This window comes from Pseudomonas sp. P867, assembly GCF_019891455.1.
Taxonomy (GTDB): Bacteria; Pseudomonadota; Gammaproteobacteria; order Pseudomonadales; family Pseudomonadaceae; genus Aquipseudomonas; species Aquipseudomonas synxantha_A.
This window is the reverse complement of record NZ_JAFLXB010000003.1, coordinates 1-112,655: the sequence shown is the minus strand read 5'-3', so window position 1 is coordinate 112,655 and position 112,655 is coordinate 1. Positions and strand designations below refer to the sequence as shown.

Genomic DNA, 112,655 nt, shown 5'->3' with positions numbered 1-112,655 from the left:
GTGCGCCGGTTGGTTGGCCGCCGGCGTTTGGCGCCAGGCAGTTCCAGTAGAAGGTGTGGTTCCAGACCTGAGCGGCGTTGTTGAAGATGCCGCCCGAGGAAGACTTGACGATTTCTTCCAGGGTCTTGCCTTCGAACTCGGTGCCAGGCACCAGGTTGTTCAGGTTCACGACATAGGTGTTGTGGTGCTTGTCGTGGTGGTATTCCAAGGTTTCCTTGGAGATGTGCGGCTGCAGGGCATCGTGTGCGTAGGGCAGCGGCGGCAATTCGAAAGCCATGATGATTCTCCTAATCAGGTCAGTTGCGGTGAGCGCAAGGCCGATCACGGGCGGCCAAACATGCGCCGGGGAGTTTGTACTCTTTGCGGCGCAGGGGGCCGATCATAGCACCGGGGGTGCGGCATAACCACGCAACAACTGTGTGGGATAGAGGTTCCAGCGCGTTTTCAACTATTGGTCAGGCGCTGATCAATTGGTAGGCCACCGAGAACATCATCACCGCCACCAGCAAGTCCAGCAGGCGCCAGGTGGCCGGGCGTGCGAGCCAGGGTGCCAGCCACGCCGCGCCGAGTGCCAGGGTGGTGAACCACAGGAACGAAGCGCTGGCGGCACCGGCCACGTAAGCCCCCGGCTGCGTTTGTTGCGCGCCCAGGGAACCGATCAGCAGCACGGTGTCCAGGTACACATGGGGATTTAGCAGGGTCACCGCCAGCGCGCTCAACAGGACCGCGCGCAATGAGCGGGTCTTGAGAGTGGCATCCTGATCCAGGCTTTGTTTCGAACAGGCCCGGCGTAGCGCACATGCGCCATACCACAGCAGGAACGCTGCGCCGCCCCAGCGTGCCACCGCAAGCAGTATCGGGCTCTGGGCCAGCACGGTGGCCAGGCCGAACACCCCGGCGGCCACCAGCAGCGCATCGCAGATCACGCACAAGGCCGCGACGGGCAAGTGATGCTCGCGGCGCAGGCTTTGCGCGAGGACGAACGCGTTCTGGGTGCCGATTGCCATGATCAGCCCGAGGGCCACCAGCAAGCCGTTCATATAGCTCTGCCACATACTGAAGGATCCTTGTTGATGCTTAAACGATGCTGGCTATGGTGCGGGTCTGACCTGTATAAGAAAAACCAATATTGCTGATCGCTCATTAGGAAAACTGATGTTCGACTATAAGTTGCTTTCCGCCCTGGCGGCGGTGGTGGAACAAGCCGGCTTCGAGCGCGGTGCCCAGGTGCTGGGGCTGTCGCAGTCGGCGATCTCCCAGCGCATCAAGCTGCTGGAGGCGCGTATCGGGCAGCCGGTGCTGGTACGGGCCTTGCCCCCAACCCCGACCGACATCGGCCGACGCCTGCTCAACCATGTGCAACAGGTGCGTTTGCTGGAGCGTGACCTGCAAAGCCAGGTGCCGGCGCTGGACGAGGAGGGTATGCCCGAGCGCTTGCGCATCGCCCTGAATGCCGACAGCCTGGCCACATGGTGGGCCGAGGCCATCAGCGACTTCTGCGCCGAACAGCACTTGCTGCTGGACCTGGTGGTCGAAGACCAGACTGTGGGCCTCAAGCGTATGCGCGCCGGTGAGGTTGCGGCCTGTATCTGTGCCAGCGAGCGCCCGGTGGCTGGCGCTCGCAGCCTGTTACTGGGCGCCATGCGTTATCGGGCGCTGGCCAGCCCGGCGTTTATTGCCCGGCATTTCCCGGCGGGCGTGCGCGCCGATCAATGGGCGCGCACGCCGGCGCTGGTGTTCGGCCCGGATGATTTCCTGCAACACCGTTACCTGGCTTCCCTCGGGGTGAACGGAGGTTTTGAGCACCATCTATGCCCGTCGTCCGAAGGTTTTATTCGCCTGACGGAAGCCGGTCTTGGGTGGGGCCTGGTGCCCGAGTTACAGGTGCGCGACCAGATGGAAACCGGCGTATTGGTGGAGTTATTGCCAGATAAGCCCATCGATGTGCCGCTGTACTGGCATCATTGGCGCAGTGGCGGGCAACTGTTGGGCTTGTTGACCGACCATCTGGCCCAGGTTTGTGGCCACTGGTTGGTGCCGTTGAAGTGATGGCGGGCGTCAAGGCCACAGCGATGAAAAACGAAAGAACACGGAGTACTACATGAAAATTCTGGTCACCGGCGCAAGCGGCTTCATCGGCGGGCGCTTTGCGCGTTTTGCCCTTGAACAGGGCCTGGATGTGCGGGTCAACGGGCGACGCGCCGAGGGTGTCGAACACCTGGTTCGGCGCGGTGCCGAGTTTATCCAGGGTGACTTGAATGATGCCGACCTGGTGCGTGACCTGTGCCGCGACGTTGAAGCCGTGGTGCATTGCGCCGGCGCCGTCGGGTTGTGGGGCAAGTATCAGGACTTTCACCAAGGCAATGTGCTGGTGACTGAAAATGTGGTTGAAGCCTGCCTCAAGCAGCGCGTGGGGCGCCTGGTGCACCTGTCGTCGCCGTCGATCTACTTCGACGGCCGCGACCATTCAGGCATCACCGAAGAGCAGGTGCCCAAACGTTTCAAGCATCCTTATGCCGCCACCAAATACCTGGCCGAGCAGAAGGTCTTCGGTGCCCAGGAGTTCGGTCTTGAGGTGTTGGCGTTGCGCCCGCGTTTTGTCACCGGTGCCGGCGACATGAGCATCTTCCCGCGGCTGTTGAAGATGCAGCGCAAGAACCGCCTGGCCATTGTCGGCGACGGCCTGAACAAGGTCGACTTCACCAGCGTGCACAACCTCAATGAAGCGCTGCTCAGCAGCCTGCTCGCACCCGGCTCGGCGCTGGGCAAGGCGTACAACATCAGCAACGGCGCACCGGTGCCTATATGGGATGTGGTCAATTATGTGATGCGGCAAATGGAGCTGCCCCAAGTGACCCGTTATCGGTCTTACGGTTTGTCCTACAGCGTGGCGGCCTTGAATGAGGCGTTCTGTGCGATGTGGCCGGGGCGGCCGGAGCCTTCGTTATCGCGTTTGGGCATGCAGGTGATGAACAAAGATTTCACCCTCGACATCAGCCGTGCCAGGCATTATCTGGACTACGACCCCAAGGTCACCCTGTGGGCCGCGCTCGATGAGTTCTGCAGTTGGTGGAAAGCCCAGGATCCGGGCCTCAAGTAAGTTCATAACCAGCAACACATCGGGAACCGAATTCGCCGGACCGTGTCGACCTATGCGTCTGGAGCACGGTTTATACTTGCGCCGCTCGGCCTCTGAGCAGCCACCTCATTGATTCAAGGTAGATTCATGCGTAACGATGCAAAAGACGACTTCGACAACGTGCCCAGCCTGCGGGCAGACCTCGGGGACGACGATGATTTCGTGCCGACTGCCGCCACTTCGGTGCGCTCGCGAACCACACCAGTGGTCAAAGTTAAAAGTGCCAGCACCGGCCCGTTGTGGGCGTTGGTAGGCGCATTGCTGATTGCTTTCGCCGGCCTGGCCTGGTGGAGCTTCCAGCAGATTTCCCTGATGGGCCAGCAACTGGTCGCCACCCAGGAAAGCTTCGCCCGCATCAGCGAGGAAGCGGCGGGGCGCCTGCAGGATATTTCCGGCAAGGTCGTGGCCAGCGAAGCCAGCGTGAACAACGGCAGCGAGGCGCTGAAATTGCAGATCAAGCAGTTGCAAGCCCAGTTGCAGGAGCAGGGCAAGCAACAGTTGGGCGTCGCCGGCCAAGCCACCGAGCTGGACAGTCGCCTGGCCCAGATGAGCGCCAGTACCACCGAACTGACGGCTGCCAATGCCAAGCTGCAAGGCCAGGTGCAGGCCCTGACCGACGCTGTCGCCAGCCTCAAGGCGGCCCAAGGTGAGATCAAGGACTTGTCCACTGATGTGGCAGCCTTGAAGAAGCAGGGTAATCCAGGCGCCGCCATCGCCCGTCTTGAGCAGGATTTGCTGGTACTCAAGAGTGCCCAGGAAAACCAGCCTGCCAACGTCGATGCGCCGACCAACAAGGAGTTTGATGTGTTCCGCATCCAGACCACGCGCAATATCACCACCTTGCAGAGCCAGGTGCAGAATCTGAACCAGCGCCTCAATGCGCCTGCTGCGGCCACACCGCTGGGTCAATGAACGAAGTTATGGCCTTTGAATGAGATCTAAATGTAGGAGGGAGCAAGCCCCCTCCCACATTTTGGATTTTCACTTGGAGATTGATTGTCACCAGATAGTGACATTTCTTCTCCCCTTCGTTACTTGCCCCTACCGCGCCCTTGTTTAGACTCCGGTCATCCCACAAAAAACAATAAGGGCCACCCATGACCACCCATCCACTGCCTGCCAGCAGTTGGCTGAACGCACCTGCCCACCACGCCTGGCTCGCCGCTGAAGGCCAGCGCCTGTTGGCGTTCGCCAAGGCATCGCGCCTGCCGGACGGGTTCGGCAACCTCGACGATAAAGGCCAGTTGCCCGCCGATGCCCGCGCCGAAACCATGAACACCGCCCGTATGACCCACAGCTTCGCCATGGCCCATGCGATGGGGCTGCCCGGTTATGCCGAGCTGGTGGCGCATGGCGTGACGGCTCTCAGCGGCCCGCTGCGCGACAGTGAGCACGGTGGCTGGTGCGCCGCGCCCCAAGCCCTGGATGGCAACACCGGCAAAGCAGCGTACCTGCATGCATTCGTGGCCCTGGCCGCCAGCTCTGCGGTGGTGGCTGGCGCGCCGGGTGCGCAAACCTTGTTGAACGACGCCATTCATATCATCGACCAGTTCTTCTGGAGCGAGGAGGAGGGCGTCATGCTTGAATCTTTCGCCCGGGACTGGAGTGGTGTCGAAGGCTATCGCGGCGCCAACAGCAACATGCACGCCACCGAAGCCTTCCTGGCCCTGGCCGATGTCACTGCTGACAGCCGTTGGCTGGACCGTGCGCTGCGCATCGTCGAGCGGGTGATCCACACCCACGCCGCCAGCAACCAGTTCATGGTGATCGAGCACTTTGACGCGCAGTGGAAACCTCTACTGGGCTACAACGAAGATAACCCCGCTGATGGGTTTCGCCCTTACGGCATCACCCCCGGCCACGGTTTCGAATGGGCGCGGCTGCTACTGCACCTGGAAGCTGCGCGCCTGCAGGCCGGGCTGGATACGCCGGCTTGGTTGGTTGACGACGCCAAAGGGCTGTTTGCCAGCGCCTGTGAATATGCCTGGGCCGTGGATGGTGCACCGGGCATTGTCTACACGTTGGATTGGAGTCGGCGCCCGGTTGTACGCGAGCGCTTGCACTGGACCCACGCAGAAGCCAGCGCCGCTGCTCAGGCACTGCTCAAACGTACCGGTGAACTGCATTACGAGATCTGGTATCGACGCATCTGGGAGTTTTGTGAAACCCACTTCATCGATCGGCTCCATGGCAGTTGGCACCACGAACTCAGCCCGCACAACCAACCCAGCAGCAAAATCTGGGGCGGCAAACCTGATCTGTACCATGCCTGGCAAGCGGTCGTGCTGCCGGCGTTACCCTTGGCACCCAGCCTGGCCAGTGCATTGGGCAACGGGCGTTATGTCACCAAGTGGTGACATTTGTGCGTCCCTTTGTTACCTGCGCCTGGAAAATCCCTGTTTAAACTCCGTGCAGCGCAAGCTCTAGACTTGCATGCATAACAACAAGAAAAGGTACTCAGATGAACGCGATTAATCGCCTCGCCGTTGCTATTTCCATTGCCTCGTTGTTTCCCCTCAGTGCATTTGCCGCCGACTCCAAAGGTACGGTGGAAGTGGTGCATTGGTGGACTTCCGGTGGTGAAAAAGCGGCTGTGGATGTCCTGAAGGCCCAAGTTGAGAAAGACGGCTTCACCTGGAAAGACGGTGCCGTTGCAGGTGGCGGTGGCGCCACGGCCATGACCGTGCTGAAAAGCCGTGCAGTTGCCGGCAACCCACCGGGCGTAGCCCAGATCAAAGGCCCCGACATCCAGGAATGGGCGTCCACTGGCCTGCTCGACACAGACGTGCTCAAAGACGTCGCCAAAGAAGAAAAGTGGGATTCCCTGCTCGACAAGAAAGTCTCCGATACCGTGAAGTACGACGGTGACTACGTAGCCGTACCGGTGAATATTCACCGCGTGAACTGGCTGTGGATCAACCCGGAAGTCTTCAAGAAAGCCGGTATCACCAAGAACCCAACCACCCTCGAAGAATTCTACGCAGCCGGCGACAAGCTCAAAGCTGCAGGCTTCATTGCGCTTGCCCACGGCGGCCAGCCTTGGCAGGACAGCACCGTTTTCGAAGCGGTAGTGCTCTCGGTCATGGGTGCTGATGGCTACAAGAAAGCCCTGGTCGACCTGGATAACGACGCCCTGACCGGTCCGCAAATGGTCAAGTCCCTCACTGAGCTGAAGAAAGTCGCGACCTACATGGACGTGGACGGCAAAGGCCAGGACTGGAACCTCGAAGCCGGCAAGGTCATCAACGGCAAGGCCGGTATGCAGATCATGGGTGACTGGGCCAAGTCCGAGTGGACTGCCGCCAAGAAAGTTGCCGGTAAGGACTACGAGTGCGTAGCGTTCCCGGGCACCGACAAAGCCTTCACCTACAACATCGACTCCCTGGCGGTGTTCAAGCAGAAAGACAAAGGCACTGCCGCAGGTCAGCAGGACATCGCCAAAGTCGTGCTGGGTGAAAACTTCCAGAAAGTGTTCAGCATCAACAAGGGCTCGATCCCTGTGCGTAACGACATGCTGACCAAGATGGATTCCTACGGCTTCGACTCCTGCGCCCAGACCGCCGCCAAGGACTTCCTGACCGACGCCAAGACGGGCGGCCTGCAGCCAAGCATGGCGCACAACATGGCCACTACCCTGGCGGTGCAAGGTGCGTTCTTTGACGTAGTGACCAACTACATCAACGACCCGAAAGCCGACCCGGCCGACACCGCCAAGAAGCTGGGTGCTGCGATCAAGTCGGCCAAGTAACACTTGGAGCGGATTTTTGTGGGAGCCGGGCTTGCCCGCGATGCAGACAACTCGGTGTACCGGTGACACCGAGGTGATGCCATCGCAGGCGAGCCAGCTCCCACACAAACCGCGTTCGACAAGAGACTCACCTTGTAGTCCTTTTTCCCTGTAGTGGATTTTCCCATGAGTTCTGTTGCTGTGTTCAGCAAGGCCTCGCCGTTCGATGTGCTGCAACGCTGGCTACCCAAACTGGTGCTGGCGCCGAGCATGTTCATCGTGCTGGTAGGCTTTTACGGCTACATCCTGTGGACGTTCGTGCTGTCGTTCACCACTTCCACGTTCCTGCCCAGCTACAAGTGGGCGGGCCTGGCTCAGTATGAGCGTTTGTTCGACAACGACCGTTGGTGGGTGGCGAGCAAAAACTTGGCGCTGTTCGGCGGCATGTTCATTGGCATCACCCTGGTGATCGGCGTGACGCTGGCGATTTTCCTCGACCAGAAAATCCGCCGCGAAGGCTTTATCCGCACCATTTACCTGTACCCGATGGCGCTTTCGATGATCGTCACCGGTACCGCCTGGAAATGGTTGCTCAACCCGGGCATGGGCCTGGACAAACTTCTGCGGGATTGGGGCTGGGAAGGCTTCCGTCTCGACTGGCTGATCGACCCCGACCGCGTGGTCTACTGCCTGGTGATCGCCGCTGTGTGGCAAGCCTCGGGCTTTATCATGGCGATGTTCCTGGCTGGCCTGCGTGGGGTTGATCAATCGATCATCCGCGCTGCCCAGATCGACGGTGCCAGCCTGCCGCGCATCTATTGGAGCGTCGTGCTGCCCAGCCTGCGTCCGGTGTTCTTCAGTGCAGTGATGATCCTGGCGCACATTGCGATCAAGAGCTTCGACCTGGTGGCGGCGATGACCGCGGGTGGCCCGGGCTATTCGTCCGATCTGCCGGCGATGTTCATGTACTCGTTCACCTTCAGCCGTGGCCAGATGGGCATGGGCTCGGCCAGTGCAATCCTGATGCTCGGTGCGATCCTCGCGATCATCGTGCCGTACCTCTACTCCGAGCTGAGGACCAAACGTAATGACTAGTCTCGCCTCCAAACCTGCCATCAGCCTGAGTCGTATCGCGATCTATGCGGTGCTGATCCTCGCCGTGCTGCTGTACCTGGTGCCGCTGGTGGTGATGCTGCTCACCAGCTTCAAGACTCCCGAAGACATCAGCAGCGGCAACCTGCTGAGCTGGCCGACCGTGGTCAGTGGCATCGGCTGGGTCAAGGCCTGGGCCACTGTGGATGGTTACTTCTGGAACTCGATCAAGATCACCGTTCCAGCCGTGCTGATTTCCACCGCCATCGGGGCCTTGAATGGCTATGTGTTGTCGTTCTGGCGTTTCCGAGGCTCGCAACTGTTCTTTGGATTGTTGCTGTTCGGCTGCTTCCTGCCGTTCCAGACCGTGCTGCTGCCCGCGTCGTTCACCCTCGGCAAGATGGGCCTGGCCAGCACCACCACCGGCCTGGTGTTTATCCACGTGGTCTACGGCCTGGCGTTCACCACGCTGTTTTTCCGTAACTACTACGTAAGCATCCCGGATGCGCTGATCAAGGCGGCACGCCTGGACGGTGCGGGTTTCTTCACCATCTTCCGGCAGATCATTCTGCCGATGTCGACGCCGATCATCATGGTCTGCCTGATCTGGCAGTTCACACAGATCTGGAACGACTTCCTGTTCGGCGTGGTGTTCTCCAGCGGCGACTCGCAGCCCATCACGGTGGCGCTGAACAACCTGGTCAACACCAGCACCGGGGCCAAGGAATATAACGTGGATATGGCGGCGGCGATGATCGCCGGGCTGCCGACCCTGCTGGTCTATGTGATCGCAGGCAAGTATTTCGTGCGCGGCCTCACGGCCGGCGCGGTCAAGGGGTAATCATGGCTACGCTTGAACTTCGCAATGTAAACAAAACCTACGGCGCCGGCCTGCCCGACACCTTGAAGAACATCGAACTGTCGATCAAGGAAGGCGAATTCCTGATCCTGGTCGGCCCTTCGGGGTGCGGCAAGTCCACGCTGATGAACTGCATCGCCGGCCTTGAGACCATCACCGGCGGCGCGATCATGATCGGCGACCAGGATGTCAGCGGCATGAGCCCCAAGGATCGCGACATCGCCATGGTGTTCCAGTCCTATGCGCTGTACCCGACCATGAGCGTGCGCGAGAACATCGAGTTCGGCCTGAAGATTCGCAAGATGCCGCAAGCCGACATCGACGCCGAAGTCGCACGCGTGGCCAAGCTGCTGCAGATCGAACACCTGCTCAACCGCAAGCCGGGCCAACTGTCCGGTGGCCAGCAGCAGCGTGTGGCCATGGGCCGAGCGCTGGCGCGCCGGCCGAAGATCTACCTGTTCGACGAACCGCTGTCCAACCTCGACGCCAAATTGCGCGTCGAGATGCGCACCGAAATGAAGCTGATGCACCAGCGTCTGAAAACCACCACCGTCTACGTCACCCACGACCAGATCGAAGCGATGACCCTGGGCGATAAAGTGGCGGTGATGAAGGACGGCATCATCCAACAATTCGGCACGCCGAAAGAAATCTATAACGACCCGGCCAACCTGTTTGTGGCAAGCTTTATCGGTTCACCACCGATGAACTTCGTGCCTTTGCGCCTGCAACGCAAGGACGGTCGCCTGGTCGCGCTGCTGGACAGCGGCCAGGCCCGTTGCGAGTTGCCGCTGAGCATGAATGACGCCGGGCTTGAAGACCGCGATGTGATCCTCGGCCTGCGCCCGGAGCAGATCGTGTTGGCGGCGGGCGAGGGCAATGGCTCGTCGAGTATTCGTGCCGAAGTGCAGGTGACCGAGCCGACCGGCCCGGACACGCTGGTGTTTGTGCAGCTCAACGACACCAAGGTCTGCTGCCGTTTGGCGCCGGACGTCGCGCCGCAGGTGGGTGAGACACTGACGCTGCAATTCGACCCGGCCAAGGTGTTGCTGTTTGACGCCAAGACCGGTGAGCGATTGGGGACTGCTGGCTCACTGGGGGCATCTGTGGGAGCCGGGCTTGCCCGCGATGGCGTCACCGCGTTGTAACTGCAGGACCGAGGCGCCTGCATCGCGGGCAAGCCCGGTTCCCACAGGAAAAAGAAGATAACCAGTTGTTTTAGTTAAAAAATGTAACCCGCGTTAGATAAAAACAGTTTAATAACAATAAAGACGAGGATGTAGGGATGAAAAAGCAACACAACAACACCCGGCTGATCTGCCAGCTGTCAGCGGTAGCAGCCCTGGTTTTGTCCGCCAATGCGATGGCAGATGAAGCCTTCAGTGCCGATTCCAAATGGATGACCGGCGATTGGGGCGGTGAGCGTACCAAGCTGATCGAGCAAGGTATCGACATCAAGGCCGACTACGTTGGGGAGATGGGCTACAACGCCCACGGCGGTTATAACGACGACAAGACCGGTCGCTACTCTGACCAGTTTGGTCTTGGCGTGGCACTGGACCTGCAAAAACTGTGGGGCTGGGATAACACCCAGGCCAAGATCCAGTTGACCAATCGTAATGGCGAGAACATCTCCAACGACCGTGTTGGTGACCCGCGTGCTGGCACCTTGAGTTCATCGCAGGAAGTGTATGGCCGTGGCCACATGGTGCGTCTGACCCAACTGTGGATCCAGCATCAGTTCCTCGACGGCAAGCTGGACGTCAAAGCCGGTTACTTCGGTGAAGGCGAAGACTTCAACACCTTCCCCTGCGAGTTCCAGAACCTGGCGTTCTGCGGTTCCCAAGTGGGTAACTGGGCCACCAACATCTGGTACAACTGGCCCGTCAGCCAGGCCGCTCTGCGTGTGAAATACCACATCACGCCTGAACTGTATGCGCAAATTGGCGCGTACAACCAGAACCCATCGCAAACCGAAATGGGCAACGGCTTCAAGCTCAGCGGCAGCGGCACCAAGGGCACCGTGTTGCCAGTTGAATTGGTGTGGTCGCCGAAGGTCAATGGCCTGCCGGGCGAGTACCGCGTGGGTTACTACAAGAGCACGGCTGACGCTGATGATGTGCGCGAAGACGTCAATGGCGGCGACGCTGGCGCCACTGGCGATGCCCTGCGCGTTCGCAACAGCAAAAGCGGCTACTGGGGCGTGGTGCAACAGCAACTCACCACTCACAATGGTGATGCCTCCCGTGGTCTGAACGTTGCGGCTAACGTCACCTTCCACGACAAGGACACCAACTTCATCGACAACTATCAGTCGCTGATGTTTGTGTACAAGGGCCCGTTCGATGCGCGTCCAAAGGATGACATCGGCATCGGTTTTGCCCGTATCCATGTCAACGATGACGTGAAGAAAACCGCAGAGCTGCGTAACGCGGCAGGTGGTTTTACTGACTACAGCCAGGCCGGTTACATGCCGCTGCAAGGTACCGAATACAACTACGAAATCAACTACGGCTTCCATGTCACCAATTGGCTGACCGTACGCCCTAACCTGCAATACATCACCCACCCAGGTGGTGTGGATCAAGTCGACAACGCCTTGGTCGCCGGCCTGAAAATTCAGTCTACCTTCTAACGCTGTTGCGATAAGCTCCTCTCTCTGTGCGCATTTGCGGGTAGCCATGGCTATCCGCTTTTTTTTGGCTTGCACTGTGATATTCGGAACCTGTGCACATGCATGAGCAACCGCTGCAACGCTTTTTCAAATCCCTGCGCGAGCGGCCGGTGTTCGCCTGGGAGCGCTTTCAGATGCGCGATGTGTTGGTGATCGACCACCCCCTGTGCCAGGCGGTGTTCAGTCGCCAGGGTGCGCAATTGCTGCACTTTCAACCGACGGGCCAGAAGCCGTGGCTGTGGTGCGCCGCCAAATGGCCGCAAGTCGGGGCTATCCGTGGTGGCGTACCGGTGTGCTGGCCGTGGTATGGCCGTCACCCCAGCGAAAACGCATGGCCGTCCCATGGCTGGGCGCGCCTGATTGACTGGAAGCTGCTCGACAGCAGCACCGATGACGATGGCGTGCGCCTGCACTGGCAATTGCAATTGTGCGACTGGCAGGTGGACTTGCACGCGCACTTGGGCGAAACCCTGGAACTGCGCCTGAGCACCGAGCACCAGGACGAGTTGCCGTGCCAGTTGAGCCATGCTTTGCACGCTTACTGGCGTATTGGTCACGTTGACGAGGTAGCGCTGTCTGGGCTCGACGGCGCGCAAGGTTATGATCAGCTCAACCGTCAGGTCTGCCAGCAGGAAGGTGAACTGCGGGTCGATGGCGGTTGCCAGCGGGTGTTCCAGCATGAGGGCGAACTACAGCTCAAGGACCACGCCTGGCAGCGTGAACTGTGTATCGACACCGGCGACAGCGCCGACACGGTGGTGTGGCATCCAGGTAGCCGACCGCTGTTGGGCGTGAGCTTTAACGAGGCGTCGGGGTTTGTGTGCGTGGAGTCGGCGATGGCCGGTGCGAGCCTGGCGCCGGGGGAGAGGGCGCATTTGAGTCTGCAGGCTCGGGCTGGAGCTTAGCGGTGTGGCTGATGGCGCTATCGCAGGCAAGCCAGCTCCCACATTTGAAGGTATTCACACATCAAACTGTGGGAGGGGGCTTGCTCCCGATGAGGCCAGTGCAGCCAACACAGGTCCAGGCTTAGTTGAACTCATCCCCCACCGGATACCGGCTGTCATTCAAACTCTCTTTGATCTTGCGCAAATGCGGCTGGAAATCCACCCCGCGACGCAGGGTCATGCCGGTCGCCAGCACATCCAGCACGGTCAATTGGATGATCCGAGAAGTCATCGGCATGTAGATATCGGTGTCTTCCGGCAACGGGATGTTCAGGCTTACTGTACTGGCCTTGGCAAGCGGCGAGTTTTCGGCGGTCACGCCCAACACTGACGCACCGTTTTCCCTGGCGATACGCGCCACTTCCACCAGTTCGCGTGTGCGTCCGGTGTAGGAAATGATCACGAACAGCTCGCCGGTATGCGCTACCGAAGCGATCATGCGCTGCATCAGCACGTCCGCATGAGCGGTCACCGCCAGGTTGAAGCGGAAAAACTTGTGCAGCGCATCCATGGCCACCGGCGCCGAGGCGCCCAGGCCGAAGAAGTGGATCTGGCGCGCCTGGATCAACAAGTCCACCGCCTTGCTGATCAGCGCCGGGTCCAGGGCCTGGCAAGCGCTGTCCAGGGACGCAATGGCGCTGCCAAAGATCTTCTGGGTGTAGGCCTCGGGGTTATCATCGGCCTCCACGGCACGGCTGACATACGCGGCGCCACTGGCCAGGCTTTGCGCCAACTGCAATTTAAGTTCAGGGTAACCGCTGACGCCGAACGAACGGCAGAAGCGGTTGACCGTCGGTTCGCTGACCGAGGCGGCCTGGGCGAGGGCAGCGATCGAGAAGCGTGTAGCCTGCTGCGGGTTGAGCAGGATGACTTCAGCGACTTTGCGCTCGGCCTTGTTTAATTCTTCGAGGCGGTTCCGGATCTGTTCCAGAAGATTTCGCACGCGGTCCATTCAGTCTTTCCTTCGGGCGACGATGCAAATAAAGGGCGGCAACCAATCGACGACTGGCTTTTCGCGGTGGCCTATCCTACTGAGGGTAGCTGAACACCACCACTCGCAATGCGTATTTCCGGAAAATGTTGTGGTTATTACTACATTTTTCCTTGAGTGATGCCTTGAAAAAAGGTATTTGTAGCTTAACTTGATAAAAGAACAAACATCATGCCTTCGATAACCGTAGAACCCTGCACCTTTGCCCTGTTTGGCGCCTTGGGTGATCTGGCGCTGCGCAAGTTATTTCCTGCCCTCTATCAACTCGATGGCGCCGGGCTGCTGCACGACGATACGCGCATCCTGGCCCTGGCCCGTGAAGCCGGCAGCGAGCAGCAACATCTGGCCCATATCGAAAAAGAATTGCGTAAATACGTCGGCAAGGAACTCGACGAGGCCGTGGCCGCGCGCTTCCTTGCGCGCCTGGCCTACGTGCATGTCGACTTCATGAAGGCTGACGACTACGTCGCCCTTGCCGAGAAGGTCGGCGGCGAGCAACGCCTGATCGCCTACTTCGCTACCCCCGCGGCGGTGTACGGGGCTATCTGCGAGAACCTGTCCAAGGTGGGCCTGGCGGAAAACACCCGCGTGGTCCTGGAAAAGCCCATCGGTTCGGACCTGGAATCCTCGCGCAAGGTCAACGATGCGGTGGCGCAGTTTTTCCCGGAAAACCGCACCTACCGTATCGACCACTATCTGGGCAAAGAAACCGTCCAGAACCTGATCGCCCTGCGTTTCGCCAACAGTTTGTTCGAAACCCAGTGGAACCAGAACTACATTTCCCACGTGGAAATCACCGTGGCCGAGCAGGTCGGCATCGAAGGCCGTTGGGGCTACTTCGACAAGGCCGGCCAGCTGCGTGACATGATCCAGAACCACCTGCTGCAGTTGCTGTGCCTGATCGCCATGGACCCGCCGGCCGACCTGTCCGCCGACAGTATCCGCGACGAGAAGGTCAAGGTGCTCAAGGCCCTGGCGCCGATCAGCCCCGAGGGCCTGACCACCCAGGTGGTACGCGGCCAATACATTGCCGGCTACAGTGCGGGCAAAGCCGTGCCGGGTTATCTGGAAGAAGACAATTCCAACACCCAGAGCGACACCGAAACCTTCGTCGCCCTGCGTGCCGATATTCGCAACTGGCGTTGGGCCGGGGTGCCGTTCTACCTGCGTACTGGCAAACGTATGCCGCAAAAGCTGTCGCAGATTGTCATCCATTTCAAGGAACCGTCCCACTACATCTTCGCCCCCGAGCAGCGCCTGCAGATCAGCAACAAGCTGATCATTCGCCTGCAACCGGACGAAGGTATTTCCTTGCGCGTGATGACCAAAGAGCAGGGCCTGGACAAGGGCATGCAACTGCGCAGCGGGCCACTGCAACTGAATTTTTCCGACACCTATCGCAGCGCACGCATCCCGGATGCCTACGAGCGGTTGTTGCTGGAAGTGATGCGCGGCAATCAGAACCTGTTTGTTCGCAAAGATGAAATCGAAGCTGCGTGGAAGTGGTGTGACCAGTTGATCGCCGGCTGGAAAAAGTCCGGTGATGCACCCAAGCCGTATGCGGCGGGGTCCTGGGGGCCGATGAGCTCGATTGCACTGATTACGCGGGATGGGAGGTCGTGGTATGGCGATATCTGAATTGAAACTGCCTCAGGGCGTTACTGCCCATGAGTACCGTACGCCCACGCTGCTGGCCGATGGCCTGGCCCATGACGTGGCCGAACAACTGCGCGCTGCCATCAGCGCCCGTGGCGAGGCGACGCTGGTGGTGTCCGGTGGACGCAGCCCCGTGGCGTTTTTCCAGAACCTGGCCAAGCAGGGGCTGGACTGGTCCAGGGTCACCGTCACCCTGGCCGATGAACGCTGGGTACCGGTCGAACACGCCGACAGCAATGCCGGCCTGTTGAAGCAGCACCTGCTGCAAGGCCCGGCAGCCGCGGCCAGGTTCCTCAGCCTGTACAGTGCCGCCGCCAACCTTGAAGACGCTGCCGAGCAGGCCGATCGGCTGCTGGCCGAACTGCCCGGCATTGATGTGCTGGTGCTGGGCATGGGCGATGACGGCCACACCGCCTCGCTGTTCCCCAACAGCCCCAACCTGGCAGAGGCACTGAAGGCCGACGGTACTCGCCGTTGCTGGCCGATGCTGGCGCCAACCGTGCCGCACCAGCGCCTGACCATGAGTCGTGCGCTGCTGGCGACGGCCAACTACACCGTGCTGTCGATTTCCGGCAGTTCGAAATTGACCACCTTGAGCGCCGCGCTGGCCAGCGACGATGTTGCTGCCATGCCGATTCGCGCGTTTTTGCAACCTACTCTAGAGATTTACTGGTGCCCATGAGCCAAGGATCAGCCGCTATGAAAAGCCCTCAACCGACCGTGTCCATGGCGGATAAAGTTGCCTTGATCGACAGCCTCTGCGCCAAGGCGCGGATCCTGCCGGTGATCACCATCGCCCGCGAGCAGGACATCCTGCCGTTGGCCGACGCCCTGGCAGCCGGCGGTTTGACCGCGTTGGAGGTGACCCTGCGTTCCGAGTTCGGCCTCAAGGCCATTCAGGTCTTGCGCGAGCAACGTCCTGAACTGTGCACCGGTGCCGGTACCGTGCTTGATCGTCACATGCTCGAAGCGGCCGAAGTGGCAGGTTCGCAATTTATCGTTACCCCTGGCATTACCCGCGACCTGCTGGAAGCCTCGGTACACAGCCCGATCCCGCTGCTGCCGGGCATCAGCAATGCCTCCGGTATCATGGAAGGCTACGGCCTGGGTTACCGCCGCTTCAAGTTGTTCCCGGCCGAAGTCAGCGGCGGCGTCGCGGCCATCAAGGCGCTGGGCGGCCCGTTTGGCGAAGTGAAATTCTGCCCGACCGGCGGCGTTGGCCCGGCCAATATCAAAAGCTACATGGCGTTGAAAAACGTGATGTGCGTGGGCGGTAGCTGGATGCTTGATCCTGAGTGGGTCAGGAACGGCGACTGGGCACGCATCCAGGAAGTTACCGCACAGGCGCTGGCGCTGCTGGACTGAGCGGATTTACAGAATCGTTGTTGCTGTGCTTAACGGCATTTTTGCGGTGCACTTGGTCGGTGTGCCGCTTTTTTTTGCCTGCAGAAACCTCAAGAACACCGATGTTCAACTGTGGGAGCTGGCTTGCCTGCGATAGCGGTGGGTCAGCTGACATCTCTTGCGCTGATACACCGCCATCGCAGGCAAGCCAGCTCCCACATGTTTAATCTGTGCTCAACTGGTTAATGGCGTTGACTAGCACGTCGATGTCCGCTGCCGATGTCACCAACCCTGGTGTCACCCGAATACAGGTGCCAAACGACGCACCCACACGCGTGGTGGTAAACAAGTCGTAGTCCCTGAGCATACGATCCACCATCACCTGCTGATCCCGCCCGAGGAACTTGAACGCGGTGATCCCGCAATACAGCCGCGGATCATCCGAGGTCAGCACTTCAATACCCGGCAAGGGGCGCACCTGGTTTACCCACAGATCCCGCAGGTAATTGACCCGCGCACCCTTGGCCGCGGCGCCACCCAATTGCCGATGTTCTTCAAACACCAACGGCAAGGTCATCAGCGCGGGAAAGTTCGGTGTGCTGTAGGACGTACGAGCGCGCACATCCGTGGCCGGGTAGTGAAACTCGCCCATGTCCGGGTCGATATCGGCCAGGCGCTCGGGGGCGATATATAAAAAGCCCAGGGTCAGCGGTGCACCCATCCATTTGTGCAGGTTGAACCCCGCGAATTGGATGCCCAGTTCAGCCAGGTTGAACTCGAACTGGCCCAGGGCGTGGGCGCCGTCGAGGATCACGTCGATATGCTGTTCGCGTGCGGCCTTGGCAATGGCCGCAACGGGCATCACCAGGCCGGTGCGGTGAGTGACATGCGTCAGGGCCATCAGTTTAAGACGCGGATACTGCGCGAACGCCTTGTTATACGTCTGCACCAGGCTGTCGAAACTGGCCGGGTGGGTGTGTGACACCTCGATCACCTCCACGCCGCGAACATCGGCAAGCCAGCGCATGGCGCCCTTGACCGTGTCGTACTCCAAATCGCTGATCAGCACCTGGTCGCCGGGTTGCAGGCGGTTGTAGTTGCGGATCAGCGACTGTAAGGCTTCGGTAGCGTTGCGCGTGAAGGCGATCGACTCGGGGTCGACGTCAATCAATGCCGCCAGCGTGCGGCGAATCTCGACGTTTTCACCTTGCTCGAAACGTTGGCGCACATGCACCGAGTTGCTGCGGTTGATAAAGCTGATGTGCTCAAGGTATTGCGCCTGCACTGCACGGCTCATACGCCCGAAGTAGCCGTTTTCCAGGTTGATCGGCCCGGGTTGCAGGTCATAGCACTGGGCGATGGTGTGCCAGTGGCGTTCGTTGTCGGCATTCCTTGGCATGGCGAGTCTCTTAATGGCGGGGGGCGGGTTTGCCGTGTTTGGCACGCAGTGGTTCGAGCAGTTCGGCCAGGCCGTTGTGGTCGATTTCCTGCATCAAGGCCAGCAGACCGCCCAATTCGCCGTGGGGGAAACCTTCACGGGCAAACCAGTTCAGGTAGGGGCCAGGCAGGTCGGCGATGATCCGGCCCTTGTATTTGCCGAAGGGCATTTCGCGGGTGATCAGCAGTTCGAGTTTTTCAGGATTCATAAGCTTCGCGGGATTGAGGCGAGGTCTTCGAAAATACAGGCATTCTGCATGAAGGCCAAATGACAGATCATGCAAATAACGCACATACAGATGGTTCAATATTTCATAAGTTATTGAAATTAAAGGATAAGTTAATTCTTAAAAACCTGGCACGGGCGCTGCAATAACCAAGACACCCTTCTAACCCGTACAAGGAATTGAAAAATGACTGACATCAATAAAGAATCGATCTCCGTACTGAACGACCTGATCGAAACCAGCATCGACGGCCAAAAGGGTTTCAAGGAATGCGCTGAAGATATCAAGCATCCGGAACTCAAGGCTCTGTTTGCCAAGCGCTCTGCTGATTGCGCCACTGCCGCCGCTGAATTGAAAACCGCCGTGCGTGCCCTGGGTGGCGATCCGGAAGATTCCGGCAGCGTAGCGGGTGCTCTGCACCGTGGCTGGGTCGACGTGAAGTCGATGGTCACTGGCAAGGATGAAGAAGCGGTACTGAACGAAGCCGAGCGCGGTGAAGACCACGCACTGAAGGCTTACCGTGAAGCGATCGAGAAGATCAACAAGCACAACCTGCTGGGCATTCGTGACCTGGTGGAGCGTCAGTACCACGGCGTACAGCGCAACCACGACCAGGTAAAAGCCCTGCGTAACCAGGCTCGTGCTCAGTCGTAAGACCTGCACTGTAGCAACTGTGGGAGGGGGCTTGCTCCCGATGGCGGTGAATCAGTCGACCTATTCAGTGACTGACTCACCGCCATCGGGGGCAAGCCCCCTCCCACATTTGTATTGTGTAAATGCAGAGATTGCAGTCAGCCTCAGCCAATACTGATCGGCGGCAACTCGGTCAACGTCACCACCTGCTGCTTGCGCGGCGCCAGAATCTCTGCCTCGCCATCTACCACCAACTCATCACGCTGGTTGAATACGCGTGTAGCGATGCGTACGCGAAACTTCGGCAGTTTTTCAAGGATTTCCAAACGCACGGTAAGGGTATCGCCAATCTTGACCGGCTTCTGGAAGGTCATTTGCTGGCCGATGTAGATAGTGCCCGGCCCAGGCAGCTCGCAGGCTACGGCCGCACTGATCAGCGCACCGCTGAACATGCCGTGGGCAATGCGCTCCTTGAACATGGTTGCCTTGGCGTATTCGGCATCCAGGTGCACCGGGTTGTGGTCGCCGGACATGGCGGCAAACAACTGGATATCACGCTCTTCGACGGTCTTGCTGAAGCTGGCGGTCTGGCCCACTTCGAGCGCCTCGTACGGGGTGTTGGTTACCTGGGTCATCTAAAGGTGCATCCTGTGGCTTATCGGTAATTAATCGGCTGATTTTAAAGCAAAAACTATTCGCAGCGGGCTGGCCTGCGCAACGTCAGCGCCTGTTCCAGCCAGCTCAGAAGGTCGGCGGTGACTTCATCACGGTTGGTTTCGTTGAATACTTCATGCCGCGCCTGCGGGTAGAGGTTCAATTGTATGTTCTGGCAGCCGGCCTCACGCAGGGCATGGGCCAGGTCCTTGAGACGCTTGCCTTCACTTACCGGATCACATTCGCCGCCCATCACCAGGATCGGCAAGCCCGGGTCGATCTGCGCGAGATTGGACGCTTTGCTGATTTGCTGCAAGCCGCCCAGCAGGTCGACCCATAACTGGTTGGTGCAGCGAAAACCGCAGAGCGGGTCGCTGATGTACTTGTCGACTTCGTCCGGGTCGCGGCTCAGCCAGTCGCAGGCGGTGCGATTGGGTTTGAACGCTTTGTTGAACGAGCCGAATGACAGGAACTCGATCAACGCACTGCGGCCGCGCAACCCCTGGCGCATGCGTTCGATACGTGCGATCAGCCGTGCCGCGCTATACAACGCTACCGGCTGGAAATTCGAACCGCTGAGAATCGCGCCATGCAGGCTGGCGCTGTGGTGCAGCAAATAGCCCTGGGCGATGTAGCTGCCCATGCTGTGGCCGAGCAAAATAATCGGCAGGCCCGGTTTTTGCTGGCCGATATGCTGGTTGAGGCTGGCCAGGTCGCCGACCACTTTGTTCCAGCCATCCTTTTCAGCGTACAGCCCCAGGGTGCCCTCATCGGCAGTACGCCCATGACCGCGCTGGTCCAGCGCATACACCCCGTAGCCGGCGCTGCACAAGGCGTCGGCCAGGCGAGCATAACGACCACTGTGTTCGGCCATGCCGTGGGAGAGCATCACCACCGCCTTGGGCGGGGTGTCTGGCAGCCATTGATTGACGTACAGGCGGCTGTGGTCATTCGCGGTCAGCCAGAAGGTGCTGTGGGTCATGGCGGCTTCCTTTGCTCAGGGTCGTTGCAGTGTATAGCTCATTCGCAGAGTTGCGGGGTATCTGCCTACACGTTAGACGCAAGATTCATACAATCAATGACACGATTTAGCGTATTTGCCTGTTTGCTCATAGCTGCTAACGTCCCCAAAGCTCCGCTTTTTATAAACGCTTAAAGCGGCCGGACATACTCAGGTAAGAGGACAAGAATAATGCAACCTGATTTCTGGAATGACAAACGCGCAGCGGGCGTTCCCAATGACATCGACCTCACCACCTACAAGTCGGTGATCGAAGTTTTCGAGCGTTCCTGCAAGACCTTTGCCGACCGTCCGGCGTTCAGCAACATGGGCATTACCCTGACCTACGCCGAGCTTGAACGCCAGAGTGCGGCGTTCGCCGGTTACCTTCAACAGCACACCGACCTCAAGCCTGGCGAGCGCATCGCGGTGCAAATGCCTAATGTGCTGCATTATCCGGTTGCGGTATTCGGCGCATTGCGCGCCGGGCTGATCGTGGTCAATACCAACCCGCTGTACACCCCCCGCGAGATGCGCCACCAGTTCAAGGACGCAGGTGTGCGGGCGCTGGTGTACCTCAACCTGTTCGGTTCGCGGGTGCAGGAGGTCTGCACCGACACCGAGATCGACTACTTGATCGAAGCCAGGATGGGCGACTTCATGCCCGCCGCCAAAGGCTGGCTGGTCAACACCGTGGTCGACAAGGTGAAGAAGATGGTCCCGGCCTACCACCTGCCACGGGCTGTGTCGTTCAAGCGTGCGTTGCGCATGGGCGCGGGCCTTGGGGTGACGCGCCATCCGGTAACCCTGGACGATATTGCCGTGCTGCAATACACCGGCGGCACCACCGGCCTGGCCAAGGGCGCGATGCTCACCCATGGCAACCTGGTGGCGAACATGCAGCAGGTGCGGGCGTGCATGTCGCAACTGGGTGAAGACGGCCACCCGCTGATCAAGGAAGGGCAGGAGGTCATGATCGCACCGCTGCCGCTGTACCATATCTATGCATTCACGGCGAATTGCATGTGCATGATGGTGTCCGGCAACCACAACGTGCTGATCACCAACCCACGGGACATTGGCGGCTTTATCAAGGAGCTCAAGCAGTGGCGCTTCACCGGGCTGCTGGGGCTCAACACCCTGTTTGTGGCGTTGATGGATCACCCGGATTTCAAGAGCCTGGATTTCTCCCATCTCAAGATCACCAACTCCGGCGGCACCGCTCTGGTCAAGGCCACGGCGGAACGGTGGAAGGCGCTGACCGGTTGCTCCATCGGCGAAGGCTACGGCCTCACCGAAACTTCACCGGTGGCCAGCACCAACCCGTACGGCGGCCTGTCGCGCCTGGGGACCGTGGGCATTCCGGTGCCGGGCACCGCCATGAAAGTGGTTGATGATCAAGGGCACGAACTGCCGTTGGGTGAGCGCGGCGAGTTATGCATCCAGGGCCCGCAGGTGATGAAGGGGTACTGGCAGCAACCCCAGGCCACCGCCGAAACCCTGGACGCTGAAGGCTGGCTCAAGACCGGTGACATTGCCGTGATCGACACCGACGGCTATGTCAGCATTGTTGATCGCAAGAAAGACCTGATTATCGTCTCCGGCTTCAATGTCTATCCCAACGAAATCGAAGATGTGGTGATGGCCCACCCGGCCGTAGCCAGCTGCGCGGTGATCGGCGTGCCGGACGAGCGCACGGGGGAGGCGGTGAAGCTGTTCGTGGTAGCGCGGGCCCAAGGGGTGAGCATTGAGGAGCTGAAGGCGTACTGCAAGGCCAATTTCACGGGGTACAAGGTGCCCAAGCACATTGTGCTGAGGGAGTCTTTGCCGATGACGCCGGTGGGGAAAATTCTGCGGCGCGAGCTTCGCGACATCGCCTGAATTGAAATAGGGTCAAAATGTGGGAGGGGGCTTGCTCCCGATAGCGGTGGATCAGCCAAAGACTCTGTTGACTGACACACTGCTATCGGGAGCAAGCCCCCTCCCACATTTGTTATCCGTCGCCCAGGAAAGCCCATTCCAGAGCGTATTTCATTGATATAGAATTTTTGCTCTAAAAGTGACCATTGGATATTCTTGAGTCATGTTTATGACTGTAGGGCCCTCTTTTGGCTCTAGGCGGCCCTCGGCAAAGCTGCTACTCTCGGCGCGCTTTGTGACGTCTCGGCCTGCTTGAAAGCGCCAGATTCACCTAAAAACATACACCAATAATAATCGCATCAAATGCGATGATGAATTCGCGTCGCTGAGGAGTGGGCTTCCATGAATGAAGACTTTTGGAAGGATAAGTACCCCGCCGGGATTGCTGCACAGATCAATCCAGACGAGTATCCGAATATTCAGGCGGTACTGAAGCAGTCCTGCCAGCGCTTCGCCAACAAACCGGCTTTCAGCAACCTGGGCAAGACCATCACCTACGGTGAACTCTACGAATTGTCCGGGGCATTTGCCGCGTATCTGCAACAGCATACCGACTTGAAGCCTGGCGATCGAATCGCCGTGCAACTGCCCAACGTCCTGCAATACCCGGTCGCCGTGTTCGGCGCCATTCGTGCCGGCCTGATCGTGGTCAACACCAACCCGCTGTACACCGCGCGGGAAATGGAACATCAATTCAATGATTCCGGGGCCAAGGCCCTGGTTTGCCTGGCCAACATGGCGCACCTGGCTGAAAAAGTCGTGCCCAAGACCGCCGTCAAGCATGTGATCGTCACTGAAGTCGCCGACCTGCTGTCGCCGTTCAAGCGCCTGCTGATCAACAGCGTGATCAAGTACGTGAAGAAGATGGTCCCGGCCTATCACTTGCCCCAGGCCATCACGTTCAATAACGTGCTTGCCAAGGGCCATGGCCAGCCGGTGAATGATGTCAGCCCGGCCAGCAGCGATGTGGCGGTGTTGCAATATACCGGCGGTACCACCGGTGTGGCCAAGGGCGCGATGCTGACCCACCGCAACCTCGTCGCCAACATGCTGCAATGCAAGGCGCTGATGGGGTCCAACCTCAACGAAGGCTGCGAGATCCTGATCACACCGCTGCCGCTGTACCACATCTATGCCTTCACCTTTCACTGCATGGCGATGATGCTGATCGGCAACCACAACATCCTGATCAGCAACCCGCGTGACCTGCCGGCGATGGTCAAGGAACTGTCGAAGTGGAAGTTCAGCGGGTTCGTCGGCTTGAATACCCTGTTCGTGGCGCTGTGCAACAACGAAGCCTTCCGCAAACTCGATTTCTCCGCGCTCAAAGTCACCCTGTCGGGCGGCATGGCCCTGCAATTGGCGGCCGCCGAGCGTTGGAAGGCCGTGACCGGCTGTGGTATCTGCGAAGGCTACGGCATGACCGAAACCAGCCCGGTGGCCACGGTGAACCCGATCCAGCATATCCAGATCGGCACCATTGGCATTCCGGTACCGTCCACAGTGTGTAAAGTCATCGCCGACGACGGTACCGAGTTGGCGCTGGGTGAAACCGGCGAGCTGTGCGTCAAGGGCCCGCAAGTCATGAAGGGCTACTGGCAGCGCGAAGACGCCACCGCCGAGATGCTCGACAGCGAAGGTTGGCTGAAAACCGGTGACATCGCGATCATCCAGCCAGACGGCTATATGCGCATTGTCGACCGCAAGAAAGACATGATTCTGGTCTCCGGCTTCAACGTCTACCCCAACGAACTGGAAGACGTACTGGCAGGCCTGCCGGGCGTGTTGCAGTGCGCAGCCATCGGTGTGCCGGACGAGAAGTCCGGAGAGCACATCAAGATCTTCATCGTGGTCAAGCCAGGCGCCACCCTCACCAAGGACCAGGTGATGGAGCACATGCGCGCCAACGTCACCGGCTACAAGGTGCCCAAGGCTGTTGAGTTCCGTGATGCGTTGCCTACAACTAACGTCGGCAAGATTCTGCGGCGTGAATTGCGTGATGAAGAACTGAAAAAGCTGGGTGTGAAGAAATAGCCCGGTAAAGCGTGAATTGAAAAGTACCCCTCGCTGAGGGGTATTTTTTTGCCTCTGGCGCGGCGTAATGCCCGGCTTGTCACTCCACGGGCTTGTGTGATATCGACTAATAACGACGCACGCTCGCTAAATACGCGACGCTTGCAAGTTGACGGCTGATCGAGGAGTGATGATGGACTTAGGGATTAGAGGTAAATGGGCTGTCGTCTGCGCTGCCAGTAAAGGGTTGGGTTATAGCTGTGCCCAGGCGCTTGCGGACGAGGGGGTAAACATCGTGATTAACGCACGGGGGGCGCCTGACTTAGAGGCTGCCGCACAGCGTTTGAAACTCAGAAACCCTGAGGGAGAAGTCATCACGGTGGTAGGTGATATTACTGACCCTTCGATTCGCCAGGCATTGATCGATGCTGCCCCGCAAGTTGATATATTGATCAATAATGCCGGGGGGCCCAAGCCTGGGAGCTTTCGTGAATGGACCGATCAAGAGTGGCGTGCAGCAATTGATACCAATATGTTGGCACCTATCGAACTCATCAAGTCAGTGATCGATTCCATGGCAGGTCGAGGCTTCGGCCGGATAATCAATATAACTTCCGGCGCGGTTAAAGCGCCCCTGGATGCATTGGGGCTTTCAACCTCAGTCCGATGTGGGCTTACCGGTTTTGTGGCGGGCTTGGCGCGTCAGAAAGACTTCGCGTCGAGAAACACCACGATCAATAATATTCTCCCCGGTGCGTTCAAAACCGAGCGATTGGAAAATACCTTTCAAGTGGCGGCAGAGCGTTCAGGAAAAACAGTGAACGCTATGGCTGAAAGTCGACTGGCAACCATTCCGGCGGGGCGCTTTGGTGACCCGGCTGAGTTCGCTGCATTGTGCGCTTTTTTATGCAGTTATCAGGCTGCCTATGTGACCGGTCAGAACATCCTTATCGATGGCGGCGCCTACCCGGGTATCTTCTAATGGATAGCCAAAGATGTCGTTGTGCCATATGAAATAGTAGAGTTTTTAAAATTTAAACCGCCAGCGATGGCGGTTTTTTTATGGGTTTTGCTTTTTCTTGTGTGCCGTAACGGACTGAAGTAAAACGAAAAAATTCAATGAGTCATAGATTGGATCCAATCTTATTCCATTTTGTTATTTGAAACGCGTTAAACCCTAGGATAGGTTTTTAGTGGTTGTAACAAGATATTTCTGTCGCGTCGGTGAGCGTAATGCCCGCTCGCCGATCACATTGGATCTACTGTCTTAGGGAGCAATGCATGTCGACCCAAAAACGCTTGAAAGTCTTTCCTACCTCATCGATCGGCACTATCGCCACCATCCCGTCCTCAAAACCTGAAACACAACGGGCAATTATTGCCGCCAGCCTCGCCTCGGGAACTTCTTATATTTACAACGACCTTCGTTGCCTTGAAACCGAAACAATGAAAAAGGCATGTCGTAGTATTGGTGCAATTATTGAGGAGCAACCAGGCAGATTAGTGGTAACTGGCACAGGCGGCTTGATCAAGCCCGAAAAGAAGGTGATCGACGCTCTAGGCTCCGGGTTGGTATTTCGAGTGTTTGCTGCGTTGACGTGCTTTACAACGACGCCGGCGGTTATTACCGGTGATGAAGTTCTGCGGGGGCGTGTCATGGAGCCTTTGTTTGTCGCCCTGGAAGGGCTGGGGGCCCATATTTCATGCATCAACCACAGTGGCAAGGCCCCGATTGTGAACTGGGGGGGTTATAAAGGGGGAGAGTGTACGATTGAGGGCAATATCAGCTCGCAATTCATCACTGCGATTCTGTTCTGCGCCCCCCTCGCCAAACAACCTACGGTGGTGAATATCCGCGGTGAAATTCTGTCGCTTTCGTATATCAAGCAGACTTTGGAAACCCTCAGCACCGCGGGGATCAGCTATGAGGTGAACGCTGACTATTCACAAATTACGGTGTATCCCGGCCACTATCGCAGCGCGAACTATACGATCGTCGGTGACTACACCTCATCGTCCTATTTGATCGCGGCCGGCATCATCTTTCCGGGCGAGTTGACGCTCAAGAACATGAACAGCAAGAGTTTGCAGGGCGAGCGTGCGATTCTCAAAGTGGCCGAGGCGCTGGGCGTCAATGTTGAGTTCAATGACGCTGCCAATGAAGTACGCATTGTTAATAAGTTGGCTGAGTTAAAAGGCAAGTATCATTTCGATGCGAGTGATTACCCCAATATTGTGCCGACACTGGCGGCGATCGGTGCTTATGTGCAGGGTGAGTTCAAAGTGACCGGCGGCTCCATTACGCGCTTGCACAAGTCGCCACGTATTGAGGCGATGGTGACCGAGCTGGTGAAAATGGGTGTGGACATACAGCCGTTGTTTAAAAACGGCGTCTACGATGGCTTCGTTATTCGTGGTGAACCGAGTTACGCCGGTGATGCAGTGTTGTCAGCCTGGGGTGACCATCGAATTTTCATGTCATTGTTTGTGGCTTCCTTGCGGTGCCAACAGCTTAATGAGTTGGATGGTTATCAGGACGTTCATTGTTCCTTTCCGGATTTCTTCCAGGAGTTTGAACGTCTGGGCGTGTCGTTTGAAGAAAGCTCGACAGCTGCCAAGCATGTTGAAGTCTGACTTTTTATCTTTGAATTAAAGGGAGGGTGGCCTGGGTCACCCTCTATATAACGGATTATAGATCATGAACTTTCGAGAAAAGCTTGAGCGGGATGGGTACGTCGTTATTCCAGGAGTACTCTGCAGCGAGCAGGTGGAAAAGTTGCGTAAAACGTATGTCCATAGTTTGGCAGAGACCGAGCAGAGCACGCTGTTGCCAACGGCGTTTCTGCAATTTAGTGATATGGTCAATGCACTGCTCCATCCTGGTGCTATTCAGGCGATAAAGGATATTTTTCAGTCGGATTTTTCGCTGTTACCGAATTTTACGGTGCGCGAGAGCGTTTATATACCATGGCACAATGATGCGTACTTTCTTCCCGACGAAGTGATTTCGCCTAGCGCATTTCCCGAATTCTTACAGTGTGCTTATTATCTTCAAGATAATGATCCTGTGTCGGGCGGCGGCATCACCTTACTGCCGGGGTCGCACAAGCTCAGTAAAGATGAAGTCAAGATCAGGCTCGCCGAGCCGGTAAAATTCGAGCGCACGATCATGAGTAAGGCCGGCGATCTGGTTATTTGGGATAATCGAGTAACTCATCGCAGCAGTGCGCCGGATCAGACGCCTGTGGAAACAAAGCTGGCCATTCAATGGACTGTTTCTGCTTCGACCAAACATAACGCATCCTACATTACCTACCTGCGTGCCCGGGCTGAGCGCAGTCTGCATGTTTCGGACTATTTGCCCAACAGCCCCAAGCCATATTTTGCCGATATGCCCAATGTGCGCTACCCCTCTTCTTTTTCACAAGATGCCGTGTTGAAGATGAAGGGCGAGAACATCACATTTATCGAGATCTGAACAGGGGATCTGCAATGGAATTGCAAAGTACTGGCGAAACCGGTGCACATTACATTCTTCGCCAACTTCAGTCTTTGGGGGTTACGCACTTCTTCATGGTGCCTGGCAAGTTGATCAATGCGTTTATGCGTTGTTATCCCAGTGATGGCTCTACAACGCTTGACATTGAACCGGTGGTTACAGCGTGTGAAACAGGCGCGTCCTATATGGCCGAAGGCTATGCGCGTGCCAGTGAAACATTCGGGGTGTGCCTGGTGATAGGCGGGCCGGGTGTTACCAACGCGCTGACCGGGATCGCTTCCGCTTACACGGACCACCAGTCGGTCTTGCTCTTGTCGGGCCAGATTGCGTCATCGCTGGAAATGCAAAACGTGCTGCAGGACGGGAGCCAAACCGGCGTGAATCTGTGTGATGTATTCAAACCCATCACCCGCAGTGCCCTCGAGGTCAAGGCAGGGCAACCCTTGTCGGCGTTTTTGCGCGAATCGGTGCGGTTGTTGAAAGGCATGGAAAAAGGCCCGACCTACTTGGCCGTCAGCAAGGAAGCACTGTACGAGAAATCCACGAGCCGCGCCGATATCGCTGCCAACGTACTGGAGTCGTGGAGCAACCAAGCGCTTGCCGTTGAAAAGATCAAAAGCGCGGCGATCAAGGCCGTGTTCAAGCGCTCGACAAATCTCGTCATTCTCGCGGGGCTACGTTGCAAAAACTCCAAGGTTGGCGCTGCGCTCCTGGCATTCTCCGAGCGCTTTTCGATTCCGGTCGCGACCACCTTGAGCGCTAAAGGGCTGTTCCCGGAGGACCATCCCAACGCCTTGGGCGTTTACGGTTATTCGGGAAACAAGCGCGCTATCGAGGCGTTCAAGGGCGGTGTGGACGGTGTGATTCTCCTTGGGCTTGATACCACTCAATGGAGCACCATGCTCTGGTCCCATGAGCTAAGGCCTCAATTTGGCGCGATCCAGGTGGATGAGAACCCAGATTATCTGGGACGGTATCTTGATATTGATCACGGTGTGGTGGCGACGGGGGAGGGTTTCCTGAGGCTGGTCAGCGAGGTTCACGCACAAGAGCTGGAGGCCAGCCAGGAGAGTCGCTCCAGATGGTCGAATGATCTTCAACGGGTGCCGCTGCATTACCCGGTCGATGCCAAAGCTACGGGCAATCTTGCCGACCATCCCGCCGCCTATATCCCGGTGCTGCAAGCGTTTTTCCCCAGTGATGGCGTGGTGTGTGTCGATTCGGGCTCCCATCGATCCTTCTTCGGCCACTACTGGACCGCGCGGGGGGCGGCGGCCTATTTATCGGCAACCACATTAGGCCCGATGGGCTGGAGTATCCCGGCAGGCATCGGTGCAAGTTTCGCCCGCCCCGATGGCAAAACCATGGTGATTACCGGTGATGGCTGCATGCTGATGCAGGGCCTTGAGCTATCGACCGCCGCGAAACATGGGTTGAATATCGTCTTCGTCGTTTTCAATAACCGGTCCTATTCGGCAAGTTACTTCAATAACAAAGACAACTTAGCCGCGCTGACGCAAATTCCCGATTACAACTGGTGCCTGTTTGCCCAGAGCCTGGGCGTGAGCGCGACGTGCGTGGACTCCCCACAGGCCTTGCAAGATTGTATTGAAAGCATCATGAGCACCGCCGCACCTCATCTGATTGAAGTCAAATGCGACGGGCGACATACCACGCCCAATAGCGAATACGGCACACGCTTGAAAGACCATCCATTACTGTAAGGAGCCTGTCGTGAATTCTAGAATGGTGATCACCAACTCCTGCCTGATCCTGGTATTGGGGTTGTTTTCCATTGACTTGTACAACCCCGCCTTGCCGGAGATTGCACGGGTATTTTCAGTAACTGACGCGCAGTCCCAAAACCTGGTGGTCTTCTATCTGGCAGGCTTTGCACTGTCCCAGTTGGTGTATGGGCCGATCTCCGATAGAAAAGGGCGGGTACCGGTGATTATGGTCTCCCTTGCCCTCGGCGCCTTGGGCAATTACCTGACGTCGACGGCGGACAGTATTCAGGCGCTCTATCTGTTTCGTTTGTTAACAGGTATCGGTGCTGGCGGTTGCCCCGTGATAAGCCGGGCAATATTGAGCGATACGTTCAAAGATAAAACCGAGTTGTCCAAATCGCTGACGGTGTTCTCCATGGCGTCCCAGGTCTCGCCTGCGCTTGCGCCGGTGCTGGGTGGTTTTATTACTGCTGCACTTCCTTGGCAATATAATTTCTACGCACTGACCCTGATCACGCTGCTCGGCGCCGTATTTATCAAGGCCACACTGGTTGAAACAGCTCCGCTGCAGGGCGTGCCTTCCAAACGGCTTGAGGGTTTCAAAGTACTGCTGCGCGACTTCAACTTCATGGTTTACAGCCTGGTCTCTGCGGTACTGTTTGCGATCACCATCGGCTACTTCACCGCGAGCCCATTCATCTATCAATTGCAATTCCATCTGCAGAGCCAGGAAAACGGCCTGCTGTTCGTTGGCTACTCTGCGGGTATCGTCTTGGGTTCTTACCTGACCAAGCGGTTTTTGAATCGTTACTCGCCTGAGCGCATCCTGATGACGTCCCTGGTGGCGCTGACGGTGTTGGCGGCGCTCGCTCCGCTGGTTCTCCAGGCATTCAAGCTGGTCACGGCCCCGGCGTTGGTGGCGTATGGCTTTTTGGTCGCTCTCGGCTGTGGCCTGTCCTCACCCTTGTTGTTGGGGATCAGTCTGCATGGCCAGGCAAAACATGCCGGTACCGGGAGTGCGCTGCAAGGCGCGATCAAGATGGCGGGCGCGGCACTGGCGCTGTTCTTTTTCTCTGAGGGGCACACCAGCACCGCCATGGGGCTGATGATGGGGATACTGGTCATGTCGCTGTTTTGCCTGTTTGCCATCGCCCTGGCTCAGCGTATTGCCGGTCGGTCAGTGGCAACCGCCTGAAAGTGCGCGAGAGCCTGACTGCTGGCACAGCAGTCACGCTCTCGCCGGTTATGGGCGATGGTTACAGAGTGAACTGGGCAAAGCTCACGCCGGCACCCGCCGGGCGTACATCCTTGAGGAACGAGTCCTTGTCGGCGCTAAGTTCCAGGGTTATCTCCGGCTTGCGCTTGCCCGCATTGCGTACCACCAACCCTTCCAGCTTTTCGCGCAGAAACACAGTCGGCACCTTCAGGTGCAACAACTGGTCCGTCTCGGCGTTATGCATCAGCAGATGGATCCACTCGTACTGGCCCACGGCAATCCGCGCAACGGGCAGGTCGAACCACCAGATGTTGCGCTTGTGGTCCAGGTCGGTGAAATGGCAGTTGTTGACGCCGAGTACGGCACCGCCCAGTTCCTGGTTTCTGCGGGCGATAGCCTGTGCTTTATTGAGTTTCATAACCTTCCTACGGGATCTGTTATTCAGCGTTGCAGCCTGAATGTGCCGGGCATTCTCGTGGGTTGGCCGCAAAACATAAAGCCAAACCTGCGGCAGGCGATAAAATGCCTCGCGAAAATAATTGAAACTCTGCCGAAGCGCCCTGGGTCAACCTCTACGTAATGACCAAAACCCTCGATTGTTCCAGGAGAAATACCATGAGCAGCACATCGGATAAGGCAAAAGGTTTGGCGAACGAAGCGGTCGGCAACATCAAGCAGGGTGTCGGCAAAGTCACAGACAACGACAAGCTGCGTGCTGAAGGCGTGATCCAAGAGAAAAAAGGTGAAGCGCAGCAAGCAGTCGGGAAAACCAAGGACGCGGTGAAAAAAGCCACCGAATAAGGCGTTCTCCTGGGTTTGCCCAGCAGTATGGCGGCCATCCACGGATGGCCGTTTTTGTGTGAACTGTTGCAACTAAATTTTGGAAATTGTTTCAAAGTCGCCAAATGGGCTACTTTGATGTAGAAAACGGCCCCTGAGTCGCCCACGAACTCAACCTCTTTGCGGCGAAAGGAGACGCTATGATTTTTCCGGTACTCGATGGTCTCAAGCTGCACAAGGTGCTGATACGCACCGTCAAGGAATTCGTCGATGACGAGATGCCTACCTACGCTTCGGCACTGGCTTACCAGATGCTGTTCTCCTTGTTTCCCTTCCTGCTGTTCCTGATTGCCCTGATCGGTTTCCTGCATCTGCCGGACTTCTTCACCTGGCTGCGCCTGCAGTCGGAGCTGGTGTTGCCGCCCCAGGCGCTGGAGCAGGTCAACCCGGTCATCGACCAGTTGCAACAGTCCAAGGGCGGCCTGCTTTCGGTTGGTATCGTCATCGCGCTGTGGACCGCCTCTGCGGGCGTACGCCTGATGATGAGTGCGATGAACGCGGCCTATGACGTCGTCGAAGGCCGGCCGATCTGGAAGCGCTTCCCCCTGTCGATTTTCTACACCGTCGGCATTGCCGGCATGTTGCTGGCCGCCGCTGCGCTGATGGTGCTTGGCCCGCAGGTCATGGAGTGGCTGGCCGGGCAGATCGGCATGCAGGAGTTCGTCGTCACCCTGTGGACCATCCTGCGCTGGCCATTGATCGTGATCCTGCTGATGTTCGCCGTGGCACTCATGTATTACGTGATGCCGGACGTCGAGCAGAAATTCCGCTTCATTACCCCAGGCTCGGTGTTGGCCGTGGTGGTGTGGATCGTGGCTTCCCTGGGCTTTGGTTATTACGTCAAGACCTTCGCCGACTACAACGCCATGTATGGCAGCATCGGCGCGATCATTGTCCTGCTCCTGTACTTCTATATTTCCTCCGCCGTGTTACTGCTGGGTGCGGAGATGAATGCGGTGATCGAACACATGTCGGCCGAAGGCAAGGACCCAGGTGAAAAGGAGTTTGACGAACCCGGTCACACCGATGAAAAACAGCACGTCTCGGGCCTAGGCCGGGACCACTCCAAGCCCACTCCTGAAGAAGTGCCGCGATGATCCGTGAAATCCTGAAAATGGGCGACGAACGCCTGCTGCGTATCGCCCCACCGGTACCGCCGGAAATGTTCGACAGCCCCGAGTTGTGGCAACTGATCGACGACATGTTCCAGACCATGGAACACGTGGGCGGTGTTGGCCTGGCTGCACCGCAGATTGGTGTCGACCTGCAACTGGTGATTTTTGGTTTCGAGGCCAGCGAACGCTACCCGGAGGCGCCGCCTGTACCGCAGACCATCCTGATCAACCCGCTTATCACGCCCCTGAGCCCGGTGCTGGAAGAGGGCTTCGAAGGCTGCCTGTCGGTGCCGGGTTTGCGCGGCGCCGTGAACCGTTATCAACAGATCCGCTACGAAGGTTTCGACCCCAAGGGCGAGCCGATTGTGCGTTTTGCTGACGGCTTTCATGCACGGGTGGTGCAGCATGAGTGCGACCACTTGATCGGTCGGCTGTACCCGTCGCGGATCACTGATTTCAGCAAGTTCGGGTTTATCGAAGTGATGTTTCCGGAATTGGATCCGACAGCTGACGAATAAACACCAGGCTACCTGAGGTCCCAATGTGGGAGGGGGCTTGCTCCCGATAGCGGTGGACCGGTCGACATTTCAGCGACGGACACTCCGCCATCGGGAGCAAGTCCCCTCCCACATTTTTATCCGGCATCATTCAGGTGATTGAGAACCCCATCGCAATCATCGGCTTGTTCCGTTTGTAGCGCACCAACCGCTCGCTGAGGGACTGCGGCAGCAGCGTGTCCTGACTGAACCCCATACGCTGATACAACCCCTCCAGATCCGGATGGCACAGCAGCCACACCGTACCCTCCACTGCGGCTACCGCCTGCTCAATCAAGCGTGCCGCCAACCCCTGGCCGCGATAGGCCGGATCGACAAACACAGCCGTCAGCCACTGCCCACCCACCACCGGGCTCAAGCACAACCCAGCCACGATCTCGCCGTCGCGAGCTACCCACAAACGGCCGCCCTTGAGGGCCTTCATCGAAGAGTTGTGGCTGCGGTAAAACTTGTTCAACAGTGGCCACAGAGGCTCTGCCAGCGGTTCGATGTGCAGTTCGGGCATGGTCTTTGGGCCAGCGGGGTCAGGGCTGGGGATTATAAGCGCCTTCTGCCGGGCAATAGGTGGTATACCCAGTGCTACATCCCCTTAAGTTGAGCATGCATCATGGCCAAAGGTATGGATTCAAAGAAAGCCGCGAAGAAAAAACCGGCAAAGACCGCCGATGAAAAGCGTGCGGACAAGAAAGCCAAGAAGTCCGAGACTGGCCTGTTCGGTCACTGAGTTACAAGCTTAGAACCAAAGGATCTGCAAGATTGGCGCGTCTCGCGGCACAGAGTAGGAAACACCTGCTCTGAGCTGCCGATGGCCAACTACCTTGACCTGAGCCACCGCCGGGAAATTCAAGCCCTGGCTGCAAGTTTTACTGCGAAGACCGAATGGCCGACCTGGCTGCTGTTGCTCGGCGTGTATGCCGGCTGGTTCGGTGTGTTGCTTGCCAGCCACTGGCTGGGCCTGTGGTGCAGCACCTTGTTGCTGATCCCGTTGGTGACCCTCTGGCTGTCGCTGCAACACGAGTTGCTACACGGCCATCCCACCCGTTTGCCGTTGGTGAACAAACTGCTCGGTTACGCGCCGTTTGCCGTTTGGTACCCCTATACCCTGTATCGCGACAGCCACCTGTTGCATCATCACGACGAAGACCTGACCCTGCCCGGCATCGACCCGGAAAGCCGCTACCTTAACCAACAGCAGTGGGACGCCAGCTCGCGCTTGCAACGCAGCGTGCATTGGCTGACCAAGACCGTATTCGGTCGCTTGCTGCTGGCGGCACCCCTGGCCATCAGCCGGTTGGTGCACGATCAATGGCAACGCCTGCCAGAGGTTTGGCCGATGTGGCTGGCCCACGGCGCCGTGACCCTGTTGATGCTGGGTTTTATCGCCCATTACAGTGCCTTGCCGGTGTGGCATTACCTGCTGCTGGTGAGCGTGCCGGCCTTGTCGCTGGCGTCGATCCGTTCCTACTATGAACATCGCCCGCATCCGCGGCCGGAACAGCGCACGGTGCTCAACGAAGCGTCCTGGCCCTGGCGCTGGCTGTTCCTCAACAACAACCTGCACCTGGTGCACCACGACCTGCCGAAACTTCCCTGGTTCTTGCTGCCGAGGGTGTATCGCGCCCGCCGCGAGCAGTGGCTGACGCGCAGCGGTGGGTTCCTGGTACAAGGCTACGGCCAGTTGATCGGCCGCCATGGCCTCAAGGCTATCGACAGCCCTCGGCACCCCTTTGCCTGAGAGATGCCCATGAGTGAGCACTATGCCGAGTTGCGCATGTATGTCGCCCCGGAGCCCATCGAGCAAGCCAATCAACAGTGGCTTGCGCGCATCCTTGAGCGCTTGGGCCTGCATCGGCGTAACGCCGACCACCTCGACTTGCCCGGCCTGTGGCTGGCGCCAGAATTGCTCGTCACCCAAACCTGCGGCTACCCGCTGATGACCCAACTGCGTGGCCAGGTTCGCGTCGTCGGTCGCCCCCGCTACGAGCTGCCCCATAGCAGCAATGGCGAACACTGCAGCCTGTTGCTGAGCCGCGTTGACAACCCACGTACTATCCTGGCGCAGTTCTACAACAGCCGCGGGGTGATCAACGGCCACGACTCCAACAGTGGCATGAACCTACTGCGCCACTGCCTGGCACCGTTGCAGCGCGACGGGCGTTTCTTCGCCAGCGTCGCCGTCAGCGGTGCCCACCGTGAGAGCCTGCGCTGGCTGCGTGAAGATCGCGCGGACCTCGCTGCCATCGACAGCGTGACCTACGACTACCTGGCGCGTTTCGTGCCCGAAGAGGTCGCGGGTTTGCGCATGGTTACCCGCAGCGCGCCGAGCCCGACCTTGCCCTATATCGGCCCGCCGGGCTTGAGCGATGTGCAGCTGAAGCAGGTCCGCGAAGCGATGAACCTGGCGTTGCAAGACCTGCCGCAGGTGGTGCAAACCCTTGGTGTGCAAGCCGTGCTCCCCGCTAGCGAAGACGACTATCAGGTGCTGTTGGATTACCAACGGCAAGCCGCCAGCCTTGGCTATACGGATATTCAATAAAGCTATATAAAAATGCATTTTAAATATTATTAAAGAATAAGAGGCCTTGCTAGGATCGCTCTACCGGAACACCGGACATAACGCGCACCCTACTCGACAGGAGCCACTATGTCCGGCGCCGACACCTCTCACCCCGCCTACGTGGGCGCACTGTTCCGCAGCCATTACGCCTGGTTGTGCAGCCGCTTGTATCGTCAACTCGATTCCCGTGCACACGCCGAAGACATCGCCGCCGACACCTTTGTCCAGCTCCTGAGCGCACTCGACGTCGCCCCGATCCGTCAGCCTCGCGCCTTGCTCACCACCATTGCCCAGCGCCTGATGTATCAGCTGTGGCGGCGACGTGACCTGGAGCGCGCCTATCTCGACGCCCTGGATAACGATGAAGCCTTTAGCGTGCCGTCCCCCGAAAACCTGGCCCAGACGTGCGAGGCGCTGCAGGCCGTCGACCAGTGGCTCGACGGCCTGCCGGCCAAGGTCAGGGCGACGTTCCTGTTGTCCCGACTCAATGGCCTGACGTACCCCGCGATCGCGGCCGAACTAGGAGTTTCCCAGCGCTCGGTCAGTGATTACATGGCCCGCGCCCTTAACGGCCGCCTGCGGTTGTGCCTGGAATGAACACCACGCCTGACTCACTGCGCACGGCCAATCCGCTCACGATCACGAACATGAGGCAACCCATGAAAAAACTGAAAAAACTACTAGGGGGTTCGCTGCTGGCGCTCACCGTCCTGGCCCAGCCTGCGCTCGCCGCCGAACCTCCCACCCTGCGCATCGGCTACCAGAAAAGCTCGGTGAGTATGGTGCTCGCCCGTGAGCACAAGCTCTTCGAAGCTGCGCTGCCCGGCACCCAGGTGCAATGGACCGAATTCCTCGGCGGCCCGCCGCTGATCGAGGCACTCAACGCCGGCAGCCTGGACATCGGCAATATCGGCGACATCCCGCCGATCTTTGCCCAGGCGGCCGGCATCGACTTGCAGTACTTTGCCGTCGAGCCCAACGACGGCAAGACCGAAGCGGTGCTGGTGCCCAAGGCCAGCACCGTGCAGAACGTCGCGGAGCTCAAGGGCAAGCGCGTGGCGTTGCTCAAGGGCTCCAGTGCACACAACCTGTTCCTCAAGAGCCTGCTGCGCGCCGGTTTGCAATGGAAGGACGTGAACGTGGTGTACCTGTCGCCTTCTGACGGCCGTGCGGCCTTCGAACAAGGCAAGGTCGATGCCTGGGTAGTCTGGGACCCGTACTACTCGGCCGCCGTAGTCGACGGCTCTGCTCGCGTGCTGGGTGATGGCCAGGGCCTTAACCCTGCCGGCAGTTTTTTTGTGGTCAACGGCCCGTTCGCCCAGCAACATCCCCAGGCCATCGCCACCATTATCCAGACCCTCGGCAAGGCGCAGCGACTATCACTCGACCAACCCGATGAAAGCATCGCATTGATGGCCGGCACCCTTGGCCTGCCACCGGCGGTGGTCAAAAGCTACTTCGAGCATCGCTCGCCCGCGCCGATCCGTCCGTTGCAGGCGATCGACGTCGCCAATCAGCAGCGCACGGCGGACCTGTTTTTTGCCAACGGCCTGATCCCTAGAAAGGTTGACGTGCAGCAGATTGTCTTCAAGCCCGAATAAGCCCCTCTCGTCGATTGAGCGCATTTCAGAACATGGGGTGCGCGCCGCCAGCGCCCGGTTGGCAATGCTGGCTGATTAGTGGCCTTGCATAGCGCCAACCCCTGTCTATGCTCACCCAGGACCGTTAATGATGCTTGGCCTATAAAGCGTTTTGAATGGTTATTTCCCCGTGAAGGTTTACCAACACAAGAATGGAATGCGCCGTTCAGGCGCCGGGACTCAAGGGTGATCTGACCATGTTCAACCGCCATCACAAATCCGACCTGCAAGAAATCCAGCGTTTTTCCTGTGCCCTCACCGAAGCCAATGCCAAGCTCGCAGCCATCAGCCGTTCCATGGCGATGATCGAGTTTGATCGCACAGGCGTGATCCTCGAAGCCAACGAAAATTTCTGCAAGAGCATGGGTTACAGCGTCGATGAGATCCGCGGTAAACATCACCGCATTTTCTGCGATGAGGCCTATACCCACACCGACGAATACAGCAAGTTGTGGCGTGACCTGGCGCGGGGCGAGGCGCTCAGTGGCACCTTCATGCGTTTGAACAAGCGCGGTGAAGAGGTATGGCTTGAAGCCAGCTACATGCCGGTGCTGGACAGCGACAACCAGGTACGCAGTGTGATCAAAGTGGCGTCGGATATTTCTGCACGGGTGCACCATGAACACGAAAACCAGAGCCTGATCGACGCCATTGGCCGTTCCATGGCGGTAATCGAGTTCACGCCCCAGGGCCAGATCCTGAATGCCAACGACAATTTCCTGCGCACCGTGCAGTACTCACGGGAGGAAATCATCGGCCAGCACCACAGCATGTTCTGTCATCGCAGTGAAGTGGAGTCGCCGGCCTACAAGGCATTCTGGGCCTCCCTCAATCGCGGCGAATACCACTCCCATCGCTTCGAGCGTAAAAACAAATACGGCAAGACCTTGTTTCTGGAGGCGTCCTACAACCCGATCTTCGATACCAATGGGCGCCTGTACAAAGTGGTGAAATTTGCCAGCGACATCACCGACCAGGTCACCACCCTGCGCACCGCCGCTGATTCGGCCCACGCCACCTCCGTACAAAACGACGCCTGCGCCCGCAAGGGCTCGCAGGTGGTGCAGCAAACGGTACAGATCATCGAGGCCATCTCCAGCGACTTGAACCAGGCTGCCCACAGCATCGATGCGGTCAACAAACAGTCCGACATCATCGGCGCCATCGTGCAGACCATCCGCAGCATTGCCGAACAAACCAATATGCTGGCGCTCAACGCCGCGATTGAAGCGGCGCGAGCCGGTGAGCATGGACGTGGGTTCGCGGTGGTGGCCGATGAAGTGCGCTGCCTCGCGGCCCGCACCAGCCAGGCGACGGTGGAGATAGTGGATGTGGTGCGCAAGAACCACGACCTGTCATTGAGTGCGGTGACGAGCATGCAGTCGAGCTTGAGCCGCACGGGGCTTGGGGTGGAACTGGCCAACGAAGCGGGGCAGGTGATTCTTGAAATTCAGGAAGGCTCGCGGCATGTGGTGGATGCAATCAGTCAGTTCAATTCGACGCTGCAACTGCAATAGTCGAAAACTCTGCTGATCCCATGTCAAAGGAGATCCAAATGTGGGAGGGGGCTTGCCCCTGATGGCATTGGGTCAGTCACTGCATTGGGTGACTGACCCAATGCCATCAGGGGCAAGCCCTTTCCCACATTGGTCTACTGTGCAGCTTAGATAGCAGCCAGGGTCTCTTTCACCGTCTGCGCCTGTGGGTCAACCGTCTTTGCTGCTACCTGCTGCTGTTGCTGCTGCTGAAGCCGCTCGGACACTTGCTTGGCAAAGGCGTTTTGCTCTTCCACCGGCAGGGCGTTCAGTTCTTCCAACGTCAGGCCCCGTTCCTTGAGCAACTGGTCGCGGATGCGCTCGGCCGGGGTCTTGGTCATGTAATCGGTGAACTCACTGCGTGCTGAACCGGCGACGCTGGTCGCTGGCACATTGCTGTTCGACGCTGTGGCCTGCAACTGCACGCGAGTCTTGGCGAACGCCTCATCAATTCGATCGCCGGCCTTATCCAATGCCTTCTGCGCGACCGGTACCGTAACGTTCTGCTGCGCGGTCTGCAGGGCGCCGCTGTATAGCGCGCTGGCGGCGGCGTTGGCGGGGTCCATGTCGGGTCGCTTGATCTGTTGGACGGTCGACATGGCTTGGGTATTGTTGTTAACCAGCATGATCGGTCACCTGTGCAAATGGTCGGTGCCACAGCTGGAGCAAATAGCGTGCCGTGTGTGCAAACCCCAAGGTTTACTGAGAATGGCTTGGCTGCCGCGGCAAGCATGCTGCCGCAGGCGGCCAAGCATTGCCGTCAGTGGGCGATATTTTCCAGCGCGAGGTTACGCGTACGCGGCCCGAACCAGCTGATGGTAATCATCACGATCAGCATGCTGCTGGCGATAAACGCCAACACCCCTGGCGTGCCCAGGTGTTCGAGGATAAAGCCGATCAACAGGCTGCTGAACACCGTAGATAGGCGGCTGAACGAATAGCAGAACCCCACGGCCCGTGCGCGGATATTGGTGGGGAACAATTCGCTCTGGTACGAGTGATAACTGAAACTCAGCCAGGCATTGCAGAAGGTGATCATCACCCCGCAGAAAATCAGCCCCAGTGCGCTGGTTTGCAGGGCGAACAGGCTACCGAAAATCACCGCGCCCATGGCGGAACCGACAATCTGCCATTTGTTTTCAAAGCGGTTGGCCACCTTCACAAACAGCAACGGCCCCAGCGGGTAGGCGAGGGTGATGATAAAGGCGTACATCAAGCTGTGGGTCACGCTGACACCCTGGCCCGACAGCAGCGCCGGCAACCAATTGCCGAAGCCGAAAAAACCGATGGCCTGGAACACATGGAACACTATCAGCATCAAGGCGCGGCGACGGTAGGGCGGTTGCCAGATATCGGCAAAACGGCCGCTGCCTTGAACGCTGACGGCTTCGGGTTGCGGCTCATCCAAGGGCTTGCCGTGATCTTTCAGGCAGCGTGTTTCCAGGTTGTCCATGATCGCACCGGCTTCTTCGAAACGGCCCTTCTGTGCCAGCCAACGCGGCGATTCAGGCAGGCGCTTGCGCAATTGCCAGATAAACAGCGCAAACACCGCGCTGCTCAACACCACCCAGCGCCAGCCGGAGATGCCGAACGGCGCCTGGGGCACCAGCCACCACGACATCAAGGCCACGGCGGGCACCGACAGAAACTGAATGAAAAACGCAAAGGCAAACGCCGAACTGCGCATGCGCTTGGGCACCAGTTCCGAGAGGTAGGCATCGATAGTCACCAGTTCGATGCCCAGGCCGATGCCCACCACAAAGCGCATGCAGATGATGCCCAGGGCGGAGGTTTGAATACCCATCAGCACTGTGGCGACGGTGTACCAGATCAATGCAAAGGTGAAGATCGCCCGGCGCCCGTAGCGGTCGGCGATGGGGCTGAGCAGGCTGGCGCCGAGGAACAGGCCGAGGAAGGTTGCCGAGGCGAACGCAGCCTGGTCCGAGAAGCCAAACACGCCCTGGCTGCCGGTATTAAAAATGCCGTCGCTGATCAGGCCGGGGCTGATATAGGCGGTCTGGAACAGGTCATACAGCTCGAAAAAACCACCGATGGACAGCAGCGCCACCAGGCGCCAGATGGTGGCCACGGCGGGCAGGCGATCGATGCGCGCGCTGATATGGGCGGCGCGGAGCGGGTCGATACCGTCGGTGGTGGATTGGGCGGGCATGGTGAAAACTCAGTAAGTGATGGGGATTTCAAATACCTGGAATGCATCATCCAGCGGTTGGTAGCCCAGCACACGTGTGGTTTCGCTCAAATCCAGACGCTTGAAGCGGTTGTTGGAGATGCCGTGGGCGATCAGGTGCTTCACGCCGACGGTTTCCACTGAGCGTTGCAGCAGTTGCACGGCATCCCGCGGGCTGAGCCACGCGCTGAGGTCGCGGGCGTTGTTCAGGTCGTGGGTTTCGGGGAATTCAAAAGCGCCGATGCGCAGGGCGATGGTCGACAGCGGCGTCTTGGCTGCGTAGTAGCCACACAACGCCTCGCCATAGCATTTGCTCACGCCATACATATTGGCGGGCATCACCGGCATACCGGGGGTGATCTGGCGATCCACCGGGTAGCCTTCGATGGTTTGCGCGCTGCTGGCAAATACCAGGCGCTGCACGCCGGCGGCCACGGCAGCTTCGAACAGGTAGGTGGTAGCGAGTATGTTGTTGGGCAGCAATTCGTTGAATGAGGCACTGGCGTGGGGGATACCCGACAGGTGCACGATTACGTCGATGCCTTCGAGCAGGGTCGCCAGGCTGGATTTATCGCTGAGGTCGGCGTGTACGAAACGGTGTCCACCCAGGTCGAAATCCGGCGCGATGCGGTCAGTGAGCGTGAAGCGGTAGCGGTCTTGCGAGGCCTGGAAAAATGTCTTGCCGATTCTGCCGCAGGCGCCGGTGAGTAGTACGTTGAGTCCGTTCACGTGGGGTCCCTGTGCTTAGTTGTGGCCGTCGAGGGCGAAGGTCTTGAAACCGGCGTGCTGGCTAAGCCGCTGATAGTAGGCGGCAATGGCTGGGTAGGGCGGACGCTGCATGGGCGTTGCCTGCCAGCGGTGTACCGAGAGGCCGATCAAGATATCGGCGAGGGTGAATTCCTCGCCGGCCACATAGGCACCGGTCTTGGTCAGTTGCTGTTCGAGAATGCCCATCTTGTCGTTCCATAGCTGCACCGCGGCGGCGATTTGCGCCGCGTCGAGGCCGTCGGAGTTGTTGCGTACCAATGCGGTGAAAGCGTCGCTCCAGGCGCGATTGAGTTCCACGGCTTGCCAGTCGATCCATTGCTCGACACGCGCCCGGGGGGCGGGCTCGACAGGCAGCAGGTCGTGGCGTTGGTACAGGCCGACGAGGTAGCGACAGATGGTGTTGGACTCCCACAGCACGCCGTGGTCGTCGATCAGCACAGGTATCTGCGCGTTGGGGTTCAGAGCGAGGAACTCGGTGGACTGGGTGGGCTTGAAGCCGATGCCCCAGTCTTCACGCACGTAGTCGATGCCCAGTTCCTGGCAGGTCCACAACACTTTGCGCACGTTGATGGAGGACGTGCGGCCCAAGATTTTCAGTGAATGTCCCATGGTGCTTCCCTGGCGATGGAAAGTGGTCAATCTAGCAGGGGTAAAGTGGGCACGGTTAAAAAATGTGGGAGGGGGCTTGCTCCCGATAGCGGTGGGTCAGTCAACTTACAGATAGCTGACCCACCGCTATCGGGAGCAAGCCCCCTCCCACATTTGGACCGAGTAAGGTCTCAGCAGCGTGGTGTGTGCTGGTCCATGGCCTTGCCGAGCAGCGAGTTAAATGAGGGTGGCAGCTGTACGCAGGTTAGTAGACCGGTGGACACTCAAAGCCGGCGCACCCGAAAGTGTCCTACGCACAGCCGCCATTAACACAGGCAGACTTCTGATCGTTCCCACGCAGAGCGTGGGAACGAGCGGGTCAGGTGCTCTCCCGCACCTGCAACTCAAACCCCATATCCACCACCGGCTTGGCGATCTTGTTGCCCGCCATGATGGTCAACAAATGCTCCGCCGCCCTGCGGCCAATGGCTTCTCGTGGCGTGCTGATGCTGCTCAGGCGCGGCACCATGAATGCCGACGCGGGCAAGTCGTTGAAGCCCAGCACCGCGACACGCTCCGGCACCTTGATGCCGTGACGCATGGCTTCAAGCAGTGCGCCCTGGGCCAGGTCATCGTTGCCGAAGAAGATCGCATCCACATCCGGATGCGCTGCCAGCAATTGCAGGAACAGTTCGCCGCCCAGGCCCACGGAAGAGGGCCGTGGCGTCAATAGTTCCAGCGCTGGGTCGTACATGCCCGCCTGCTGCAAGGCGCGGCGGAAACCTTCACCGCGCAACAACGTGCGCTGATCCAGCTGTGCGCCGATGTAGGCCAGGCGCTTGCGCCCCCGGGACAGTAAATGTGCCGCTGCCGTCTCGCCTGCTGCCAACTGTGAGAAACCCACGCAGTTCACCCCGGCATTGGGGTCCAGATCCATCATGTACACGCACGGCACATTGCTGGTCTCGACCATTCGTCGCGCGCTTTCGGTGCGGTCGAATCCGGTCAACAGCAACCCCCGTGGCTGGTAAGACATGTAGTTGCGCAACAGGTTTTCTTCTTCATCGCGCGAATAATGGGAGTTGCCGATCAGCACTTCAAAGCCCTTGGGCCGCAGTACCTGATGGATGGCTTCCAGTGTTTCGATAAACAGCAAGTTGGACAGCGACGGCACCAGCACCACCACCGATTGGCTCTGGGCCGACGCCAGGGCGCGAGCGGCGGGGTTGACCACGTAGCTGAGTTCGGCGGCGGCCTGCTGGACTTTTTCCACCAGTTCGGTGGCCACGGTGCTGATACCGCGCAAGGCGCGGGAGGCGGTGATTGGGCTGACCCCGGCCAGGCGTGCAACTTCATTGAGGGTAGGGCGGCCCGTCGTGCGGGTATTTTTATCGTTCTTGGAGGTCATCAGGCGGCTTGCCAAACAAAAATCGAGGCACTAAGGTAGCGCTGTCTCCAAAGGGCTGCAAATTATTGAACCTAGGGTTGCCTGATCCGGTTCGAATGATTGGAGCAGATGCACGCGTCACTCCATAAAAATGACAAGTCGGCGCGGGAAAAGCCTGTTTTTGCACTAGCCTTATGCTGTGCAAAGGTAGCGCTATCTGCGTCCTGAGGTGTTTCATGAGTCAACCTGTTACCGCCCTGGTCATCATGGGTGTTTCCGGCTGTGGCAAGTCCAGCGTCAGCGAAGCCCTGTGCCGCCTGAACGGCGCCACTGCCATTGAAGGCGACAGCTTTCACCCCGCCGCCAACATCGAAAAGATGAGCGCCGGCCACCCCCTTAACGACGACGATCGCGCCGGCTGGCTCGACATCCTGTGCGATGAACTGCGCCGGTCGCTCACAGCGGGCGAGCATCCTGTGCTCACCTGTTCAGCCTTGAAAAAGAAATACCGCGACCACCTGCGCGAAGCCGCGCCGGGCCTGGGCTTTGTCTTCCTGGAGCTGACCCGCGAAGTGGCCGCCGACCGCGTATCCCACCGCCCCGGCCATTTCATGCCGGCCAGCCTGATCGACAGCCAGTTCGCCACCCTCGAATCGCCCAAGGGCGAACCGCTGACCCTGGCCCTCAATGCCAGTGAAGACAGCGTCGAGGAGCTGGCCGAGCAGACCAACGCCTGGTGGCTCAAGCACGGCTTTGAACCAACTCATTAATTTTTTGCCGGAAAAGATAGCGCTATCCCCGGCAGGAAATTCAACACCCGCTTTAATAACAACAACAAACAGGAGAGACCCCCCATGTTTGGCATGTCCCACGAGTCTTACCTGCTGCTAGATGCAGTGGTCACTATCATCGGGTTGATCGTTCTGATCACCAAGTTCAAGGTGCACCCGTTCATTGCACTGATCATCGCGGCCGGTTTCCTCGGCCTGACCTCGGGCATGCCCGTGGACAAGATCATCAAGGCGTTCCAGGACGGTTTCGGCGGCGTGCTCGGCTTTGTCGGCATTATCCTCGCGCTGGGCACGATGCTCGGCAAGATGATGGCCGAATCCGGCGGTGCCGATCAGATCGCCCAGACCCTGATCCGCGCCTTCGGCAAAGAGAAGGTCCAGTGGGCCATGATGTTCGCCGCGTTCCTGGTGGGCATCCCGCTGTTCTTTGAAATCGGCTTTGTGCTGCTGATCCCGCTGGTGTTTATCGTGGCACGGCGTACCGGTGTATCGCTGATCAAGATCGGCATCCCGCTGCTGGCCGGCCTGTCGGCGGTACACGGCCTGGTGCCACCGCACCCGGGCCCGCTGCTGGCGATCGGCGTATTTGGCGCAGACATCGGCAAGACCATCCTGTATGGCCTGATCGTCGCACTGCCGACCGCCATCATCGCCGGCCCGATCTTCGGTACGTTTATCGCCAAGTACATTCCGGGCAACCCGTCCCAGGAACTGGTCGATCAACTGGCCCGCGAGACGGATAACAAGTCGCTGCCAAGCTTTGGCATCACCCTGGTCACCGTGCTCTTGCCGGTGTTCCTGATGCTACTCAAAACCTTCGCCGACATCGCCTTTGCCGAAGGCAATGTGGTGCGCAACTGGATGGACATGATCGGTCACCCGATCACCGCCTTGCTGCTGGCGTTGCTGCTGTCGCTCTACACCTTTGGCCATCGCCAGGGCATCCATTCCAAGCAGATCCTCAAGCTGCTCGACGCCAGCCTGGCGCCGACCGCCGCGATCATCCTGATCATCGGTGCCGGTGGTGGCTTCAAGCAGATGCTGGTGACCAGCGGCGTGGGTGATGTGATCGGTCATATGGCAGTGAACGCACAGATCAACCCGATCCTGCTGGCGTGGTTGGTGGCGGCGGTGATTCGTATCGCCACCGGTTCAGCGACGGTCGCGACCATTACCGGTGCAGGCATTGTGGTGCCGGTGGTCGGCATGATTCCGGGCGTCAACCGCGAGTTGCTGGTGCTGGCGACGGGCGCGGGTTCGTTGATCTTGTCGCACGTCAACGATGCGGGGTTCTGGCTGGTCAAGCAGTACTTCAACATGACCGTGGCCGAGACGTTCAAGACCTGGACGGCGATGGAGACCATCCTGTCGATCGTGGCTCTGATCTTCATCATGTTGCTGTCGTTGGTGGTGTAAGCCACACCGCACAGTCTGGGGTGAAAACCCAATCAAATGTGGGAGGGGGCTTGCTCCCGATGGCGGTGGATCAGTCACCAGATGTATCGACTGAACCACTGCTATCGGGAGCAAGCCCCCTCCCACATTTTGACCGAGTTAGACGCTGGCTTTGGGTACTAGCCCATCGGCCCTGAACATCCCGCGAATCCCGCGCACCGCCTGGCGGATCCGGTCCTGGTTCTCGATCAGCGCAAAGCGTACGTGATCATCGCCATACTCGCCAAAACCAATCCCCGGCGACACACACACCTTCGCCTCCAGCAGCAACTTCTTGGCAAATTCCAGCGAGCCCATGGCGGCATACTGTTCGGGGATTTTTGCCCAGACGTACATCGACGCCTTGGGGTTCTCCACCATCCAGCCCAGTTCATGCAAGCCCTTGACCAGCACATTGCGACGCTGGCGGTACTGCTCGGCGATGTCTTTGACGCACTGCTGATCGCCTTCCAGCGCAGCAATCGCTGCGACTTGCAGCGGTGTGAAGGTGCCGTAGTCGTGGTAGCTCTTGATCCGCGCCAGGGCGTTGACCAGTTCGGGGTTGCCCACCATGAACCCGATGCGCCAGCCGGCCATGTTGTAGCTCTTGGACAGGGTGAAAAACTCCACCGCGATGTCCTTGGCGCCGGGTACCTGCATGATCGAGGGGGCTTTCCAGCCGTCGTAGACGATATCGGCGTAGGCCAGGTCGTGCACCACCAGCACGTCGTACTGTTTGGCCAGGGCGATGACCCGTTCGAAGAAATCCAGCTCCACGCACTGCGCGGTGGGGTTGGACGGGAAACCGAGGATCATCATCTTCGGCTTGGGGATCGAGCCACGAATCGCCCGTTCCAGCTCGGCGAAAAAGTCCACGCCCGGCACCAGCGGCACCGAACGTACCTGGGCACCGGCAATCACCGCACCGTAGATATGAATCGGGTAGCTGGGGTTGGGCACCAGCACGGTGTCGCCCTGGTCCAGGGTGGCCAGCATCAGGTGCGCCAGACCCTCTTTGGAACCGATGGTGACGATGGCTTCCGACTCGGGGTCGATATCCACTTCATAACGGTCCTTGTACCAGCGCGAAATCGCCCGGCGCAGGCGTGGAATGCCTTTGGAGGTGGAGTAGCCGTGGGTGTCTTCACGCTGGGCGACGGTGACCATTTTTTCCACAATGTGCGGTGGCGTGGCGCCGTCGGGGTTACCCATGCTCAAGTCGATGATGTCTTCGCCGCGCCGACGCGCAGCCATCTTCAGCTCGGCAGTGATATTGAAAACGTAAGGGGGGAGTCGATCTATGCGCGCAAAGCGGCGCGGCGAACCTTGGTCGGCCATTGTTGCCTCGAGAGTACGTAAGCGCCCGGAACCGTCCGAGCGACGTCGGCCACTGCGGTGGCCTGCGAGGCTGACAATACGGGCGATGATGGCAAGTTGTCCAGATGCGTAGGAAAAATTTCTACATGGAGTGTGGCGCGGATATGCCCCTATACTCGATGCGGGTTTGTTCCCTCATAAGAAGGAGACTGTTCGTATGGATCAGCAGACAAAACAACCGTTGGAGCCACGCATGGAAGCCGGCAAAGCGCTGGTGATCGCCGGTGTGCAAGGGCGTTATTCGAAGGCCACCGTGGGCGATATCCCACGGTTGTGGGAGTTGTTCGACACCTGCATCAAGGACATCAAGAAGCGCGTGGGTGGGGTGACCTATGGGGTATGCCACAACCCCCATCAAGGCGAATTCGATTACATGGCGGGGGTTGAAGTCCCGACCAAGGGCGATGTGCCCAGCAACTTCGAGTTCATCGAAATCCCCCCGCTCAACTATGCCGTGTTCGCGCATTACGGGCCGGTGCAGGCACTTGAGCAAACCTACGAACGCATCATGTTCGAATGGCTGCCGCATTCGGGCTACAAGGTGATGGGGGCGGATTTCGAGCGCTATAGCGCAGATTTCGATGGGAGGAAGGGCACGGGGACGGTGGAAATCTGGCTACCGGTTGGCGAGCGGGGCTGACTCCGCATTCGATGTCACGTAAACACGACAGGCGCGCGTGAAAGTCCTGTTTACGTGACATTACCGTTATGAACTGAATATCCAGCGCAACCGGCGCTCATACCCGACCCGTCCCTTGTAGGCCTCGCCGCTGTCCACCCATCCCGCCCCGAGATACAGCCCCATCGCCGCCAGGTTGTGCGTGTCCACAGACAACTCCAACCCTTTGATCTGCGGCCATGCCGCGAGCGCGATGGCCGGTAGTGCCTGTAAACACGCCTTGCCGAACCCAAGCCCCTGCTGACTGCGATCCACCTGCAACGCATGCAGCGTGGCGCTGTGTTCATCGGCCCAATGGGGCAGGCAGGGGGGGCGCTTGAGCAGCAGGAAGGCCACGGGAATGTCGTCTGCCAAAAACGCAAAGCCTTTGACCCCAGGGCTTGGGTTGGCCAGCAAGGTATTAAGGGCGCAGTAGATATCTCCGCTAAACGGCAATTGTTCAGGATGAACTTCGATGGCGCCCACTTGCTGTTGTTGCACAGCATTGAGCGCCTCGTAGGCAACAAGGCGGGTTTGCATCGGGCTATCCGAACGGCTGCAAAGAAGGGCTCAGTTTATCGGGTTTGACCTATGGGAAATTATTTTTCCGTGGTGTGTCGATTGGCACGAAGGCCATTCGACTAAGAGTGTCCTACGTGATTTTCCACCCCAAGGAGTCATCGCCATGAGCACTGCCATCAACCACCTGATCGAGCAATGGAAACAAGCCGTCGTCAGTCGCGATATCGACAAGATTGTCAGCTTTTACGCCGACGATATCGTCTCGTTCGATGCCGTAACCGCTTTGCAATTCAAAGGCAGGGCGGCCTACCGCGCGCACTGGGAAGAATGCATGAAGCATTGCCCCGGCCCCGGTATCTTCGAGTTTCATGAACTGCATATCGTCCAAGCGCCAGACAGCGCGTTCGCTCACTGGCTGGCCCACTGCGGCGGTGCCGGGCCCGATGGTGAGGTGAAAGCCTGCTGGATGCGCGTGACCGCTGGGTACCAGCGCATCAATGGCCAATGGAAAGTGGTGCATGAACACTGGTCGGCGCCCTTTGATATGCAAAGCGGCACGGCGCTGTTTGACCTGGAACCCTGAGCGCCGCGAACTATAGTCAGTCATCCGAACACGGAGAACGCTATGAAATACCTGTGCCTGATCTACAGCGACGAACAGGTGTTGCACACCTCGGCCGACAGCCCGCACGACTCGGAGTGTTTTGCTTACGCCGAAGCGATCCAGGCCAGCGGACGAATGCTGGCCGCCGAGCCGCTGCAACCTGTGAATACCGCCACCACCGTGCGCATGCGCGATGGCAAGGTGTCGATCACCGACGGGCCGTTTGCCGAAACCAAGGAGCAGCTCGCCGGGTTCTACCTGATCGACGCCAGGGACCTTAACGAAGCGATCCAGGTGGCGGGTGGCATTCCGGCGGCCCGGGTCGGCAGTGTGGAAGTGCGCCCGGTGCGCGAACTGAACCTGCCGCAATGACGCTCAGTGGTCAGGTCGAAGCCATTTACCGCAGCGAGTCACGGCGTGTGCTTGCCACGCTGATTCGCGTGCTGGGTGATTTCGACCTGGCCGAGGAGGCGCTGCACGAGGCGTTTTTTGTCGCCGTGCAGCGCTGGCCCGAGGACGGCATACCGGATAACCCACGGGCCTGGCTGGTATCGACCGGCCGCTTCAAAGCCATCGACCGCCTGCGCCGCCAGGCGCGGTTTACCCCGTTGCTGCAAGAGCAGGCCGACACGCTGCAGGCAGCTGACTGGAGCGATGACGACGTGGAAGATGACCGCCTGCGCCTGATCTTCACCTGCTGCCATCCGGCGCTGGCCCCTGATGCCCAGGCCGCGCTGACCCTGCGTGAGATCTGCGACCTCAGCACCGAGCAAATCGCCCACGCGTTCCTGGCCACACCTGCCACCATCGCCCAGCGCATCGTGCGCGCCAAGGGCAAGATCCGCGATGCGAAAATTCCTTACCAAGTGCCGTCCCGAGCCGAATTGCCCGAGCGATTGGACAGCGTGTTGCGCGTGATTTACCTGGTGTTCAACGAGGGCTACACGGCCTCCACTGGGGCGGACCTGACGTGCGAAGACTTGACCCTGGAGGCCATTCGGCTGTGCCGTTTGCTGATGCAATTGCTGCCGGAGCCGGAGGTGATGGGCTTGTTGGCGTTGATGCTGTTGCATGAGTCGCGAAGGCCCGCACGCACCTCGGCCAACGGCGAACTGGTGCTGCTGGATGCTCAGGACCGTGGGCTGTGGGATAGATCTCTGATAGCTGAAGGCTGCAACCTGGTGGAGCAGGCGCTGAGCACCCGGCGCTTCGGGCCCTATTGCTTGCAGGCGGCGATTGCGGCGGTGCACGCCGAGGCTGCCTGCGCCGGGGAAACCGATTGGCGACAGATTATCGGGCTCTACGATGTACTGCTCAGAGCGGTACCCTCGCCGGTGATCGAATTGAACCGGGCAGTTGCGGTGGCGATGGAGCAGGGGCCATTGGTGGGGTTGGCGCTGGTGGAGGGCATTTTGCAACGCGGTGACTTGCACGATTACCACTTGGCGCATTCGGCCCGCGGGGAGTTTTGCCGGCAGTTGGGACGGCTTGAAGAGGCCCGTGCAGCGTACGAAAAAGCTCTGTCGCTGACCCAACAAGTCCCGGAAAAGCGCTTCATCATGCGCCGCCTCGCCGAACTCAATCCCCCCAGACAATGACTATCCAAATGTGGGAGGGGCTCAGTCGAGCATCTTGCCCAGCAACCAACTCCCAGCAGGCCCCGGTGGGTGTTGGCGTGACCACAACGCATCCACCGCCACCGAGCGCGGCCAACTGCGAACCTTGAGTTCGACCAACTGATTGCCGCCAAAACGTTCCACCAGCCAGCGTGGAATCGGTGCCCAGCCAAAACCCAGTTGCGCCATCTCCATCAACATCAGGTAACTCGGTGCCGACCACACACGCTGAGTGCTGCGGTTTTCATTGGGGTTGATGATGCTTGCCAAGCGCAGTTCCCGGTGTTGCTGCAAGACGTGCGCAAGCACCCTGTCCAGGCCAGCCAATGGGTGTTTAGGCGAAACGAACAGCGCGATTTCCGTGCGTTCTTCCACGCAGGAGAAGGTCAGATCCGGCGGGTAAATCTCTTGTTTCTCGATAAACGCAATCTGTGCCCGGCCGCTTTGTACCAGCGCGATCAGGTCTTCGCATTCGGCGATCAGGCATTCCAGCTCAAGGTCCGGATAGCGTTGCTCGAAGGCTGTGAGGGCGATTTCGAATCGATCCGATTGGTAAGTATCGGACATGGCGATACTCAACTTCGGCTCCAACCCCTGGGATAACTGACTGGCGGCCAACTCCAGGCGACTGCTGGCCTCCAGCACCTGTTCGGCCCGTTGCAGCAGTACCTGCCCCGCCGCAGTCAAGGTGGGTTTGCGGCTGCTGCGATCAAACAGCACAACGTTCAGGTCAATCTCAAGGCTGGCCACCGCCGCGCTGACAGTCGACTGGCTTTTGCCCAGCTTGCGCGCAGCGGCGGAAAACGAGCCTTGGGTAGCGGCCTGGACAAACGCCTGGAGCACTTCGTGGGAGGCCATACTATCGCCTTGCTCGATGGTTATTGGTTATGAAGTATCGAGACAAAGCCTGATCATGGCAACCATCGTCATTCACGGAGCCGGGTCATGAACCCTACCAAGTCGATTACTGAACGTGTTTTCCAAGCCCTGGGTTTTGAAGGCTTGGCCTTGTTGATCTGTACGCCGCTGTTGGTGTGGATCACCGGCAGGCCGGCACTGGAGATGGGCGCAGTGACCCTGGGCATCAGCCTGCTGGCCCTGAGCTGGAACGTGGTTTTCAACAGCCTGTTCGACCGCCTCAAAACACACCTGCAACTGGCCAACAGTGGCTGGACCCGGGTGCTGCACGCGCTGTTGTTCGAGGGCGGCCTGATCCTGCTGGCAGTGCCGTTGATTGCGACCTTGATGAAGATCAGCCTGTTGGAGGCGTTCATCCTCGACATTGGTGTGCTGCTGTTCTTCCTGCCGTACACCTATGTGTACCACTGGGGTTATGACGTGTTGCGCGAGAAAATCGTCGGTAAAACCCCAGTAGCCCTGTAGGTGGGCGCCTACAGGAACATCCCGCCCGACGCCTCGATCCGCTGGCCGGTGATCCAATGGCTGCCATCGGCCAGCAATGTCGAAATCGCCCCGCCAATGTCGTCCGGCAAACCGGCGCGGCCCAAGGCCGTGTTATTGGCGACCATGGCATTCACATCGCTGTTGTCGCGCACCGCGCCGCCGCCGAAGTCGGTGGCAATCGCGCCCGGTGCCAGGGTGTTCACGGTAATACCGCGTGGGCCCAGCTCTTTGGCCTGGTAGCGCGACAGCACTTCGACCGCTCCCTTCATCGACGCATAGGCTGCATACCCCGGCAGGCTGAACCGCGCCAGGCCGCTGGATATGTTAATGATGCGTCCGCCATCGCTGATCAACGGCAGCAGTTTTTGCGTGAGAAAAAACGGCGCCTTGACGTGGATCGCCACCAACTGGTCGAACTGGGCTTCGGTGGTTTCGGCGAAGCTGGCGTGGGCAGCGATGCCTGCGTTATTGATCAGAAAATTGAAATGATCCTGAGCGAAAACATCCTTGAGCAACGCGCCGACCTGGCCAACGAACCCATCGAAGCTTGCGCTCTGGCTCACGTCCAGTTGCAGCATGGCGGCGCGGCCACCCAATGCCTCCACTTGGGCAACTACGGCTTGGGCCTCGCCTGCGGCGCTGTGGTAGGTGCCGATAATGTCTATGCCTTGCGCAGCCAGGTGCAGCGCAGCGCTTTTGCCCAGGCCACGGCTGGCGCCGGTGATGAGTGCGATTTTACGGGTCATGGTGCAGTCCTCAGTGATAGTTAGTGGAACTGAGTGTATTTGTCCGGTCATGACGTGATAAACAGGCTGATATCGGAATCACTGGCCGGATAAGGCGAACAAACTAATGAACAAGCTTGAGCTGCTGCGCACCTTCGTACGCGTCACTGAGTTATCGAGCTTTACCCAGGCCGGCCAAAGCCTGGGTTTGCCACGCTCTACGGTATCCGAGCATGTGCAGGCGTTGGAGGAGTTGCTCGGCGCACGGCTGTTGCAACGCACCACGCGCAAGGTGCAGGCGACCCAAGACGGGCGTGTGTTGTATGAGCGCAGCAAGGATCTGCTGGCGCATATGGAAGAACTGGAAGGGTTGTTTCGCCAGGATGAAACCCAACTGGCCGGGCGCATACGGGTGGATATGCCCAATGTCATGGCGCGGGGTTTGATCGTGCCGAACTTGCCCACGTTCATGACTCGCCATCCCCTGATCGACATCGAGATCAGCGGCTCGGACCGCCAGGTGGACCTGATCGCGGAAGGTTTCGATTGTGTCGTGCGCGTCGGTGCCCAGCCAGACCAAACAGTGGTGGCGCGACGGGTGTGCAGCATGCCGATGGTCAACTGCGTGAGCCCGGCGTATCTGCACCGTTACGGCATGCCTGCGACATTGGCTGACCTGGCGAATCACCAATTGGTACATTACGTGCGGCCCCTGGGCGCACGCTCGGCAGGGTTCGAATACCTGGTGGGCAACAAGGTGCAACATTTGCCGATGGCAGGAAGGGTGACCGTCAACAGCACCGATGCGTATCAGTCGGCGTGCCTGGCGGGTTTTGGCATTACCCAAGTGCCCCAACTCGGGATCCGCGATTTATTGGCCAGTGGCGAGTTGGTAGCGGTGCTGCCGGATTACCAGGCACCGCCTCTGGACGTGTATTTACTGTACGCCGGCCAGCGGCATTTACCGCTGCGGGTGCGGGTGTTCATGGACTGGTTGACCGCCACCCTGCAAGCCCATCTTTAACGGCGCGCCGACAACTGCTGCGGCGCCAGGAACGCATCGTGGAAGTAATCGCGGAAGGCTTGCATCGCCGGGGTAAACGCGCGCTCGCGGTGCCAGGCCAGGCCGACGCTCATGGGCGTGACCGGGTCGGTGACGGTCAGGGTTTCGATGCGCTTGCCTTCCAGCGACCAGGGCCGGTGCACCAGATCCGACAGAATCGCCACGCCGCTACCGTTGGCAACCATGCTGCGCACCGCTTCCACCGAGCTGGTGCGCAGCCGCACCTTGGGGGTTTGCCCGGCCTGCTCCCAGTAGCGCATGGCACTGTGTTCGGCTTCATCGACGGTGAGCAGGATGTAGGGCTCTTGCGCCACGTCCGCCAGGCTGACGGCTCCGCGTTCACACAATGGGTGATGGCTGGGCAGCCACAGGCGGCGTTCGGAGTTGAACAGGATTTCAGAGACGATATCCGCGTGGGTGAGGTTGGCGGTAAGCACCACGGCCATGTCGAACTGGCCATCGAGCAGGCCCTGTTCGATGGCCTGACGTTCCTGCTCGAACACCTCGATAGTCACGTCCGGATGCCAATGCTCCATGCGCTGCAAATGGTGCGGCAGGAAATAACCCAGCACTGTGTAGCTCGCCGCCACCCGTAGCACGCCGCTGGCGCGGTAATCCGGCAGCGGGCTGTTCAGGGCGTCTTCCACGCTGCGCACAATCACATAGGCGCGGTTGAGAAAATGTCGACCGGCGTCGGTGAGGTTCATGCCCTGGGCCGAGCGCACGAACAACTGCACGCCGAGCATGGCTTCCAGCTCCTTGATCGCCGTGGTCACCGCCGACTGGGAAATATTCAGGTGAATCGCTGCCTGGGAAATCTGGCCGATTTCAGCGGTGGCAACGAAGTAGCGAACCTGGCGCAAGGTAAGGGACATGGTCAGTATCTGATTTTCAGAAGATAGGCCATCTGATAATAGATCTTCCCAAGGGGTCAAGCCCGAGCCTACTTTCCTGGCATCACTTATGGCGGAGCAATCTTGATGCGGGCAGTGGATTTCAATTCGGACATGGGCGAAAGCTTCGGCCCCTGGACTATCGGCGACGGCGTCGACGCAGAGCTGATGGCTCACATCAGCTCGGCCAATATCGCCACCGGCTTTCACGCCGGCGACCCCGGCACCATGCGCCGCACTGTCGAGCGCGCCAAGCAATTGGGCGTGGCTATCGGCGCTCATCCGGGTTTTCGCGACCTGGTGGGCTTCGGTCGTCGGCATATCCATGCACCGGCCCAAGAGCTGGTGGACGATATGCTCTACCAGCTTGGCGCGCTGCGTGAAATGGCCCGCGCCCAAGGCCTGACCTTGCAACATATCAAGCCCCACGGCGCGCTCTACATGCACCTGGCCCGCGATGAAGAGGCTGCGCGGCTATTGGTGCAAAACCTGCAAATCATCGAGCCGACGCTGTTGCTGTACTGCATGCCCAATTCGGTGATCTGGCGCATTGCCAAGGAACTGGGACAGCCGGTCGTGCGCGAGTTCTATGCCGACCGTGAGTACGATCTGAGCGGCTCCATCGTGTTCACCCGCAATGTGCGTGCACTGGACGCTGCCACCGTTGCAGCCCGTGTCCTGCGCGCTTGTCAGAGCGGGCTGGTACGTACCGTGGAAGGCGAAGACCTGGTGATTGAATTCGATTCCATCTGCCTGCACAGCGATACTCCTGGTGCCCTGGACTTGGTGCAAGCCACCCGCGAAGCGTTGGACCAGGCCGGTATTGAAGTCCGGCCCCCCCAATAAGAGCTGTACCTCACTTTTTTGCCTGCCTTTCTACAATGATTCCAAGAGGAACAGACATGGCTGAAACGTCCCCCATCCGCTACAGCTTCGGCGGTGATGAACACCTGTTTGCCGAGGTCAGCGACAGCATGTCCCTGGAGGCTTTTTTCAAGGGCATGGCGGTGACCCGCGCCGTGGAACGCCTGGCGCTGGAAGGCGTGCTGGATGTGTGCCTGGCCAATGCATCCTTCCAGATTCGCTTCGACCCCGACCGCATCGCGCCTCACGTGCTGCTCGACGCGGTGCAAAGCGCCGAAGCCCAGGCGGTGGCCGAGCGCACGCTGCACACGCGCATCATCGAGATCCCGGTGCTCTATAACGACCCCTGGACCCACGAAACCCTGATGCGTTTTCGTGACCGTCACCAGGACCCCGGCGGCACTGACCTTGAATACGCCGCCCGTATCAACGGCCTGGCCGACGTGGACGCGTTTATCGCCGCCCACAGTGGCGCACCCTGGTTTGTGTCGATGGTCGGCTTTGTCGCGGGGCTTCCGTTCATGTTCCAGATGGTCGAGCGCGAACGGCAATTGCAGGTGCCCAAGTACCTGCGGCCGCGCACCGACACGCCGAAACTGACCCTGGGCCATGGCGGCTGCTTTGGGTGTATCTATTCGGTTCGCGGTGCCGGCGGTTACCAGATGTTCGGCGTGACCCCGGCACCGATCTACGACCCGCAGCAGCAGTTGGCCTACCTCAAGGAGCACATGGTGTTCTTCCGTCCTGGCGACATCGTGCAGTTCAAGCCGATGGACCGGGAGGCTTACGACCTGGCCGTCGCCGAAGTGGAAGCCGGGCGTTTCGATTTGCGCATTCGCCCGGTCGAATTTTCCCTCGATGCCTTTCTCGCCGATCCCATTGGCTATCCGCAAACCCTGCAGGAGGCGCTGGCATGATCAAGGTGCTCAAACCCGGCCTCGCCACCTCCGTGCAGGACCTGGGGCGCGAAGGTTATTACCACCTGGGCATTCCGCCATCGGGGGCGCTGGACCAATACGCGCTGAGTGCAGCCAACCATCTGGTCGGCAATCCAGTGGGCGCGGCTGGCCTGGAATGCACGCTGATCGGGCCTGAGCTGGAGTTCCAGCACGACGCGCTGATAGCGTTGAGCGGCGCCTTGATGTCGCCGCGCCTGGACGGCGAAGTGGTGCATCAGGACACCGCCTTCGCCGTGCGCGCCGGGCAGGTGCTGCGCTTTGAGTTTCCCGTGGCCGGCGCGCGGACTTACCTCGCCGTTGCCGGGGGCATCGACGTGCCGTTGGTGCTTGGCAGCCGCTCCACCTACACCCTTGGTGCTCTCGGTGGGTTTCACGGGCGGCGCTTGCAGGAGGGCGATCTGTTGCCTATCGGCACGGCCAGCGGTGCGGGGCGTGCGGGCAACAGCTTGCCGATGGCGTTGCGTCGTTCGGTGGGCGGTGATGTCACGTTGCGCGTAGTGCCGGGGCTGTACTACGAGCGCTTGACCGACGCGGCAAAAAGCAGCTTTTTTGCCGAGCCGTGGACGGTGGGCTCCGAGGCCGATCGCATCGGCTATCGCTTCAAGGGCGGCAGCGCATTGAGCTTCCAGCCGCGGGAACAGCCGTTTGGCGCGGGCTCCGACCCCTCCAACATCGTCGACAGTTGCTACCCGATTGGTTCGATTCAGGTACCGGCGGGGTTGGAACCGATTGTGCTGCATCGCGATGCGGTGTCGGGCGGTGGCTACGCGATGATCGGCACGGTGATCAGCGCCGACCTGGACTTGATCGGGCAGATGCAGCCCAATCAGCGAGCGGGGTTCGTGGCGGTGACATTGGAGCAAGCGCTGGAGGCGCGGCGGGTCTACAAAAAGCGCCTGAAGGCCATGGCCGGACTCTTCACACCCTGAAGAAACATAAAACCAAATGTGGGAGGGGGCTTGCTCCCACATTTTGATTTTCTGTGTGTCAGAACAATTGGGTAAAAAGCCAGTAGAGGCTACCCGACAGTAAAATCGCCGCCGGCAAGGTCAACACCCACGCCATCAACAAATTGCGGATGGTCCTCATCTGCAACCCCCCGCCATTGGCGACCATGGTCCCGGCTACACCCGAGGACAATACATGGGTGGTCGACACCGGCAGCCCGAACATATCCGCCGCGCCGATGGTCAGCATCGCCACCGTTTCGGCCGAAGCGCCTTGAGCGTAAGTCAGGTGAGTCTTGCCGATTTTTTCGCCCACCGTCACCACGATGCGCTTCCAGCCGACCATGGTGCCCAGGCCAAGGGCAATGGCCACGGCGATCTTCACCCACAGCGGTATAAAGCGCGTGGCGTTGTCGATCTGTTGCTTGAACAGTTGCAGCTTGCCCTGGGTGTCGGCGTCGAAGTTGCCGACCTTGCCTTTGTCCATCAGGCGGATGGTTTCGCTGGTCAGGTACATGTCGTTACGCACGTTGCCGACGGCTTCGGCCGGTACGGCGGCGAGGGAACCATAGCTTTTCACTTCTTCGCCGATATGGCCGGTGATGGCGGCGAGTGCGGGCACCAGTTCCGGCGTGGCCTCTTTGGTGCGAACGTAGGTCGACAAGGTGGCACGTGAATCGCCCGGTGCCGGCTGCGGCGCTGCTTTGACCAAGGCAGCCTGGGTCACTTCAGCGACGGCGGCAAATTGCAGCGACTGATCGGCAGGCATGGTGCGGTTCAGCGCGTAGGCCATCGGCAAGGTGCCCACCAGGATCAGCATGATCAGGCCCATGCCCTTTTGCCCATCGTTGGAACCGTGGGCGAACGACACGCCGGTGCAAGTAACAATCAGCATCCCGCGAATCCACCAGGGCGGCGACGTGTCGCCTTTGGGTGCCTTGTACAGCGCGCGGTTTTTGACAAAGACGCGCAGGGCCAGCAACAGCAAGGCGGCAAACGCAAAGCCAATCAGCGGCGACAGCAACAAGGCATAACCAATCTTGATCGCCTGGCTCCAATCCACACCGCTGGTGCCGTCACGTCCGTGCATCAGGGCATTGGCTACGCCTACGCCAATGATCGAGCCGATCAGGGTATGAGACGACGAGGCTGGCAAGCCCAGCCACCAGGTGCCCAGGTTCCACAGGATCGCGGCGATCAGCAAGGCGAAGATCATGGAGAACCCGGCCGATGAACCGACCTGCAAAATCAGCTCCACCGGTAGCAGGGCAATGATGCCGAACGCCACCGCGCCACTGGAAAGCAACACGCCGAGGAAATTGAAAAAGCCCGACCACACCACCGCAAAATGCGGTGGCAGCGAGTTGGTGTAGATCACCGTCGCCACTGCGTTGGCGGTGTCATGGAAGCCGTTGACAAACTCAAACCCCAGAGCGATCAACAACGCCACGCCGAGCAATAGGAATGGCGTCCAGGTGGTGAGCTGGGCGCCCATTTCGTGCATGTCGTGCATCAGGCTGTAGGCGGTGAACAGCAGGCCCATCGCAAGGACGGCGAAGAACATGATCACCGTCAACAAGCCTGGTTTTGTGTCCAGCCGGGGTTGGGAGGAGGGTGAAGCGTGGGGGGAGGCAGTCAGGGAAGGGGTGGCCATGCCGGAGCATCCAGTGTGAGGAGGATGGCCTTAATGATCATTGCAGAATGTTACAAGGGTGCTGCGACAGATCAGTGTTTGGCGCAATCTCGTGTGCCGCCGGTCTACAAATCAGTGCGGTTTAAATGTGGGAGGGGGCTTGCTCCCGATAGCGGTGCATCAGTCAGAGAGTTTTTGGCTGACCCACCGCTATCGGGAGCAAGCCCCCTCCCACAGTTTGATTGCATTTCAATGTTAGTAGTCCTTGCGCTTTCGGAACGCCCACCGCCCAGCAATCAAGGTAAAAGTCGCGACCAGCGCCACCAATATCCAGAAACCTTCCGGGTCTTGGGACAGCGGCACCCCACCCACATTCATGCCAAAAAAGCCGGCGATGATATTGATCGGCAGCGCCAGCACCGTTACCACCGTCAGGGTGAACAACGTGCGGTTACTTTGTTCATTGAGGTTGGCGGCGATTTCCTCCTGCAACAGCTTGATGCGTTCGCCCAGGGCCGTCAGGTCGTTGATGATCAGCGCAAACTCCTCGGTGGATTTGCGCAACTCCTTCACGTCTTCCTTTTGTAGCCATTGCGGCGGACGGTTGAGCAGGCGCAGCAGCGAGCCCGGTTCCAGCGCCAGCAGGCGTTGCAGGCGCACCAATACACGGCGTGCAGCGCCCAGTTCGGCGCGATTGGTGGATAGGCGCGAAGACAGCAACTGATCTTCGATATGGTCGACGCTGATACTGGTCTTGCGCACGATCTGGGTCAGCACTTCGCCCTGGTCGCGCAGCAAATGCACCAGCAGTTCCAGGGGCGAGCGAAAGTGTTCACCGGCTTTTACCGACGAGCGCAATTTATCCACCGAATGCAGTGGTTGCAGGCGCGCACTGATCAGCAAGCGGCTGCGCGCGCATACCCACAGTGTGGAAATATCCGACGACACCATGCTGCTGAAGTTGAACACCACATCGTTGACCACCGCCAACAAGGCCGAGTCCACATGTTCGATGCGTGTGGAGCGCGAGCCTTCATGCAGCGCTTCAAAAAATTCCTCCGGCAGCGACAAATGCGCCTGCATCCAGCGCTCGCACGCGGCGTGGGCGAGGTTCAAGTGCAGCCACAGAAACTCTTCCGGATCTTGTGGCTGCTGCAAGGCGGCGAGGGCGGTGGCTGAGTCAATCTGCTGGCCTTTTTCGCCGGGGCGAAAGCGGAAACCGTAAAGCAGGCCAAACAGGTCGGGGTCCTGATGGGCGTGGTCGATGCTGTGATTCATGGCGGCTCGCAGAGAAAGGGCCTGTAGGACGTTTCACAGGTTCCTAGGCGAATCATTGCAAGGCGGTATGACGGTTATGTGACGGTTTGAGGCGCGCATAAAAAAACGCGCCACTCGAAGGTGGCGCGTTTTTTGGGGATGCAACTCAGGTGTCTTGCTTGTTTTCCAGTACAGCACCGGTCTTGGCGTCGAGCTTCACTTCAAAGCGCTTGCCGGTGGTATCGGTCAGGTCCACTTCGTAGACATACTGGTCGGCGACGCCGTGTTTGGTGTCCAGTTCGGTGTCAGTGATCGAAGCACCAGGGTGAGTTGCCACGGCTGCTGCGTTGAGCTTGTCGAAAGACATCACAGCGCCGGACTTGAGCAGGCCTTCAATGTGATCCGGACGAACATCCGCCTGGGCCAGACCGGCAGTCAGGGTCAGGGCGGTGGCAGCGAACAGGGCAGTCAAAGTTTTCATGGTGTGTCCTCTTGGGTGAACTGTTTAAGTGGCGCCAGATTAACCGGCGCAACTTAACTCATCCTTAATGGCTCACTGACACCAATCCACTTAGTACTTATGGTCGTTGAGCAGGTCCTGAACACTGGACGACGGCCAGCGTTTGTAGAACTTCAGCAGCTCGGCGGCACGGTTGGTGAAGATGCCATCGACGCCGGCCTTCATGACTTTCTCGAAATCCACCGGCTCATCCACGGTGTACACATGCACCAACAGGCCCTTGTCGTGGGTCAGCTTGTTCATTTCAGGCTTCACCAGGTCGGTGTAGCTCTGGTCGCCGTGGTCGGTCAGTTCAGCCGACGGGCCGGTGCCGATGGCGCCAAGGCTTTTGGCCTGGTCGACCCATTTTTCGAATTCGGCGGCGTCTTTCGGTTCTTGCTTGGCGTAGTAGGCAGCCTTGGTTGTTTCACCGGACTCGGCGAAGGTGACTTTGGATTTGGGCTCGATACTGCCTTCACCCACCCACAACAGCAGGATCTTCGGTGTGTTGGGCATTTCTTTCTGCAACTCTTGCAGGCTTGCAACTTCAAAGGTTTGCAGCACCACGCGGCCACGGCCTTGGCCGACGCCGGTGTTGCTCTTGCCCAGCTTGGAGCCGGCGGAACTCAGCCAGCCCTTGTCCAGCAGCTTGTTTTTCAGGTCGGCTTCGATCCCCGGGAACTGCTTGGGCTCCTTGGTCTCGATGTACAGGCCGGGTTTGTGCGAGGGGTTGCCTTCGGCGATCTTGATGATGTCGTCCAGGCTCAGGATCTTCAGGCCAACGAAGCCTGGGCGCGCGCGGTCCGGGTAGGCTGCGTTGAACCAGCTGCCGGCGTCGAGGGTTTGCAGTTCTTTCCAGGTGAACTCGTTGGCAGGCGCGTCTTTGCGCTCGGGGAACTTGGTGGCCACGTCGGTGGTGCGCTGCAGGTTGTTGTCGTGCAGGGCGAACAGCACGCCGTCCTTGCTGCGTTGCAGGTCCAGTTCCAGGTAGTCGGCCCCCAGGTCGCGTGCCACTTTGTAGGCGGCGGCGGTGGATTCAGGTGCGTCGTAGGAAGCACCACGGTGAGCGATCACGGCAGGGTAGGGTATGCCTTCGTTTGTTGCCAATTCAGCCGGGCTGACCGGGTCGGCAGCCTGTGCCTGGCCAAGGCCGAGCATCAACGCCAGCAGCAAGGCGCTCTTGGTAAACGTGACAGGCATATGCGAAGTCCTTTCGTGGAGGTAACTTTGAGAAGGTGTCCTTTTTAACAATTGATTGCGAAAGGCGCTATCACCAAACCGACATTAACGTGCGCGCGAGCCAATTTTGTCGGTTTTTTTGTGCTGCATTGCAGTATTCTTGGCCATAGCTGCCCCGTCAGAGGGCAGTATTTTTTGCCACGCGTGTAAACCATCTTTCCAGTCCCTATGGGACTTTTCAGTGAGGTTTACCATGCGCATCACTTCAGAACTTATCTGCCAGGCCGCCGACCAACTCCAGGGTTTTGTCGGCCTCAATCGCAAGACCGGCCAGTACATCGTGCGTTTCAGCGAAGATGCCTTCGGCATGGACGTGGCCGATGACGGCATCATTCCCACCGCCGAATTCGTCTGGCTACCGGCCGCCGACCACACCATGACCCTGTGCCGCGAACGCATACAGTTGCTGCTGGACCAGAACATCGATGACCGCATCAACATCACCGAACCGTTGCGGGTGTATATGCGCCGGGTGGAGATCCCGCAGATCAGTGCGTTGCGCAGTTTGGTGAGCTAGCCCGCAGCTTTTTCTGGTCGGTGAGGGTCAAATGAGGGGTAGTGTTTCAACGAGGGTAGGTGTACGCCCGCTCTACCTTGCATACCCGCGTGTGAAACGCTGTGTACCAAGTGGCCCGCCCTCGCTCACGCGCCTGCCGATGCTCGGCCTGCTGTTTCCAGGCCAGGATCGCCGCTTCGCTGGTCCAGTAGGACACTGTGATCCCCAACCCATCTTCTCGCGCCGACTCCACCCCGAGAAACCCAGGTTGTTCCGCCGCCAGTGCCAGCATCCGCGAGGCGGCCTCGCCATAACCCTGGTCGCCATCGGTACGCAGTGAGCTGAAAATCACCGCGTAATAAGGCGGGGCCGGTGTCTTGGCGATCATACCAATGCCCCTCGACACGCTTTGAGCAGGGCCAGTGCCAAGGGCGGGGTGATGCCGTTCAGCGCAGCGCGTTCAGGCTGGAACAGGGTGGCGACGAAGAACGGATGGTCGAGCAACTCCACGGCGCGCAGATCGCCCGCTGAATCGTGGCCGGTGGGAATCAGGTTGCCTTCAAGCAGTGCGCCAGCAAACGTGGGGTTGATGCCGTAGCGGCATCGATAGCCTTCGTGGATATCCACGCTGGCGTAGGCTTGGGCAATACGGGTGTAAGGGGCCAGGCGCACGGTGTCGTTCACTTCTACCAGGGAGCAGCTCAGGGGCGTGATGACGGCGCGTTCAGCGTCTGGAGCCAACTCGCCATGCTCTGCATCGGCCCAACCCAGTACGTTGCGGGCATATTCCAATACAGCATGTTGAAAACCACCGCATGTGCCGAGGAAAGGGCGTCTTTGCTCGCGAGCAAAACGGATTGCCCGCAGTGCGCCCTCGGTGTCGCGATAGGGGCTGGCGGGGACGCACCAGAATCCGTCAAAACCGTGCAGGGCAGAGGTGCAGGTGAGTGTGTCGGTGTCGAGCCATTGCACCTGGACGCTCAGACCCAGGGCGGCGGCGGCCTGCTGTAGCGCCAGCGGGATAGCCTGGTGGGCGATCACATCAGGGTTGTAGTCGCCGACCAGGGCGAGGTGCAGGGCGGGGGCTGTCATCATGTATGTCCCATGGCTTGTAGTGTGCTGATACCCACTATAAATTGGCGTTCGCGCAATCAATATTGGCATTTACGCACATGCTCAATGCAGCCACGCACTATCAACTTGACTACCCCGACCTGTCATTGATCCTTGCCCTGGTGCGTGGCGGCACCTTGGCACGGGCGGCAGCGTTGCTGCGGGTGGACGTGTCTACGGTGTTCCGTGCGGTGCGGCGGTTGGAGTCGGCCCTGGGCCAGACCTTATTTGAAAAAAGCCGCGTCGGATACTTGCCCACCAGCCTGGCGAGCAACCTGGCGCAACAGGCCGAACGCGCAGAACTCGCATTGGAGGCTGCGCGCATTGGTGTGGAGCAGGGTGGAGAAGTGATCAGCGGCACCGTGCGCTTGACCTGCACCGACTCGGTGTTGCAAGGGTTGCTGCTGCCGGCCCTGGCGCAGTTCATGCCGGCCTATCCAGCACTGGTCCTGGAACTGAGCACGTCCAATGACTTCGCCAACCTCAGCCGTCGTGATGCGGATATTGCCCTGCGCCTGACCAGCAAACCGCCGGAGCATCTGGTCGGACGTTGCCTGGGAACTGTTGCGTACCAAGTGTACGCCAGTGCCGACTATGCTCATCGGCATGCAGGCCAGGCGCTGGCCGACCTGGCCTGGATCGCTCCGGACGACTTTTTGCCCGACCACCCCACGGTAGCCTGGCGCCGTGAACATTTGCCAGGTGTGCGTCCCAGTTATTGCTGCAACAGCATGCAGTCGGTGACTGAACTGGTGCGCGCCGGGTTGGGTGTGGCGGCGTTGCCGGATTTTCTAATGGGCAAAGGCTTGCAAGCACTGAGCCCTGCATTGGTAGGGCACGACACCGCGCTGTGGCTGTTGACACGGCCTGATTGCCGGGCATTGCGCTCGGTGGTCACGCTGTTTGATGAACTGGGGCGGCATGTGCGCGGGCGGCGAAGTTAGGCTTTACGCACAAACTGCGCATGCATTTCGCACGTCAGGGTCTCGATGCGCTCGGTCAGTTGCTTGGTCATTTCCGTCAGCCGGGTATTCTGCTCCAGCAGTTCCATCAATTGCTTGGTGGTCTGGGCCGCCTGGGCCTGGCGTTCGGTGTTGGCGGTGGCGAGGGCTTCGCGGTGCTGTGCGTCGGCGTCGGACTGAGCTTTATCCCGCGCCGCCTGGCGCGTCTGGGCCAGCAGGATCAGCGGCGCGGCATAAGCCGATTGCAGGCTGAAGGCCAGGTTGAGCAGGATGAACGGGTAGACGTCGAAGTGGGTGACGCCGGTCACATTCAACACCACCCACAAAACGACGATCGCGGTTTGTGCGCCCAGGAAGGTCGGGGTACCAAAAAAGCGTGCGAAGGCCTCGGCTTTGAGGGCAAAGGTGTCGTTGCCAAAGGTCGGCGCCAGGTGCGCGTGACCGCGGTGGAAACGCAAGTGGTCAGTGGGGGCGGATTCGGGTTTGTCTGGGGTCATGGCGGGCTCGAGTGCTTAGCGTAAAGACAACCAACACTATAGACCGAGCCCACCAGCCACCGACATGAAGAACCGGTCAGCGATTGCCCCGGTCGTTGGCGAACGCGCTCACCGCCTGGACCGCTTCGCCGGTGCCTTCGCGAATCTGCAGGATCACTGTGCCCGCCTGGTTGGCCAGTTCTACGCCGTGGGCGGCACGGTCGCGGGTGGCGTCCATGCTGTCGATGGCTTGGCGGGTTTCGTCCTGGATCATGGCGATCATGCCGGAAATTTCGGCGGTGGAGCCGCTGGTGCGCGCCGCCAGCTGCCGCACTTCATCGGCCACCACGGCAAAGCCACGGCCCTGCTCGCCGGCGCGTGCGGCTTCGATGGCGGCGTTGAGGGCCAGCAGGTTGGTCTGGTCGGCGATGCCGCGAATGGTGTTGACGATGGCGGTGATCTGTTGCGAGCGCTCGCCGAGCTTGGCGATCAGTTGCGAGGATGTGTCGATATCCCGAGCAATTTCGCGCATACCGGTAGCGGTTTTCTGGATCACCTCGGCGCCTTTTTCGGCCATCTCCTGGGTGCTCAATGACAGGTGATAAGCCTGGGCCGCGCTCTGCGCCTCGGTGGCATGTTGTTGGACCCGGGCGGTAACATCGGAGGAGAACTTCACCACTTTGCACAGGCGCCCGCTGGCGTCGTACACCGGGTTGTAGTTGGCTTCCAGCCACACCACCTGGCCGTTTTTATCCACCCGCTCGAACTGGCCATTGAACAGCTCGCCCTGGTTCAAGCGTTTCCAGAACTCGCTGTAGGCTGCACTGTTGGCCAGTTCGGGTGTGCAGAACAGGCGGTGATGCTTGCCCTGGATCTGCGCCAGACTGTACCCCATGCGCTGCAGGAAGTTCGTGTTGGCGGTGATGATGGTGCCATCGAGATTGAACTCGATCATCGCCATGGCGCGGTCGATGGCTTGCAGCTTGGCGTTGGCTTCACTTTCGGCTTGCAGGCGTGGGGTGACATCCATGGCGTACTTCACCACTTTGGTCACGTGACCGGCTTCATCGCGTACCGGGTTGTAGCTGGCTTCCAGCCACACCGAATCACCCTTGGCACCCACCCGCTCAAAGGTGCCTGACTGAAATTGGCCGTTGCGCAGCTGCGTCCACAGTTGGTTGTACTCGGCGCTGCGGGCGAACGCGGGGGTGCAGAACATCCGGTGGGACTGGCCCAGGACCTGTTCGGCGCGGTAACCCATGGTCTTGAAGAAGTTCTCATTGGCCCGCAGCACAGTGCCTTGCAGGTCGAATTCGATGACGGCCATGGAGCGCTCGATGGCATCCAGCAGGCTGGCCTGTTGGGCAATGCTGTGTTGCAGGGTGCTGATGGTTTTCTTGTGGGTGTTAAATAGCATGTTAGAGGGCTCGGGCATGCAAGCATATGCGGTATCCATGTATTTGCGCCTGACCCCGTAGGGCCCCAGGCCTTACGGTTGACTTGCTCATTGCCAGCTTCCTGATGCTGACAGAGGGGGTGGAACAAGGGGTTCAGAGTGATCAGCCGGCCCAGAAGTTCGCTGCTTGAGCAGGGGCATTTTCGGGTAGCCGACCAATGGCGGCATTATGCTATTGCGGCAGCCTCGCCGACGAAGATTCGGACGAGGTGTTATCAGACAACTGCGGCTGAACAGGCGATCTTCGATCGCTGGTCCTGACGCGGTTGCGGCCGCTGTTCTTGGCAGCGTACAGCGCGCGATCCGCAGCGTTGAGCCACATGACCGCATCCTTGAAGGCCGGTTGAAAATCCGCCAGGCCGATGCTCAGGCTCACGCGTAATTCGGGGATGTGCGCAGTGCGGTAGTTACTGAATTTTTCGCGCATCTGTTCCATGAGTCGCGCAGCATCTTGCAAGGGCATTTTCGGAAGGATCACACAGAACTCGTCACCTCCGTAGCGGCCGGCGAGGTCTTCTTCGCGCAGGTGCTGGCGTAATTCCTGGCTCAACTGGCGCAGTACCGCATCCCCGACGGTATGGCCGTGCATATCGTTGATACGCTTGAAGTGGTCGATATCGATCAGGGCAATGGTCGCCTGGCTTTGTTGCTGTTGGCACTTATGGAACTTGAGGTTCAGCAGGTCTTTCCATGAGCCATGGTTGAGCAGGCCGGTCAGGCTGTCGATACGGCTCAGGGCGCTGAGGGCGCGTTTATGTTGCGACAGTTTGATTGCCAACTGATAACAGACCATGCCGATGGCCATCGGGTAGAGCGTCAGCATCGGCAAGCAGGTGTAGACCTCGGAAAGGCTGACGCTGGAATCGAACTTGACCCCGAACAGGCTCCAGGCTATCGCGATGCCGGCGGCTTGTGCGAGCAGCCCATGCAGGAGCAAGCGTGTGCCACCGGCAGCCACGTTATTCATGGCCATCATCGACAGAATGGTGACGGCCGTCAGTGGCGAAAACTGGGTGGCCGCTGCCCAGAAACCGCCCGACAATGAGTCATACAGCAGGTTGCGCCGTTCGGCTTGATAGGGAAACGGCGAATGGGTCGAGATCAGATAAGCCACGTGCGGCCAGGCAAGGCCATTGAACAACAACAACGCCCATACCCAGCCTGGCATTGACAAGGGATACAACGCGCCGATTACGCTGATGCTACCGATACCCAGGCCGATGATCCTTGGCTTGTAGATACGTCTGGCAAATGAAAGCCCTTTGCCTCGTCTGTTTTCCATAGTGTCCTGGGTCAGCTGTTTTTTGTTTTTGCAGGTGCGACAGCGTGCGTCAACGGTCGGCGTCGATGATCGGATAATAGCGGCCGATATTGTCGATTATTCCTGTAGGAATAATCAGTGTCCTTTCAGGCCATTTGCGCAAAACAGCGGGTGAATGCGCCAAAAGCGACCTTTAATGTCGCGCCGGCAACAGGTCCTGATGCAGGGGCGGGGTGCGCACTTCGTAGCCGGCGAGGAACAGGTCGATTGCAGATTCGATGACGTTGGCCTGGGCGGCCACATCGAGGGTGGGCTGGCCGAGCGTGATTTGCGGCCAGAAGGCAAAGGCCTTGAGCAGGCTCTGGATCTGGTGAGCCGCGAAAGCTGGATCGGTACAGTTGAGGCGGCCGTCTTCCTGGGCAGCGCGCACCCATTGGGTAAAACCTTCTTCCCGTGCGCTGAGGCGATTGACCATATCTTGCGCACGTTCGGGCGAATGGATGGTGGCAGCAATGGCCACGCGCGCCAGGTCGAGGAAGTTGGCGTCCGACATCATCTTCATTTTTGCTTCCAGCAACTTGCGCAGTTGATCGCGCAGCGGCTGGTCGCTGGCGTAGTTCACGTCCAGTTGGGCAACGCTGCTGGCCCACAGTTGGCTCAGGATCTCGGCGAACAGCTCTTCCTTGCTGGGAAAGTGGTTGTACACCGTGCGCTTGGAAACGCCGGCGGTGGCGGCGACTTTGTCCATGCTGGTGACCTCGAAACCGTTCTCGCGAAATTCGGCAATCGCCGCCGCCACGATGGCGTCGCGTTTACGCTCGGTGAGGCGCTTGGGGGCAGTCATGGATGGCATTCGACTCAATCAGGAAATTACACTCAGCAGTTTACTTGCTCCGGATTTTGTTGCAATGTAGAAACTACACTGTGCAGTGTAATTCTTCTTCGTACTGTAGGAGTCACTCGGTAATGGCCACGATTTCAACCCGTGTCGACCCTGCGCCTGCAGCGCTCCAGCCTGCGGGGCAGGACCAGGGGCACTTCACCAATGACGCCCCGGTGCAACACGGCGGTTTTGGCAAAACCTTGCGCATTTTCTGGAACATGCTGTTCAACAAACCACGCACTACGCGGCCAGTGGGGCCGATCCCGGTGCAGCCACTGACACGCGAGCAGTTGTTGGCGGCACCCGACCACACGGTGTTCCGCCTTGGGCATTCGACGGTACTGCTGAAGATGCGCGGTAAATTCTGGGTCACCGATCCGGTATTCGCCGAGCGCGCGTCACCGTTCAGTTGGGCAGGCCCCAAGCGTTTCCACGCCCCACCTATCAGCCTTGAAGCGTTGCCACCGCTGGAGGCGGTGATTCTTTCCCACAACCACTATGACCATCTTGACCACGAGGCTGTGGTGCAACTGGCTGGTAAGACCCGCTACTTCCTGGCGCCCCTGGGCGTGGGCGAGACGCTGATCAAATGGGGGATCGATGCCAATAAAGTCCGTCAGCTGGATTGGTGGCAGGGCACGGAAGTCGATGGTATTCGTTTTATCGCTACCCCGGCACAGCATTTTTCCGGACGCGGCCTGTTTGATAGCAACCAGACCCTGTGGTGTTCCTGGGTGATGATCGACGATGCGCGGCGCATCTTCTTCAGTGGCGACACTGGCTATTTCGATGGTTTCAAGCGCATTGGCGAGCAGTACGGCCCGTTTGACCTGACCCTGATGGAGACCGGCGCCTACAACGTCGATTGGCCCCATGTGCACATGCAACCGGAGCAAACCTTGCAGGCGCATATCGATCTCAAAGGGCGCTGGTTGTTGCCCATTCACAACGGCACCTTCGATCTGGCATTCCATGCCTGGCACGAACCCTTCGACCGCATCATGGCCCTGGCCTGGGAGCGCAATGTATCGATCACCACCCCGGCGATGGGGCAGGCGTTTCGCTTGAACCAGCCCGAGCGCGGCCATGCGTGGTGGTTGGAGGTGGAGACTGAGGGTACGCAGGAGCGCCTCGCCAGCTGACAGCGATGGCCGCGGAAAAAGGAGTTTTCAAGCTGTTTCAAGGCTGCGACAGGCGCCAGTCAAGGGTGCGATGATCTCCGAGAATCTATTTTCGGGGTAGTTCCGATGGAAAGTGAATGTAGCAAATATTGGCGAGTCGGCATGGCGTGCCCATCCAAGCAATTGGCGCCGGGGCTCGACGAGCCCGCTGCGAGTATCCATCCTGCTACTGGCCCTACAAACTCACGCAGCATCGCTTTTGGTGCCGATCCTGCTTTGGCCACCAGCATACCAATCCCCGGCTATAACGCACCGGCTCTTCCCCTGAAACCTACGCGCGATCCCTCGTTGTCGTTGATTGCCTTGAGCGGCCTGGAGCCCTCAGGGCCGGTGATGGTCGAGGTGCCGCTGGTACAGAACAACAGCACTTTCAGCGCTGCCTCGACGTTGAGCGGCAGGCGCGTGGGGTTCGCCCAGCGGTGGAGGCATGATCAAACACCGATCGAACACGGGGTGGCATTCTTGCGCGCGTTGGATGTTCTGCGCCGGGCCGGAACCAACTTGGTCCCGGTGCCTGCGCGCCACGCCGATGACCCGCGCCCTGGCGGCAATGAAATCGATGAGCTTGTGCGCGCGTACCAACTGGACGCTCTGGTGGCCGATAGCCAGAACGCCGCCTTCCACGACGCATGCTGGAGTGGCTACCCAAGGCTTAACGAACCGCTTGAGGATGGTGCAGTGTTGTGGTTCTACGGTGCGCGGTGGTCGAAGGATTCCCTTACGGCACTCGTACTGGGATACCGCAGTGCTCGACGTCTGGGAGTACAGGAGGTGCTGAACAATCCAACTGGATGAACTACCGATGTCGCGCTTCTTGGCGGGAGGGGAGTTTTTAGACTGGCACCTGGGTCAATCGGGATCCTTCGCCATTTCTTCCTCTCGCAGGAGATATTTCATGTTTGGTATCGGCTCTGGTGTAAGTTTTTTTGTTAACTACTCGCATAACACTTTGCCTGTTCAATCGTCGCCAGCGATTTCAAAACCTATCCCCGCCGGGACGGAATATGCCAGTGTGCGCGAACTGGCTGAGCAGATGTCGCGACCGGGAGGCATCACCTCGCAAGGGCTGGTCAATTATTTTCAGGAGCGCATCCGCACGCTGGATCCGCAGCTGAGTTCTGTTATTGAACTCAACCCGCAAGCGCTTGAAAGCGCCCGCACGCTGGACCAGGAACGGGCCAATGGCAAGGTGCGCGGACCACTGCACGGAATACCTATCTTGCTCAAAGACACCATTGAGACTACAGGCATGCAAACCAGTGCAGGTGCCTTTGCTCTGGTAGGGGAGGCGGCGGGTAAAAACGCTCCATTAGTTGAATACCTGATCAGCCAGGGCGCCGTGATTCTCGGTAAAACCAACATGACGGAGCTGGCCGGTTTTCGCGGCGCTCCCGATGGCTGGAGTACCCGCGGTGGTCAGACTCGCAACCCACATCATCCGGACGCGCAGGTGGGTGGTTCCAGTTCCGGCTCGGCCGCAGCCGTCGCCGCAGGGTTGGCCCCCTTGGCGGTGGGGGCCGAAACCAACGGCTCGATTATCGTGCCCGCAGCGTTTAATGGTGTGGTTGGGCTCAAGCCCAGCGTCGGTTTGTTGGACCGCAATGGCATTATCCCGGCTAGCCAGCACCAGGACACACCGGGCCCGATGGCACGGTCGGTGTTCGATGCGGCGCTGATGCTCAACGCCATGTCTGGCCGCGACCTCCACGATCCGGCGAGCTTGGGCGCTCCAGAAGGGGTTGATTACACGCAGTTATTGGTACCTGGTGCGTTGAAGGGCAAGCGTATTGGATATCCCAAGACGTTTTCTGCAAACGGTGAAGTTCAGGCTGTGGAAAATAGTGCGCAATTCAGCAAAGCACTGGAGGTGCTTGAGGCACAAGGGGCGGTTTTAGTGCCGATTAACCTGCGTATGGCAGATGAGTCACGCTATGAAGAACTGTTGTTATCGGATGTAAACGAAGAGTTGAATGGCTACTTGGCCAAGCGCACGGGATTGCCAGTCAAGTCACTGGCTGAGCTGATCAAGTTCAACGAAGACCGTGACGGCACGGATACCGATCATCAGCCCCTGCTCAAGCAGATCAATGCCTCCACACTGGCGCCAGAACAGCGCGAAAGGGCGTGGGAAAAACTGATCGAGGATTTTCGCAGCAGCGTGGATGAGCCGATCAAGACTTATAAACTGGACGCCATAGTGTCGGATTTTGATACCAACAGTTACTTCGGCGTAGCAGCGGCCGGCTACCCAGGTATCACCGTACCCTCCGGCACGAACGAAGACGGTTTACCCACGGCCGCCCACTTCTTCGGCACCCGTTGGAGCGAGCCCACGTTGTTGGCGGTGGCCCACGGGTATGAGCAGGCCGCACAAACGGCAACCAAGCCTGGGCTTTGATCGGTCAGGTCATTTTGCATCGCAAAAGGAGTGCCGGGCACTGAACCTGCCGGCCTGAAACTTCACGGTTTACACTCAATGCCATGGAGGGACGCCATGGCATACAGAATTCATATCCTCGGCGCAGCGGGCACCGGTTGCACTACCTTGGGCAAGGTATTGGCCGAGCACCTGAATATTGCCTGTTTCGACTCCGATTTCTATTACTGGCAGCAAACCCTCGAACCCTTTTCCATCGCCCGGCTCCGGGACGAACGCCTCCGCCTGCTGCAGGAACACACCGCCGGCCATCAAGGCTGGGTATTGTCGGGGTCACTCTGCGGCTGGGGCGACGCGATGATCCCGCTATTCACCCATGTGGTGTTCCTGCGCGTAGAACCGCAAGTGCGCCTGCAACGCCTGCGCCTGCGAGAAGCGCAGCGCTACGGGGAGCAGATTCTGGAAGGTGGCAGCCGCCATCAAAACAGTGTCGCCTTTCTCACCTGGGCCGCACGCTACGATACTGGCAATCACAGCCTACGTAGCCTGCGTCGGCATGAAACCTGGTTGAAACCGTTGAGCTGCCCGGTGATCCGGCTGGACGCTACGCACCATTCGGTTGAGGAGTTGGTGAATCAACTGACGCCGTTGTTGAACCCATCAACCGAGAAATGAGGCCTGGTGCTGTGGGCTCGGCGGTTACGGTGTCAAATCGGCGCACACTCATGCCCCACCCCGGCGCAAACCCCGGGAAGAACACCAGCCCTTGCGCCTCCAGGCAAAACGCCAGGATCAGGCGGGTTTCATCGTCGACTTCGCCGTGGGCCTCCAATTGTTGAATCGCCTCTACCGCCACGCCCGCCTGGCGAGCCAGATGTTCGCGGCTCCAGCCCAGCATAACGCGGGCCTGTGCGCAGTGTTTGGCGGTGAATTGGTGCAGGACGATCTGCTGTTCTACGAAAGAGCTCATTGCCAGAGAGGACATGGGGGTTCTCCAGGTTCGACGGGGGAGGCGCAACTATACTGTGTTTTTGTACAGTTGTTTGTACCGCTCATCATCTGGATTTTTTCGTCGCTGTTTCAACGCCCAGTTATTCCATTCCCGACGCCTCCCGGATAATCAGATGATCCAGGTTCTCGATATTCGCACTGAATACCCCGAACGTTTGCTCGGGGTTTTTCTTGCTGGGCACCTGCTTGAGTTCCGGTGTCACTCCGTAGAAGAAACAATACAGCGGTCGCTCGCTGCTGGCCGCTGCCTTGATCTGCTCCAGGAAAACCGTGCGCTTGCGGTAGCTTTCGATGAGCTTTTTGTTCAGGTAGACGTTGACCGAATAAGGCTTCTTGTCGAGCCACACTTTCTTTTCGAAATCGATGCGAAAGCTGCTGGTGTAGTCTTTGATTTCCTTGATCTTGCCCCAGTAGATCAGGCCCTTGTTGTCTTGCAGGTATTCGATTTTCTTGAAGAACGACCAGTAAGTCGCCGTGTGCTCACCAATCTTCAAGGGCATGGCCTTGAGCTTGTCCTTGTCATCGATGTTCGACACATAGCATTCCACCGGATGGGCGAACACGCTGGTTTTGTCCGGGGTTGTGTCGCTGCTGACATGGGATTTCTCAACGCGATTTGAAGGCGTTTTCGTTGGCTCTTGTGGGGCGCCTCCATCGATGCCGGCAGCAGGTGTTTTACGTTCGTACTGACGGCGTGTCAGTACCAATTCCGATGGGAAGTTGTCCTCGCGCTCGTCCTCACTTTCACCGGCCGCGGTCTTTTGGCTGCTGGCATAGCGACAGCCTTCGATATGCCGGGTGCCGGGTTTGTTCTTGAAGTGTGGGGTGCGCAGGTAATTGACGTTCTTGGCGTTGAAGGTGCTCAACACATTGCCGGCGTCGAACGCTGCGCGGCACGCGTCGTTGGGGCAGAGGAAGCGGTCCTTGTCGGAATCGAAGTCAGCGGTTTCGTCGAAATTCAGCTCTCGTACGTCGTAGATCGACAACTTGTCATCGAGAGCCAGGCTGTAGGCCGTGTCGAATTTCATGGGGCTCGGTCCGTGGGAATTTGGCTATTAATAGCCGGATCCTGTGTAAATATCAGCAAGAACCTGCAATGCGTCGTCCGCTCAAGAAGCCTGACGGTAAAAGCGTCTGCAACGGCTCTCGGCGTAGACCCCAAAACCACGACGTAAACACCATTCCACTGAGATGCACGGATCAAATGTGGGAGCTGTCGAGCCCCAGCGAGGCTGCGAAGGGATCGCCTCGGTCCCCTCCGCCAACCCCACCCACCCGCATCACCGCTGCAACCGAGCCCGCTTTTTCTTCTTCGCATGAAAGTGCCGAAAATGCGCATCCTGCGCCGCGGCCAACAACTCCCGATCCCCACGCGTATCGCCCCAGGCCCTGAGCCGATACTCCCCCAGGTCGCCATACACGGCCTCAAGCCGCAGCACCTTATTCTCACAACGGCAGTTATTCCCGGTGAGCTTGCCGGTCAACACCCCGTCGACCACCTCAAGCTCAGTCCCGATCAACTTGATCCCAAGCCGATCGGCAAACGGCTGCAACACCAACGCCGGCGACGCCGAGCACAACGTCACCACCGCCCCCGAGCCCAACTCCTGCTCCACCGACAACACCCCAGCCGGGCGCATCAACCGCGCCCAATTACGCTGGCAATACTCCTCGGCCTTCTGCTGCACCCACGTCTTCTGCACCCCGGTCATAAAGGTGCGAATCAACTGCGCCTTCAACTCATCCCGGCTGATCTGCCGCACCAAGAAGCGCAGCCCAGGCACCGCCAGCTTGACCATCCGGCCATAAAACTCACCGGGGCCAAAGGCAAACTTGAGGAAGGGCACGAAACTGTCGTGGTGGGTGAGGGTGCCGTCGAAGTCAAAGACGGAGAGTACTTTGGCGTCGATGGGGCCGGCTTCGAGCATGTCTGGGTTCACGGGTTGGCCTCGGTCCTATCTAGTATTTTTTGTGCGTGCATCAGGTGTGACAGCAGGAGTCTACTCCCGTGCCAATCTTCCGATTTTGGCGTAAAGCCCTTCGGTGAAAGCGTCCCGATCACTCGACCGGTGACAACGCTGATGGCAGTTGGGGCACAAGGCTACAGCATTGGTGATGCGATCCGAACCCTTCCGGGCCAGGTGCTTGACGTGATGTACTTCAAGAAAAGGCAAACCGTCGACCTCGAACGGCGCGTTTGAGCCACAGCCTTCGCAGATGCCGTTGGCTTCTTTGAGCACCCAAGCACGTACCTTTGGGTCGCGGACAAAAGCGGTGCTGACGATCGAGACTTTCTGCGGCTGGGCAATGCCGTCCGGTAGCTTAGGGAAAGGTTGTTGCTGCAGTTTGGACGCGCGGCGGATAAGCGTTTGCTCGTCTGCTGTTTGGGCTGCGTCTTCGGATTCGAATACACCCTGCGCGGCTAGGGCTTGGCGGATGCGTTGTTCGACGCCTGTGCCCACGTTCTTTGCAGGTTTATAGCCTTCGATACGGTCCCAGCCCATGCGGACGAGCACGGTGGAGATATTTTGCATGCGGAATTCGATGGAGCCCTTTGCACGGCCTGCCACCGGGCCTTCGCGTAGAAGGCGGTTTTCGAGGGCTTTGTTGAAAGGTTGGCCGCTCTTTTCCAAGGCCAACATCTTTAGGTAAGCCTCGACCGCCGCTGCCAGCTCCGAGTCGCTCCAATCCGTTTTGTCTTTCGTAATATCCATACAGCCGCCGAGGGTAGAAAACCCTCGGACGATACTGAGTAGCCATTATTGCGTCTACGAAATTTCCTACGGATCGGTCGGAGATGGCGGTCGTCTTCGTTAGTAAATTCGCTGCTTGATTCGGAAAAATTGTATGAGCTTGCGCCACCACGGCGTCTTAGCTGACTGTCTCCGGTAGGTTCTATTCACCAGCAAATACGGCATATCCCGCAGGCGTATCCAGCCTTCATCCTGCCAATGCAGCAAATTCAGTGACATTTCTGGCCAGTCCAACATGCTCAACAAGGGGGCGTTCCACTGCACGGAGCTGACGCTGGTCGCGTAAGGCCGGAACCACTTCGTGAGTCAGCCAGCTTCGCAACAGACGGTTTCCTGGTACGTAGTGATAGACCAGCAACGCATAGGCGCCGGACTCACTAATCATCAGCATCTCTTCCGGTTGGCCGTGGAACAGCAGTTTTACGGTTCTCTTTTGATCTTCATCGAGCTTACGAGTAGTTCGCTCATCCAAATGCCACCCCATCAAACGCCCAAGTTCTCGAGCGCAGAACCAGGGTTGGTTTTCTAGGAGAAGAGTATGTAAATGAAGATTGTGACGAGTGAAGACGACGGCGATAAACGGTTCGGGTGCGGCTATTTCTGTGGCGGCCGGTAAGTTGGATAGATGTTGACTGGACATTCCCTATGACCTCTACGTGATTTTTGAAGGGCCAACCCAGCGTAGAGAGTGCAGTTTAAGAAACTCCAACCAGCGAACCTTCATTACCGCGTTAATTCCGCACGACTGAGACCGAACGGGATTTTTGCTGTGTGATTAAGGCTTGCTTCTACGTTGGGCGTTTCTTAGGCACCGGCTGATGAGCCTAGATAACATCGAAATTTGCATCAACCATTCCATGGATGATCTTCTTGTAGGAAGGGGCTTGTTCTATTCATTGAGTATAAAAAAGCCCTGAACAAGTCAGGGCTCTTGAATGTTACCTGGCGTAGGAATCAATCCCAGCTCAACGCGCCGCCAGTTTGATACTCGATCACACGGGTCTCGAAGAAATTCTTCTCTTTCTTCAAGTCCATGATCTCGCTCATCCACGGGAACGGGTTAGTCGTGCCTGGGTACTCTTCCTTCAAGCCAATCTGCGACAGGCGACGGTTGGCGATGAACTTGAGATAGTCCTCCATCATCGCCGCATTCATGCCCAACACACCGCGAGGCATGGTGTCGCGAGCGTATTCAATCTCCAGCTGCGTCCCCTGCAGAATCATCTGGGTCGCTTCTTCCTTCATCTCGGCATCCCACAAGTGCGGGTTTTCGATTTTGATCTGGTTGATCACATCGATACCGAAGTTCAGGTGCATCGACTCGTCGCGCAGGATGTACTGGAACTGCTCGGCCACGCCGGTCATTTTGTTGCGGCGGCCCATGGACAAAATCTGGGTGAAACCGCAGTAGAAGAAGATGCCTTCCAGTACGCAGTAGTAGGCGACCAGGTTACGCAGCAGTTCCTTGTCGGTCTCGACGGTGCCGGTTTCGAACTTCGGATCGGAGATCGAGCGGGTGTACTTGAGGCCCCAGGCTGCCTTTTTGGCGACCGATGGAATCTCGTGGTACATGTTGAAGATCTCGCCTTCATCCATGGCCAGCGATTCGATGCAGTACTGGTAGGCGTGGGTGTGGATCGCTTCTTCGAATGCCTGGCGCAGGATGTACTGGCGGCATTCCGGGTTGGTGATCAGGCGGTACACGGCCAGCACCAGGTTGTTGGCAACCAGGGAGTCGGCGGTGGAGAAGAATCCGAGGTTGCGCATGACGATGCGGCGTTCGTCGTCGGTCAGGCCTTCAGGGTTTTTCCACAGGGCGATGTCGGCGGTCATGTTGACCTCTTGCGGCATCCAGTGGTTGGCGCAGCCGTCGAGGTACTTCTGCCAGGCCCAGTCGTACTTGAAGGGTACGAGTTGGTTGAGGTCGGCGCGGCAGTTGATCATGCGTTTTTCGTCAACGGCGACGCGGGCGGCGGAGCCTTCCAGCTCAGCGAGGCCTTCGGCGACGTCGAGTTTGTCCAGGGCGGCCTTGGCGCGCACGATGGCGGCCGAATCACTGGCGGTGACGGCGCGGGCTTCGATGGCGGCAGCGGCGCCGGCACCGTCGAGGCGGTCCATGTTGGCTTCGGTGGCGTGGCCGGCGTTGGCGCCTTTAGCGGCTACTTCGCCTTCTTCTTCTTTGTCGAATTCGTCCCAGCTCAGCATGACGTGTCGTCTCCTGCGTGAGGGCTCAAAGGTGCCCGTGTGAAACCGGATGGTTGGGTGTTCACACGGCCCAATGGCCGCGGTGGATCTTAAGGAATCGTTTGTTGCAGCTAGCGCACGCATTAAACGGAATAGGGCTACGGGTGCTCTGCGTGAGGCTTGAGGTGCGCAGCGGTAGGTGCAAGCTCGCGCGGGATGCCTCAGGTCTGGCTCTTCGTCCCAGTGTAAAGGGATATTGCAGGCCCGATTTACCCGCGCATTATAGGGAAAAAATTGGGTTTGTGTTGCGGCGGATGGTCACTTGAGCGCGCCAAAATGACGTGGTTTTCGGCCAGAGCGAGTGTTTGCAAGGCTTTGCTGGGGATGGAAATTTCTGGCGGGTGTTGGGAGAAATTTTATGGGGAGGGGAGGGAGCAGGTGAGAAGGGCTGTATGGGACGTCGTGGCTGAAACCGCCATCGCAGGCAAGCCAGCTCCCACATTTGATTTGCGGTGTATTCGAGGTGGGTTCTTGGCCGCAAGATTGATTTCTTGCGGCGACCAAGATCCGGGTTGAATCTAAATAACCAAGTTGTTATCCGTTAGAGCAACCATTGCCCATCACTTGATAGTTGAGGATGTGTCGTTGACCTTGGGAGTCTTCATATTCCATCTTTACCGGAACAACTTCACAGACTTCCGGAATACTGCTCATGGACAATACTTTAGCCACATCCAAGTGAGTGCTGTAGGTGTAGTCCTCAACGATCGGGGCGTTGTGGCCGGCCAGCTCAGTCGGGGCTTCGTCGGCCAGGGCGGCGGTGGCGCACAAGCTGCTGAGGGCCATAACTAATAGAGCTTTCATTTCTTCATTACCTTCTTCAGGGCGAAAGGGGTCACGGGGCCCTTGTGAGGCCGCGTGTGTAACTTAAAAGTTGGGAAGTTCGGATTAACGTGCCTTCGTGGGGGCTGTTACGGTGTTAATCACGGTGCCTTGGTTGGCGGAAGTGATTCTAAGCCTGCGCGTTATATTCATATACCCGTGCTTTTGATAAACACCTTTGGCGGTTTTTGTAACAATCGGTCGATCAAAGTTTTTTCAGCCACCCGCAAAGCGCCACAGGCTGTGGGCCAGAGCGGTTACCCGGCATAGCAGGGTAATTTGTAGGGTCTTGTTACTACCATCGTCGAATGGTTCTATAGGCCCACCCCGGCTACAACAGGGGCCATACAACAACAACTATGTCACCGAGGTAAGAAAGATGAGTGCGGCTTCCCTGTACCCTGTTCGCCCCGAAGTAGCAGCCAACACGCTGACCGACGAGGCAACCTACAAGGCCATGTACCAGCAGTCGGTGGTCAACCCCGATGGCTTCTGGCGTGAGCAAGCCAAACGCCTTGACTGGGTCAAGCCTTTCACCGCGGTGAAGCAGACCTCGTTCGACGACCACCATGTCGACATCAAATGGTTTGCCGATGGCACCTTGAACGTTTCCTACAACTGCCTGGACCGTCACCTTGCCGAACGTGGTGATCAGATCGCGATCATCTGGGAGGGCGATGACCCTGCCGAGAGCCGCAATATCACCTACCGCGAACTGCATGAAGAAGTCTGCAAGTTCGCCAACGCCTTGCGTGGCCAGGATGTGCACCGCGGTGACGTGGTGACTATCTATATGCCGATGATTCCCGAAGCCGTGGTCGCCATGCTGGCCTGTACCCGCATCGGTGCGATCCATTCGGTGGTGTTCGGCGGTTTTTCCCCGGAAGCCCTGGCCGGTCGGATTATCGACTGTAAGTCGAAAGTGGTGATCACCGCTGACGAAGGCATCCGCGCCGGTAAGAAGATTCCGCTTAAGGCTAACGTCGACGATGCGCTGACCAACCCGGAAACCAGCAGCATCCAGAAGGTTATTGTGTGCAAGCGCACCAATGGCGCGATCAAGTGGAACCAGCATCGCGACATCTGGTACGAAGACTTGATGAAAGTGGCGGGCACCGTGTGTGCGCCAAAAGAGATGGGCGCCGAAGAAGCGCTGTTTATCCTCTATACCTCCGGCTCTACCGGCAAGCCTAAAGGCGTGCAGCACACCACCGGCGGCTACTTGCTGTATGCCGCCCTGACCCACGAGCGAGTATTCGACTACCGTCCCGGCGAAATCTACTGGTGCACCGCCGACGTTGGCTGGGTCACCGGCCACACCTATATCGTCTACGGCCCGTTGGCCAATGGCGCGACTACGCTGCTGTTCGAAGGCGTGCCGAACTACCCGGACATCACCCGGGTGGCGAAGATCGTCGACAAGCACAAGGTCAACATCCTCTACACCGCACCCACTGCGATCCGCGCCATGATGGCCTCCGGCACTGCCGCCTGCGAAGGCGCCGACGGCAGCAGCCTGCGCCTGCTCGGCTCGGTGGGCGAGCCGATCAACCCGGAAGCCTGGGACTGGTACTACAAGAATGTCGGCCAATCCCGTTGCCCGATTGTCGATACCTGGTGGCAGACTGAAACCGGCGCGACCCTGATGAGCCCATTGCCGGGCGCCCACGCGCTCAAGCCAGGCTCGGCCGCGCGGCCTTTCTTTGGTGTAGTGCCGGCGCTGGTGGACAACCTCGGTAACATTATTGAAGGCGCTGCCGAAGGCAATCTGGTGATCCTCGATTCGTGGCCTGGCCAGGCGCGTACCCTGTACGGCGACCATGACCGTTTTGTCGATACCTATTTCAAGACCTTCCGCGGCATGTACTTCACTGGCGATGGCGCCCGTCGCGATGAAGATGGCTACTGGTGGATCACCGGTCGTGTGGATGATGTGTTGAACGTGTCCGGCCACCGCATGGGCACTGCCGAGATTGAAAGCGCCATGGTTGCCCACCCGAAAGTCGCCGAAGCCGCGGTGGTGGGTGTGCCGCACGACATCAAGGGGCAGGGCATCTATGTGTATGTCACGCTCAAGAATGGCGAAGAGCCCAACGAAGCGCTGCGCCTGGAGCTGAAAAACTGGGTGCGCAAGGAAATCGGCCCGATTGCTTCACCGGATGTGATCCAGTGGGCGCCGGGGCTGCCGAAGACACGGTCGGGGAAAATCATGCGCCGCATTTTGCGCAAGATCGCTACGGCTGAATACGATGGGCTGGGGGATATTTCCACCCTGGCGGATCCAAGTGTGGTGGCGCATTTGATTGAGACGCACAAGACCATGAACGTCGCGTAAGCGCGGATAGTCAAATAAAGCCCCATCCGGTTTAAGCCGGATGGGGCTTTTCTACAGGATCTAACAATCACCAGATATCCAGTGTGGGAGGGGGCTTGCTCCCGATAGCATCAGGTCTGTGCCAAATATACTGGCTGACCCGCCGCTATCGGGAGCAAGCCCCCTCTCACATTTGGAGCGCATTTTAACCACCAAGCCAATAAATATCGGTTTTTGCTGTGGGACGTTTCAGAATGTTACCGGCTGGTGCAAATGTGTAACCCCGCATCAAAACCTGAGGCGATGGACCACGCTTGCGCCCCTGAAAACCGCGTTTTAGACCCCCTGATAAATTAGATTAAACGCCACACTTGCCGTGCTAGAAGGGTTTGCGAATAATAGGCCCGCAATTTGCAGCATCATCAGGTTTAATATCTTTTGTCTCTGCATAAATCTCAGAGGCTGTCAATGAGCTGGAACCGCTTTCTCAGTGCTTCTGTAAATTGTTGTCGCATTGAGGAAATATCGGCTTCCGGCCTGTCGTTAGAATGCCGATCACTCGCTCGTCGTCGCAGGTGTCGCCCGCGCAGGACGCAGCCCCGCTATTCGGTTACACCTTCGCGCATCGTGGGCCATGGCTCATACTGCTGTTTTTGCCCTATACCGATGGAGTCCCAAGATGAAGAAACTCGTGCTGTTGGGCGCCCTGGCGCTGTCCGTGCTGTCCATGCAGGCTTTCGCCGAAGGCAAGCCACTGAAAATTGGTATCGAAGCAGCTTACCCTCCGTTTGCTTCGAAGGCACCGGACGGCAGCATCGTCGGGTTTGACTACGACATCGGCAATGCGCTGTGCAAGCAGATGGACGTCAAGTGCACTTGGGTCGAGCAAGAGTTCGACGGCCTGATCCCTGCACTGAAAGTGCGCAAGATCGACGCGATCCTGTCGTCCATGTCCATCACCGAAGACCGCAAGAAGTCCGTGGACTTCACCACTCGCTACTACCTGTCCCCAGCGCGCCTGGTGATGAAGGAAGGCACCACCGTCAGTGACAGCCTGGATGAATTGAAGGGCAAGAAGATCGGTGTGCAGCGCGGTTCGATCCACGACCGTTTCGCTCGTGAAGTCCTGGCGCCAAAAGGTGCGGATATCAAGGGTTACAGCACCCAGAACGAAATCTACCTGGACGTGGCCGCCGGTCGTCTCGACGGTACCGTGGCTGACGCTACCCTGCTGCAGGACGGCTTCCTGAAAACCGACGCCGGCAAAGGCTACGCTTTTGTAGGCCCGTCGTTCACCGAAGCCAAATACTTTGGCGACGGCATTGGTATCGCAGTGCGCAAAGGCGACAAGGAAAACCTTGAGCGCATCAACGCAGCGATTACCGCGATTCGTGCCAACGGCGAATACAAGAAAATCCAAGACAAATACTTCGACTTCGATATCTACGGCGCTGATGCCAAGTAAATAGTCGCAGCTGTCTGTCCGAAATGGCGCAAGCACCAGTCATTCTGAAGTTTGCGCCATTTTTTCATCCCCCTTTTCGAGGACCTGAATCATGTTGAAAGGCTACGGGGCCGTTATCCTCGATGGCGCATGGTTGACGCTTCAGCTCGCCTTGTCGTCCATGGCCTTGGCCATTGTTCTGGGTCTGATCGGGGTCGCGTTACGCCTGTCGCCGGTGCGCTGGTTGGCTTGGCTGGGTGACTTGTACTCCACGGTGATCCGCGGGATCCCCGACCTGGTGCTGATCCTGCTGATTTTCTATGGCGGCCAGGACTTGCTCAACCGCGTCGCGCCGCTATTGGGCTTTGACGACTATATCGACTTGAACCCCTTGGCCGCCGGTATCGGCACCCTGGGTTTCATCTTTGGCGCCTACCTTTCGGAAACTTTCCGTGGCGCCTTCATGGCCATTCCCAAGGGCCAGGCTGAAGCCGGCCTGGCGTATGGCATGAGCAGCTTCCAGGTGTTTTTCCGGGTGATGGTGCCGCAGATGATTCGGCTGGCGATCCCCGGGTTTACCAACAACTGGCTGGTATTGACCAAGGCCACCGCGCTGATTTCGGTGGTGGGTTTGCAAGACATGATGTTCAAGGCCAAGCAGGCGGCCGATGCCACCCGCGAACCTTTTACCTTCTTCCTCGCAGTGGCGGCGATGTACCTGGTGATCACCAGTGTGTCGTTGCTGGCCTTGCGTCATCTTGAGAAGCGCTACTCGGTAGGCGTAAGGGCGGCTGATCTATGATCTTCGACTACAACGTCATCTGGGAGGCCATGCCGCTGTACCTTGGCGGCCTGCTGACCACCCTGAAACTGCTTGCCATTTCGCTGTTCTTCGGCCTGCTCGCGGCCTTGCCTTTAGGCTTGATGCGGGTGTCCAAGCAGCCGGTCGTCAATGGCGTGGCCTGGCTCTACACCTACGTGATCCGCGGCACGCCGATGCTGGTGCAGCTGTTTTTGATCTACTACGGCCTGGCGCAGTTCGAAACAGTACGCGAGAGCTTCCTGTGGCCACTGCTGTCCAGCGCGACCTTCTGCGCCTGCCTGGCCTTTGCGATCAATACCAGCGCCTACACCGCCGAGATTATCGCCGGTAGCCTCAAGGCCACGCCTAACGGTGAGATCGAAGCGGCCAAGGCCATGGGCATGTCGCGCTACAAGCTGTACCGCCGCATCCTGTTGCCATCGGCCCTGCGCCGCGCACTGCCGCAGTACAGCAATGAAGTGATCATGATGCTGCAGACCACCAGCCTGGCGTCCATCGTCACGCTGATCGACATCACCGGTGCCGCGCGTACGGTCAATGCCCAGTATTACCTGCCGTTCGAAGCCTATATCACCGCCGGCGTGTTCTACCTGTGCCTGACCTTCATTCTGGTGCGCCTGTTCAAGTTGGCCGAGCGCCGCTGGCTGAGCTATCTGGCTCCACGGAAGCACTGATATGGAACGTATCGATCATCTGCTGCCCTGGGGGCACCTGGGCTGTGAGCGCCAACTGAGCGTATTTCGCTTCGGCAGCGGCGAGCGCAAGGCCTATATCCAGGCCAGCCTGCACGCTGATGAGTTGCCGGGTATGCGTGCCGCATGGGAACTGAAAAAACGCCTCACCGAGCTGGAACAGCAGGGCGCCCTCAACGGCGTGATCGAGCTGGTGCCGGTAGCCAACCCGATGGGCCTTGGCCAGCTGTTGCAAGGCAGCCATCAGGGGCGTTTCGAAGTGGGCAGCGGCAAGAATTTCAATCGCGACTTCGTTGAGTTGAGTGAGCCGGTCGCCGCGTTGCTGCAAGACAAACTGAGCGATGACCCGCACGCCAATGTGCGCATGATTCGCCAGGCCATGAGCGATACGCTCACCGCCTTGCCCGAGCCGAGCAGCCAGTTGCAAGGCATGCAGCGCATTCTGCTGAGCCATGCCTGCACCGCCGATGTGGTGCTGGACCTGCATTGCGATGCCGAAGCCGCGCTGCACATGTATGCGCTGCCGCAGCACTGGCCGCAGTGGCGGTCGCTGTCAGCGCATTTGAATGTGAAGGTCGGCCTGCTGGCGGAAGATTCCGGCGGCAGTTCGTTTGACGAGGCGTGCTCGTTGCCGTGGCTGCGTTTATCGCGCCTGTTCCCCGAGGCCCAGATTCCGTTGGCCTGTCTGGCGACAACGTTGGAGTTGGGCGGCCAGGCCGACACCGGCCGTGATGAAGCGATCTTCCACGCCGAAGGCATTCTGGCATTCCTCGCCGAACAGGGCTTGATCAGGGGCCAATGGCCCGCACCGCAACATGAACCTTGTGAAGGCATGCCCTTCGAAGGCGCCGAGTTGCTGTTCGCCCCCCATGCCGGTGTGATCAGTTACCTGCGTAAAGCTGGCGACTGGGTAGAAACCGGCGACGAGATTTTTGAAGTGATTGACCCCCTGACCGACCGCGTAAGTACCATTTGTGCGGGTACCTCAGGGGTGTTGTTTGCCGTTGAACGGCTACGTTATGCCCAAGCGGGTTTCTGGCTGGCCAAGGTGGCGGGGCGCGAAGCGCTGCGTCACGGGCGCTTGCTCAACGACTGACCACCTGTTTTTGTGAGAACCGACCGCATGTACAAGCTTGAAGTCCAAGACCTGCATAAACGCTATGGCAGTCATGAAGTGCTCAAAGGTGTGTCCTTGGCCGCAGCGGCCGGTGATGTGATCAGCATCATCGGTTCCAGCGGTTCGGGCAAAAGTACCTTTTTGCGCTGCATCAACCTGCTGGAGCAGCCCCACGCCGGCAAGATTCTGCTCAATAACGAAGAGCTGAAACTGGTGGCCAACAAGGATGGCGCCATGAAGGCTGCCGACCCCAAGCAACTGCAACGTATGCGTTCACGCCTGTCCATGGTGTTCCAGCATTTCAACCTGTGGTCGCACATGACCGCGATTGAAAACGTGATGGAAGCCCCGGTGCACGTGCTGGGCATGTCGAAGAAAGAAGCCCGTGAAAAGGCCGAGCATTACCTGGCCAAGGTCGGCGTGGGCCATCGTAAGGATGCGTTCCCCGGCCACATGTCCGGTGGCGAGCAGCAGCGTGTGGCGATTGCCCGTGCCTTGGCGATGGAACCCGAGGTAATGCTGTTCGATGAGCCTACTTCGGCGCTGGATCCGGAGCTGGTGGGCGAAGTGCTCAAGGTCATGCAGGACCTGGCCCAGGAAGGCCGCACCATGGTAGTGGTGACCCACGAAATGGGCTTTGCCCGTGAAGTGTCGAACCAGTTGGTGTTTTTGCACAAAGGCATTGTTGAAGAGCGTGGTAATCCGCGGGAAGTGCTGGTGAACCCGCAGTCCGAACGGTTGCAGCAGTTCCTCTCTGGCAGTTTGAAATAATCAAGGCTGCTTTTGTGCACCGGGATAGTGCATGCTCCGCAGTCTTGAGGTTAGCCCCGATCTCTTGTGGGAGCTGGCTTGCCTGCGATAGCGATGCATCAGTCAATGATGTGTTAACTGACCCACCGTCATCGCAGGCAAGCCAGCTCCCACTTTTGATCTCTGTTTGTTTTGGGATTTGTAGTTGATTACGGGCTAGCATTGGCCCACGGCTTCTTTCACTGTTTTCGCTCCGGATAGCACTCCATGACCGCCCACAAAATTGGTTTCCTGATTTGGCCCAGCACAAAAGCACTCACGCTTGCGCTGGCTGAGGAGGCCTTGCGCGTTGCTCAGCGGGTGCATCCGGATGTGGTCTACGAGTTGTCTTTTCTGCAGGCCGAGCCGCAAACCGAGGGGGCCTGGCAGTTGCCGGGCGAGCCGTGGGCCGGCAAGTTGGAAGGCTTTCAGAAACTGTTCCTGCTGGCGGATGAACCGCCTACCGTCATCGCGTCGCAGCTCAGCACTGCGCTCAAGCAGCTGGTTCGGGCCGGGTGCGTGATCGGTGGGTTATCGGCGGGTGTGTACCCGTTGGCCCAGCTTGGTCTGTTGGATGGTTATCGCGCTGCCGTGCATTGGCGCTGGCAGGACGATTTTGCCGAGCGCTTCCCCAAGGTCATCGCCACCAGCCATTTGTTCGACTGGGACCGTGATCGCCTGACCGCTTGTGGCGGCATGTCGGTACTCGACCTGCTGCTGGCGGTGCTGGCCCGCGATCACGGCGCGGAGTTGGCCGGTGCTGTGTCCGAGGAATTGGTGGTGGAGCGCATCCGCGAAGGCGGTGAGCGCCAACGTATTCCACTGCAAAACCGCCTGGGCTCCAGCCATCCCAAGCTGACCCAGGCGGTGCTGTTGATGGAAGCCAATATCGAAGAGCCGCTGACCACCGACGAGATCGCCCAGCACGTGTGCGTGTCGCGACGACAACTGGAACGGATCTTCAAGCAATACCTCAATCGCGTCCCCAGCCAGTACTACCTGGAACTGCGCCTGAACAAGGCGCGCCAGATGTTGATGCAAACCAGCAAGTCGATCATCCAGATCGGCCTGTCGTGCGGCTTCTCCTCGGGGCCGCATTTCTCCAGCGCTTACCGCAATTTCTTTGGCGCCACGCCGCGCGAAGACCGCAACCAGCGGCGCAGCAGCAGTCCCTTCGAGTTGTCGTCGGTGCCCTCAGAGCGCGGCTGATTCAACAGTTAGTCTTCTTCTGGCACTGGCAGAGCTGCCACCAGCGGTGTGCCTTGGGAGTCCACGGTGGCGGCCGCGACCTGGAAGTCCACACCTGTGCGTTGGTAGTACTGACGCAAGCGCTCCATGCTTTGCGCCGACAGTGGGTTGCCGCTCAAGTCGCTGTCGCCATTGAAGGTTGCTGACGTCTCCAGCAAGTCCTGCGGTATCTCCCGGATCGCGTTATTGCTCAGGTCCAGCGTTTGCAGTTGATCCAGGCCAAATACGCCCTCTGGAACTTCGCTCAGTGCCGCGTTGCTCAGATACAGCGCAACCAGTTGGTTCAGCGAGCCGACGTCAGGGGCGTGACCCAGGGGGTTGTTGCTCAAATTAACAAACTCAAGTTCGGTCAACCCCGTCAGCACGCCTCGGGTTTCGGGTGTCAGCCGGATTGCGCATTCCGTTATATCCAATGTGGACAGTGTGGGCATGTGCTGGATCGCCTCAGGCAGGGTGCCCAGGGAGCACTTGCTCAGTTTGAGGGTTTGCAAATGGCTGAAGTTGCGCAACGTACCGTCGACACCAGTCGTGGTGCCGCTGCCGTCCAGTTGGAACAAGGTCACGTGGTCGAAGTTGGCGTTCAATTCCGGCAAGTCGCCCAACACTGGTGTGTCGAGTAAGACCTGGTGGGTCAGCTCATCGTCCAGGCTTTCTTCATCCTCGGGGGCTTCTCGTCGCCACGCCTGCTCCAGCAGTGTCTTGAAGTTGCGCCGCCTCAGTTGGTCCTGAGCGCGGGTTTGTTCGTCAATAGGCACATCCAGGATAGGGTGCCGATCCGGTACAGCCTGCACCCACACCTGCAGGTCGTTGTTCAGTCGCTCGTATTCAGCTTCCAGGCGCGTCAACGTCGGTTCGATTGCCGCCATGTCGCCGGGCAGGCGGAAGATGAAACGGTCTGCCTCGTTATCCAGAAACGAGGGGTATAGCCGCTGCGTGCGCATGCGTTGTGATTCGGATGCCTGGGCGGCGAAACTCTCCCCGGTGCGCTGGCAGTAGCGTTTGATCGACTCCAGGGTTTGGGGTGTCAAGGGGTTTGCGGAAAGGACCAGGCCACTGGTGGTTGAGGCCGGCATGGAAAAAAGTGCCTCGGGCAGTTGCTCAATGGCGTTTTTGCTCAAGTTGACCGACTGGCGTGGCGGGTCGCCCAGCAGGCTAGGGGGTAGCTGTGTCAAACCGGTGTCTTTCAGCGAGATTGTGCTCAGATTGGGCAGGTGACTGAAATCCGGAGTACGGCCCAGCGGGTTGTGGTCCAGGTATAAATATTCGAGGCTGGTCATGCCTTGCAACCCCGCTACGCTGGTAGGGCTGAGTTCTATTGAGCAGCGTGGCAGCCCCAGAATGGATAGTGCCTGCCGGTTGAGCACTTGGGCAGGGATGTCGCCGAGCCTCACGTTGTTGATGTCCAGGATACTTAGGGCCGGGAAGCTGTCGATAAAGGCGGTCGACCCCATCGGGCTACCATTGCCTTTGATGGTCAGTGAGCCAACATGCTTGAAGTGCGCGCTCAGCGTGGGCAGCTCGCCTGCGAGCGTCGCGGGGATTTCCAGCAAATGGACGAATTGAGTGTCCTGGGGTGTTTCCCTGCGCCAGCTTTGCTCAAGTAATGTGCTGAGCTCGCTTCGCCGGGTGGCTTCCGATGGCTGCAACTGCGGCTGTTGCGTCCAGTGGTTGAGCTCGGACTTTAGCGTATCCAATTCACCGGCCAACCTTGCCAGCTCGCGCCTACCCGCTTCCAGGTCGCCTGGGAGGCTGTAGATAAACTGGTTGATCTGGTCGGTGTCCAGTGAGGGATACAGCATTTTTGCGTCGCGCACATCCACTGCCGGAGCATCGGCCTCCCAGTAGGTGCCATGCTGCTGGTAATAGGCTTTAACGCGCTCGAGGGTGGCCGATGACAGTGGGTTGTCAGATAGGTCGAAGGCAGCGCTGGTATGTGACGGAAGATCGAACAGTGCTTCCGGTAATTCTCCGATCTGGTTGCCGCTGAGAAAGGCTGCGCTAAGGTCGTTGCGGGTGAGCAAACCGGGAGGGAGGCGATCGATGCCGGTTTCGGACAGGTCCAGTGTGTTCAGCTCGGTCATCGCTTCCACAGTGGGCACCCGACCCAAGGGGTTTTTATGCAGGTCCAGGGTTTGCAATTGGGTCATCGAGGCGAGCTGGGTTTGGCTGTGCGGCGTCAGGGTAATTGCGCAGTCGCTCAGGCTCAATGCGTTCAAGCTGCGCATCTGAAGTACGGCTGGGGGCAGGTTGCCCAAGGGAATACTGTCAACGGTCAAGTGACGCAGTCGGGGAAAGTTGCCCAGGAACGCGGCGGCTCCTTGCGTGTGGTTGCTGCCTGACAGCGTCAGCATTGATACGTGATCGAAGTTGGCGGACAGTCGCGGCAGTTCGCCACGAATAGGGTAACGCAGGTTCATTCGGTAGCCGTCGCGCGCCGGGTCTTCGAAGTAGTCATCGAGGGGTAACTCCCTGCGCCAGCAGCGTTTGAGTTCGCGGGCAATGAGTCTGCGATTGCGTTGCTCGTACAGACGCTGGTGTGCGCTGAGTAGGGCGCCGTTTCCGGGGGGCCGAAGCGGAATGTCGCGTTGCCAGGCATTCAGGTCATGTTCCAGTTGGTTGTATTCGATGCGCAGCGCCTCAAGGCCCGCGAGTGCACCGCCAGGCTGTGAGTGCAAGTGGTTCACCAGGGTAGTCAATTGGCGTTCGCGAAGTCTGGGGTACAGGTCGTGCGCGCGTTGAAGCAAGTTCACAGGTCTTAATGGCGCCGGCGCCTGGGCACGATAGCCGTTGTCGCTGCCCAGCAGGCGCAGGGCTTCAGTGACACTTTCCGGCTTGCTATCAGGGGTGAGTAGTGTGCGCAGTTCACTGCGTGGCAGCGGCGCTTGCCGCAGGCGCTGCTTGAGTTGTGCGCCGTCGTGGATGCCAAGGCCGAGCTGGTCACGCTGTTTATCGGGTAGGGCACTTAAAACGGCTGAGTACAGGTCGGTCTCGCTGGAGAGGGCACCCTGTTCATTGTGGGGCTGGTAGCGGCCGGCTTCAGTACGCACCAACGTGCGCTGGATCGGGGCGTCATCTGGACCGATCCGCAGCCAGCTCGGTCCGGTTTGCGAGTGGTGACGAGCCTCTAGCTGTACCTCGCCAGACCAGCCTGGCAGTGTGCGCAGGGAGTTCAGTGCCAGGCGATCAGTGTCCAGGGAGGGCGGCGTATTCAAGTGCTGACCCTCATAGGCACGGTTGATCCGTACTTCATTCAACGCGGTGCGTGCCAGTTCGGCCAGGCGCGGGGGCGTGTTTCGTTCATGCAGTGCTTCAAGTTCTGCACCGCTGGCCTCGCTCACAAGTGTTTTCGCAACGCTTATAGGCAGTTCAGGCGTGGTGGTGAGCAATTGCTGGGTAAGCGGTTCGGTGGTGGCTTGCAACGTCGCATAACGCGAGTCGAACAACGCGCTGCGCTGGCTATCGGCAATGTCCGCGAGCTTATGGCGTAGCAGTTGGGCGCGGCGATCCAGGCTGAGTTCGGGATCGCTGGCGCGCTCACCGAACGGCGCACGGATTTCTTCGCTGCTCATCCCACGCAGGACGGTTTTCAGCAAGTCGCCGTTCTCCAGTTGGGCCTCAAATACCTGAATCACTGGCATGCGTTCATCACCGAACTCCCAGGCTGTTTGCCCCTTGTCGTCGACGATGCGCAAGGCTTTGGTGGGCGGCCACGAGCCGTGGGTGGTCAACACTTGCAAGGTGTCTTGTGGGTCAATCAGGTGGTACACCGCCGGGTCGTCGCTGCGTAGCTGATCGATCAGCCGCTGGATGCTGCGGTCGATGCGCAGACGACTCAAGGTATCGTCCAGTAGCGGCGATAGAGGCTCGCTGTTGAGGTGCATTTTGCGCACGACACCCTCATCCACGCCGCTGATGTGCAAGCCCAGTTCCCGGTCCGCTTCGCTTAAATCCTGCACGCTGTGCCCCAGTCTGCGCAGCAACGTGTGCTTGTCCCACTGCAGGGGCTGTTCGAGTTCGGTGTGCCACGCGCCGGCGCCGTTGTGTCGCACAATCGGGCGATAGGCGTCAGGGCGGCTGGGGTGTTTGATGTAGTAAAAATCACTGTCCGGACTTTCTTCCACGGTGTACAGCTTGTTTTCCAGTGGCAGGATTGTTTCCTTGCGTACCTCGTGCAGGCCCAGCTCGTTGATACCCAGGCGCGTTGGCAACGATGATGGGTACTCATAGGGCGCCAGGTCCGGTTTCCAGTAGCGTTTGGCGCCGTTGGCCAGGCTCACCGGTTTGAAGCTGTCAATGTACGCGAGGACGTTTTCGGGCAGCACTTTACGCAGTTCGGTCGGGCCAATTTGGGTGCCCGCAGCGAAAGCACCCATCTGCACCAGGGATTCCAGCACGCTCATCAGATGACCGAAGGCTTCCTTGCCCAGGCCTTCGGCCCAGTCGATCACCCCTTCGAACACGTCATCGAGCAGTTGATAAGCCATGTAGCCCAGCATCAATTCGCCCAGGCCCGGCACGAAGGGGGCGACCACCATCAGTGCGGCGTTGAGGATAGAGGAAGCCACATCGACGAAAGAGTCCCAAAGCCGCCAGCGCGCCTCACGATCGACGCTGGCGGTGGAGACGGCCAGTGTGCGGGCGTCGTTGAGAATCTTGTCGAGTTTGCGACGGTACAGATGCAACCAGGGGTCGCCCCAGACAGGCTGCGCATCAAACTGTAGCTTGGGGTCTTCGATGGGGGTGCTCCGCCAGGGCGATTGGCCGCTGCCCCTGACCGGCGGGTGCCAGGTGATGCGCGCCAGGCGCTGGCTCAAGCCGGAAAAAAACACCCCGCGTTGGGCGTGGGGTACAAAGCGGCTGAAGAAGGTCTGGTAATCGCGGTCGCGCAGTTGCCGGGTCAGTTCCTGTTTGAATGCCAAAGGCGAGGCGTATTCCTTGAGCGGGTGCTGCGGATCATCTGGAACGTATGCCACCAGGCGTTGCGGCGAGCGCGGTCTCTCAAGGTCGGGAGAGAACAGTTGAATGCCGGTCAGCGCAATGTCCATCATGCGCAGCTCCTGACAGCGCAACGGTTGGCCGTTGAGCCTGAGGTTGGGCGTGCCAGCTACCAGCCCTTCGATCAAGTCAGCATAGTCGTCGCTGATATCGTCCTTGATACGTGCCAGTTGCACGGCTGCATGCAGGGCGGCTTTCTGGCTGGCGTCGACCTTCAGGCGCAATACCGCAGCGGCAACCGGGTTGGACATGCCCAGCTCATCGTTGAGGTAGCGGGCGTAGCGGGCACCCATGTCCAGGTCACGGCACAGGCTGGCGAATGCCTGGATCGATAGCACACGTTTGATCTGCGGCAAAGTGTCGAATTGCCCGCTGGCCGAAGGCTGCGTGATAAAGGTCGAGGCCGGCTCGTAGGCGTAGGCCAGGGTTTCCTTGAGCTCAAAGTTATGCAGGGCGGCGTCGAGCAGCGAAACCGTCCAGGTGCGCGCGGCGCCGGAACGTATCGGGAACCAAGGGGTACGATCAGGGATATACAGGCGTAAATAGGTTGCCTCGACGTTCAGGTCTAGGCCGTAATCGGCTTTCAATGCCTGTTCGAGGATCGGCTTGGCGAACGCCTTGGCGTCCTGCAGGTGCTGCAATGCCCGATCTACGCTGTTTTGTGCCTCCCAGTGGGCGCCGGTCAGCCGCGCGAGCGCGGCGCGTTGTTCGGCACTGCCCGGCAGCTGTTGTGGCTGGGTGGTGGCAAGTGCCTGGCGTTTGTCGGCGCAGGCATTGCCGAGCCAGGAGGGCAGGGTGTCGGTCAACAATTGATAGTGGCTGTCGGGCAGGCGGGTATCGGAATAATCGAGGTTCGTCATGGAGCGGGTCCGTGCAAGTTATGAAGCCCGCAGTAAACCAGCCGGTTGCAGAGGGGGACCTTTAGATAGTTAGGGGGCGCAACCCTTTCACTGGATAACCCTGACGCAAACCTGGCGCAGCGTTTAAACTGCGCCATTGCGACGCTATTTGTCGCATTGGCGTAAACCCGCTAAAAACGCGGGTTGGCGCTATAAGAAGTTGTCGCTTGGCGGCAAGGCCCTACTGAAAACTGTCCTTACAATCCCTGCATCGCCCGCCAGTTCCAGGCAGGCGTTCCTCTTCAGGAGACTCCGATGTCCGTTGAGCAAGCCCCGGTGCAACGTGCCGATTTCGACCAAGTAATGGTGCCTAACTATGCACCTGCCGCCTTTATCCCTGTGCGTGGCCAAGGTTCGCGCGTGTGGGATCAAGCAGGTCGTGAGCTGATCGACTTTGCCGGCGGCATCGCGGTCAACGTGTTGGGCCACGCCCACCCGGCGCTGGTCGGTGCACTGACCGAACAGGCCAACAAGTTGTGGCATGTGTCCAACGTCTTTACTAACGAGCCGGCGCTGCGCCTGGCCCACAAGCTGATCGACGCCACCTTTGCCGATCGCGTGTTCTTCTGCAACTCCGGCGCCGAGGCCAATGAGGCTGCGTTCAAGCTGGCCCGTCGTGTGGCCTTTGACCGTTTCGGCAGCGAGAAATACGAGATCATCGCCGCGCTGAACAGCTTCCACGGGCGTACCCTGTTCACCGTCAACGTCGGCGGCCAGTCCAAGTACTCCGATGGTTTCGGGCCTAAAATCACCGGCATCACCCACGTTCCTTATAACGATCTGGCTGCGCTGAAGGCCGCTGTGTCGGGCAAGACCTGCGCCGTAGTGCTGGAACCGATCCAGGGTGAAGGCGGCGTACTGCCGGCTGAACTGGCTTACCTGCAAGGTGCCCGCGAACTGTGCGACGCGAACGACGCGCTGCTGGTGTTCGACGAAGTGCAAACCGGCATGGGCCGCAGCGGCCACCTGTTTGCCTACCAGCATTACGGTGTGACGCCGGACATCCTCACCAGCGCCAAGAGCCTGGGCGGCGGTTTCCCGATTGCGGCGATGCTTACCCGTGAAGACTTGGCCAAGCACCTGGTGGTCGGCACCCACGGCACCACCTACGGCGGCAACCCGCTGGCGTGCGCAGTGGCCGAAGCGGTGATCGACGTGATCAACACGCCAGAAGTATTGGCCGGCGTTAACGCCAAGCATGACTTGTTCAAGGCGCGCCTGGAGCAGATCGGCACGCAATACGGCATCTTCACCGAGGTGCGTGGCATGGGCCTGCTGATCGGTTGCGTGCTCAGCGATGCCTTCAAAGGCAAGGCCAAGGACGTGTTCAACGCGGCCGAAAAAGAGAATCTGATGATCCTGCAAGCTGGTCCGGACGTGGTGCGTTTTGCGCCGAGCCTGGTGGTGGAAGAGGCGGATATCAACGAAGGGCTGGATCGTTTTGAGCGTGCTGTGAAGACGTTGACTCAAGCCTGATACAAATCTATCTGCCGGACCGGATCAAATGTGGGAGGGGGCTTGCCCCCTCCCACATTAGGAACAGTGTTGTTCCTGACCTGTCCGGTATTTTTTTCTATGAGTTTTTCGAGTTAAGGAGTAACACCATGCTGGTGATGCGCCCCGCGCAAATGGCTGATCTGGGCGAGGTACAGCGTCTGGCTGCAGACAGCCCGATTGGTGTTACGTCCTTGCCAGACGATGTGGAACGCCTGAGCGACAAAATCGCCGCCAGCGAAGCTTCTTTCGCGGCCGAGGTAAGCTTCAACGGTGAAGAGAGCTATTTCTTCGTGCTTGAAGACACCGATACCGGCAAGCTCGCCGGTTGCTCGGCCATCGTTGCTTCAGCCGGCTACTCCGAGCCGTTCTACAGTTTCCGTAACGAAACCTTCGTGCACGCCTCCCGAGAGCTGAAGATCCATAACAAGATCCACGTGCTTTCCCAGTGCCATGACCTGACCGGTAACAGCCTGCTCACCAGTTTCTACGTGGTGCCGGAATTGGTCGGATCGCCCTGGTCGGAACTCAACTCCCGTGGCCGCCTGTTGTTCGTTGCCAGCCACCCCGAGCGCTTTGCCGATTCGGTGGTAACCGAGATTGTCGGCTACAGCGACGAAAACGGTGATTCGCCGTTCTGGGACGCCATCGGTCGCAACTTCTTCGACCTCAACTATGCCGCCGCCGAGCGCCTGTGCGGGCTGAAAAGCCGCACCTTCCTCGCCGAGTTGATGCCGCATTACCCGATCTACGTGCCGCTGTTGCCGGACGAGGCCCAGGAAGCCATGGGCCAGGTGCACCCGCGTGCGCAGATCACCTTCGATATCCTGATGCGCGAAGGTTTCGAGACCGACCACTACATCGACATCTTCGACGGTGGCCCGACGCTGCATGCACGGGTTTCGGGTATTCGCTCGATCGCCCAGAGCCGCGTGGTACCGGTGAAGATCGGCGAGATGGTCAAGGGCGTCGGTCGCCAGTACCTGGTGAGTAACGCGCAGTTGCAGGATTACCGCGCGGTGATGCTGGAGCTGGACTATGCGCCTGGTAAGCCAGTAACCCTGGACCTGGCGGCCGCCGAAGCCCTGGGCGTTGGCGAAGGCGCGAGCGTGCGTTTGGTTGCGGTATAAAAACAGAGTTTCGCGGGTGGCTGACAACAGCGGCCCGTTCGAGGAGATAGCATGATCGTTCGTCCCGTACGCAGCAGCGATTTACCGGCCCTGATTGATCTGGCGCGCAGCACCGGCACCGGCCTCACCACTTTGCCGGCCAACGAAGAGCGCCTGACCCACCGGGTTGGCTGGGCGGAAAAAACCTTTCGCGGCGAAGCCGGGCGCGGCGATGCCGACTACCTGTTCGTGCTGGAGAACGATGAAGGCCGCGTGGTCGGCATTTCTGCCATTGCCGGTGCCGTGGGCTTGCGTGAGCCCTGGTACAACTTCCGGGTCGGGCTGACCGTCAGCGCCTCCCAGGAGCTGAATATCTACCGCGAGATTCCGACGCTGTTTCTGGCCAACGACCTCACCGGCAATTCCGAATTGTGCTCGTTGTTTTTGCATGCCGATTATCGCAACGGTCTTAACGGCCGCATGTTGGCCAAGGCGCGCATGTTGTTTATCGCGGAGTTCCCGCAATTGTTCGGCAACAAGATCATTGCCGAGATGCGCGGCGTATCCAACGACGCCGGGCGTTCGCCGTTCTGGGAAAGCCTGGGTCGACACTTCTTCAAAATGGAGTTCAGCCAGGCCGACTACCTTACCGGTGTGGGCAACAAGGCGTTTATCGCCGAGCTGATGCCGAAGTTTCCGCTGTACAGCTGCTTCCTGTCCGAGGATGCGCGCAACGTGATCGGCAAGGTCCATCCGGACACCGAGCCGGCCCTGAGTATGCTCAAGAGCGAAGGGTTCAGCTATCAGGGCTATGTCGATATCTTCGATGCAGGCCCAGCGGTAGAGTGTGAAACCAGCAAAATCCGTGCGGTGCGCGACAGCCAGTCGCTGGTGTTGGCCATCGGCACGCCGGGGGACGACGCCACGCCGTTCCTGATCCATAACCGCAAGCGCGAGGAGTGCCGTATCACTGCTGCTCCGGCCCGGCTGGCGGCAGGTACCCTGGTGGTTGATCCGCAGACCGCCAAGCGCCTGCAGCTGGTGGTGGGTGATCAAGTGCGTGCCGTACCGTTGTCTGCTGCTCGGGAGTCCAAGTAATGAATTCGCTGTATATCGCAGGTAGCTGGCTGGCCGGCCAGGGTGAGTTGTTCGAATCGCGCAACCCGGTGACCCAGCAGGTATTGTGGGCCGGCAACGGCGCCACCGCCGAGCAGGTCGAGTCCGCCGTGCAGGCGGCACGCCAGGCATTCCCCGCGTGGGCTCGTCTGCCGTTGGAAGAACGCATCAGCGTGCTGGAAGCTTTTGCCAGCACCCTGAAAAGCCGTGCCGATGAAATTGCCCGCTGCATTGGTGAGGAAACCGGTAAACCCTTGTGGGAATCGGCTACCGAAGTCACCAGCATGGCCAACAAGATCGCCATCTCGGTGCAGAGTTATCGTGAGCGCACCGGCGAAAAGAGCGGCCCATTGGGTGACGCCACCGCGGTATTGCGTCACAAGCCTCACGGCGTGGTGGCGGTGTTCGGCCCGTACAACTTCCCCGGGCATTTGCCCAACGGCCATATCGTCCCGGCCTTGCTGGCGGGTAATACCGTGCTGTTCAAACCCAGCGAGCTGACCCCGAAAGTTGCCGAGCTGACCGTGCAATGCTGGATCGAAGCCGGGCTGCCGGCGGGCGTGTTGAACCTGCTGCAAGGCGCGCGGGAAACCGGCATCGCCCTGGCCGCCAACCCCGGCATAGACGGCTTGTTCTTCACCGGGTCCAGCCGCACCGGCAATCATCTGCATCAGCAGTTTTCGGGACGCCCGGACAAAATCCTCGCCCTGGAAATGGGCGGCAACAACCCGCTGGTCGTGGATGAAGTGGCCGATGTGGATGCGGCGGTCTACACCATCATCCAGTCTGCGTTTATCTCGGCTGGTCAGCGTTGCACCTGCGCCCGTCGCTTGTTGGTGCCGGAAGGCGCCTGGGGCGATGCATTGCTGGCGCGGTTGGTGGCGGTGAGCGCAACGATTGAAGTCGGTGCGTTCGACCAGCAACCACCGCCGTTCATGGGCTCGGTAATCTCCCTTGGCGCGGCGAAAGCCTTGATGGACGCCCAGGAATTGATGTTGGCCAATGGCGCCGTAGCGCTGCTGGAAATGACCCAGCCACAGGATCAGGCCGCATTGCTGACCCCAGGCATCATCGACGTGACCGGCGTAACCGAGCGCGAAGACGAAGAACTGTTCGGCCCGCTGTTGCAGGTGATTCGCTACGCGGATTTCGCCGAGGCAATCGCAGAGGCCAACAACACCCAATACGGCCTGGCCGCTGGCCTGTTGTCGGATAGCGAAGCGCGTTACCAGCAGTTCTGGCTGGAAAGCCGTGCCGGTATCGTCAACTGGAACAAGCAGTTGACCGGCGCCGCCAGTACCGCACCGTTTGGCGGGGTAGGGGCCTCGGGTAACCATCGGGCCAGTGCGTATTACGCGGCCGATTATTGTGCGTATCCGGTGGCGTCGCTGGAAACGCCGAGTCTGGTGATGCCAGCCACGTTGACCCCTGGCATTACACTGATCTGAACGTGGGAGGGGCTTGCTCCCGATGGCGGTGTGTCAGTCACCTAATTAGTCAACTGACACCCTGCTATCGGGAGCAAGCGCCCTCCCACATTTGAACTGTGGTGTATTCAGTAATTTGATGCCTATAAAAACAGATGTTCGTGGAGCCTCGCCGATGAAATCCTGTGAAGTCAATTTTGACGGTCTAGTGGGGCCGACCCATAACTACGGCGGTTTGTCTTTCGGCAACGTCGCATCCCAAAGCAACAGCCAGCAACATTCCAACCCCAAGGAAGCGGCGTTGCAGGGCCTGCAGAAAATGAAAGCCCTGATGGACATGGGCTTTGTGCAAGGTGTGTTGGCGCCCCAGGAACGCCCGGATGTGGCTGCTTTGCGCAACCTGGGTTTCAGCGGAACCGACGCCCAGGTAATTCAGCAAGCGGCCAAGCAGGCCATGCCGTTGCTGGTAGCGAGCTGCTCGGCTTCCAGCATGTGGGTAGCCAACGCGGCCACTGTCAGCCCGAGCGCTGATACCGCAGACGGTCGCGTGCATTTCACTGCCGCCAACCTCAACTGCAAGTACCATCGCAGCATCGAACACCCCACCACCAGCCGCGTGCTGGGCGCGATGTTCGCCGATGCAAAGCACTTTGCCCACCACGCCGCCTTGCCGGCGGTGGCGCAGTTCGGTGATGAGGGCGCGGCCAACCACACGCGCTTTTGCCGTGAGTACGGTGAGGCGGGTGTTGAGTTCTTCGTGTTTGGCCGCAGTGCCTTCGACAGCCGTTATCCGGCCCCGCAGAAGTACCCGGCGCGCCAGACCCTTGAAGCGTCCCAGGCAGTCGCGCGCCTGCACGGCTTGAAGGATGACGGCGTGGTCTACGCCCAGCAGAACCCGGCGGTGATCGATGCCGGCGTGTTCCACAACGATGTAATCGCGGTGGGCAACGGCGAGATGCTGTTCTACCACGAGGACGCATTCCTCAACACCGAACAGATGCTCGCCGAGCTGCAAGCCAAGTTGGGCAAGCTGGGCGGCAACTTCCAATCCGTCTGCGTACCCCGTGCCCAGGTCAGTGTCGAGGACGCGGTGCGTTCCTACCTGTTCAACAGCCAGTTGCTGACCCGCCCTGACGGTTCGATGCTGCTGATTGTGCCGGAAGAGTGCCGCAGCAATGAGCGTGTGTGGCACTACCTGCAGGGCCTGACCAGCTCCGGTGGGCTGATCCGCGAAGTCAACGTTTTCGACCTCAAGCAAAGTATGCAGAACGGCGGCGGCCCGGCGTGCCTGCGTTTGCGCGTCGCCTTGAACGAAACCGAACTGGCGGCGGTGAATCCAGGCGTTATCATGACCGCGCCACTGTACGAAACCCTGACCCAATGGGTTGGCAAGCACTACCGCGACAGCCTGCGCGAAACCGACCTGGCTGACCCGCAGTTGCTGCTTGAGTGCCGGACGGCACTGGATGAACTGACGCAAATCCTTAAACTGGGCTCGGTTTATCCTTTCCAGATCAATTAACGCCATACGGCTGAGATATTTTATTTATGACCGACACCCTGAAGCTGATCCTTGAAGACACCGACGGCACCCAGCTTGAAACTTCCTGCACCCGCGTTGCCGTGGTCTGGCAGGGTAAGGAGATCTGGATCCAGCACGACGGCCGTGGCCAACTGCTGATTGGTGTGGACGTCGAAGAGGGCGACGCCGAGTACGCCAACCTGCTGATGCGTCCCTTGGCGACCAACCTGATGAGCCTGCAACTGGAAATGGAACCGGCCGACGTTGAGGGTGATGACGACGATCACGTCCATGGTCCTGGCTGCAACCACTAAGGAAGCTGCTTATGCTCGCCCTCGGCAAACTGCTTGAACTGACCCTCGCCGGTCGCGAACCGGCGCAAAAAATTCAACTGACTGTCGACGGCGTGCAGATGCGCTGGCTCAGCGAGGGCGCGCTCGAAGTGCGCCCCCCTGAGGCTCGGGACAATGGCAGCGACCTGCTGCTGTCGTCCGGCATCCATGGCAACGAAACCGCGCCGATCGAACTGCTCGATCGCCTGTTGCATGGCATCGCCCGTGGGGAAATCAAACCCCGCTCCCGTATTCTGTTCCTGTTCGGCAACCCCGAGGCCATGCGCCGCGGCGAGCGTTATCTCGAACTGGACATCAACCGGCTGTTCAACGGCCGGCATGAAAGCAACATCGGCCCCGAGGCCATGCGCGCTGCCGAACTCGAGCAACTGGCGCGCAGTTTTTTCAGCCAGCCCGGTCGATCACGCCTGCACTACGACCTGCACACCGCGATTCGTGGCTCTAAGATCGAGCAGTTTGCCCTCTACCCGTGGAAGGAGGGGCGTCAGCATTCGCGCCGTGAACTGGCGCGCCTGAACGCCGGCGGTATGCAAGCGGTATTGCTGCAGAACAAAACCTCGATCACTTTCACTGCGTTTACCTACGAACAGTTGGAAGCCGAAGCCTTCACCCTGGAACTGGGCAAGGCCCGGCCGTTCGGGCAGAACCAGAGCGTGGACGTGTCCCGGCTGGAGGCGCGCCTCAAGCACATCATTGAAGGCGATGAGCCGCCGACAGAAAGCCTGGACGGCCTGCAACTGTTTGCCGTCTCTCGCGAGGTCATCAAGCACAGCGACGCCTTCCTGATGCACCTGCCGGCGGATGTGGAAAACTTTTCGCAATTGGAAAAGGGTTATCTGCTGGCCGAAGACGTGGCCAAGACGCGCTGGGTGATCGAGGAGGAGGGTGCGCGGATCATCTTTCCCAACCCCAAGGTGAAAAATGGTTTGCGGGCGGGGATTCTTATCGTGCCTGCCACGGATGCTGGGTTGGCTTAAATCTTAAGTCCAACTGGATCCAAATGTGGGAGGGGCGGTGCGACGTTTCGACTTGCCCCCGATAGCCGTATACCAGTCAGCCCATCTGCAGCTGACTCACCGCCATCGGGGGCAAGCCCCCTCCCACATGTTGTTTTGCAGTGTTGCTTAGACCGCTACGGCGCGCGGCTCACTACGGCGGATCGCCCGCACCTTGTGCAGGGTATCGGCGCAGGTACGCGCAGCTTCCTGACCCTTGTGCACGAAGTGCTCATAGAAGAACGTAGTGTGCTCGCTGCCGGCGTGGAAGTGGTGCGGCGTCAGGGACACCGAGAACACCGGCACTTCAGTTTCCAGTTGAACCTGCATCAAACCGCTGACCACTGACTGGGCCACGAATTCGTGCCGGTAGATGCCACCATCCACCACCAGTGCGGCGGCGACGATGCCGGCATAGCGACCGGTCTTGGCCAGCAACTTGGCGTGCAGGGGCAATTCAAAGGCACCGCCGACTTCAAAGAAGTCGATGTCCGATTCCTGATAGCCCTGGGCGATCATTTCGGCAAGAAAGCCTTTGCGCGATTGGTCGACGATATCCTTGTGCCAGCAGGCCTGGATAAACGCGACGCGCTCGCCGTGATGGTTTTTGCTTTTGCTGTCGATTGCGGTGGGTTGCATGTTCTGACTCCTGTTTAAGAAAAAAACAGGGCGTTATGAATCGAATGGGATTTAAGGGTATGCACAACGGCGTCATGCAAGCATGAGGTCAGTGCGCGGCCCTTAGGTGCCAATCCCGTTCTCTCTTCATCCGGACTATGACCGTCGGCCCCGGGATCACACCGGGTCTGCTGACCTTGTCGCCGTCCTGCCGGAGCAGTTCGAGGCGCCAAGCGCTCGCGGGCTATGCACATTGCGTGCAATTACCGCCGGTGGGGAATTGCACCCCGCCCTGAGAACGTTGCCGCCAGAACCCTGGCGGCGGAGAGTTTTTAACACGGTTTTTCAAAAACTGCACGGTTGCCGTATCGATAAGCTATATCGGTTTGTTTGGTTGGTATTCGATTGAATGCAGTGGGGGCTTGATATTGCGTGGCTTTGCCCGCAGTAATCACACACAAAAGGACTTATCCATTCCGTTAGAGGCCCCCTTCATGACCGTGATTGACCTGCGCAGCGACACCGTGACCCAACCCACCCCCGGTATGCTCGACGCGATGGCCGGCGCCGTCAGCGGTGATGACGTCTATGGCGAAGACCCCAGCGTCAACAAGCTGGAGGCGGAACTGGCCAAGCGTCTGGGCTTCGCCGCCGCGCTGTTCGTACCCACTGGCACCATGAGCAATTTGCTGGCATTGATGGCCCACTGTGAGCGCGGCGAGGAATATATCGTCGGCCAGCAGGCCCATACCTACAAATACGAAGGCGGCGGGGCGGCCGTGCTGGGTTCGATCCAGCCGCAGCCGCTGGAAGTGCAAGCGGACGGTTCCCTGGACCTTGACCACGTGCTGGCGGCGATCAAGCCTGACGATTTCCACTTTGCCCGCACGCGCTTGCTGGCGCTGGAAAACACCATGCAAGGCAAGGTCCTGCCGATGGAGTACCTGGCCAAGGCGCGTGCGTTTACCCGTGAGCATGGCCTGGCCTTGCACCTGGACGGGGCGCGGATCTACAACGCAGCGGTCAAGCTGGGGGTGGATGCGCGTGACATCGCCAAGCATTTCGATTCGGTGTCGGTGTGCCTGTCCAAGGGCCTTGGTGCACCGGTCGGCTCGGTGCTGTGCGGTTCCACGGCGTTGATCGCCAAGGCCCGGCGCCTGCGCAAGATGGTCGGTGGCGGAATGCGTCAGGCAGGTTCGTTGGCGGCAGCGGGGCTGTATGCCCTGGATCATCAGGTACAGCGCCTGGCCGAGGACCACGCCAACGCGCAGTGGCTGGGTGATGAGCTGCGCAAGGTCGGTTACACGGTGGAGCCGGTGCAGACCAACATGGTCTATGTGCACATTGGCGAGCAGGCGCAGGCGTTGAAAGCCTTTGCCGCAGAGCGCGGGATCAAGTTGAGTGCCGCGCCGCGCCTGCGTATGGTCACCCATCTGGATGTCAGCCGGGCACAGATCGAGCAAGTCGTGCAGACATTCGTCGCATTTTCGCAGAAATGACAGTGCAGACCGTCTAATTGACTGTTTCTATCACATAAACACGCTGTACCACCGGCGAAGGGCCGATATAATGCGGCCCTTTGCCGTCGCTCCGTCTGATGATGTTGCGCACTGGCCTTTGGCCGCAGCCTCCGTGGAAGAACCTAATGAAAAGCGCAGAAATCCGTGAAGCCTTCCTTCGCTTCTTCGAAGAGCAAGGTCACACCCGTGTAGCCTCCAGCTCCTTGATCCCAGGCAATGACCCCACCCTGCTGTTCACTAACGCGGGGATGAACCAGTTCAAGGACTGTTTCCTGGGCCAGGAAAAGCGCGCCTATACTCGCGCCACCAGCAGCCAGAAGTGCGTACGCGCCGGCGGCAAGAACAGCGACCTGGAAAACGTCGGTTACACCGCGCGTCACCACACGTTCTTCGAAATGCTGGGTAACTTCAGTTTCGGCGACTATTTCAAGAAGGATGCGATTACCTTCGCCTGGACCTTCCTGACCGGCGTGCTGAAACTGCCCAAGGAAAAACTCTGGGTTACCGTCTACGCGACGGACGACGAAGCCTATGACATCTGGACCCAGCAAATCGGTGTACCTGCCGAGCGCATGATTCGCATCGGCGACAACAAGGGTGCGCCTTACGCTTCCGATAACTTCTGGACCATGGGCGATACCGGCCCGTGCGGCCCTTGCACCGAGATCTTCTACGATCACGGTGCGGACATCTGGGGTGGCCCACCCGGCTCGCCGGATGAAGACGGTGACCGTTACATCGAAATCTGGAACAACGTGTTCATGCAGTTCAATCGCACCGCCGATGGCGTGTTGCATCCGCTGCCGGCGCCGTCGGTAGACACCGGCATGGGCCTGGAACGGATCAGTGCGGTCATGCAGCACGTTCATTCCAACTATGAAATCGACCTGTTCACCAACCTGCTGAGCGCTTCGGCTGCGGCCATTGGTTGCACCAATGAAGGCCAGTCGTCGCTCAAAGTGGTATCGGACCACATCCGTTCCTGTGGCTTCCTGATTGCCGATGGTGTGTTGCCGTCCAATGAAGGGCGTGGCTACGTGCTGCGTCGCATCATCCGTCGCGCCTGCCGTCACGGTAACAAGCTGGGTGCCACCGGCAGCTTCTTCTACAAAATCGTGGCTGCACTGGTTGCCGAGATGGGCGATGCCTTCCCGGAACTCAAGCAGCAGCAGAGCAATATCGAGCGCGTACTCAAGGCCGAGGAGGAGCAGTTCTCCAAGACACTGGAGCACGGCCTGAAGATTCTCGAGCAGGACCTGGCTGAGCTCAAAGGCTCTGTGGTACCGGGCGACGTGGTGTTCAAGCTTTACGACACCTACGGTTTCCCGATGGACCTGACCGCCGATATCGCCCGTGAACGCGAGCTGACCATCGATGAAGCCGGGTTTGAGCGTGAGATGGAAGCCCAGCGTGTGCGTGCGCGTTCCGCCAGCTCCTTTGGCCTGGACTACAACACCCTGGTCAAGGTTGACGTGCCCACCGAGTTCATCGGCTACAAGGCTACCGCCGGCTCGGCCAAGATCGTTGCCATCTATAAAGACGGCAAGTCGGTCGATGTATTGAGCGAAGGCGAAGAAGCCGTGGTGGTGCTGGACCAGACCCCGTTCTACGCCGAGTCAGGTGGCCAGATTGGTGATTGTGGTTTCCTCAGCTCGACGTCCGGCCGTTTCGAGGTGCGCGACACCACCAAGACCGGCGGTGCTTTCCTGCATCACGGTGTGTTGGTGCTGGGCAGCCTGACCGTCGGCGCGCCAGTGGATACCCAGGTCGATGCCGACGTACGGCACGCAACTGCGTTGAACCACTCGGCCACTCACTTGCTCCACGCTGCCTTGCGTCAAGTGCTGGGCGAGCATGTTCAGCAAAAGGGCTCGTTGGTCGACAGCCAGCGCCTGCGGTTTGACTTCAGCCACTTTGAAGCAATCAAGCCTGAGCAGATCAAGGCGCTGGAAGATATTGTCAATGCCGAGGTGCGCAAGAACACGCCGGTAGAAACTGAAGAAACTGACATCGAAACCGCCAAGGCCAAGGGCGCCATGGCGTTGTTTGGCGAGAAGTACGGCGACGAAGTTCGCGTGCTGAGCATGGGTGGTAGCTTCTCGGTCGAGCTGTGTGGTGGTATCCACGCTAACCGTACCGGCGATATCGGCCTGCTGAAAATCATCAGCGAAGGTGGTGTGGCGTCCGGTGTGCGTCGTATCGAGGCGGTGACCGGTGCTGCGGCCCTGGCTTACCTCAATGCCGCCGAAGAACAACTCAAGGAAGCGGCCAGCCTGGTCAAGGGCAGCCGTGACAATCTGATCGACAAACTGTCTGCCGTGCTGGAGCGCAACCGTGCGCTGGAGAAACAGCTGGAGCAGTTGCAGGCCAAGGCGGCCAGCGCTGCGGGCGATGATCTGTCGGCCTCGGCGGTTGACGTCAAGGATGTGAAAGTTCTGGCGGCGCGCCTGGACGGTCAGGACGGCAAGGCGTTGTTGGCCTTGGTCGATCAGTTGAAGAACAAGCTCGGCCGCGCAGTGATCCTGCTCGGCAGTGTCCATGAGGATAAGGTCGTTCTGGTTGCCGGTGTAACCAAAGACCTGACTGGCCAACTCAAGGCCGGTGATTTGATGAAGCAAGCCGCTGCGGCAGTGGGCGGCAAGGGCGGTGGTCGTCCGGACATGGCACAAGGCGGTGGTGTAGATGCCGGTGCCCTGGATGCGGCCCTGGCCTTGACCGTGCCGTTTGTCGAGGCAGGTATTTAAGGCACTGTTAATCGGCCCGTGGTCTAGTCACGGGCTTGTTCAGTGCGGGTGGATTGGATATTAGGCGCCCCTTTACGGGCTGAGGCGGCTTGGAAATGGCTTTGATCGTACAGAAATTTGGAGGCACCTCGGTCGGCTCTGTAGAAAGAATCGAGCAGGTCGCCGACAAGGTTAAGAAATTCCGCGATGCCGGCGATGACCTGGTAGTGGTGCTGTCAGCCATGAGCGGCGAGACCAATCGCCTGATCGACCTGGCCAAGGCTATCAGTGGGGATCAACAGCCGTTGCCACGTGAGCTGGATGTGATTGTGTCCACGGGCGAGCAAGTAACCATTGCGCTGTTGGCCATGGCTCTGAACAAGCGTGGCGTGCCGGCGGTGTCCTACACGGGCAGCCAGGTGCGCATTCTCACCGACAGCGCGCACACCAAGGCGCGTATCCTGCAGATTGATGATCAGAAAATTCGTACTGATCTGAAGGCTGGGCGCGTGGTAGTTGTAGCGGGTTTCCAAGGTGTGGACGAGCAAGGCAACATCACCACCCTCGGGCGTGGCGGTTCTGACACCACGGGTGTGGCACTGGCGGCAGCGCTCAAGGCTGACGAATGCCAGATCTATACCGACGTGGATGGCGTCTACACCACTGACCCGCGCGTCGTGCCAGTGGCCCAGCGCCTGGACAAGATCACCTTTGAAGAAATGCTGGAAATGGCCAGCCTTGGTTCCAAGGTGCTGCAGATTCGCGCGGTGGAGTTCGCCGGCAAGTACAACGTTCCGCTGCGCGTATTGCACAGCTTCAAGGAGGGTCCGGGCACCCTCATTACTATTGATGAAGAGGAATCCATGGAACAGCCGATCATTTCCGGCATCGCTTTCAACCGCGATGAAGCCAAGCTGACGATCCGTGGCGTGCCAGACACCCCGGGCGTGGCTTTCAAGATTCTGGGTCCTGTCAGCGATGCGAATGTTGAAGTCGACATGATCGTGCAGAACGTTTCGCACGATAACACCACCGATTTCACCTTCACCGTGCACCGCAACGAATACGATGCGGCATTGAAAATCCTGCAGAACACAGCGAGCGAGATTGGCGCCCGTGAAGTGGTCGGCGATACCAAGATTGCCAAGGTATCGATCGTAGGGGTGGGCATGCGTTCCCATGCCGGCGTTGCCAGCCGTATGTTCGGGGCCCTCGCCAAGGAGGGTATCAACATCCAGATGATTTCCACTTCGGAAATCAAAGTCTCGGTAGTGCTCGAAGAGAAGTACCTGGAACTGGCTGTACGCGCGCTGCATACCGCTTTTGAGCTTGACGCTCCGGCCCGACAGGGCGAGTGATGTGTTGCCAGGAAGGCGCGGTTTACCGCGCCTTTCATTTTTTTGTGGGGCGCATGTTCTTTTGCGTGGGCTCGACAATACTTAGGTGTGTAGGGCTACGGCTTTTGGGTTGTAGGTCGAATGCCTTTTTTTTGCAGACTGTTGTTCCTGAACTGAAATGCGTGAGGAGAAAGGCATGCTGATTCTGACTCGTCGTTGCGCAGAAAGCCTGATTATCGGTGATGGCGAAATCACCGTGACCGTGCTCGGCGTCAAAGGCAATCAAGTGCGTATTGGGGTTAACGCTCCAAAAGAGGTAGCGGTTCACCGCGAGGAAATCTACCTGCGGATCAAGAAAGAGAAGGACGAAGAACCAAGCCTTTAATTTTTATCGTTTTTTATGTTTGCAAACGGGGATGAACGTGGTTAATATACGCCCCGTGTTGCGGAGAGCTGGCCGAGTGGCCGAAGGCGCTCCCCTGCTAAGGGAGTACACCTCAAAAGGGTGTCGGGGGTTCGAATCCCCCGTTCTCCGCCATTATTTGCTTAGTACGTTGCAATCTGGTTTTTTCGGTAAGTTGTTGAAAATACTCGAAAAAATAGCTTTACATAGAGATTGAACGGCCTATAATTCGCGGCAACAAATGCACTCGTAGCTCAGCTGGATAGAGTACTCGGCTACGAACCGAGCGGTCACAGGTTCGAATCCTGTCGAGTGCACCATTTAAGAGTTAGTTGCAGCGATGCAGGTAGCTCGGCTTCAACCAGTTGTGATCTGGTCTAAAAACACAATCTGCACTCGTAGCTCAGCTGGATAGAGTACTCGGCTACGAACCGAGCGGTCACAGGTTCGAATCCTGTCGAGTGCACCATACAAACAAAAAGCCCGCCTAGTGCGGGCTTTTTGCCGTCTGGGGTTTATGTAGGTTTTATCCTGGTGTGGGTCTTTTTATCTTTCCCATGTGTTTTCCCTCTCCTGCGTGTCGTCGCATTTCTATAGGTGCAGCCAATACTGAACATTGGCTCGCAAGCGCTTGTTCTTTCCAGTTTTTTAACGTTTAAAACGGCCGGGCGGTGTATCATGCGCCCGTCAGCCCCGTCGGGGCTTGTGGAATACCTCCATGGACTTACCCAGTAGTGACTCAGTACCCCGTTTTACCAATCATGAATTGACTGATTGATCCTTCCGGCGTGCCCCGCTGCTGGGAGTGGAGTTCGCCTATGACCGAAGTAGAAGTAAAGAAAACACAAGAAAGCCTGCAGGATCGTCTGGCTCAAGTCATCGAGCTGCTGCAGCGCCAGCGCGTGGTCGAAGACCTCACGCACCGCCAGGAAGGTCCGAACCACGACCGCGTTGAAAACCTGGTTCACCGGCAAAACCTCGTCGAGTTACAACGCAAGCTCGATGACCTGCACTCCGCCGACGTTGCCTACATCCTCGAAGCTTTGCCGCTGGATGATCGACTGACCCTTTGGCAGTTGGTCAAGGCCGATCGCGACGGTGACATCCTCCTGGAGGTGTCTGACTCGGTCCGTGAAACGCTGATCGCCGACATGGATGATCATGAGCTCCTGGCCGCCGCCAAGGAGATGGATGCGGACGAACTGGCCGACCTGGCACCTGAGCTGCCCCGGGATGTTGTTCATGAGTTGATGGAGGCGCTCGATACGCAGCAGCGTGAGCGCGTGCGATCGGCGCTGTCCTATGACGAGGACCAGGTCGGTGCGCTGATGGATTTCGAGATGGTCACCATCCGCGAAGACGTCAGTCTGGAAGTGGTACTGCGTTACTTGCGTCGCCTCAAAGAGCTGCCGGGCCATACCGACAAGCTGTTCGTGGTCGACTACGAGGGAATTCTCAAAGGCGTGTTGCCGATCAAGCGCCTGCTGGTAAATGATCCAGAGAAGAAAGTAGCTGACCTGATGGCCAGCGATACCGTCAGCTTCCATCCTGACGAAGATGCCTACGACGCGGCCCAGGCCTTTGAGCGTTACGACTTGATCTCGGCTCCGGTGGTCGACAAGAACGGCAAGTTGATCGGTCGTCTGACCATCGATGAAATCGTTGACTTGATCCGTGAAGAGAGTGAAACCGAAGTCCTCAACATGGCGGGTTTGCGTGAAGAGGAAGACATTTTTGCGTCAGTCTGGCGTTCTCTGCATAACCGCTGGGCCTGGCTGGCGGTTAACCTGATCACGGCATTTATCGCGTCTCGTGTCATCGGGTTGTTTGAAGGTTCAATCGAAAAGCTGGTGGCATTGGCGGCGTTGATGCCGATTGTGGCGGGTATCGGCGGTAACTCCGGTAACCAGACCATCACCATGATCGTGCGGGCCATGGCGCTGGATCAGGTGAGTACGGCCAACTCTTCACGCCTACTGCGCAAGGAGCTGGCTGTGGGCCTTATCAACGGCCTGGTGTGGGGTGGAGTGATTGGTGTGGTGGCCTATCTCCTTTATGGCAGTTGGTCCTTGGGTGTAGTGATGACGGCCGCCATGACCCTCAACCTGCTGCTGGCTGCCTTGATGGGGGTATTGATCCCTATGACGCTCGCGCGCCTTGGTCGCGATCCCGCCATGGGAGCCAGCGTGATGATTACTGCCATGACTGACAGTGGTGGCTTCTTCATCTTCCTGGGCCTGGCAACGATCTTCCTGCTCTGATCCTTTCTGCGGGGGCATGTCTGCCCCCGCTTTGCTCCCCATCTCCAAAATTCAGGCAAAAAAAAGCCAGCACATGGCTGGCTTCGGCTTTCAGTGTCAATCAATTGGCTTCTGCGGCCGCCTCAACATCGTGAGCGATAAGCGAGACGAGGGCGTTTTGCTGGCGGTGGGAGAGCTGACGAAAACGCTGCAGCAGTTCGCGTTCGTGCAGTGACAGCTCCGGGCTATCCAGGCGCATGCTCAACTCTTCACCCAAGGCACCTTCCTGAATAAGGCTTTGTTCCAGGCGTGCGATGATTTCAGAGTTCATGCTGCGGTGATGATTGCGAGCCACCTCGGCAATGCGTTCCCGCATTCCGTCTGGCAGACGTACGACGAATTTGTCAGCCGTACGGCTGGAATAAATTGCCTGTTTCAATGGGCGCATATATTTAACCGGTTAGTTCAGGGGAGCGGTTTCTGGAATTGGCCGCAAGATGAGTGTTAAGACAAGGCTCACGACCAAAGTTCAACCCGAATTGCAAAGAGGCCGCATCATGCCTCAGATTTGCCATTTCATTGGCGTCAATTCTGTGACAAATATTGAACCGCCTAAAGGCTTTGTGCCAGTACTGAATTGCATTTTTGCGGACTGGTTTGAAAACTTTGGCGCTGATGCAGTGCTAGTCCATCAACGCGCAGGGCTACGGCGCATCTGGGTTGAAGGGCGCAGCGCAATATGGCCTTTTGCCCTCAGTCTTAAGCCTAGTGGCAGTTTGCCGATTTGCTAGGGTGATTCGACATAAGGTAGGGGGGGAGGGGGTTAGCGCAGCAATGGATCGAACTTGATTCGGCGACCGGCGATGAGGGCCAATATCAATAGGCTACCAAACACGGCGCTGACGATAAAGGCGGTGGCTTGAACTCCAGGGGAGTCAGTAGCGAGGGCCAGAAAGCCTGCCATGAGGGTCAAGCATAGAAAAAGCCAGGCAGGTTTGGACATTGATAGTTATCTCAGAAAACCCAGTGCTCGGATGTAGGTGCTGCTTGTGTTTCTTGCGTCAGGAGAACGGGTGACTGCTCGGTAGCAGTGACTACCGCCAGCTGGGGGCGTTGTTGCAGATGATGGGGAACTGCTTGGCTGGCCAGTGCGGCATCTTGAGTATTGACTGGCTGGAAATGAAATATCACCAGTGCGGCCAGGGCTACGGCATTGAGAGCTAATAGTAGGATGCTATTCATGGTCATGTTCTCCGCGGTGCTTGGTTCGCTTGGTTTATGCAAAGAACATTGCAGATGCCGTGCCAAACTATTTTTCCTTTAAAATCAATTAGTTGATTTGCCTATGTGGTGGTTTCGGGTTGCAGTTTGCAATGATGGCATTTTGAGGTAATGCAATTTGCACGATCACTGCAAGTCCCCGTGTTTACTGGGTGAAGCTCTAAAGATATGTGCAAGGATCGCCCTACAAGCAAAATGCCTAAGGACGACATGACAAAAACTACCTCGACCGTTAATATGCACGCCGTCTGTCGCTGGTCTCATCCGCGACGCGCTTGTCATTTGTCCCAGTAGCTCAATTGGATAGAGCATCCCCCTCCTAAGGGGAAGGTTGGCCGTTCGAACCGGCCCTGGGACACCATCTTTATAGACTGAACGCCTGCCATGGCGTTTAGTGCTATCTACAAGACATCCGCTTTTCTCTCTGCTGCATTTCCTTCGATCTGAATCCTGCTATCTGTTGATAGCCTGGCATTTGTTGCAGGTTGTTTTTTGCGTCAGGAGGATCCAGTGCGGGCAATGCGCTGGCTCCCTTCTCTATATATAGAGATTCACAGAGGCTCCAGGCCTGGTGCACGGCAGGTCAAATGGGAGTTTTGAGTTTTTTGATTTAATGGGGTTGACGCACATGCAAATCCCTGTAGAATTCGCCTCCCGCTTCGGAGAGATCTTAAGCGCAAGTGGTTGAAGTTGTTGAAGAAATCTTCGAAAGCTTCTGAAAATAATCACTTGACAGCAAATGAGGCTGC

At 58.8% G+C, this 112,655-nt stretch carries 105 protein-coding genes, 4 tRNA genes, 1 pseudogene and 1 riboswitch (1 of these 111 running past the window's edge); of the genes and pseudogenes, 69 read left to right on the top strand and 41 right to left on the bottom strand.

Annotated elements, in window-relative coordinates; all coding sequences use genetic code 11:
• Both J1G33_RS06955 and J1G33_RS06950 read right to left on the bottom strand, forming a co-directional pair.
• Positions 1–277 carry the 5' portion of a Fe-Mn family superoxide dismutase gene (locus J1G33_RS06955; RefSeq protein WP_003212997.1) on the bottom strand. 320 nt of this gene lie to the left of the window's left edge, so the window shows 277 of its 597 coding nt (coding positions 1–277); the start codon lies at positions 275–277; its stop codon lies off the left edge, out of view.
• A 178-nt stretch (positions 278–455) separates the two neighbouring features.
• On the bottom strand, positions 456–1,055 hold the full coding sequence (locus tag J1G33_RS06950) for a LysE/ArgO family amino acid transporter (protein WP_032879749.1): 600 nt from the start codon (positions 1,053–1,055) through the stop codon (positions 456–458).
• Between the two features lie 100 nt (positions 1,056–1,155).
• Here J1G33_RS06950 and J1G33_RS06945 point away from each other — a divergent pair, with 100 nt between their 5' ends.
• The 10 genes from J1G33_RS06945 (at position 1,156) to J1G33_RS06900 (ending at position 12,396) form a co-directional block, all read left to right on the top strand.
• The gene (locus tag J1G33_RS06945) at positions 1,156–2,049 is read left to right on the top strand and encodes a LysR family transcriptional regulator ArgP (RefSeq protein ID WP_223017847.1); all 894 of its coding nucleotides are present in this window, start codon (positions 1,156–1,158) and stop codon (positions 2,047–2,049) included.
• Positions 2,050–2,101: 52 nt separating this feature from the next.
• Positions 2,102–3,100, top strand: coding sequence for an NAD-dependent epimerase/dehydratase family protein (locus J1G33_RS06940; RefSeq protein WP_032879753.1), 999 nt, complete (start codon positions 2,102–2,104; stop codon positions 3,098–3,100).
• Between the two features lie 126 nt (positions 3,101–3,226).
• Positions 3,227–4,051, top strand: a complete 825-nt coding sequence (locus J1G33_RS06935; RefSeq protein ID WP_032879754.1) for an ATPase — start codon at positions 3,227–3,229, stop codon at positions 4,049–4,051.
• A 185-nt stretch (positions 4,052–4,236) separates the two neighbouring features.
• Entirely contained in the window at positions 4,237–5,496 is a 1,260-nt protein-coding gene (locus J1G33_RS06930) for an AGE family epimerase/isomerase (protein ID WP_223017846.1), read from the top strand.
• Between the two features lie 104 nt (positions 5,497–5,600).
• Positions 5,601–6,887, top strand: a complete 1,287-nt coding sequence (locus tag J1G33_RS06925) for an ABC transporter substrate-binding protein (protein ID WP_078822160.1) — start codon at positions 5,601–5,603, stop codon at positions 6,885–6,887.
• Positions 6,888–7,052: 165 nt separating this feature from the next.
• The gene (locus tag J1G33_RS06920) at positions 7,053–7,961 is read left to right on the top strand and encodes a sugar ABC transporter permease (protein WP_005790780.1); all 909 of its coding nucleotides are present in this window, start codon (positions 7,053–7,055) and stop codon (positions 7,959–7,961) included.
• Positions 7,954–8,799, top strand: a complete 846-nt coding sequence (locus J1G33_RS06915; protein ID WP_005790778.1) for a carbohydrate ABC transporter permease — start codon at positions 7,954–7,956, stop codon at positions 8,797–8,799. Before J1G33_RS06920 ends, J1G33_RS06915 begins: the two co-directional genes overlap by 8 nt.
• 2 nt (positions 8,800–8,801) lie before the next feature.
• On the top strand, positions 8,802–9,965 hold the full coding sequence (ugpC, locus tag J1G33_RS06910; protein ID WP_103734747.1) for a sn-glycerol-3-phosphate ABC transporter ATP-binding protein UgpC: 1,164 nt from the start codon (positions 8,802–8,804) through the stop codon (positions 9,963–9,965).
• Positions 9,966–10,102: 137 nt separating this feature from the next.
• Positions 10,103–11,452, top strand: a complete 1,350-nt coding sequence (locus tag J1G33_RS06905; protein WP_078822158.1) for a carbohydrate porin — start codon at positions 10,103–10,105, stop codon at positions 11,450–11,452.
• Between the two features lie 98 nt (positions 11,453–11,550).
• The gene (locus J1G33_RS06900; RefSeq protein WP_005790774.1) at positions 11,551–12,396 is read left to right on the top strand and encodes a D-hexose-6-phosphate mutarotase; all 846 of its coding nucleotides are present in this window, start codon (positions 11,551–11,553) and stop codon (positions 12,394–12,396) included.
• A 121-nt stretch (positions 12,397–12,517) separates the two neighbouring features.
• Here the strand turns inward: J1G33_RS06900 and J1G33_RS06895 are convergent, their stop codons facing one another.
• Complete coding sequence (locus J1G33_RS06895) at positions 12,518–13,378, bottom strand: MurR/RpiR family transcriptional regulator (protein WP_169856377.1); 861 nt, start codon at positions 13,376–13,378, stop codon at positions 12,518–12,520.
• Between the two features lie 219 nt (positions 13,379–13,597).
• On the opposite strand from J1G33_RS06895, the gene zwf reads away from it, so the two are divergent.
• From zwf to J1G33_RS06880, 3 genes are read left to right on the top strand one after another with little or no spacing between them, the layout of a single operon-like run.
• A complete protein-coding gene (zwf, locus tag J1G33_RS06890; RefSeq protein ID WP_032879759.1) occupies positions 13,598–15,064 on the top strand; it encodes a glucose-6-phosphate dehydrogenase in 1,467 nt (488 codons plus the stop codon).
• Complete coding sequence (gene pgl, locus J1G33_RS06885; protein WP_032879760.1) at positions 15,051–15,764, top strand: 6-phosphogluconolactonase; 714 nt, start codon at positions 15,051–15,053, stop codon at positions 15,762–15,764. Before zwf ends, pgl begins: the two co-directional genes overlap by 14 nt.
• 17 nt (positions 15,765–15,781) lie before the next feature.
• On the top strand, positions 15,782–16,447 hold the full coding sequence (locus tag J1G33_RS06880) for a bifunctional 4-hydroxy-2-oxoglutarate aldolase/2-dehydro-3-deoxy-phosphogluconate aldolase (protein WP_032803689.1): 666 nt from the start codon (positions 15,782–15,784) through the stop codon (positions 16,445–16,447).
• 202 nt (positions 16,448–16,649) lie between these two features.
• On the opposite strand, the gene J1G33_RS06875 is transcribed toward J1G33_RS06880, so the two are convergent.
• Together J1G33_RS06875 and J1G33_RS06870 are read right to left on the bottom strand one after the other, a co-directional pair.
• On the bottom strand, positions 16,650–17,825 hold the full coding sequence (locus J1G33_RS06875; protein ID WP_032879761.1) for an aminotransferase class V-fold PLP-dependent enzyme: 1,176 nt from the start codon (positions 17,823–17,825) through the stop codon (positions 16,650–16,652).
• A 10-nt stretch (positions 17,826–17,835) separates the two neighbouring features.
• A complete protein-coding gene (locus J1G33_RS06870; RefSeq protein ID WP_005790761.1) occupies positions 17,836–18,072 on the bottom strand; it encodes a DUF3820 family protein in 237 nt (78 codons plus the stop codon).
• Between the two features lie 204 nt (positions 18,073–18,276).
• Between J1G33_RS06870 and J1G33_RS06865 the strand changes: the two genes are divergently transcribed.
• Complete coding sequence (locus J1G33_RS06865; protein ID WP_003175720.1) at positions 18,277–18,744, top strand: PA2169 family four-helix-bundle protein; 468 nt, start codon at positions 18,277–18,279, stop codon at positions 18,742–18,744.
• A gap of 143 nt (positions 18,745–18,887) precedes the next feature.
• Here the strand turns inward: J1G33_RS06865 and J1G33_RS06860 are convergent, their stop codons facing one another.
• On the bottom strand, positions 18,888–19,358 hold the full coding sequence (locus J1G33_RS06860) for a MaoC family dehydratase (RefSeq protein ID WP_003193747.1): 471 nt from the start codon (positions 19,356–19,358) through the stop codon (positions 18,888–18,890).
• A 56-nt stretch (positions 19,359–19,414) separates the two neighbouring features.
• Positions 19,415–20,359, bottom strand: a complete 945-nt coding sequence (locus J1G33_RS06855; RefSeq protein ID WP_148852600.1) for an alpha/beta hydrolase — start codon at positions 20,357–20,359, stop codon at positions 19,415–19,417.
• Positions 20,360–20,569: 210 nt separating this feature from the next.
• Here J1G33_RS06855 and fadD2 point away from each other — a divergent pair, with 210 nt between their 5' ends.
• The 7 genes from fadD2 (at position 20,570) to J1G33_RS06820 (ending at position 30,731) form a co-directional block, all read left to right on the top strand.
• Positions 20,570–22,258 (top strand): long-chain-fatty-acid--CoA ligase FadD2, encoded by a 1,689-nt coding sequence (gene fadD2, locus J1G33_RS06850; protein WP_078822156.1) that lies wholly within the window; start codon positions 20,570–20,572, stop codon positions 22,256–22,258.
• A gap of 381 nt (positions 22,259–22,639) precedes the next feature.
• A complete protein-coding gene (gene fadD1 / locus J1G33_RS06845) occupies positions 22,640–24,331 on the top strand; it encodes a long-chain-fatty-acid--CoA ligase FadD1 (RefSeq protein ID WP_223017845.1) in 1,692 nt (563 codons plus the stop codon).
• A 172-nt stretch (positions 24,332–24,503) separates the two neighbouring features.
• Positions 24,504–25,292, top strand: a complete 789-nt coding sequence (locus J1G33_RS06840) for an SDR family oxidoreductase (protein WP_223017844.1) — start codon at positions 24,504–24,506, stop codon at positions 25,290–25,292.
• Positions 25,293–25,591: 299 nt separating this feature from the next.
• Complete coding sequence (aroA, locus tag J1G33_RS06835) at positions 25,592–26,944, top strand: 3-phosphoshikimate 1-carboxyvinyltransferase (RefSeq protein WP_032879766.1); 1,353 nt, start codon at positions 25,592–25,594, stop codon at positions 26,942–26,944.
• A 64-nt stretch (positions 26,945–27,008) separates the two neighbouring features.
• Positions 27,009–27,788, top strand: coding sequence for a phytanoyl-CoA dioxygenase family protein (locus tag J1G33_RS06830; protein ID WP_148852596.1), 780 nt, complete (start codon positions 27,009–27,011; stop codon positions 27,786–27,788).
• 14 nt (positions 27,789–27,802) lie between these two features.
• Complete coding sequence (locus J1G33_RS06825) at positions 27,803–29,533, top strand: thiamine pyrophosphate-binding protein (protein WP_223017843.1); 1,731 nt, start codon at positions 27,803–27,805, stop codon at positions 29,531–29,533.
• Positions 29,534–29,543: 10 nt separating this feature from the next.
• Positions 29,544–30,731, top strand: coding sequence for a multidrug effflux MFS transporter (locus J1G33_RS06820; protein ID WP_005790744.1), 1,188 nt, complete (start codon positions 29,544–29,546; stop codon positions 30,729–30,731).
• Between the two features lie 61 nt (positions 30,732–30,792).
• On the opposite strand, the gene J1G33_RS06815 is transcribed toward J1G33_RS06820, so the two are convergent.
• Positions 30,793–31,170 (bottom strand): hypothetical protein, encoded by a 378-nt coding sequence (locus J1G33_RS06815; RefSeq protein ID WP_005790741.1) that lies wholly within the window; start codon positions 31,168–31,170, stop codon positions 30,793–30,795.
• A gap of 197 nt (positions 31,171–31,367) precedes the next feature.
• Here J1G33_RS06815 and J1G33_RS06810 point away from each other — a divergent pair, with 197 nt between their 5' ends.
• The 3 genes from J1G33_RS06810 to def all read left to right on the top strand — a co-directional run bounded on the left by J1G33_RS06810 (position 31,368) and on the right by def (position 33,225).
• Positions 31,368–31,553, top strand: coding sequence for a CsbD family protein (locus J1G33_RS06810; protein ID WP_032879770.1), 186 nt, complete (start codon positions 31,368–31,370; stop codon positions 31,551–31,553).
• 179 nt (positions 31,554–31,732) lie between these two features.
• Positions 31,733–32,689 (top strand): YihY/virulence factor BrkB family protein, encoded by a 957-nt coding sequence (locus J1G33_RS06805; RefSeq protein WP_223017842.1) that lies wholly within the window; start codon positions 31,733–31,735, stop codon positions 32,687–32,689.
• A complete protein-coding gene (gene def / locus J1G33_RS06800; protein ID WP_005790734.1) occupies positions 32,686–33,225 on the top strand; it encodes a peptide deformylase in 540 nt (179 codons plus the stop codon). The genes J1G33_RS06805 and def overlap by 4 nt, the downstream gene beginning before the upstream one ends.
• Positions 33,226–33,355: 130 nt before the next feature.
• On the opposite strand, the gene J1G33_RS06795 is transcribed toward def, so the two are convergent.
• A complete protein-coding gene (locus J1G33_RS06795; protein ID WP_223017841.1) occupies positions 33,356–33,769 on the bottom strand; it encodes a GNAT family N-acetyltransferase in 414 nt (137 codons plus the stop codon).
• A gap of 300 nt (positions 33,770–34,069) precedes the next feature.
• On the opposite strand from J1G33_RS06795, the gene J1G33_RS06790 reads away from it, so the two are divergent.
• The 5 genes from J1G33_RS06790 to J1G33_RS06770 all read left to right on the top strand — a co-directional run bounded on the left by J1G33_RS06790 (position 34,070) and on the right by J1G33_RS06770 (position 38,978).
• The gene (locus tag J1G33_RS06790; protein ID WP_078822148.1) at positions 34,070–34,999 is read left to right on the top strand and encodes a fatty acid desaturase; all 930 of its coding nucleotides are present in this window, start codon (positions 34,070–34,072) and stop codon (positions 34,997–34,999) included.
• Positions 35,000–35,008: 9 nt separating this feature from the next.
• Positions 35,009–35,800 carry a PhnD/SsuA/transferrin family substrate-binding protein gene (locus J1G33_RS06785; protein ID WP_103734758.1) on the top strand — a complete coding sequence of 264 codons (792 nt, stop codon included), beginning with the start codon at positions 35,009–35,011 and terminating at the stop codon, positions 35,798–35,800.
• 108 nt (positions 35,801–35,908) lie between these two features.
• On the top strand, positions 35,909–36,418 hold the full coding sequence (locus tag J1G33_RS06780) for a sigma-70 family RNA polymerase sigma factor (RefSeq protein WP_032879778.1): 510 nt from the start codon (positions 35,909–35,911) through the stop codon (positions 36,416–36,418).
• Positions 36,419–36,480: 62 nt separating this feature from the next.
• On the top strand, positions 36,481–37,422 hold the full coding sequence (locus J1G33_RS06775; RefSeq protein WP_216092006.1) for an aliphatic sulfonate ABC transporter substrate-binding protein: 942 nt from the start codon (positions 36,481–36,483) through the stop codon (positions 37,420–37,422).
• Positions 37,423–37,658: 236 nt separating this feature from the next.
• Positions 37,659–38,978 carry a PAS domain-containing methyl-accepting chemotaxis protein gene (locus J1G33_RS06770; protein ID WP_223017840.1) on the top strand — a complete coding sequence of 440 codons (1,320 nt, stop codon included), beginning with the start codon at positions 37,659–37,661 and terminating at the stop codon, positions 38,976–38,978.
• Positions 38,979–39,124: 146 nt separating this feature from the next.
• Here J1G33_RS06770 and J1G33_RS06765 read toward each other — a convergent pair whose 3' ends face one another.
• The 5 genes from J1G33_RS06765 to J1G33_RS06745 all read right to left on the bottom strand — a co-directional run bounded on the left by J1G33_RS06765 (position 39,125) and on the right by J1G33_RS06745 (position 43,951).
• On the bottom strand, positions 39,125–39,622 hold the full coding sequence (locus tag J1G33_RS06765) for a hypothetical protein (protein ID WP_148852589.1): 498 nt from the start codon (positions 39,620–39,622) through the stop codon (positions 39,125–39,127).
• A gap of 134 nt (positions 39,623–39,756) precedes the next feature.
• Positions 39,757–41,166, bottom strand: a complete 1,410-nt coding sequence (locus J1G33_RS06760; RefSeq protein WP_223017839.1) for an MFS transporter — start codon at positions 41,164–41,166, stop codon at positions 39,757–39,759.
• A gap of 9 nt (positions 41,167–41,175) precedes the next feature.
• On the bottom strand, positions 41,176–41,913 hold the full coding sequence (locus J1G33_RS06755) for an NAD(P)-dependent oxidoreductase (protein ID WP_032879781.1): 738 nt from the start codon (positions 41,911–41,913) through the stop codon (positions 41,176–41,178).
• Positions 41,914–41,928: 15 nt separating this feature from the next.
• A complete protein-coding gene (locus J1G33_RS06750; protein ID WP_223017838.1) occupies positions 41,929–42,561 on the bottom strand; it encodes a glutathione S-transferase family protein in 633 nt (210 codons plus the stop codon).
• A 358-nt stretch (positions 42,562–42,919) separates the two neighbouring features.
• On the bottom strand, positions 42,920–43,951 hold the full coding sequence (locus J1G33_RS06745) for a LacI family DNA-binding transcriptional regulator (protein ID WP_164699564.1): 1,032 nt from the start codon (positions 43,949–43,951) through the stop codon (positions 42,920–42,922).
• 212 nt (positions 43,952–44,163) lie between these two features.
• Here J1G33_RS06745 and J1G33_RS06740 point away from each other — a divergent pair, with 212 nt between their 5' ends.
• Together J1G33_RS06740 and J1G33_RS06735 are read left to right on the top strand one after the other, a co-directional pair.
• Entirely contained in the window at positions 44,164–44,697 is a 534-nt protein-coding gene (locus tag J1G33_RS06740; protein WP_032879784.1) for a gluconokinase, read from the top strand.
• An 84-nt stretch (positions 44,698–44,781) separates the two neighbouring features.
• A complete protein-coding gene (locus J1G33_RS06735) occupies positions 44,782–46,134 on the top strand; it encodes a GntP family permease (RefSeq protein ID WP_005790708.1) in 1,353 nt (450 codons plus the stop codon).
• 138 nt (positions 46,135–46,272) lie between these two features.
• Here the strand turns inward: J1G33_RS06735 and alaC are convergent, their stop codons facing one another.
• The gene (gene alaC, locus J1G33_RS06730) at positions 46,273–47,490 is read right to left on the bottom strand and encodes an alanine transaminase (RefSeq protein WP_032879786.1); all 1,218 of its coding nucleotides are present in this window, start codon (positions 47,488–47,490) and stop codon (positions 46,273–46,275) included.
• A gap of 196 nt (positions 47,491–47,686) precedes the next feature.
• On the opposite strand from alaC, the gene J1G33_RS06725 reads away from it, so the two are divergent.
• The gene (locus J1G33_RS06725) at positions 47,687–48,169 is read left to right on the top strand and encodes a GyrI-like domain-containing protein (RefSeq protein WP_223017837.1); all 483 of its coding nucleotides are present in this window, start codon (positions 47,687–47,689) and stop codon (positions 48,167–48,169) included.
• A 66-nt stretch (positions 48,170–48,235) separates the two neighbouring features.
• Here J1G33_RS06725 and J1G33_RS06720 read toward each other — a convergent pair whose 3' ends face one another.
• The gene (locus J1G33_RS06720; protein WP_032879790.1) at positions 48,236–48,727 is read right to left on the bottom strand and encodes a GNAT family N-acetyltransferase; all 492 of its coding nucleotides are present in this window, start codon (positions 48,725–48,727) and stop codon (positions 48,236–48,238) included.
• 145 nt (positions 48,728–48,872) lie between these two features.
• Between J1G33_RS06720 and J1G33_RS06715 the strand changes: the two genes are divergently transcribed.
• The 3 genes from J1G33_RS06715 to J1G33_RS06705 are packed head-to-tail and all read left to right on the top strand — an operon-like array spanning position 48,873 to position 50,911.
• Entirely contained in the window at positions 48,873–49,292 is a 420-nt protein-coding gene (locus tag J1G33_RS06715; protein WP_032879792.1) for a nuclear transport factor 2 family protein, read from the top strand.
• A gap of 42 nt (positions 49,293–49,334) precedes the next feature.
• Positions 49,335–49,685, top strand: coding sequence for a YciI family protein (locus J1G33_RS06710; protein WP_032879793.1), 351 nt, complete (start codon positions 49,335–49,337; stop codon positions 49,683–49,685).
• On the top strand, positions 49,682–50,911 hold the full coding sequence (locus tag J1G33_RS06705) for an RNA polymerase sigma factor (protein WP_148852584.1): 1,230 nt from the start codon (positions 49,682–49,684) through the stop codon (positions 50,909–50,911). The genes J1G33_RS06710 and J1G33_RS06705 overlap by 4 nt, the downstream gene beginning before the upstream one ends.
• A gap of 21 nt (positions 50,912–50,932) precedes the next feature.
• Here the strand turns inward: J1G33_RS06705 and J1G33_RS06700 are convergent, their stop codons facing one another.
• A complete protein-coding gene (locus tag J1G33_RS06700) occupies positions 50,933–51,787 on the bottom strand; it encodes a LysR family transcriptional regulator (protein ID WP_032879795.1) in 855 nt (284 codons plus the stop codon).
• 87 nt (positions 51,788–51,874) lie between these two features.
• Between J1G33_RS06700 and J1G33_RS06695 the strand changes: the two genes are divergently transcribed.
• Positions 51,875–52,312, top strand: a complete 438-nt coding sequence (locus tag J1G33_RS06695) for a multidrug/biocide efflux PACE transporter (protein ID WP_005790692.1) — start codon at positions 51,875–51,877, stop codon at positions 52,310–52,312.
• 8 nt (positions 52,313–52,320) lie between these two features.
• Here J1G33_RS06695 and J1G33_RS06690 read toward each other — a convergent pair whose 3' ends face one another.
• Complete coding sequence (locus J1G33_RS06690) at positions 52,321–53,079, bottom strand: SDR family oxidoreductase (protein ID WP_223017836.1); 759 nt, start codon at positions 53,077–53,079, stop codon at positions 52,321–52,323.
• A 106-nt stretch (positions 53,080–53,185) separates the two neighbouring features.
• Here J1G33_RS06690 and J1G33_RS06685 point away from each other — a divergent pair, with 106 nt between their 5' ends.
• The gene (locus tag J1G33_RS06685) at positions 53,186–54,082 is read left to right on the top strand and encodes a LysR family transcriptional regulator (RefSeq protein ID WP_032879796.1); all 897 of its coding nucleotides are present in this window, start codon (positions 53,186–53,188) and stop codon (positions 54,080–54,082) included.
• Here the strand turns inward: J1G33_RS06685 and J1G33_RS06680 are convergent.
• Complete coding sequence (locus J1G33_RS06680; RefSeq protein ID WP_014719628.1) at positions 54,079–54,996, bottom strand: LysR family transcriptional regulator; 918 nt, start codon at positions 54,994–54,996, stop codon at positions 54,079–54,081. The genes J1G33_RS06685 and J1G33_RS06680 overlap by 4 nt on opposite strands.
• Positions 54,997–55,101: 105 nt before the next feature.
• On the opposite strand from J1G33_RS06680, the gene J1G33_RS06675 reads away from it, so the two are divergent.
• From J1G33_RS06675 to J1G33_RS06665, 3 genes are read left to right on the top strand one after another with little or no spacing between them, the layout of a single operon-like run.
• The gene (locus J1G33_RS06675; protein ID WP_032879797.1) at positions 55,102–55,860 is read left to right on the top strand and encodes a 5-oxoprolinase subunit PxpA; all 759 of its coding nucleotides are present in this window, start codon (positions 55,102–55,104) and stop codon (positions 55,858–55,860) included.
• 56 nt (positions 55,861–55,916) lie between these two features.
• Positions 55,917–56,795, top strand: a complete 879-nt coding sequence (locus J1G33_RS06670; protein WP_032879798.1) for an allophanate hydrolase subunit 1 — start codon at positions 55,917–55,919, stop codon at positions 56,793–56,795.
• On the top strand, positions 56,792–57,766 hold the full coding sequence (locus tag J1G33_RS06665) for a biotin-dependent carboxyltransferase family protein (protein WP_103734766.1): 975 nt from the start codon (positions 56,792–56,794) through the stop codon (positions 57,764–57,766). The genes J1G33_RS06670 and J1G33_RS06665 overlap by 4 nt, the downstream gene beginning before the upstream one ends.
• Positions 57,767–57,824: 58 nt before the next feature.
• Here the strand turns inward: J1G33_RS06665 and J1G33_RS06660 are convergent, their stop codons facing one another.
• From J1G33_RS06660 to J1G33_RS06645, 4 genes are all read right to left on the bottom strand, one after another.
• Positions 57,825–59,438, bottom strand: a complete 1,614-nt coding sequence (locus tag J1G33_RS06660; RefSeq protein ID WP_223017835.1) for an inorganic phosphate transporter — start codon at positions 59,436–59,438, stop codon at positions 57,825–57,827.
• 234 nt (positions 59,439–59,672) lie between these two features.
• Positions 59,673–60,695, bottom strand: a complete 1,023-nt coding sequence (locus J1G33_RS06655; protein WP_032879801.1) for a transporter — start codon at positions 60,693–60,695, stop codon at positions 59,673–59,675.
• 145 nt (positions 60,696–60,840) lie between these two features.
• Positions 60,841–61,155 carry a PepSY domain-containing protein gene (locus J1G33_RS06650; RefSeq protein WP_032879802.1) on the bottom strand — a complete coding sequence of 105 codons (315 nt, stop codon included), beginning with the start codon at positions 61,153–61,155 and terminating at the stop codon, positions 60,841–60,843.
• A gap of 90 nt (positions 61,156–61,245) precedes the next feature.
• The gene (locus J1G33_RS06645; protein WP_032879803.1) at positions 61,246–62,373 is read right to left on the bottom strand and encodes a glycerophosphodiester phosphodiesterase; all 1,128 of its coding nucleotides are present in this window, start codon (positions 62,371–62,373) and stop codon (positions 61,246–61,248) included.
• A 232-nt stretch (positions 62,374–62,605) separates the two neighbouring features.
• Here J1G33_RS06645 and J1G33_RS06640 point away from each other — a divergent pair, with 232 nt between their 5' ends.
• Positions 62,606–62,929 (top strand): DUF2025 family protein, encoded by a 324-nt coding sequence (locus J1G33_RS06640; RefSeq protein ID WP_005790675.1) that lies wholly within the window; start codon positions 62,606–62,608, stop codon positions 62,927–62,929.
• 46 nt (positions 62,930–62,975) lie between these two features.
• Here the strand turns inward: J1G33_RS06640 and J1G33_RS06635 are convergent, their stop codons facing one another.
• A complete protein-coding gene (locus J1G33_RS06635) occupies positions 62,976–63,296 on the bottom strand; it encodes an antibiotic biosynthesis monooxygenase (protein ID WP_032879804.1) in 321 nt (106 codons plus the stop codon).
• The gene (locus J1G33_RS06630; RefSeq protein WP_032881250.1) at positions 63,293–64,000 is read right to left on the bottom strand and encodes a CTP synthase; all 708 of its coding nucleotides are present in this window, start codon (positions 63,998–64,000) and stop codon (positions 63,293–63,295) included. The genes J1G33_RS06635 and J1G33_RS06630 overlap by 4 nt, the downstream gene beginning before the upstream one ends.
• An 80-nt stretch (positions 64,001–64,080) precedes the next feature.
• Between J1G33_RS06630 and J1G33_RS06625 the strand changes: the two genes are divergently transcribed.
• Complete coding sequence (locus J1G33_RS06625) at positions 64,081–64,965, top strand: LysR family transcriptional regulator (RefSeq protein WP_223017834.1); 885 nt, start codon at positions 64,081–64,083, stop codon at positions 64,963–64,965.
• Here the strand turns inward: J1G33_RS06625 and J1G33_RS06620 are convergent.
• The 4 genes from J1G33_RS06620 to J1G33_RS06605 all read right to left on the bottom strand — a co-directional run bounded on the left by J1G33_RS06620 (position 64,962) and on the right by J1G33_RS06605 (position 69,020).
• Positions 64,962–65,480: a DUF1003 domain-containing protein gene (locus J1G33_RS06620; RefSeq protein WP_032879806.1), complete on the bottom strand. Its 519-nt coding sequence runs from the start codon at positions 65,478–65,480 to the stop codon at positions 64,962–64,964. The two genes, J1G33_RS06625 and J1G33_RS06620, sit on opposite strands and share 4 nt — an antisense overlap.
• 76 nt (positions 65,481–65,556) lie before the next feature.
• On the bottom strand, positions 65,557–66,876 hold the full coding sequence (locus tag J1G33_RS06615; protein WP_223017833.1) for a PAS domain-containing methyl-accepting chemotaxis protein: 1,320 nt from the start codon (positions 66,874–66,876) through the stop codon (positions 65,557–65,559).
• Positions 66,877–67,087: 211 nt separating this feature from the next.
• A complete protein-coding gene (locus tag J1G33_RS06610) occupies positions 67,088–68,197 on the bottom strand; it encodes a diguanylate cyclase (RefSeq protein WP_248133904.1) in 1,110 nt (369 codons plus the stop codon).
• A gap of 172 nt (positions 68,198–68,369) precedes the next feature.
• Positions 68,370–69,020, bottom strand: a complete 651-nt coding sequence (locus tag J1G33_RS06605) for a TetR/AcrR family transcriptional regulator (RefSeq protein WP_223017832.1) — start codon at positions 69,018–69,020, stop codon at positions 68,370–68,372.
• A 122-nt stretch (positions 69,021–69,142) separates the two neighbouring features.
• Between J1G33_RS06605 and J1G33_RS06600 the strand changes: the two genes are divergently transcribed.
• The 4 genes from J1G33_RS06600 to J1G33_RS06585 all read left to right on the top strand — a co-directional run bounded on the left by J1G33_RS06600 (position 69,143) and on the right by J1G33_RS06585 (position 73,292).
• A complete protein-coding gene (locus tag J1G33_RS06600; protein ID WP_078822123.1) occupies positions 69,143–70,201 on the top strand; it encodes an MBL fold metallo-hydrolase in 1,059 nt (352 codons plus the stop codon).
• Positions 70,202–70,342: 141 nt separating this feature from the next.
• A complete protein-coding gene (locus tag J1G33_RS06595) occupies positions 70,343–71,035 on the top strand; it encodes a hypothetical protein (RefSeq protein WP_262416748.1) in 693 nt (230 codons plus the stop codon).
• A 100-nt stretch (positions 71,036–71,135) separates the two neighbouring features.
• Positions 71,136–72,638 carry an amidase family protein gene (locus J1G33_RS06590; RefSeq protein WP_223017830.1) on the top strand — a complete coding sequence of 501 codons (1,503 nt, stop codon included), beginning with the start codon at positions 71,136–71,138 and terminating at the stop codon, positions 72,636–72,638.
• 96 nt (positions 72,639–72,734) lie between these two features.
• A complete protein-coding gene (locus tag J1G33_RS06585; RefSeq protein ID WP_032879814.1) occupies positions 72,735–73,292 on the top strand; it encodes an AAA family ATPase in 558 nt (185 codons plus the stop codon).
• Here the strand turns inward: J1G33_RS06585 and J1G33_RS06580 are convergent.
• From J1G33_RS06580 to J1G33_RS06550, 7 genes and pseudogenes are all read right to left on the bottom strand, one after another.
• Entirely contained in the window at positions 73,222–73,602 is a 381-nt protein-coding gene (locus tag J1G33_RS06580) for a helix-turn-helix transcriptional regulator (protein WP_032803685.1), read from the bottom strand. The genes J1G33_RS06585 and J1G33_RS06580 overlap by 71 nt on opposite strands.
• Before the next feature lie 106 nt (positions 73,603–73,708).
• Entirely contained in the window at positions 73,709–74,656 is a 948-nt protein-coding gene (locus J1G33_RS06575) for a hypothetical protein (protein WP_078822120.1), read from the bottom strand.
• 252 nt (positions 74,657–74,908) lie between these two features.
• A complete protein-coding gene (locus J1G33_RS06570; protein WP_032879816.1) occupies positions 74,909–75,556 on the bottom strand; it encodes an HAD-IB family hydrolase in 648 nt (215 codons plus the stop codon).
• A gap of 72 nt (positions 75,557–75,628) precedes the next feature.
• Positions 75,629–76,342, bottom strand: a complete 714-nt coding sequence (locus tag J1G33_RS06565; RefSeq protein WP_223017829.1) for an HNH endonuclease — start codon at positions 76,340–76,342, stop codon at positions 75,629–75,631.
• 99 nt (positions 76,343–76,441) lie between these two features.
• Positions 76,442–77,021: pseudogene (locus tag J1G33_RS06560) on the bottom strand (Bro-N domain-containing protein).
• Positions 77,022–77,335: 314 nt separating this feature from the next.
• Positions 77,336–78,586 (bottom strand): ribonucleotide-diphosphate reductase subunit beta, encoded by a 1,251-nt coding sequence (locus J1G33_RS06555; RefSeq protein ID WP_032879817.1) that lies wholly within the window; start codon positions 78,584–78,586, stop codon positions 77,336–77,338.
• Between the two features lie 573 nt (positions 78,587–79,159).
• Entirely contained in the window at positions 79,160–79,429 is a 270-nt protein-coding gene (locus J1G33_RS06550) for a DUF2790 domain-containing protein (RefSeq protein ID WP_032803681.1), read from the bottom strand.
• Between the two features lie 397 nt (positions 79,430–79,826).
• Here J1G33_RS06550 and acs point away from each other — a divergent pair, with 397 nt between their 5' ends.
• The 7 genes from acs to J1G33_RS06515 all read left to right on the top strand — a co-directional run bounded on the left by acs (position 79,827) and on the right by J1G33_RS06515 (position 87,835).
• Positions 79,827–81,782 (top strand): acetate--CoA ligase, encoded by a 1,956-nt coding sequence (gene acs, locus J1G33_RS06545; RefSeq protein ID WP_005790645.1) that lies wholly within the window; start codon positions 79,827–79,829, stop codon positions 81,780–81,782.
• 658 nt (positions 81,783–82,440) lie between these two features.
• Positions 82,441–83,226, top strand: coding sequence for an ABC transporter substrate-binding protein (locus J1G33_RS06540; RefSeq protein ID WP_032879819.1), 786 nt, complete (start codon positions 82,441–82,443; stop codon positions 83,224–83,226).
• A gap of 91 nt (positions 83,227–83,317) precedes the next feature.
• Positions 83,318–84,007 (top strand): ABC transporter permease, encoded by a 690-nt coding sequence (locus J1G33_RS06535; protein WP_032879821.1) that lies wholly within the window; start codon positions 83,318–83,320, stop codon positions 84,005–84,007.
• Positions 84,004–84,702 carry an ABC transporter permease gene (locus tag J1G33_RS06530; RefSeq protein ID WP_223017828.1) on the top strand — a complete coding sequence of 233 codons (699 nt, stop codon included), beginning with the start codon at positions 84,004–84,006 and terminating at the stop codon, positions 84,700–84,702. The genes J1G33_RS06535 and J1G33_RS06530 overlap by 4 nt, the downstream gene beginning before the upstream one ends.
• Position 84,703: 1 nt before the next feature.
• Positions 84,704–85,816, top strand: a complete 1,113-nt coding sequence (locus tag J1G33_RS06525; RefSeq protein ID WP_223017827.1) for a succinylglutamate desuccinylase/aspartoacylase family protein — start codon at positions 84,704–84,706, stop codon at positions 85,814–85,816.
• Between the two features lie 27 nt (positions 85,817–85,843).
• The gene (locus J1G33_RS06520) at positions 85,844–86,608 is read left to right on the top strand and encodes an ATP-binding cassette domain-containing protein (RefSeq protein ID WP_032879827.1); all 765 of its coding nucleotides are present in this window, start codon (positions 85,844–85,846) and stop codon (positions 86,606–86,608) included.
• Between the two features lie 246 nt (positions 86,609–86,854).
• Positions 86,855–87,835: a GlxA family transcriptional regulator gene (locus J1G33_RS06515; RefSeq protein ID WP_005790635.1), complete on the top strand. Its 981-nt coding sequence runs from the start codon at positions 86,855–86,857 to the stop codon at positions 87,833–87,835.
• Between the two features lie 8 nt (positions 87,836–87,843).
• Here J1G33_RS06515 and J1G33_RS06510 read toward each other — a convergent pair whose 3' ends face one another.
• Complete coding sequence (locus tag J1G33_RS06510; protein ID WP_223017826.1) at positions 87,844–93,729, bottom strand: DUF6543 domain-containing protein; 5,886 nt, start codon at positions 93,727–93,729, stop codon at positions 87,844–87,846.
• 294 nt (positions 93,730–94,023) lie between these two features.
• On the opposite strand from J1G33_RS06510, the gene J1G33_RS06505 reads away from it, so the two are divergent.
• The 7 genes from J1G33_RS06505 to astE all read left to right on the top strand — a co-directional run bounded on the left by J1G33_RS06505 (position 94,024) and on the right by astE (position 101,766).
• Positions 94,024–95,244 carry an aspartate aminotransferase family protein gene (locus J1G33_RS06505; RefSeq protein WP_032879829.1) on the top strand — a complete coding sequence of 407 codons (1,221 nt, stop codon included), beginning with the start codon at positions 94,024–94,026 and terminating at the stop codon, positions 95,242–95,244.
• A 128-nt stretch (positions 95,245–95,372) separates the two neighbouring features.
• Entirely contained in the window at positions 95,373–96,392 is a 1,020-nt protein-coding gene (gene aruF, locus J1G33_RS06500) for an arginine/ornithine succinyltransferase subunit alpha (protein ID WP_005790628.1), read from the top strand.
• A 51-nt stretch (positions 96,393–96,443) separates the two neighbouring features.
• On the top strand, positions 96,444–97,469 hold the full coding sequence (gene astA, locus J1G33_RS06495) for an arginine N-succinyltransferase (protein WP_005790626.1): 1,026 nt from the start codon (positions 96,444–96,446) through the stop codon (positions 97,467–97,469).
• Positions 97,469–98,935 carry a succinylglutamate-semialdehyde dehydrogenase gene (astD, locus tag J1G33_RS06490; RefSeq protein WP_223017825.1) on the top strand — a complete coding sequence of 489 codons (1,467 nt, stop codon included), beginning with the start codon at positions 97,469–97,471 and terminating at the stop codon, positions 98,933–98,935. The genes astA and astD overlap by 1 nt, the downstream gene beginning before the upstream one ends.
• A 154-nt stretch (positions 98,936–99,089) precedes the next feature.
• Complete coding sequence (gene astB, locus J1G33_RS06485) at positions 99,090–100,436, top strand: N-succinylarginine dihydrolase (RefSeq protein ID WP_148853737.1); 1,347 nt, start codon at positions 99,090–99,092, stop codon at positions 100,434–100,436.
• A 26-nt stretch (positions 100,437–100,462) separates the two neighbouring features.
• The gene (locus tag J1G33_RS06480) at positions 100,463–100,750 is read left to right on the top strand and encodes a hypothetical protein (RefSeq protein WP_003175651.1); all 288 of its coding nucleotides are present in this window, start codon (positions 100,463–100,465) and stop codon (positions 100,748–100,750) included.
• A gap of 11 nt (positions 100,751–100,761) precedes the next feature.
• Entirely contained in the window at positions 100,762–101,766 is a 1,005-nt protein-coding gene (gene astE, locus J1G33_RS06475; protein WP_032879833.1) for a succinylglutamate desuccinylase, read from the top strand.
• A 147-nt stretch (positions 101,767–101,913) separates the two neighbouring features.
• Here astE and J1G33_RS06470 read toward each other — a convergent pair whose 3' ends face one another.
• Positions 101,914–102,423, bottom strand: coding sequence for a 6,7-dimethyl-8-ribityllumazine synthase (locus J1G33_RS06470; RefSeq protein ID WP_032879834.1), 510 nt, complete (start codon positions 102,421–102,423; stop codon positions 101,914–101,916).
• A gap of 113 nt (positions 102,424–102,536) precedes the next feature.
• A riboswitch (FMN riboswitch) is annotated at positions 102,537–102,706 on the bottom strand.
• A 190-nt stretch (positions 102,707–102,896) separates the two neighbouring features.
• On the opposite strand from J1G33_RS06470, the gene ltaE reads away from it, so the two are divergent.
• The 8 genes from ltaE to mgtE all read left to right on the top strand — a co-directional run bounded on the left by ltaE (position 102,897) and on the right by mgtE (position 110,646).
• Complete coding sequence (gene ltaE / locus J1G33_RS06465; RefSeq protein ID WP_223017824.1) at positions 102,897–103,901, top strand: low-specificity L-threonine aldolase; 1,005 nt, start codon at positions 102,897–102,899, stop codon at positions 103,899–103,901.
• A 146-nt stretch (positions 103,902–104,047) separates the two neighbouring features.
• A complete protein-coding gene (gene alaS / locus J1G33_RS06460) occupies positions 104,048–106,666 on the top strand; it encodes an alanine--tRNA ligase (RefSeq protein WP_032879836.1) in 2,619 nt (872 codons plus the stop codon).
• Between the two features lie 95 nt (positions 106,667–106,761).
• Positions 106,762–108,003, top strand: coding sequence for an aspartate kinase (locus tag J1G33_RS06455; RefSeq protein WP_005790609.1), 1,242 nt, complete (start codon positions 106,762–106,764; stop codon positions 108,001–108,003).
• A gap of 175 nt (positions 108,004–108,178) precedes the next feature.
• Positions 108,179–108,367 carry a carbon storage regulator CsrA gene (csrA, locus tag J1G33_RS06450; protein WP_003175645.1) on the top strand — a complete coding sequence of 63 codons (189 nt, stop codon included), beginning with the start codon at positions 108,179–108,181 and terminating at the stop codon, positions 108,365–108,367.
• A gap of 62 nt (positions 108,368–108,429) precedes the next feature.
• Positions 108,430–108,520 (top strand) — tRNA-Ser (locus tag J1G33_RS06445).
• Positions 108,521–108,628: 108 nt separating this feature from the next.
• A tRNA-Arg gene (locus J1G33_RS06440) sits at positions 108,629–108,705 on the top strand.
• 72 nt (positions 108,706–108,777) lie between these two features.
• Positions 108,778–108,854 (top strand) — tRNA-Arg (locus J1G33_RS06435).
• Between the two features lie 349 nt (positions 108,855–109,203).
• Positions 109,204–110,646: a magnesium transporter gene (gene mgtE, locus J1G33_RS06430; protein ID WP_005790606.1), complete on the top strand. Its 1,443-nt coding sequence runs from the start codon at positions 109,204–109,206 to the stop codon at positions 110,644–110,646.
• A gap of 100 nt (positions 110,647–110,746) precedes the next feature.
• On the opposite strand, the gene J1G33_RS06425 is transcribed toward mgtE, so the two are convergent.
• The 3 genes from J1G33_RS06425 to J1G33_RS06420 all read right to left on the bottom strand — a co-directional run bounded on the left by J1G33_RS06425 (position 110,747) and on the right by J1G33_RS06420 (position 111,867).
• Complete coding sequence (locus J1G33_RS06425) at positions 110,747–111,073, bottom strand: Arc family DNA-binding protein (RefSeq protein WP_003193592.1); 327 nt, start codon at positions 111,071–111,073, stop codon at positions 110,747–110,749.
• Positions 111,074–111,448: 375 nt separating this feature from the next.
• Positions 111,449–111,628 (bottom strand): PA3371 family protein, encoded by a 180-nt coding sequence (locus J1G33_RS27830; RefSeq protein WP_248161781.1) that lies wholly within the window; start codon positions 111,626–111,628, stop codon positions 111,449–111,451.
• An 11-nt stretch (positions 111,629–111,639) separates the two neighbouring features.
• Positions 111,640–111,867 (bottom strand): hypothetical protein, encoded by a 228-nt coding sequence (locus J1G33_RS06420; protein ID WP_078822109.1) that lies wholly within the window; start codon positions 111,865–111,867, stop codon positions 111,640–111,642.
• A 323-nt stretch (positions 111,868–112,190) separates the two neighbouring features.
• Here J1G33_RS06420 and J1G33_RS06415 point away from each other — a divergent pair.
• A tRNA-Arg gene (locus tag J1G33_RS06415) sits at positions 112,191–112,267 on the top strand.
• Positions 112,268–112,655: the final 388 nt, after the last annotated feature.

What these genes read in the sequence shown, in the direction of transcription:
- J1G33_RS06950 (WP_032879749.1), bottom strand. Translation starts at nt 1,055, where the DNA reads ATGTGGCAGAGCTATATGAACGGCTTGCTGGTGGCCCTCGGGCTGATC.
- J1G33_RS06945 (WP_223017847.1), top strand. Translation starts at nt 1,156, where the DNA reads ATGTTCGACTATAAGTTGCTTTCCGCCCTGGCGGCGGTGGTGGAACAA.
- J1G33_RS06940 (WP_032879753.1), top strand. Translation starts at nt 2,102, where the DNA reads ATGAAAATTCTGGTCACCGGCGCAAGCGGCTTCATCGGCGGGCGCTTT.
- J1G33_RS06935 (WP_032879754.1), top strand. Translation starts at nt 3,227, where the DNA reads ATGCGTAACGATGCAAAAGACGACTTCGACAACGTGCCCAGCCTGCGG.
- J1G33_RS06930 (WP_223017846.1), top strand. Translation starts at nt 4,237, where the DNA reads ATGACCACCCATCCACTGCCTGCCAGCAGTTGGCTGAACGCACCTGCC.
- J1G33_RS06925 (WP_078822160.1), top strand. Translation starts at nt 5,601, where the DNA reads ATGAACGCGATTAATCGCCTCGCCGTTGCTATTTCCATTGCCTCGTTG.
- J1G33_RS06920 (WP_005790780.1), top strand. Translation starts at nt 7,053, where the DNA reads ATGAGTTCTGTTGCTGTGTTCAGCAAGGCCTCGCCGTTCGATGTGCTG.
- J1G33_RS06915 (WP_005790778.1), top strand. Translation starts at nt 7,954, where the DNA reads ATGACTAGTCTCGCCTCCAAACCTGCCATCAGCCTGAGTCGTATCGCG.
- ugpC (WP_103734747.1), top strand. Translation starts at nt 8,802, where the DNA reads ATGGCTACGCTTGAACTTCGCAATGTAAACAAAACCTACGGCGCCGGC.
- J1G33_RS06905 (WP_078822158.1), top strand. Translation starts at nt 10,103, where the DNA reads ATGAAAAAGCAACACAACAACACCCGGCTGATCTGCCAGCTGTCAGCG.
- J1G33_RS06900 (WP_005790774.1), top strand. Translation starts at nt 11,551, where the DNA reads ATGCATGAGCAACCGCTGCAACGCTTTTTCAAATCCCTGCGCGAGCGG.
- zwf (WP_032879759.1), top strand. Translation starts at nt 13,598, where the DNA reads ATGCCTTCGATAACCGTAGAACCCTGCACCTTTGCCCTGTTTGGCGCC.
- pgl (WP_032879760.1), top strand. Translation starts at nt 15,051, where the DNA reads ATGGCGATATCTGAATTGAAACTGCCTCAGGGCGTTACTGCCCATGAG.
- J1G33_RS06880 (WP_032803689.1), top strand. Translation starts at nt 15,782, where the DNA reads ATGAAAAGCCCTCAACCGACCGTGTCCATGGCGGATAAAGTTGCCTTG.
- J1G33_RS06875 (WP_032879761.1), bottom strand. Translation starts at nt 17,825, where the DNA reads ATGCCAAGGAATGCCGACAACGAACGCCACTGGCACACCATCGCCCAG.
- J1G33_RS06870 (WP_005790761.1), bottom strand. Translation starts at nt 18,072, where the DNA reads ATGAATCCTGAAAAACTCGAACTGCTGATCACCCGCGAAATGCCCTTC.
- J1G33_RS06865 (WP_003175720.1), top strand. Translation starts at nt 18,277, where the DNA reads ATGACTGACATCAATAAAGAATCGATCTCCGTACTGAACGACCTGATC.
- J1G33_RS06860 (WP_003193747.1), bottom strand. Translation starts at nt 19,358, where the DNA reads ATGACCCAGGTAACCAACACCCCGTACGAGGCGCTCGAAGTGGGCCAG.
- J1G33_RS06855 (WP_148852600.1), bottom strand. Translation starts at nt 20,359, where the DNA reads ATGACCCACAGCACCTTCTGGCTGACCGCGAATGACCACAGCCGCCTG.
- fadD2 (WP_078822156.1), top strand. Translation starts at nt 20,570, where the DNA reads ATGCAACCTGATTTCTGGAATGACAAACGCGCAGCGGGCGTTCCCAAT.
- fadD1 (WP_223017845.1), top strand. Translation starts at nt 22,640, where the DNA reads ATGAATGAAGACTTTTGGAAGGATAAGTACCCCGCCGGGATTGCTGCA.
- J1G33_RS06840 (WP_223017844.1), top strand. Translation starts at nt 24,504, where the DNA reads ATGGACTTAGGGATTAGAGGTAAATGGGCTGTCGTCTGCGCTGCCAGT.
- aroA (WP_032879766.1), top strand. Translation starts at nt 25,592, where the DNA reads ATGTCGACCCAAAAACGCTTGAAAGTCTTTCCTACCTCATCGATCGGC.
- J1G33_RS06830 (WP_148852596.1), top strand. Translation starts at nt 27,009, where the DNA reads ATGAACTTTCGAGAAAAGCTTGAGCGGGATGGGTACGTCGTTATTCCA.
- J1G33_RS06825 (WP_223017843.1), top strand. Translation starts at nt 27,803, where the DNA reads ATGGAATTGCAAAGTACTGGCGAAACCGGTGCACATTACATTCTTCGC.
- J1G33_RS06815 (WP_005790741.1), bottom strand. Translation starts at nt 31,170, where the DNA reads ATGAAACTCAATAAAGCACAGGCTATCGCCCGCAGAAACCAGGAACTG.
- J1G33_RS06810 (WP_032879770.1), top strand. Translation starts at nt 31,368, where the DNA reads ATGAGCAGCACATCGGATAAGGCAAAAGGTTTGGCGAACGAAGCGGTC.
- J1G33_RS06805 (WP_223017842.1), top strand. Translation starts at nt 31,733, where the DNA reads ATGATTTTTCCGGTACTCGATGGTCTCAAGCTGCACAAGGTGCTGATA.
- def (WP_005790734.1), top strand. Translation starts at nt 32,686, where the DNA reads ATGATCCGTGAAATCCTGAAAATGGGCGACGAACGCCTGCTGCGTATC.
- J1G33_RS06795 (WP_223017841.1), bottom strand. Translation starts at nt 33,769, where the DNA reads ATGCCCGAACTGCACATCGAACCGCTGGCAGAGCCTCTGTGGCCACTG.
- J1G33_RS06790 (WP_078822148.1), top strand. Translation starts at nt 34,070, where the DNA reads ATGGCCAACTACCTTGACCTGAGCCACCGCCGGGAAATTCAAGCCCTG.
- J1G33_RS06785 (WP_103734758.1), top strand. Translation starts at nt 35,009, where the DNA reads ATGAGTGAGCACTATGCCGAGTTGCGCATGTATGTCGCCCCGGAGCCC.
- J1G33_RS06780 (WP_032879778.1), top strand. Translation starts at nt 35,909, where the DNA reads ATGTCCGGCGCCGACACCTCTCACCCCGCCTACGTGGGCGCACTGTTC.
- J1G33_RS06775 (WP_216092006.1), top strand. Translation starts at nt 36,481, where the DNA reads ATGAAAAAACTGAAAAAACTACTAGGGGGTTCGCTGCTGGCGCTCACC.
- J1G33_RS06770 (WP_223017840.1), top strand. Translation starts at nt 37,659, where the DNA reads ATGTTCAACCGCCATCACAAATCCGACCTGCAAGAAATCCAGCGTTTT.
- J1G33_RS06765 (WP_148852589.1), bottom strand. Translation starts at nt 39,622, where the DNA reads ATGCTGGTTAACAACAATACCCAAGCCATGTCGACCGTCCAACAGATC.
- J1G33_RS06760 (WP_223017839.1), bottom strand. Translation starts at nt 41,166, where the DNA reads ATGCCCGCCCAATCCACCACCGACGGTATCGACCCGCTCCGCGCCGCC.
- J1G33_RS06750 (WP_223017838.1), bottom strand. Translation starts at nt 42,561, where the DNA reads ATGGGACATTCACTGAAAATCTTGGGCCGCACGTCCTCCATCAACGTG.
- J1G33_RS06740 (WP_032879784.1), top strand. Translation starts at nt 44,164, where the DNA reads ATGAGTCAACCTGTTACCGCCCTGGTCATCATGGGTGTTTCCGGCTGT.
- J1G33_RS06735 (WP_005790708.1), top strand. Translation starts at nt 44,782, where the DNA reads ATGTTTGGCATGTCCCACGAGTCTTACCTGCTGCTAGATGCAGTGGTC.
- alaC (WP_032879786.1), bottom strand. Translation starts at nt 47,490, where the DNA reads ATGGCCGACCAAGGTTCGCCGCGCCGCTTTGCGCGCATAGATCGACTC.
- J1G33_RS06725 (WP_223017837.1), top strand. Translation starts at nt 47,687, where the DNA reads ATGGATCAGCAGACAAAACAACCGTTGGAGCCACGCATGGAAGCCGGC.
- J1G33_RS06720 (WP_032879790.1), bottom strand. Translation starts at nt 48,727, where the DNA reads ATGCAAACCCGCCTTGTTGCCTACGAGGCGCTCAATGCTGTGCAACAA.
- J1G33_RS06715 (WP_032879792.1), top strand. Translation starts at nt 48,873, where the DNA reads ATGAGCACTGCCATCAACCACCTGATCGAGCAATGGAAACAAGCCGTC.
- J1G33_RS06710 (WP_032879793.1), top strand. Translation starts at nt 49,335, where the DNA reads ATGAAATACCTGTGCCTGATCTACAGCGACGAACAGGTGTTGCACACC.
- J1G33_RS06705 (WP_148852584.1), top strand. Translation starts at nt 49,682, where the DNA reads ATGACGCTCAGTGGTCAGGTCGAAGCCATTTACCGCAGCGAGTCACGG.
- J1G33_RS06700 (WP_032879795.1), bottom strand. Translation starts at nt 51,787, where the DNA reads ATGGCCTCCCACGAAGTGCTCCAGGCGTTTGTCCAGGCCGCTACCCAA.
- J1G33_RS06695 (WP_005790692.1), top strand. Translation starts at nt 51,875, where the DNA reads ATGAACCCTACCAAGTCGATTACTGAACGTGTTTTCCAAGCCCTGGGT.
- J1G33_RS06690 (WP_223017836.1), bottom strand. Translation starts at nt 53,079, where the DNA reads ATGACCCGTAAAATCGCACTCATCACCGGCGCCAGCCGTGGCCTGGGC.
- J1G33_RS06685 (WP_032879796.1), top strand. Translation starts at nt 53,186, where the DNA reads ATGAACAAGCTTGAGCTGCTGCGCACCTTCGTACGCGTCACTGAGTTA.
- J1G33_RS06680 (WP_014719628.1), bottom strand. Translation starts at nt 54,996, where the DNA reads ATGTCCCTTACCTTGCGCCAGGTTCGCTACTTCGTTGCCACCGCTGAA.
- J1G33_RS06675 (WP_032879797.1), top strand. Translation starts at nt 55,102, where the DNA reads ATGCGGGCAGTGGATTTCAATTCGGACATGGGCGAAAGCTTCGGCCCC.
- J1G33_RS06670 (WP_032879798.1), top strand. Translation starts at nt 55,917, where the DNA reads ATGGCTGAAACGTCCCCCATCCGCTACAGCTTCGGCGGTGATGAACAC.
- J1G33_RS06665 (WP_103734766.1), top strand. Translation starts at nt 56,792, where the DNA reads ATGATCAAGGTGCTCAAACCCGGCCTCGCCACCTCCGTGCAGGACCTG.
- J1G33_RS06660 (WP_223017835.1), bottom strand. Translation starts at nt 59,438, where the DNA reads ATGGCCACCCCTTCCCTGACTGCCTCCCCCCACGCTTCACCCTCCTCC.
- J1G33_RS06655 (WP_032879801.1), bottom strand. Translation starts at nt 60,695, where the DNA reads ATGAATCACAGCATCGACCACGCCCATCAGGACCCCGACCTGTTTGGC.
- J1G33_RS06650 (WP_032879802.1), bottom strand. Translation starts at nt 61,155, where the DNA reads ATGAAAACTTTGACTGCCCTGTTCGCTGCCACCGCCCTGACCCTGACT.
- J1G33_RS06645 (WP_032879803.1), bottom strand. Translation starts at nt 62,373, where the DNA reads ATGCCTGTCACGTTTACCAAGAGCGCCTTGCTGCTGGCGTTGATGCTC.
- J1G33_RS06640 (WP_005790675.1), top strand. Translation starts at nt 62,606, where the DNA reads ATGCGCATCACTTCAGAACTTATCTGCCAGGCCGCCGACCAACTCCAG.
- J1G33_RS06635 (WP_032879804.1), bottom strand. Translation starts at nt 63,296, where the DNA reads ATGATCGCCAAGACACCGGCCCCGCCTTATTACGCGGTGATTTTCAGC.
- J1G33_RS06630 (WP_032881250.1), bottom strand. Translation starts at nt 64,000, where the DNA reads ATGACAGCCCCCGCCCTGCACCTCGCCCTGGTCGGCGACTACAACCCT.
- J1G33_RS06625 (WP_223017834.1), top strand. Translation starts at nt 64,081, where the DNA reads ATGCTCAATGCAGCCACGCACTATCAACTTGACTACCCCGACCTGTCA.
- J1G33_RS06620 (WP_032879806.1), bottom strand. Translation starts at nt 65,480, where the DNA reads ATGACCCCAGACAAACCCGAATCCGCCCCCACTGACCACTTGCGTTTC.
- J1G33_RS06615 (WP_223017833.1), bottom strand. Translation starts at nt 66,876, where the DNA reads ATGCTATTTAACACCCACAAGAAAACCATCAGCACCCTGCAACACAGC.
- J1G33_RS06610 (WP_248133904.1), bottom strand. Translation starts at nt 68,197, where the DNA reads ATGGAAAACAGACGAGGCAAAGGGCTTTCATTTGCCAGACGTATCTAC.
- J1G33_RS06605 (WP_223017832.1), bottom strand. Translation starts at nt 69,020, where the DNA reads ATGACTGCCCCCAAGCGCCTCACCGAGCGTAAACGCGACGCCATCGTG.
- J1G33_RS06600 (WP_078822123.1), top strand. Translation starts at nt 69,143, where the DNA reads ATGGCCACGATTTCAACCCGTGTCGACCCTGCGCCTGCAGCGCTCCAG.
- J1G33_RS06595 (WP_262416748.1), top strand. Translation starts at nt 70,343, where the DNA reads ATGGCGTGCCCATCCAAGCAATTGGCGCCGGGGCTCGACGAGCCCGCT.
- J1G33_RS06590 (WP_223017830.1), top strand. Translation starts at nt 71,136, where the DNA reads ATGTTTGGTATCGGCTCTGGTGTAAGTTTTTTTGTTAACTACTCGCAT.
- J1G33_RS06585 (WP_032879814.1), top strand. Translation starts at nt 72,735, where the DNA reads ATGGCATACAGAATTCATATCCTCGGCGCAGCGGGCACCGGTTGCACT.
- J1G33_RS06580 (WP_032803685.1), bottom strand. Translation starts at nt 73,602, where the DNA reads ATGTCCTCTCTGGCAATGAGCTCTTTCGTAGAACAGCAGATCGTCCTG.
- J1G33_RS06575 (WP_078822120.1), bottom strand. Translation starts at nt 74,656, where the DNA reads ATGAAATTCGACACGGCCTACAGCCTGGCTCTCGATGACAAGTTGTCG.
- J1G33_RS06570 (WP_032879816.1), bottom strand. Translation starts at nt 75,556, where the DNA reads ATGCTCGAAGCCGGCCCCATCGACGCCAAAGTACTCTCCGTCTTTGAC.
- J1G33_RS06565 (WP_223017829.1), bottom strand. Translation starts at nt 76,342, where the DNA reads ATGGATATTACGAAAGACAAAACGGATTGGAGCGACTCGGAGCTGGCA.
- J1G33_RS06555 (WP_032879817.1), bottom strand. Translation starts at nt 78,586, where the DNA reads ATGCTGAGCTGGGACGAATTCGACAAAGAAGAAGAAGGCGAAGTAGCC.
- J1G33_RS06550 (WP_032803681.1), bottom strand. Translation starts at nt 79,429, where the DNA reads ATGAAAGCTCTATTAGTTATGGCCCTCAGCAGCTTGTGCGCCACCGCC.
- acs (WP_005790645.1), top strand. Translation starts at nt 79,827, where the DNA reads ATGAGTGCGGCTTCCCTGTACCCTGTTCGCCCCGAAGTAGCAGCCAAC.
- J1G33_RS06540 (WP_032879819.1), top strand. Translation starts at nt 82,441, where the DNA reads ATGAAGAAACTCGTGCTGTTGGGCGCCCTGGCGCTGTCCGTGCTGTCC.
- J1G33_RS06535 (WP_032879821.1), top strand. Translation starts at nt 83,318, where the DNA reads ATGTTGAAAGGCTACGGGGCCGTTATCCTCGATGGCGCATGGTTGACG.
- J1G33_RS06530 (WP_223017828.1), top strand. Translation starts at nt 84,004, where the DNA reads ATGATCTTCGACTACAACGTCATCTGGGAGGCCATGCCGCTGTACCTT.
- J1G33_RS06525 (WP_223017827.1), top strand. Translation starts at nt 84,704, where the DNA reads ATGGAACGTATCGATCATCTGCTGCCCTGGGGGCACCTGGGCTGTGAG.
- J1G33_RS06520 (WP_032879827.1), top strand. Translation starts at nt 85,844, where the DNA reads ATGTACAAGCTTGAAGTCCAAGACCTGCATAAACGCTATGGCAGTCAT.
- J1G33_RS06515 (WP_005790635.1), top strand. Translation starts at nt 86,855, where the DNA reads ATGACCGCCCACAAAATTGGTTTCCTGATTTGGCCCAGCACAAAAGCA.
- J1G33_RS06510 (WP_223017826.1), bottom strand. Translation starts at nt 93,729, where the DNA reads ATGACGAACCTCGATTATTCCGATACCCGCCTGCCCGACAGCCACTAT.
- J1G33_RS06505 (WP_032879829.1), top strand. Translation starts at nt 94,024, where the DNA reads ATGTCCGTTGAGCAAGCCCCGGTGCAACGTGCCGATTTCGACCAAGTA.
- aruF (WP_005790628.1), top strand. Translation starts at nt 95,373, where the DNA reads ATGCTGGTGATGCGCCCCGCGCAAATGGCTGATCTGGGCGAGGTACAG.
- astA (WP_005790626.1), top strand. Translation starts at nt 96,444, where the DNA reads ATGATCGTTCGTCCCGTACGCAGCAGCGATTTACCGGCCCTGATTGAT.
- astD (WP_223017825.1), top strand. Translation starts at nt 97,469, where the DNA reads ATGAATTCGCTGTATATCGCAGGTAGCTGGCTGGCCGGCCAGGGTGAG.
- astB (WP_148853737.1), top strand. Translation starts at nt 99,090, where the DNA reads ATGAAATCCTGTGAAGTCAATTTTGACGGTCTAGTGGGGCCGACCCAT.
- J1G33_RS06480 (WP_003175651.1), top strand. Translation starts at nt 100,463, where the DNA reads ATGACCGACACCCTGAAGCTGATCCTTGAAGACACCGACGGCACCCAG.
- astE (WP_032879833.1), top strand. Translation starts at nt 100,762, where the DNA reads ATGCTCGCCCTCGGCAAACTGCTTGAACTGACCCTCGCCGGTCGCGAA.
- J1G33_RS06470 (WP_032879834.1), bottom strand. Translation starts at nt 102,423, where the DNA reads ATGCAACCCACCGCAATCGACAGCAAAAGCAAAAACCATCACGGCGAG.
- ltaE (WP_223017824.1), top strand. Translation starts at nt 102,897, where the DNA reads ATGACCGTGATTGACCTGCGCAGCGACACCGTGACCCAACCCACCCCC.
- alaS (WP_032879836.1), top strand. Translation starts at nt 104,048, where the DNA reads ATGAAAAGCGCAGAAATCCGTGAAGCCTTCCTTCGCTTCTTCGAAGAG.
- J1G33_RS06455 (WP_005790609.1), top strand. Translation starts at nt 106,762, where the DNA reads ATGGCTTTGATCGTACAGAAATTTGGAGGCACCTCGGTCGGCTCTGTA.
- csrA (WP_003175645.1), top strand. Translation starts at nt 108,179, where the DNA reads ATGCTGATTCTGACTCGTCGTTGCGCAGAAAGCCTGATTATCGGTGAT.
- mgtE (WP_005790606.1), top strand. Translation starts at nt 109,204, where the DNA reads ATGACCGAAGTAGAAGTAAAGAAAACACAAGAAAGCCTGCAGGATCGT.
- J1G33_RS06425 (WP_003193592.1), bottom strand. Translation starts at nt 111,073, where the DNA reads ATGCGCCCATTGAAACAGGCAATTTATTCCAGCCGTACGGCTGACAAA.
- J1G33_RS27830 (WP_248161781.1), bottom strand. Translation starts at nt 111,628, where the DNA reads ATGTCCAAACCTGCCTGGCTTTTTCTATGCTTGACCCTCATGGCAGGC.
- J1G33_RS06420 (WP_078822109.1), bottom strand. Translation starts at nt 111,867, where the DNA reads ATGAATAGCATCCTACTATTAGCTCTCAATGCCGTAGCCCTGGCCGCA.